120 protein-coding genes, 1 tRNA gene and 2 pseudogenes (1 of these 123 only partly in view) are annotated in these 102,656 nt (G+C 58.3%); 33 read left to right on the top strand and 90 right to left on the bottom strand.

The features are described 5' to 3' along the window. Nucleotides 1-32 precede the first annotated feature (32 nt). From AC1DIS_RS01655 to AC1DIS_RS01640, 4 genes are all read left to right on the top strand, one after another. Nucleotides 33-109 (top strand) — tRNA-Met (locus AC1DIS_RS01655). A 278-nt stretch (nucleotides 110-387) separates the two neighbouring features. Then, on the top strand, nucleotides 388-3,030 hold the full coding sequence (gene mprF / locus AC1DIS_RS01650) for a bifunctional lysylphosphatidylglycerol flippase/synthetase MprF (protein WP_477780726.1): 2,643 nt from the start codon (nucleotides 388-390) through the stop codon (nucleotides 3,028-3,030). Further along, the gene (locus tag AC1DIS_RS01645; RefSeq protein WP_064619969.1) at nucleotides 3,030-4,325 is read left to right on the top strand and encodes a virulence factor family protein; all 1,296 of its coding nucleotides are present in this window, start codon (nucleotides 3,030-3,032) and stop codon (nucleotides 4,323-4,325) included. Before mprF ends, AC1DIS_RS01645 begins: the two co-directional genes overlap by 1 nt. 473 nt (nucleotides 4,326-4,798) lie before the next feature. Then, nucleotides 4,799-5,125 carry a DUF3077 domain-containing protein gene (locus AC1DIS_RS01640; RefSeq protein WP_086944782.1) on the top strand — a complete coding sequence of 109 codons (327 nt, stop codon included), beginning with the start codon at nucleotides 4,799-4,801 and terminating at the stop codon, nucleotides 5,123-5,125. A 61-nt stretch (nucleotides 5,126-5,186) separates the two neighbouring features. Here the strand turns inward: AC1DIS_RS01640 and AC1DIS_RS01635 are convergent, their stop codons facing one another. Further along, complete coding sequence (locus tag AC1DIS_RS01635; protein ID WP_477745477.1) at nucleotides 5,187-7,088, bottom strand: potassium transporter Kup; 1,902 nt, start codon at nucleotides 7,086-7,088, stop codon at nucleotides 5,187-5,189. 289 nt (nucleotides 7,089-7,377) lie between these two features. Here AC1DIS_RS01635 and rimO point away from each other — a divergent pair, with 289 nt between their 5' ends. The 6 genes from rimO (at nucleotide 7,378) to tsaA (ending at nucleotide 12,544) form a co-directional block, all read left to right on the top strand. Continuing rightward, complete coding sequence (gene rimO, locus AC1DIS_RS01630; protein WP_018926946.1) at nucleotides 7,378-8,715, top strand: 30S ribosomal protein S12 methylthiotransferase RimO; 1,338 nt, start codon at nucleotides 7,378-7,380, stop codon at nucleotides 8,713-8,715. A 125-nt stretch (nucleotides 8,716-8,840) separates the two neighbouring features. Next, entirely contained in the window at nucleotides 8,841-9,314 is a 474-nt protein-coding gene (locus tag AC1DIS_RS01625; protein WP_018926947.1) for a GNAT family N-acetyltransferase, read from the top strand. Between the two features lie 128 nt (nucleotides 9,315-9,442). Further along, on the top strand, nucleotides 9,443-10,153 hold the full coding sequence (locus tag AC1DIS_RS01620) for an rRNA pseudouridine synthase (RefSeq protein WP_477743352.1): 711 nt from the start codon (nucleotides 9,443-9,445) through the stop codon (nucleotides 10,151-10,153). A gap of 75 nt (nucleotides 10,154-10,228) precedes the next feature. Continuing rightward, nucleotides 10,229-10,699 (top strand): YehS family protein, encoded by a 471-nt coding sequence (locus AC1DIS_RS01615; RefSeq protein WP_018926949.1) that lies wholly within the window; start codon nucleotides 10,229-10,231, stop codon nucleotides 10,697-10,699. Nucleotides 10,700-10,889: 190 nt separating this feature from the next. Further along, nucleotides 10,890-11,660 carry an SDR family oxidoreductase gene (locus tag AC1DIS_RS01610; RefSeq protein ID WP_477743351.1) on the top strand — a complete coding sequence of 257 codons (771 nt, stop codon included), beginning with the start codon at nucleotides 10,890-10,892 and terminating at the stop codon, nucleotides 11,658-11,660. A 185-nt stretch (nucleotides 11,661-11,845) separates the two neighbouring features. Further along, nucleotides 11,846-12,544 carry a tRNA (N6-threonylcarbamoyladenosine(37)-N6)-methyltransferase TrmO gene (gene tsaA, locus AC1DIS_RS01605; protein ID WP_018926951.1) on the top strand — a complete coding sequence of 233 codons (699 nt, stop codon included), beginning with the start codon at nucleotides 11,846-11,848 and terminating at the stop codon, nucleotides 12,542-12,544. 149 nt (nucleotides 12,545-12,693) lie between these two features. Here the strand turns inward: tsaA and fpr are convergent, their stop codons facing one another. Beyond that, the gene (gene fpr / locus AC1DIS_RS01600) at nucleotides 12,694-13,473 is read right to left on the bottom strand and encodes a ferredoxin-NADP reductase (RefSeq protein WP_002554680.1); all 780 of its coding nucleotides are present in this window, start codon (nucleotides 13,471-13,473) and stop codon (nucleotides 12,694-12,696) included. A gap of 122 nt (nucleotides 13,474-13,595) precedes the next feature. Between fpr and AC1DIS_RS01595 the strand changes: the two genes are divergently transcribed. Continuing rightward, nucleotides 13,596-14,522, top strand: a complete 927-nt coding sequence (locus tag AC1DIS_RS01595; RefSeq protein WP_018926952.1) for a LysR family transcriptional regulator — start codon at nucleotides 13,596-13,598, stop codon at nucleotides 14,520-14,522. Here AC1DIS_RS01595 and AC1DIS_RS01590 read toward each other — a convergent pair. The 3 genes from AC1DIS_RS01590 to AC1DIS_RS01580 all read right to left on the bottom strand — a co-directional run bounded on the left by AC1DIS_RS01590 (nucleotide 14,519) and on the right by AC1DIS_RS01580 (nucleotide 16,575). Then, a complete protein-coding gene (locus AC1DIS_RS01590; protein WP_018926953.1) occupies nucleotides 14,519-14,881 on the bottom strand; it encodes a diacylglycerol kinase in 363 nt (120 codons plus the stop codon). The two genes, AC1DIS_RS01595 and AC1DIS_RS01590, sit on opposite strands and share 4 nt — an antisense overlap. A gap of 75 nt (nucleotides 14,882-14,956) precedes the next feature. Continuing rightward, nucleotides 14,957-15,607 (bottom strand): response regulator transcription factor ErdR, encoded by a 651-nt coding sequence (gene erdR, locus AC1DIS_RS01585; protein ID WP_018926954.1) that lies wholly within the window; start codon nucleotides 15,605-15,607, stop codon nucleotides 14,957-14,959. 209 nt (nucleotides 15,608-15,816) lie between these two features. After that, on the bottom strand, nucleotides 15,817-16,575 hold the full coding sequence (locus tag AC1DIS_RS01580) for a tRNA-uridine aminocarboxypropyltransferase (RefSeq protein ID WP_018926955.1): 759 nt from the start codon (nucleotides 16,573-16,575) through the stop codon (nucleotides 15,817-15,819). A 189-nt stretch (nucleotides 16,576-16,764) separates the two neighbouring features. On the opposite strand from AC1DIS_RS01580, the gene AC1DIS_RS01575 reads away from it, so the two are divergent. Then, nucleotides 16,765-17,190, top strand: a complete 426-nt coding sequence (locus AC1DIS_RS01575; protein WP_018926956.1) for a PA3611 family quorum-sensing-regulated virulence factor — start codon at nucleotides 16,765-16,767, stop codon at nucleotides 17,188-17,190. Here AC1DIS_RS01575 and AC1DIS_RS01570 read toward each other — a convergent pair whose 3' ends face one another. Then, nucleotides 17,191-17,385 carry a hypothetical protein gene (locus AC1DIS_RS01570; RefSeq protein ID WP_018926957.1) on the bottom strand — a complete coding sequence of 65 codons (195 nt, stop codon included), beginning with the start codon at nucleotides 17,383-17,385 and terminating at the stop codon, nucleotides 17,191-17,193. A gap of 491 nt (nucleotides 17,386-17,876) precedes the next feature. On the opposite strand from AC1DIS_RS01570, the gene AC1DIS_RS01565 reads away from it, so the two are divergent. Continuing rightward, nucleotides 17,877-18,995: an LOG family protein gene (locus AC1DIS_RS01565; RefSeq protein WP_477780725.1), complete on the top strand. Its 1,119-nt coding sequence runs from the start codon at nucleotides 17,877-17,879 to the stop codon at nucleotides 18,993-18,995. Between the two features lie 42 nt (nucleotides 18,996-19,037). Here the strand turns inward: AC1DIS_RS01565 and recX are convergent, their stop codons facing one another. The 38 genes from recX to AC1DIS_RS01375 all read right to left on the bottom strand — a co-directional run bounded on the left by recX (nucleotide 19,038) and on the right by AC1DIS_RS01375 (nucleotide 49,089). Continuing rightward, on the bottom strand, nucleotides 19,038-19,505 hold the full coding sequence (gene recX / locus AC1DIS_RS01560; RefSeq protein WP_477780724.1) for a recombination regulator RecX: 468 nt from the start codon (nucleotides 19,503-19,505) through the stop codon (nucleotides 19,038-19,040). A gap of 8 nt (nucleotides 19,506-19,513) precedes the next feature. Continuing rightward, nucleotides 19,514-20,566, bottom strand: a complete 1,053-nt coding sequence (gene recA / locus AC1DIS_RS01555; RefSeq protein ID WP_007940559.1) for a recombinase RecA — start codon at nucleotides 20,564-20,566, stop codon at nucleotides 19,514-19,516. A gap of 83 nt (nucleotides 20,567-20,649) precedes the next feature. Continuing rightward, the gene (locus AC1DIS_RS01550) at nucleotides 20,650-21,150 is read right to left on the bottom strand and encodes a CinA family protein (protein WP_019647843.1); all 501 of its coding nucleotides are present in this window, start codon (nucleotides 21,148-21,150) and stop codon (nucleotides 20,650-20,652) included. An 80-nt stretch (nucleotides 21,151-21,230) separates the two neighbouring features. Then, nucleotides 21,231-21,749, bottom strand: coding sequence for a lysis system i-spanin subunit Rz (locus tag AC1DIS_RS01545; RefSeq protein WP_477743349.1), 519 nt, complete (start codon nucleotides 21,747-21,749; stop codon nucleotides 21,231-21,233). Beyond that, nucleotides 21,731-22,294 (bottom strand): glycoside hydrolase family 19 protein, encoded by a 564-nt coding sequence (locus tag AC1DIS_RS01540; protein WP_064619988.1) that lies wholly within the window; start codon nucleotides 22,292-22,294, stop codon nucleotides 21,731-21,733. Before AC1DIS_RS01540 ends, AC1DIS_RS01545 begins: the two co-directional genes overlap by 19 nt. A 54-nt stretch (nucleotides 22,295-22,348) precedes the next feature. After that, the gene (locus tag AC1DIS_RS01535) at nucleotides 22,349-23,524 is read right to left on the bottom strand and encodes an acyltransferase family protein (protein WP_477743348.1); all 1,176 of its coding nucleotides are present in this window, start codon (nucleotides 23,522-23,524) and stop codon (nucleotides 22,349-22,351) included. A 332-nt stretch (nucleotides 23,525-23,856) separates the two neighbouring features. After that, on the bottom strand, nucleotides 23,857-24,258 hold the full coding sequence (locus tag AC1DIS_RS01530; RefSeq protein WP_477743347.1) for a phage tail assembly chaperone: 402 nt from the start codon (nucleotides 24,256-24,258) through the stop codon (nucleotides 23,857-23,859). Between the two features lie 57 nt (nucleotides 24,259-24,315). After that, nucleotides 24,316-25,506: a tail fiber protein gene (locus AC1DIS_RS01525; RefSeq protein WP_477743346.1), complete on the bottom strand. Its 1,191-nt coding sequence runs from the start codon at nucleotides 25,504-25,506 to the stop codon at nucleotides 24,316-24,318. A gap of 11 nt (nucleotides 25,507-25,517) precedes the next feature. After that, nucleotides 25,518-26,117, bottom strand: a complete 600-nt coding sequence (locus tag AC1DIS_RS01520) for a YmfQ family protein (RefSeq protein WP_477743345.1) — start codon at nucleotides 26,115-26,117, stop codon at nucleotides 25,518-25,520. Further along, nucleotides 26,105-27,148 (bottom strand): baseplate J/gp47 family protein, encoded by a 1,044-nt coding sequence (locus AC1DIS_RS01515; RefSeq protein WP_477743344.1) that lies wholly within the window; start codon nucleotides 27,146-27,148, stop codon nucleotides 26,105-26,107. Before AC1DIS_RS01515 ends, AC1DIS_RS01520 begins: the two co-directional genes overlap by 13 nt. Next, complete coding sequence (locus AC1DIS_RS01510; protein ID WP_003222234.1) at nucleotides 27,138-27,536, bottom strand: phage GP46 family protein; 399 nt, start codon at nucleotides 27,534-27,536, stop codon at nucleotides 27,138-27,140. Before AC1DIS_RS01510 ends, AC1DIS_RS01515 begins: the two co-directional genes overlap by 11 nt. Continuing rightward, nucleotides 27,536-28,045 carry a phage baseplate assembly protein V gene (locus tag AC1DIS_RS01505; RefSeq protein ID WP_064620009.1) on the bottom strand — a complete coding sequence of 170 codons (510 nt, stop codon included), beginning with the start codon at nucleotides 28,043-28,045 and terminating at the stop codon, nucleotides 27,536-27,538. Before AC1DIS_RS01505 ends, AC1DIS_RS01510 begins: the two co-directional genes overlap by 1 nt. A gap of 67 nt (nucleotides 28,046-28,112) precedes the next feature. Then, nucleotides 28,113-29,156 (bottom strand): phage baseplate assembly protein, encoded by a 1,044-nt coding sequence (locus AC1DIS_RS01500; RefSeq protein ID WP_477743343.1) that lies wholly within the window; start codon nucleotides 29,154-29,156, stop codon nucleotides 28,113-28,115. 3 nt (nucleotides 29,157-29,159) lie between these two features. Next, nucleotides 29,160-30,395, bottom strand: a complete 1,236-nt coding sequence (locus AC1DIS_RS01495) for a DNA circularization protein (protein ID WP_477743342.1) — start codon at nucleotides 30,393-30,395, stop codon at nucleotides 29,160-29,162. Further along, a complete protein-coding gene (locus AC1DIS_RS01490) occupies nucleotides 30,382-31,884 on the bottom strand; it encodes a phage tail family protein (RefSeq protein WP_064620017.1) in 1,503 nt (500 codons plus the stop codon). Before AC1DIS_RS01490 ends, AC1DIS_RS01495 begins: the two co-directional genes overlap by 14 nt. Before the next feature lie 130 nt (nucleotides 31,885-32,014). Beyond that, complete coding sequence (locus AC1DIS_RS01485) at nucleotides 32,015-32,311, bottom strand: phage tail assembly protein (protein ID WP_018926972.1); 297 nt, start codon at nucleotides 32,309-32,311, stop codon at nucleotides 32,015-32,017. Next, a complete protein-coding gene (locus AC1DIS_RS01480) occupies nucleotides 32,308-32,655 on the bottom strand; it encodes a phage tail tube protein (protein ID WP_064620022.1) in 348 nt (115 codons plus the stop codon). The genes AC1DIS_RS01485 and AC1DIS_RS01480 overlap by 4 nt, the downstream gene beginning before the upstream one ends. A 67-nt stretch (nucleotides 32,656-32,722) precedes the next feature. After that, entirely contained in the window at nucleotides 32,723-34,219 is a 1,497-nt protein-coding gene (locus AC1DIS_RS01475; RefSeq protein ID WP_477780723.1) for a phage tail sheath subtilisin-like domain-containing protein, read from the bottom strand. After that, on the bottom strand, nucleotides 34,219-34,401 hold the full coding sequence (locus tag AC1DIS_RS01470) for a DUF2635 domain-containing protein (protein ID WP_477743341.1): 183 nt from the start codon (nucleotides 34,399-34,401) through the stop codon (nucleotides 34,219-34,221). Before AC1DIS_RS01470 ends, AC1DIS_RS01475 begins: the two co-directional genes overlap by 1 nt. Further along, nucleotides 34,398-34,982, bottom strand: coding sequence for a phage tail terminator protein (locus tag AC1DIS_RS01465; RefSeq protein ID WP_477743340.1), 585 nt, complete (start codon nucleotides 34,980-34,982; stop codon nucleotides 34,398-34,400). Before AC1DIS_RS01465 ends, AC1DIS_RS01470 begins: the two co-directional genes overlap by 4 nt. Before the next feature lie 139 nt (nucleotides 34,983-35,121). Beyond that, the gene (locus AC1DIS_RS01460) at nucleotides 35,122-36,138 is read right to left on the bottom strand and encodes a phage late control D family protein (RefSeq protein WP_477743339.1); all 1,017 of its coding nucleotides are present in this window, start codon (nucleotides 36,136-36,138) and stop codon (nucleotides 35,122-35,124) included. A 9-nt stretch (nucleotides 36,139-36,147) separates the two neighbouring features. Further along, nucleotides 36,148-36,360: a tail protein X gene (locus AC1DIS_RS01455; protein WP_111454266.1), complete on the bottom strand. Its 213-nt coding sequence runs from the start codon at nucleotides 36,358-36,360 to the stop codon at nucleotides 36,148-36,150. After that, nucleotides 36,353-36,736: a phage tail protein gene (locus AC1DIS_RS01450; protein ID WP_086944772.1), complete on the bottom strand. Its 384-nt coding sequence runs from the start codon at nucleotides 36,734-36,736 to the stop codon at nucleotides 36,353-36,355. Before AC1DIS_RS01450 ends, AC1DIS_RS01455 begins: the two co-directional genes overlap by 8 nt. Beyond that, on the bottom strand, nucleotides 36,736-38,895 hold the full coding sequence (locus AC1DIS_RS01445) for a phage tail tape measure protein (protein WP_477743338.1): 2,160 nt from the start codon (nucleotides 38,893-38,895) through the stop codon (nucleotides 36,736-36,738). Before AC1DIS_RS01445 ends, AC1DIS_RS01450 begins: the two co-directional genes overlap by 1 nt. A 128-nt stretch (nucleotides 38,896-39,023) precedes the next feature. Beyond that, the gene (locus AC1DIS_RS01440) at nucleotides 39,024-39,605 is read right to left on the bottom strand and encodes a phage tail assembly protein (RefSeq protein ID WP_086944770.1); all 582 of its coding nucleotides are present in this window, start codon (nucleotides 39,603-39,605) and stop codon (nucleotides 39,024-39,026) included. Nucleotides 39,606-39,722: 117 nt separating this feature from the next. Next, nucleotides 39,723-40,229, bottom strand: a complete 507-nt coding sequence (locus AC1DIS_RS01435; RefSeq protein ID WP_086944769.1) for a phage major tail tube protein — start codon at nucleotides 40,227-40,229, stop codon at nucleotides 39,723-39,725. Beyond that, entirely contained in the window at nucleotides 40,229-41,395 is a 1,167-nt protein-coding gene (locus AC1DIS_RS01430) for a phage tail sheath protein (RefSeq protein ID WP_111454270.1), read from the bottom strand. Before AC1DIS_RS01430 ends, AC1DIS_RS01435 begins: the two co-directional genes overlap by 1 nt. Nucleotides 41,396-41,397: 2 nt before the next feature. Continuing rightward, nucleotides 41,398-41,607: a hypothetical protein gene (locus AC1DIS_RS01425; protein WP_018926984.1), complete on the bottom strand. Its 210-nt coding sequence runs from the start codon at nucleotides 41,605-41,607 to the stop codon at nucleotides 41,398-41,400. A 100-nt stretch (nucleotides 41,608-41,707) separates the two neighbouring features. After that, a complete protein-coding gene (locus AC1DIS_RS01420; protein ID WP_477745476.1) occupies nucleotides 41,708-42,157 on the bottom strand; it encodes a hypothetical protein in 450 nt (149 codons plus the stop codon). Then, on the bottom strand, nucleotides 42,158-43,699 hold the full coding sequence (locus tag AC1DIS_RS01415; RefSeq protein ID WP_477743336.1) for a phage tail protein: 1,542 nt from the start codon (nucleotides 43,697-43,699) through the stop codon (nucleotides 42,158-42,160). Beyond that, entirely contained in the window at nucleotides 43,700-44,335 is a 636-nt protein-coding gene (locus AC1DIS_RS01410) for a phage tail protein I (RefSeq protein WP_477743335.1), read from the bottom strand. After that, nucleotides 44,332-45,327 (bottom strand): baseplate J/gp47 family protein, encoded by a 996-nt coding sequence (locus tag AC1DIS_RS01405; RefSeq protein WP_477743334.1) that lies wholly within the window; start codon nucleotides 45,325-45,327, stop codon nucleotides 44,332-44,334. Before AC1DIS_RS01405 ends, AC1DIS_RS01410 begins: the two co-directional genes overlap by 4 nt. Further along, entirely contained in the window at nucleotides 45,324-45,656 is a 333-nt protein-coding gene (locus AC1DIS_RS01400) for a phage baseplate protein (RefSeq protein WP_018926989.1), read from the bottom strand. The genes AC1DIS_RS01405 and AC1DIS_RS01400 overlap by 4 nt, the downstream gene beginning before the upstream one ends. Nucleotides 45,657-45,666: 10 nt before the next feature. Next, the gene (locus tag AC1DIS_RS01395; protein ID WP_477743333.1) at nucleotides 45,667-46,278 is read right to left on the bottom strand and encodes a phage baseplate assembly protein V; all 612 of its coding nucleotides are present in this window, start codon (nucleotides 46,276-46,278) and stop codon (nucleotides 45,667-45,669) included. Between the two features lie 3 nt (nucleotides 46,279-46,281). Next, the gene (locus tag AC1DIS_RS01390) at nucleotides 46,282-46,794 is read right to left on the bottom strand and encodes a hypothetical protein (protein WP_477743332.1); all 513 of its coding nucleotides are present in this window, start codon (nucleotides 46,792-46,794) and stop codon (nucleotides 46,282-46,284) included. Nucleotides 46,795-46,841: 47 nt separating this feature from the next. Then, nucleotides 46,842-47,192: a phage holin family protein gene (locus AC1DIS_RS01385; RefSeq protein WP_064620035.1), complete on the bottom strand. Its 351-nt coding sequence runs from the start codon at nucleotides 47,190-47,192 to the stop codon at nucleotides 46,842-46,844. Between the two features lie 70 nt (nucleotides 47,193-47,262). Then, nucleotides 47,263-47,844: a DUF642 domain-containing protein gene (locus tag AC1DIS_RS01380; RefSeq protein ID WP_477743331.1), complete on the bottom strand. Its 582-nt coding sequence runs from the start codon at nucleotides 47,842-47,844 to the stop codon at nucleotides 47,263-47,265. Nucleotides 47,845-48,354: 510 nt separating this feature from the next. Next, the gene (locus AC1DIS_RS01375; RefSeq protein ID WP_026286486.1) at nucleotides 48,355-49,089 is read right to left on the bottom strand and encodes an XRE family transcriptional regulator; all 735 of its coding nucleotides are present in this window, start codon (nucleotides 49,087-49,089) and stop codon (nucleotides 48,355-48,357) included. 565 nt (nucleotides 49,090-49,654) lie between these two features. Here AC1DIS_RS01375 and AC1DIS_RS01370 point away from each other — a divergent pair. Next, complete coding sequence (locus tag AC1DIS_RS01370) at nucleotides 49,655-49,870, top strand: hypothetical protein (RefSeq protein ID WP_477746556.1); 216 nt, start codon at nucleotides 49,655-49,657, stop codon at nucleotides 49,868-49,870. A gap of 209 nt (nucleotides 49,871-50,079) precedes the next feature. Here the strand turns inward: AC1DIS_RS01370 and AC1DIS_RS01365 are convergent, their stop codons facing one another. Both AC1DIS_RS01365 and AC1DIS_RS01360 read right to left on the bottom strand, forming a co-directional pair. After that, the gene (locus AC1DIS_RS01365; protein WP_477746555.1) at nucleotides 50,080-50,433 is read right to left on the bottom strand and encodes a hypothetical protein; all 354 of its coding nucleotides are present in this window, start codon (nucleotides 50,431-50,433) and stop codon (nucleotides 50,080-50,082) included. Then, nucleotides 50,430-50,861, bottom strand: coding sequence for a hypothetical protein (locus AC1DIS_RS01360; protein ID WP_477746554.1), 432 nt, complete (start codon nucleotides 50,859-50,861; stop codon nucleotides 50,430-50,432). Before AC1DIS_RS01360 ends, AC1DIS_RS01365 begins: the two co-directional genes overlap by 4 nt. Before the next feature lie 509 nt (nucleotides 50,862-51,370). Between AC1DIS_RS01360 and AC1DIS_RS01355 the strand changes: the two genes are divergently transcribed. From AC1DIS_RS01355 to AC1DIS_RS01345, 3 genes and pseudogenes are all read left to right on the top strand, one after another. After that, nucleotides 51,371-52,411: an alpha/beta hydrolase family protein gene (locus tag AC1DIS_RS01355; protein ID WP_477746553.1), complete on the top strand. Its 1,041-nt coding sequence runs from the start codon at nucleotides 51,371-51,373 to the stop codon at nucleotides 52,409-52,411. A 383-nt stretch (nucleotides 52,412-52,794) separates the two neighbouring features. After that, nucleotides 52,795-53,013 (top strand): annotated as a pseudogene (locus tag AC1DIS_RS01350) (hypothetical protein); the annotation flags it as partial. A 90-nt stretch (nucleotides 53,014-53,103) separates the two neighbouring features. Further along, nucleotides 53,104-53,706, top strand: a complete 603-nt coding sequence (locus AC1DIS_RS01345) for a hypothetical protein (RefSeq protein ID WP_477746552.1) — start codon at nucleotides 53,104-53,106, stop codon at nucleotides 53,704-53,706. Between the two features lie 160 nt (nucleotides 53,707-53,866). Here AC1DIS_RS01345 and AC1DIS_RS01340 read toward each other — a convergent pair. Then, nucleotides 53,867-54,292: pseudogene (locus AC1DIS_RS01340) on the bottom strand (lysis system spanin subunit); the annotation flags it as partial. A gap of 480 nt (nucleotides 54,293-54,772) precedes the next feature. On the opposite strand from AC1DIS_RS01340, the gene AC1DIS_RS01335 reads away from it, so the two are divergent. The 4 genes from AC1DIS_RS01335 to AC1DIS_RS01320 all read left to right on the top strand — a co-directional run bounded on the left by AC1DIS_RS01335 (nucleotide 54,773) and on the right by AC1DIS_RS01320 (nucleotide 57,908). Further along, nucleotides 54,773-55,963, top strand: a complete 1,191-nt coding sequence (locus tag AC1DIS_RS01335) for an S-type pyocin domain-containing protein (RefSeq protein ID WP_477746551.1) — start codon at nucleotides 54,773-54,775, stop codon at nucleotides 55,961-55,963. Between the two features lie 10 nt (nucleotides 55,964-55,973). Further along, complete coding sequence (locus AC1DIS_RS01330; protein ID WP_010462328.1) at nucleotides 55,974-56,330, top strand: DUF6572 domain-containing protein; 357 nt, start codon at nucleotides 55,974-55,976, stop codon at nucleotides 56,328-56,330. Between the two features lie 142 nt (nucleotides 56,331-56,472). Next, on the top strand, nucleotides 56,473-57,198 hold the full coding sequence (locus AC1DIS_RS01325) for a hypothetical protein (protein ID WP_477746550.1): 726 nt from the start codon (nucleotides 56,473-56,475) through the stop codon (nucleotides 57,196-57,198). A 23-nt stretch (nucleotides 57,199-57,221) separates the two neighbouring features. Beyond that, the gene (locus tag AC1DIS_RS01320; protein WP_477746549.1) at nucleotides 57,222-57,908 is read left to right on the top strand and encodes an SOS response-associated peptidase family protein; all 687 of its coding nucleotides are present in this window, start codon (nucleotides 57,222-57,224) and stop codon (nucleotides 57,906-57,908) included. Here the strand turns inward: AC1DIS_RS01320 and AC1DIS_RS01315 are convergent. The 36 genes from AC1DIS_RS01315 to AC1DIS_RS01140 all read right to left on the bottom strand — a co-directional run bounded on the left by AC1DIS_RS01315 (nucleotide 57,905) and on the right by AC1DIS_RS01140 (nucleotide 87,191). Then, complete coding sequence (locus tag AC1DIS_RS01315) at nucleotides 57,905-58,864, bottom strand: hypothetical protein (protein ID WP_477746548.1); 960 nt, start codon at nucleotides 58,862-58,864, stop codon at nucleotides 57,905-57,907. The genes AC1DIS_RS01320 and AC1DIS_RS01315 overlap by 4 nt on opposite strands. Nucleotides 58,865-58,932: 68 nt before the next feature. Beyond that, entirely contained in the window at nucleotides 58,933-59,565 is a 633-nt protein-coding gene (locus AC1DIS_RS01310) for a hypothetical protein (RefSeq protein ID WP_477746547.1), read from the bottom strand. Between the two features lie 56 nt (nucleotides 59,566-59,621). Next, nucleotides 59,622-60,416 carry a DNA adenine methylase gene (locus AC1DIS_RS01305; protein ID WP_477746546.1) on the bottom strand — a complete coding sequence of 265 codons (795 nt, stop codon included), beginning with the start codon at nucleotides 60,414-60,416 and terminating at the stop codon, nucleotides 59,622-59,624. A 150-nt stretch (nucleotides 60,417-60,566) separates the two neighbouring features. Next, entirely contained in the window at nucleotides 60,567-61,109 is a 543-nt protein-coding gene (locus tag AC1DIS_RS01300; protein ID WP_477746545.1) for a lysis protein, read from the bottom strand. Further along, on the bottom strand, nucleotides 61,091-61,654 hold the full coding sequence (locus tag AC1DIS_RS01295; RefSeq protein WP_477748758.1) for a glycoside hydrolase family 19 protein: 564 nt from the start codon (nucleotides 61,652-61,654) through the stop codon (nucleotides 61,091-61,093). The genes AC1DIS_RS01300 and AC1DIS_RS01295 overlap by 19 nt, the downstream gene beginning before the upstream one ends. 31 nt (nucleotides 61,655-61,685) lie before the next feature. Next, nucleotides 61,686-62,735, bottom strand: coding sequence for a phage late control D family protein (locus AC1DIS_RS01290; protein ID WP_477746543.1), 1,050 nt, complete (start codon nucleotides 62,733-62,735; stop codon nucleotides 61,686-61,688). A gap of 82 nt (nucleotides 62,736-62,817) precedes the next feature. After that, a complete protein-coding gene (locus AC1DIS_RS01285; protein WP_477746542.1) occupies nucleotides 62,818-63,024 on the bottom strand; it encodes a tail protein X in 207 nt (68 codons plus the stop codon). Further along, nucleotides 62,999-63,844, bottom strand: coding sequence for a phage tail protein (locus tag AC1DIS_RS01280; protein WP_477746541.1), 846 nt, complete (start codon nucleotides 63,842-63,844; stop codon nucleotides 62,999-63,001). Before AC1DIS_RS01280 ends, AC1DIS_RS01285 begins: the two co-directional genes overlap by 26 nt. Nucleotides 63,845-63,856: 12 nt before the next feature. After that, nucleotides 63,857-66,313, bottom strand: coding sequence for a phage tail tape measure protein (locus AC1DIS_RS01275; RefSeq protein ID WP_477746540.1), 2,457 nt, complete (start codon nucleotides 66,311-66,313; stop codon nucleotides 63,857-63,859). A 148-nt stretch (nucleotides 66,314-66,461) separates the two neighbouring features. Further along, a complete protein-coding gene (locus tag AC1DIS_RS01270; RefSeq protein ID WP_477746539.1) occupies nucleotides 66,462-66,773 on the bottom strand; it encodes a phage tail assembly protein in 312 nt (103 codons plus the stop codon). 9 nt (nucleotides 66,774-66,782) lie between these two features. Continuing rightward, nucleotides 66,783-67,286 carry a phage major tail tube protein gene (locus AC1DIS_RS01265; protein WP_192351817.1) on the bottom strand — a complete coding sequence of 168 codons (504 nt, stop codon included), beginning with the start codon at nucleotides 67,284-67,286 and terminating at the stop codon, nucleotides 66,783-66,785. A 12-nt stretch (nucleotides 67,287-67,298) separates the two neighbouring features. Next, on the bottom strand, nucleotides 67,299-68,465 hold the full coding sequence (locus tag AC1DIS_RS01260; protein WP_414868134.1) for a phage tail sheath subtilisin-like domain-containing protein: 1,167 nt from the start codon (nucleotides 68,463-68,465) through the stop codon (nucleotides 67,299-67,301). A 103-nt stretch (nucleotides 68,466-68,568) separates the two neighbouring features. After that, complete coding sequence (locus tag AC1DIS_RS01255; RefSeq protein WP_477746538.1) at nucleotides 68,569-69,123, bottom strand: phage tail assembly chaperone; 555 nt, start codon at nucleotides 69,121-69,123, stop codon at nucleotides 68,569-68,571. 7 nt (nucleotides 69,124-69,130) lie between these two features. After that, nucleotides 69,131-70,900 carry a phage tail protein gene (locus AC1DIS_RS01250; protein WP_477780722.1) on the bottom strand — a complete coding sequence of 590 codons (1,770 nt, stop codon included), beginning with the start codon at nucleotides 70,898-70,900 and terminating at the stop codon, nucleotides 69,131-69,133. Next, a complete protein-coding gene (locus tag AC1DIS_RS01245; protein WP_477746536.1) occupies nucleotides 70,893-71,501 on the bottom strand; it encodes a phage tail protein I in 609 nt (202 codons plus the stop codon). Before AC1DIS_RS01245 ends, AC1DIS_RS01250 begins: the two co-directional genes overlap by 8 nt. Nucleotide 71,502: 1 nt before the next feature. Next, on the bottom strand, nucleotides 71,503-72,387 hold the full coding sequence (locus AC1DIS_RS01240; protein ID WP_477746535.1) for a baseplate assembly protein: 885 nt from the start codon (nucleotides 72,385-72,387) through the stop codon (nucleotides 71,503-71,505). After that, on the bottom strand, nucleotides 72,384-72,710 hold the full coding sequence (locus tag AC1DIS_RS01235; RefSeq protein WP_477746534.1) for a GPW/gp25 family protein: 327 nt from the start codon (nucleotides 72,708-72,710) through the stop codon (nucleotides 72,384-72,386). The genes AC1DIS_RS01240 and AC1DIS_RS01235 overlap by 4 nt, the downstream gene beginning before the upstream one ends. Before the next feature lie 5 nt (nucleotides 72,711-72,715). After that, nucleotides 72,716-72,949, bottom strand: a complete 234-nt coding sequence (locus AC1DIS_RS01230; protein ID WP_477746533.1) for a hypothetical protein — start codon at nucleotides 72,947-72,949, stop codon at nucleotides 72,716-72,718. Between the two features lie 55 nt (nucleotides 72,950-73,004). Beyond that, nucleotides 73,005-73,592 carry a phage baseplate assembly protein V gene (locus tag AC1DIS_RS01225; RefSeq protein ID WP_477746532.1) on the bottom strand — a complete coding sequence of 196 codons (588 nt, stop codon included), beginning with the start codon at nucleotides 73,590-73,592 and terminating at the stop codon, nucleotides 73,005-73,007. Then, nucleotides 73,589-74,110: a hypothetical protein gene (locus AC1DIS_RS01220; RefSeq protein WP_477746531.1), complete on the bottom strand. Its 522-nt coding sequence runs from the start codon at nucleotides 74,108-74,110 to the stop codon at nucleotides 73,589-73,591. Before AC1DIS_RS01220 ends, AC1DIS_RS01225 begins: the two co-directional genes overlap by 4 nt. Before the next feature lies 1 nt (nucleotide 74,111). Beyond that, nucleotides 74,112-74,768 carry a hypothetical protein gene (locus AC1DIS_RS01215; RefSeq protein ID WP_477746530.1) on the bottom strand — a complete coding sequence of 219 codons (657 nt, stop codon included), beginning with the start codon at nucleotides 74,766-74,768 and terminating at the stop codon, nucleotides 74,112-74,114. Continuing rightward, on the bottom strand, nucleotides 74,765-75,085 hold the full coding sequence (locus AC1DIS_RS01210) for a head-tail joining protein (RefSeq protein WP_477746529.1): 321 nt from the start codon (nucleotides 75,083-75,085) through the stop codon (nucleotides 74,765-74,767). The genes AC1DIS_RS01215 and AC1DIS_RS01210 overlap by 4 nt, the downstream gene beginning before the upstream one ends. Nucleotides 75,086-75,087: 2 nt before the next feature. Further along, nucleotides 75,088-76,083, bottom strand: a complete 996-nt coding sequence (locus AC1DIS_RS01205; protein ID WP_477745474.1) for a major capsid protein — start codon at nucleotides 76,081-76,083, stop codon at nucleotides 75,088-75,090. A 62-nt stretch (nucleotides 76,084-76,145) separates the two neighbouring features. Next, the gene (locus AC1DIS_RS01200; RefSeq protein WP_477743304.1) at nucleotides 76,146-76,490 is read right to left on the bottom strand and encodes a head decoration protein; all 345 of its coding nucleotides are present in this window, start codon (nucleotides 76,488-76,490) and stop codon (nucleotides 76,146-76,148) included. Then, nucleotides 76,487-77,629, bottom strand: coding sequence for a head maturation protease, ClpP-related (locus AC1DIS_RS01195; protein WP_477746528.1), 1,143 nt, complete (start codon nucleotides 77,627-77,629; stop codon nucleotides 76,487-76,489). The genes AC1DIS_RS01200 and AC1DIS_RS01195 overlap by 4 nt, the downstream gene beginning before the upstream one ends. Beyond that, on the bottom strand, nucleotides 77,626-79,110 hold the full coding sequence (locus tag AC1DIS_RS01190) for a phage portal protein (RefSeq protein ID WP_477746527.1): 1,485 nt from the start codon (nucleotides 79,108-79,110) through the stop codon (nucleotides 77,626-77,628). Before AC1DIS_RS01190 ends, AC1DIS_RS01195 begins: the two co-directional genes overlap by 4 nt. Further along, the gene (locus AC1DIS_RS01185; protein ID WP_477743301.1) at nucleotides 79,110-79,316 is read right to left on the bottom strand and encodes a phage head-tail joining protein; all 207 of its coding nucleotides are present in this window, start codon (nucleotides 79,314-79,316) and stop codon (nucleotides 79,110-79,112) included. The genes AC1DIS_RS01190 and AC1DIS_RS01185 overlap by 1 nt, the downstream gene beginning before the upstream one ends. A 1-nt stretch (nucleotide 79,317) precedes the next feature. Further along, nucleotides 79,318-81,345 (bottom strand): phage terminase large subunit family protein, encoded by a 2,028-nt coding sequence (locus AC1DIS_RS01180; RefSeq protein WP_477746526.1) that lies wholly within the window; start codon nucleotides 81,343-81,345, stop codon nucleotides 79,318-79,320. Nucleotides 81,346-81,349: 4 nt separating this feature from the next. Next, on the bottom strand, nucleotides 81,350-81,952 hold the full coding sequence (locus AC1DIS_RS01175; RefSeq protein ID WP_477746525.1) for a terminase small subunit: 603 nt from the start codon (nucleotides 81,950-81,952) through the stop codon (nucleotides 81,350-81,352). A 168-nt stretch (nucleotides 81,953-82,120) separates the two neighbouring features. Continuing rightward, nucleotides 82,121-82,465, bottom strand: a complete 345-nt coding sequence (locus AC1DIS_RS01170; RefSeq protein ID WP_477743413.1) for a phage holin family protein — start codon at nucleotides 82,463-82,465, stop codon at nucleotides 82,121-82,123. A gap of 192 nt (nucleotides 82,466-82,657) precedes the next feature. Next, nucleotides 82,658-83,140, bottom strand: a complete 483-nt coding sequence (locus tag AC1DIS_RS01165) for a hypothetical protein (protein ID WP_477743298.1) — start codon at nucleotides 83,138-83,140, stop codon at nucleotides 82,658-82,660. Next, a complete protein-coding gene (locus AC1DIS_RS01160; protein ID WP_477743297.1) occupies nucleotides 83,137-83,472 on the bottom strand; it encodes a hypothetical protein in 336 nt (111 codons plus the stop codon). The genes AC1DIS_RS01165 and AC1DIS_RS01160 overlap by 4 nt, the downstream gene beginning before the upstream one ends. Beyond that, nucleotides 83,469-86,171, bottom strand: coding sequence for a bifunctional DNA primase/polymerase (locus AC1DIS_RS01155; RefSeq protein WP_477780721.1), 2,703 nt, complete (start codon nucleotides 86,169-86,171; stop codon nucleotides 83,469-83,471). Before AC1DIS_RS01155 ends, AC1DIS_RS01160 begins: the two co-directional genes overlap by 4 nt. Further along, nucleotides 86,168-86,374, bottom strand: a complete 207-nt coding sequence (locus AC1DIS_RS01150) for a TraR/DksA C4-type zinc finger protein (RefSeq protein WP_477743295.1) — start codon at nucleotides 86,372-86,374, stop codon at nucleotides 86,168-86,170. The genes AC1DIS_RS01155 and AC1DIS_RS01150 overlap by 4 nt, the downstream gene beginning before the upstream one ends. After that, nucleotides 86,367-86,855 carry a phage regulatory CII family protein gene (locus AC1DIS_RS01145; RefSeq protein WP_477743294.1) on the bottom strand — a complete coding sequence of 163 codons (489 nt, stop codon included), beginning with the start codon at nucleotides 86,853-86,855 and terminating at the stop codon, nucleotides 86,367-86,369. Before AC1DIS_RS01145 ends, AC1DIS_RS01150 begins: the two co-directional genes overlap by 8 nt. Nucleotides 86,856-86,993: 138 nt before the next feature. Beyond that, complete coding sequence (locus AC1DIS_RS01140) at nucleotides 86,994-87,191, bottom strand: hypothetical protein (RefSeq protein WP_477743293.1); 198 nt, start codon at nucleotides 87,189-87,191, stop codon at nucleotides 86,994-86,996. 11 nt (nucleotides 87,192-87,202) lie between these two features. Here AC1DIS_RS01140 and AC1DIS_RS01135 point away from each other — a divergent pair, with 11 nt between their 5' ends. The 10 genes from AC1DIS_RS01135 to AC1DIS_RS01090 all read left to right on the top strand — a co-directional run bounded on the left by AC1DIS_RS01135 (nucleotide 87,203) and on the right by AC1DIS_RS01090 (nucleotide 92,975). Next, nucleotides 87,203-87,967 (top strand): LexA family protein, encoded by a 765-nt coding sequence (locus tag AC1DIS_RS01135; RefSeq protein ID WP_477746524.1) that lies wholly within the window; start codon nucleotides 87,203-87,205, stop codon nucleotides 87,965-87,967. A 336-nt stretch (nucleotides 87,968-88,303) separates the two neighbouring features. Beyond that, nucleotides 88,304-88,678 carry a hypothetical protein gene (locus AC1DIS_RS01130; RefSeq protein WP_477743291.1) on the top strand — a complete coding sequence of 125 codons (375 nt, stop codon included), beginning with the start codon at nucleotides 88,304-88,306 and terminating at the stop codon, nucleotides 88,676-88,678. A gap of 10 nt (nucleotides 88,679-88,688) precedes the next feature. Beyond that, nucleotides 88,689-88,964, top strand: coding sequence for a hypothetical protein (locus tag AC1DIS_RS01125; RefSeq protein ID WP_477743290.1), 276 nt, complete (start codon nucleotides 88,689-88,691; stop codon nucleotides 88,962-88,964). After that, the gene (locus tag AC1DIS_RS01120; protein WP_477743289.1) at nucleotides 88,961-89,344 is read left to right on the top strand and encodes a hypothetical protein; all 384 of its coding nucleotides are present in this window, start codon (nucleotides 88,961-88,963) and stop codon (nucleotides 89,342-89,344) included. Before AC1DIS_RS01125 ends, AC1DIS_RS01120 begins: the two co-directional genes overlap by 4 nt. Further along, entirely contained in the window at nucleotides 89,341-89,583 is a 243-nt protein-coding gene (locus AC1DIS_RS01115) for a pyocin activator PrtN family protein (RefSeq protein ID WP_477743288.1), read from the top strand. The genes AC1DIS_RS01120 and AC1DIS_RS01115 overlap by 4 nt, the downstream gene beginning before the upstream one ends. A gap of 55 nt (nucleotides 89,584-89,638) precedes the next feature. Further along, nucleotides 89,639-89,980 (top strand): hypothetical protein, encoded by a 342-nt coding sequence (locus tag AC1DIS_RS01110; RefSeq protein WP_477743287.1) that lies wholly within the window; start codon nucleotides 89,639-89,641, stop codon nucleotides 89,978-89,980. Between the two features lie 51 nt (nucleotides 89,981-90,031). Further along, complete coding sequence (locus AC1DIS_RS01105) at nucleotides 90,032-90,841, top strand: DUF2303 family protein (protein WP_477743286.1); 810 nt, start codon at nucleotides 90,032-90,034, stop codon at nucleotides 90,839-90,841. A gap of 79 nt (nucleotides 90,842-90,920) precedes the next feature. Next, nucleotides 90,921-91,340: a hypothetical protein gene (locus tag AC1DIS_RS01100; protein ID WP_477743285.1), complete on the top strand. Its 420-nt coding sequence runs from the start codon at nucleotides 90,921-90,923 to the stop codon at nucleotides 91,338-91,340. 166 nt (nucleotides 91,341-91,506) lie between these two features. Then, entirely contained in the window at nucleotides 91,507-91,704 is a 198-nt protein-coding gene (locus AC1DIS_RS01095; RefSeq protein WP_056856218.1) for a hypothetical protein, read from the top strand. Further along, nucleotides 91,671-92,975, top strand: a complete 1,305-nt coding sequence (locus AC1DIS_RS01090) for an Arm DNA-binding domain-containing protein (RefSeq protein WP_477743284.1) — start codon at nucleotides 91,671-91,673, stop codon at nucleotides 92,973-92,975. Before AC1DIS_RS01095 ends, AC1DIS_RS01090 begins: the two co-directional genes overlap by 34 nt. Here the strand turns inward: AC1DIS_RS01090 and AC1DIS_RS01085 are convergent. From AC1DIS_RS01085 to AC1DIS_RS01075, 3 genes are all read right to left on the bottom strand, one after another. Then, nucleotides 92,905-94,104 (bottom strand): PIN-like domain-containing protein, encoded by a 1,200-nt coding sequence (locus tag AC1DIS_RS01085; RefSeq protein WP_477743283.1) that lies wholly within the window; start codon nucleotides 94,102-94,104, stop codon nucleotides 92,905-92,907. The two genes, AC1DIS_RS01090 and AC1DIS_RS01085, sit on opposite strands and share 71 nt — an antisense overlap. 440 nt (nucleotides 94,105-94,544) lie before the next feature. After that, a complete protein-coding gene (locus tag AC1DIS_RS01080; protein WP_477743282.1) occupies nucleotides 94,545-94,952 on the bottom strand; it encodes a hypothetical protein in 408 nt (135 codons plus the stop codon). Between the two features lie 12 nt (nucleotides 94,953-94,964). After that, nucleotides 94,965-95,762 (bottom strand): hypothetical protein, encoded by a 798-nt coding sequence (locus AC1DIS_RS01075; RefSeq protein ID WP_477743281.1) that lies wholly within the window; start codon nucleotides 95,760-95,762, stop codon nucleotides 94,965-94,967. Between the two features lie 364 nt (nucleotides 95,763-96,126). On the opposite strand from AC1DIS_RS01075, the gene mutS reads away from it, so the two are divergent. Beyond that, complete coding sequence (mutS, locus tag AC1DIS_RS01070; RefSeq protein WP_477780727.1) at nucleotides 96,127-98,694, top strand: DNA mismatch repair protein MutS; 2,568 nt, start codon at nucleotides 96,127-96,129, stop codon at nucleotides 98,692-98,694. Between the two features lie 142 nt (nucleotides 98,695-98,836). Then, nucleotides 98,837-99,160, top strand: coding sequence for a ferredoxin FdxA (gene fdxA, locus AC1DIS_RS01065; RefSeq protein WP_477780720.1), 324 nt, complete (start codon nucleotides 98,837-98,839; stop codon nucleotides 99,158-99,160). Between the two features lie 488 nt (nucleotides 99,161-99,648). Here the strand turns inward: fdxA and rpoS are convergent, their stop codons facing one another. The 4 genes from rpoS to surE all read right to left on the bottom strand — a co-directional run. Beyond that, entirely contained in the window at nucleotides 99,649-100,656 is a 1,008-nt protein-coding gene (rpoS, locus tag AC1DIS_RS01060; protein WP_007940534.1) for an RNA polymerase sigma factor RpoS, read from the bottom strand. Nucleotides 100,657-100,763: 107 nt separating this feature from the next. Continuing rightward, the gene (locus tag AC1DIS_RS01055; RefSeq protein ID WP_026286488.1) at nucleotides 100,764-101,621 is read right to left on the bottom strand and encodes a peptidoglycan DD-metalloendopeptidase family protein; all 858 of its coding nucleotides are present in this window, start codon (nucleotides 101,619-101,621) and stop codon (nucleotides 100,764-100,766) included. A gap of 211 nt (nucleotides 101,622-101,832) precedes the next feature. Continuing rightward, entirely contained in the window at nucleotides 101,833-102,468 is a 636-nt protein-coding gene (locus AC1DIS_RS01050; protein WP_173861137.1) for a protein-L-isoaspartate(D-aspartate) O-methyltransferase, read from the bottom strand. 41 nt (nucleotides 102,469-102,509) lie between these two features. After that, nucleotides 102,510-102,656, bottom strand: the 3' portion of a protein-coding gene (gene surE, locus AC1DIS_RS01045) for a 5'/3'-nucleotidase SurE (protein ID WP_018926998.1). The gene runs 603 nt beyond the window's last position; 147 of the gene's 750 nt are visible here — the last part of the coding sequence; its start codon lies beyond the right edge, outside the window; the stop codon is at nucleotides 102,510-102,512.

Genomic DNA, 102,656 nt, shown 5'->3' with positions numbered 1-102,656 from the left:
CGGCGTTCGCCTGTAGAATGCCGCCACACAGACGCGGGATGGAGCAGTCTGGTAGCTCGTCGGGCTCATAACCCGAAGGTCGTCGGTTCAAATCCGGCTCCCGCAACCAAACATCAAAAAAGGCTACTCGAAAGAGTGGCCTTTTTTGTATCTGTTGAAAAAGTCCTTTCGCAACAATGATCTGTCACTGTGCAGTGAGCCGTTCAGGGTCGCCAGACTGTGAGTTCAGACCTAGGCTGAACCGCAAGAAAAACCCTCGACGACTGGTGATGCGCCATCGCCGATACCCGGTGAGACGCGTTAATATTTGTGATTATTTTTTTCTACAGGGATTGGTAACTTGGCTGGATACCCCCATCCTGTCGCGCACAATCCAAGAGGTGATTGATGCGCGCCAACTCGTCTGATCCACAAGACACCGTCACAGCGACACAACCGATCAAAGCCGAGCGTCTGCGCTTKCTGGATCGAATCAGCAAATACCGTCAACCCATCGGTCTGGCGGTCACTTTGCTGCTGTTCGCCATCGCGCTGATTGCCTGTCGTCACCTGCTGAGCGAACTCGATCTGTACGCGCTGCACGACTCGATCCTGGAAGTGCCGAGACCGGCCTTGCTGGGAGCGTTAGGCGCGACCGTCGTCGGCTTCATCATTCTGCTGGGTTACGAATGGTCGGCCAGCCGTTATGCCGGCGTGACACTGGCGCCGCGAGTCGTGGCGCTGGGGGGCTTCACCGCCTTCGCCATCGGCAATGCCATCGGTCTGTCGCTGCTGTCGGGGGGCTCGGTTCGCTACCGTCTATATGCACGGCATGGCGTGGGGGCTTCGGAAGTCGCGCACATGACGCTGTTTGCCAGCCTCTCGCTCGGCTGCGCCCTCCCGCCCCTGGCCGCCCTCGCCACCCTCAGCAACCTGCCCGCCGCCTCGCYGGCCCTGGGTTTCTCCGAGACGTTGCTGGGTGCGATTGCAGGGGCCGTGCTGCTGCTCGCCACGGTACTGGCGATCGGTATCTACCGCCGTCGCTTGCCGGAACAGCCTTACCCGGACAACCTGCTGGTCAAGGTCGGCCGCCGTACCTTGCGCCTGCCGGGCCGCCGCCTGACCTTCCTGCAACTGGTCATCACCGCCCTGGACGTGGCCGCCGCCGCGACAGTGCTCTATCTGTTGCTGCCCGAAGCGCCACCCTTCGGTGCGTTCCTGCTGGTCTATCTATTGGCCCTGGCCGCTGGCGTGCTCAGCCATGTACCCGGCGGTGTCGGGGTGTTCGAAGCGATTTTGCTGGCGGCCTTCGCCGACAAGCTCGGTGCCGCGCCACTGGCTGCCGCCCTGCTGCTCTACCGCCTGATCTACGTGATCTTGCCGCTGCTGGTGGCTTGCGTACTGCTGCTGATCAACGAAGGCCAGCGCCTGTTTCAGACACGCCAGACGCTACGCGCCGCCTCAGGCCTGGCCGCGCCGATTCTGGCGGTGCTGGTGTTCCTGTCCGGCGTGGTGTTGCTGTTCTCTGGCGTAACGCCGGAGATCGATACGCGCCTTGAACACATCGGCTTTCTGATCCCGCATCGACTGGTCGACGCCTCGCACTTCGGCGCCAGCCTGGTGGGCGTGCTCTGCCTGCTGCTGGCTCAGGGCTTGCGTCGCCGCCTGTCGGCCGCGTGGATGCTGACCACCATTCTGTTGTTGGTCGGCGCCGTGCTCTCTCTGCTCAAAGGCTTCGATTGGGAAGAAGCCAGCCTGATGACCCTGACAGCAAGTTTGCTGGGGGTTTTCCGGCGTTCGTTTTACCGTCCCAGCCGCCTGACCGAGCTGCCGTTTTCGCCGCTGTATCTGGTGTCGAGTCTTTGCGTACTCGGCGCATCGATCTGGTTGCTGCTGTTCGCCTATCAGGACGTTCCGTACAGCCATCAACTCTGGTGGCAGTTCACCCTCGACGCCGACGCCCCGCGAGGCTTGCGTTCGTTGCTGGGTGCCGCGGTGCTGCTGGTGGTGGTGTCCCTGACGTGGCTGCTGCGTACCGCGCGTCCGATAATCCACCTGCCAACCTCCGATGAACTGGAGCGCGCGGCTAATATCCTCATGGCCTCGTCCCAACCGGATGGCGGCCTGGCCCTGACCGGTGACAAGGCGCTGCTGTTTCACCCCAACGACGAGGCGTTCCTGATGTACGCCCGCCGTGGCCGCAGCCTGGTAGCGCTGTATGACCCGATCGGCCCGACCCAGCAACGGGCGGAAATGATCTGGCAGTTCCGTGACCTGTGCGATATCCACCACGCCCGCCCTGTGTTTTATCAAGTGCGTGCCGAGAACCTGCCGTACTACATGGACATCGGCCTGACTGCGATCAAGCTCGGCGAAGAAGCCCGGGTCGACCTCAAGCGTTTCGATCTCGAAGCCAAAGGCAAAGAGATGAAGGACCTGCGCTACACCTGGAACCGTGGCACCCGTGACGGCCTTTCGCTGGAGATCCATGAGCCGGGGCAAGCGCCGATGGACGAGCTCAAGGTGATTTCCGATGCCTGGCTGACCGGCAAGAATGTGCGCGAGAAAGGCTTCTCGCTTGGGCGTTTCAGCGATGACTACCTCAAGCACTTCCGTGTCGCGGTGATTCGTTTCGAAGGGCGCCCGGTGGCGTTCGCCAACCTGCTCGAGACCTACGGTCATGAACTGGCCAGCCTCGACCTGATGCGCGCACACCCCGACGCCCCTAAGCTGACCATGGAATTCATGATGGTCGGCCTGATTCAACATTATAAAAATCATGGATACGCGCGCTTCAGCCTGGGCATGGTGCCATTGTCGGGGTTGCAACCCCGGCGCGGCGCACCACTGACCCAGCGCTTGGGCTCGATGGTGTTCCGCCGTGGTGAGCAGCTGTATAACTTCCAAGGTTTGCGCCGCTTCAAAGACAAGTTCCAGCCTGACTGGGAACCCCGTTATATGGCCGTGCCCGCCGGACTCGATCCGCTGGTGGCCCTGGCCGACACTGCCGCCCTGATTGCGGGCGGCTTGACTGGATTGGTGAAACGCTGATGATTCAACGCTCCCTGCGGTACGTACTGGCCACACTGGTAGTGCTGGCCCTGATTGTCGGTAGCGGTTACTGGTACCTGAAACGCCCGGCACCCGAACCGACCCTCGAACTGCTGACGCCAGCCGATGGCGCCGCGATGACCCGCGTCATCCCCGGCACCACGCCGCGCGCGCAGGTGCTGGTGGCGGTCAATGAAGAGCAGAAGCTCAGCGATAAACAATTGATGACCCTGAGCCGCAGCGGCTCTGCGCAGATCGTCCAGGTGATCCTGCCCAAGGACTGCATCCAGCAAAGTCGCGCTCTGCAGGCAGGCCTCAGAGAGCTCAAAGGCCCGGCAACCCTGGTCAGCGGCATCGGCCCTGGCGCCGTGCTGGCGTGGCGCTGGCTGGCCGAGCAGAAGGACGACAAGGCCCAGGCCATTTCGGTTGACCTGGCCCTGGAAAAACCTGGCTGCACTCATCTGCTGCCAAAAAGTGCCGCCCACGGTCACTGGCTGGTGGCCTGGAACGACAACCCGGACGACACCAGCGCCGGCTTCGTGCGTGACCAGCCCAACGCCGAAACCAGCATCAGCGACTACGACATCAACCTGCCGCAAGTGCTGAACAACGAACTGCGCAAAACCCTCGTCGGTGGCGATAAAGCCGCTGGCGGCCTGCAGATTCCGGTGGTCGAAGTGCCAGCCGGCCAAGCCAAGGACACCGTGACCCTATTCCTCTCCGGCGACGGCGGCTGGCGCGACCTGGACCGCGACGTGGCCGGCGAGATGGCCAAGATCGGCTACCCAGTGGTCGGCATCGACACCCTGCGCTACTACTGGCAGCACAAGAGCCCGGAACAAAGCGCCCTGGACCTGACCGAACTGATGCAGCACTACCGGCAGAAATGGGGCACCAAGCGCTTCATCCTGACCGGCTACTCATTCGGCGCCGACGTTCTGCCAGCCATCTACAACCGCCTGCCGGAAGCCGAACAGCAGCGGGTCGACGCAATCATCCTGCTGGCCTTCGCCCGCACCGGCAGCTTCGAGATCGAAGTCGAAGGCTGGCTCGGCAACGCCGGCAAAGAAGCCGCCACCGGCCCGGAAATGGCCAAGCTGCCGCCGGCGAAAGTGGTGTGCATCTACGGTGAGGAAGAAGTCGACGAGAGCGGCTGCACCGACAAGACCGCCGTGGGCGAAGCGATGAAACTGCCTGGCGGCCATCACTTCGACGAGAACTACCCGGCGTTGGCGCAGCGATTGGTGGATGCCATCGTGAAGCGTCAAGCGAAGGAGACGGCGGCTCAGGAGTGATCTGAGTCCCCGGACACAAAAAAGCCCCCGACACCTTATGGTTGCGGGGGCTTTTTCATTAGCACGCAATTTAACCGCACCACAGGGGGCTGCGCTGAACTCAGATAAATGGGGACATGTTTAGTCTCGTTTACAGAAGGTGTCACAATATCGGATGACGCCCGCAGACCTTGTAGGCAAACTCCGAATCTTTCTTTTTGGGCACTTTGCCGTCTTGTTGCGTTTTTCTTCGACGGGATACTCTCGGACGTCGCTGACCATTCAGCGATCGGGCTTGGAAACCCGTCGGATACTAGCCGCAACAGCGCCCCTTCATGATTGCATGCGTTTTTTGTGATCATGAGTTATGGCAGCTGTGCGTGGGACGCCCTCGGGCGTGCCGGTTTCCTAGTTCCCGGTTTCCAACCTGCGTACAGCTGTCACCCATTCGCTTGGAAACGAATGAGTCAGCTCCTCAACTAGGATTTTTGACTATGACTAAAATTGATGTTTCCGCGATTTCAGAACTAAAAACCCTCGGCTTCACCCCTCTCATCTACTGCTCGGATCAGGCGCTATTCAACGTCCGCGCCGGCGTCCCCATCGTTGATGCATTGTCACAAGCCTCCGACCTGCTGTTCCTCGCCAGATCATTTACCGAGGATGCAGCCTACGCAAAAGACACCGACCGCCACGCCTGGGCCGCGCATTATTTGACGGCGATGAGTAAGGCGGTGATTGATGATGTGGTGAAGGTGCTGACACCGCGACCCGCCCGAACAAAGACCGAATCTGAAGAAGAATTGCCTGAAAGCAAGTAAAGGCACAGACACAAAAAAGCCCCCGCTACCTTCATGGCAACGGGGGCTTTTTCATGGGGGCTTACATCTCGACCTGGGTACCTAGTTCAATCACCCGGTTCAGCGGCAGATTGAAGAAACGCAGGTTGCCATTGGCGTTTTTCAGCATGAAGGCGAACAACGCCTCGCGCCAGCGGGCCATGCCTTCGAGCTTGGAGGCGATGACTGTCTCGCGGCTGAGGAAGTACGTGGTGCGCATCGGGCTGAAGTCCAGGTTATCGAGATGACACAGCTTCAGTGCTTGCGGCACGTCCGGCTCGTCGGTGAAACCGAAGTGCAGGATGACCCTGAAGAAGCCTTCGCCGTAAGAATCGACCTCGAAACGTCGTTGCGGCGGGACGCGCGGGATGTCTTCGTACACCACTGTCAGCAACACCACTTGCTCGTGCAGCACCTGGTTATGCAGCAGATTGTGCAACAGCGCGTGGGGCACGGCATCCGGGCGAGCGGTAAGGAACACAGCGGTGCCCTGGACCCGATGTGGCGGTTGCACGCGGATACTGCTGATGAAGATCGGCAGCGGCAACCCGCCTTCGTCCAGGCGATCCACCAGCAATTGCTTGCCGCGTTTCCAGGTGGTCATCAGGATGAACAGTGCGATACCGGCGATCACCGGGAACGCGCCACCCTGAACGATTTTCGGCACGTTGGCGGCGAAGTACAGACCGTCCACCAACAGGAAACCGAGCAACACCGGGACCGCAAGAACCGGTGGCCACTTCCACAGCAGCAGCATCACCGCCGACACCAGAATCGTGGTCATCAACATGGTCCCGGTCACCGCCACGCCGTAGGCCGAGGCCAGGGCGCTGGAGGACTCGAAGCCCAGTACCAGCAGGATTACGCCGACCATCAGCGACCAGTTCACCGCGCCGATATAAATCTGCCCTTGCTCGGCACTGGAGGTGTGCTGAATGCGCATCCGCGGAATATAGCCGAGCTGGATCGCCTGGCGGGTCAGGGAGAACGCACCGGAGATGACCGCTTGCGAGGCAATCACCGTGGCCATGGTCGACAACACTACCAACGGGATCAGCGCCCAGCTTGGCGCCAGCAGATAGAACGGGTTGCGGGCGGCTTCCGGATCACCGAGCAGCAATGCGCCCTGACCGAAGTAGTTCAGTACCAGTGCGGGCAGCACCAGAATGAACCAGGCCCGAGCGATCGGCTTGCGACCGAAATGGCCCATGTCGGCGTACAGCGCCTCGGCACCGGTCAACGCCAGCACCACGGCGCCAAGAATAGTGATCCCCATGCCTGAATGGTCCACGAAGAAGCGCACGCCCCACACCGGGTTTATCGCTTGCAACACTTCCGGGTGCTGGCTGATGCCATACACACCCATTGCACCGAGTACCAGAAACCAGGTGACCATGATCGGCCCGAACAGAATGCCGATCCGCGCCGTACCGTGACGTTGAATCAGAAACAACGCCACCAGCACCACCAGCGACAGTGGCACCACCCAATGGTCGATGCCTTCGAAGGCCAGCTCCAGCCCTTCAATCGCCGACAGTACGGAAATCGCCGGGGTGATCATGCTATCGCCGTAGAACAAAGCCGTGCCGATCAGCCCGCAAACCACCAGCAGCGTGCGTAATTTTGCATGCCCCCCCGCCGCTCGTCGTGCCAGCGCGGTCAAGGCCATGATCCCACCCTCGCTCTGGTTGTCGGCCCGCAATACGAACAGTATGTATTTGATTGACACGACCCAGATCAGCGACCAGAAGATCAGCGCCAGAATGCCCAGCACGCCGTCATGGTTGACCGCTACGCCATAGCCACCGGTAAACACTTCTTTGAGGGTGTACAACGGGCTCGTGCCGATGTCGCCATAAACCACTCCGACCGCCGCGACCAGCATGCTGATCGGCTTCGCCGCCGAATGCCCACCGGCTATCGCCTGACTACTTGCCTGCCCCATCCGTCACTCCTACTACTCAGATCCGGCCTCTTCGAAGAAGCACTATGATTTGTGGTGCAGCATGCACTGTTTTACTTGTTGTTACAGACGTTTTATTGACTGTAAAAAATCGATAAAGCGTAACGGCGCGAAGCATAGCGCAGCACTCGTCGTATTTCYCTGCATAAAGCTGGTCAAGTGCGCCGCCCATCGTTAGAATTGCGCACTTTTTGACCAGAGGGTGCAACATAGCGCCCGTCTGTCGCCTTGCCGTCATCGGCTGGAGGCGTCACAAATACCGAGGTTAGACATGTCCACCACTCCTGCGCCGGCCAATCCAAAGGTTGGCTTCGTATCCCTGGGTTGCCCGAAAGCACTGGTCGACTCCGAGCGCATCCTTACCCAGCTGCGCATGGAAGGCTATGACGTTGTGTCCACTTATCAGGACGCCGACGTCGTGGTGGTCAATACCTGCGGCTTCATCGACTCGGCCAAGGCTGAGTCCCTGGAAGTGATCGGCGAAGCCATCAAGGAAAACGGCAAGGTCATCGTGACCGGCTGCATGGGCGTCGAAGAAGGCAATATCCGTAACGTGCACCCGAGTGTGCTGGCCGTGACCGGTCCGCAGCAGTACGAGCAAGTGGTCAACGCCGTGCACGACGTCGTGCCGCCGCGTCAGGATCACAACCCGCTGATCGACCTGGTGCCGCCGCAAGGGATCAAACTGACCCCGCGCCACTACGCCTACCTGAAGATTTCCGAAGGCTGCAACCACAGCTGCAGCTTCTGCATCATCCCGTCGATGCGCGGCAAACTGGTCAGCCGCCCGGTCGGTGACGTGCTCGACGAGGCCCAGCGCTTGGTCAAGTCCGGCGTCAAAGAGCTGCTGGTGATTTCCCAGGACACCAGCGCCTATGGCGTCGACGTGAAATACCGCACCGGTTTCTGGAACGGCGCGCCGGTGAAAACCCGCATGACCGAACTCTGCGAAGCCCTGAGCACCCTCGGCGTCTGGGTTCGCCTGCACTACGTTTATCCGTACCCGCACGTCGACGAGCTGATCCCGCTGATGGCCGCCGGGAAAATCCTGCCGTACCTGGACATCCCGTTCCAGCACGCCAGCCCGAAAGTCCTCAAAGCCATGAAACGCCCGGCCTTCGAAGACAAGACCCTGGCGCGCATCAAGAACTGGCGCGAAATCTGCCCGGACCTGATCATCCGTTCGACCTTCATCGTCGGCTTCCCCGGCGAAACCGAAGAAGACTTCCAGTACCTGTTGAACTGGCTGACCGAAGCCCAGCTGGACCGCGTCGGCTGCTTCCAGTACTCGCCGGTCGAAGGCGCACCGGCCAACGATCTGGACCTGGAGATCGTTCCGGACGACGTCAAGCAAGACCGCTGGGATCGCTTCATGGCGCACCAGCAGGCCATCAGCTCGGCACGCCTGCAAATGCGCATCGGCCGTGAGATCGAAGTGCTGGTGGACGAAGTCGACGAGCAAGGCGCGGTTGGCCGCTGCTTCTTCGATGCCCCGGAAATCGACGGCAACGTGTTCATCGACAATGGCAGCAACCTGAAGCCGGGCGACAAGGTCTGGTGCAAAGTGACTGACGCCGACGAATACGACCTGTGGGCTGAACAGATCTAAACGCAAAAAATACGAAAAGCCCTGCTCTCTTGACGAGATGCGGGGCTTTTTTACGTCTATCGTTTTGTGGGAGAAAAAACTCGCAGCCTTACAGGAACGGCTCTTAACAGAAGGAGCAAGCGGCCATGCGCCAACATTCGGTCATTTACACACCGAAACAGAGCGACTACGAAGAACTCACCCGCGTGTGGGAAGCCTCGGTGCGCGCTACCCATGACTTTCTGCCCGACAGCTACATCGAACTGCTGAAGAACCTGGTCCTGACCCGCTACCTCGACGCCGTCATGCTGATCTGCACCAAAGACTCGCGCCAGCGCATCACCGGGTTCGCCGGCGTGGCAGCGGGCAAGATCGAAATGCTGTTCATCGATCCGGATCACCGTGGCCAAGGCCTGGGCAAGCAATTACTGCGCTATGCCCTGGAACACCTGAACGCCGATGAGCTGGACGTCAACGAGCAGAACCCACAGGCCCTGGGTTTTTACTTCAAGCAGGGCTTCGAGGTAATTGGTCGTTCGGAACATGACGGTATGGGCCAGCCTTACCCGTTGCTGCACATGCGTTTGCGCCAGGGCCAGCAACTGGCGCGCAATGGCTGACACACCATGGCGCCATGTGGGAACAGGCTTGCTCGCTCCCACATTAAAAACACATGAGGCAAATGGACTCGCGATTAACCCGCGCCCAGCAGGTACAATGCCCACCCCTTTTTTGTTACGGCCCTGTCATGACTGACCCGATTCGTCTCTCCAAACGCCTCATCGAACTCGTCGGCTGCTCCCGTCGGGAGGCTGAGCTGTTCATCGAGGGCGGCTGGGTCACCGTCGACGGTGAAGTCATCGACGAGCCGCAGTTCAAGGTCGACACCCAGAAAGTCGAGCTCGACCCAGAGGCCAAGGCCACTGCGCCGGAGCCGGTGACCATCCTGATGAACGTCCCGGCGGGCATGGACGCGGACAGCGCCATGGCGACCCTCAGCGCCGCGACCCTGAGCGAAGAACACCGCTACGGCAAACGTCCGCTCAAGGGTCACTTTCTGCGCCTGACCGCCAGCGCCGACCTGCAGGCCAACGCCAGCGGTCTGCTGGTGTTCACCCAGGACTGGAAGATTCTGCGCAAACTCACCGCCGATGCCAGCAAGATCGAGCAGGAATATGTGGTCGAGGTCGAAGGCGACATGGTGGCTCACGGCCTCAACCGCCTGAACCACGGCCTGACGTACAAGGGCAAGGAACTGCCGCCGGTCAAAGCCAGCTGGCAGAACGAAAACCGCCTGCGCTTTGCCGTGAAAAACCCACAACCGGGTGTGATCGCCCTGTTCTGCCAGGCCGTCGGCCTGAAGGTCGTCGCCATCCGCCGCATCCGCATCGGCGGTGTGTCCATCGGCAAAGTGCCGTTGGGGCAATGGCGCTACCTGTCCGGCAAAGAGAAGTTCTAAGGCTTTTCCCGCCGCCATACATTTCGGCGCCGCAGCTTCATGCGGCGCCCACAGCGAAATATCAGGACTGCACACATGATTCATAACGACGTACTGCGCAGCGTGCGCTACATGCTCGACATCAGCGACAAGAAAGTCATCGAGATCATCAAGCTCGGCGGCATGGACGTCACGCTGGAAGACCTGGTGACGTACCTCGACAAGAAAGAAGAAGACGAGGAAGGTTTCGTACGCTGCCCGGACGAAGTCATGGCGCATTTCCTCGATGGCCTGGTGATCTTCAAGCGTGGCAAGGACGAAAGCCGTCCGCCGCAGCCGATCGAAGTGCCGGTGACCAACAACATCATCCTGAAGAAGTTGCGCGTCGCCTTCGAACTGAAGGAAGACGACATGCACGCCATCCTCAAGGCCGCCGAGTTCCCGGTGTCCAAGCCTGAGCTGAGCGCGCTGTTCCGCAAGTTCGGCCACACTAACTACCGCCCGTGCGGCGAYCAAYTGCTGCGCAACTTCCTCAAGGGCCTSACCCTGCGCGTGCGCCCGCAGTAAATCGCGCCGCGCTTGTAGGAGCCGGCTAGCTGGCGATGGCGATCTTGAGAACGCCATCGCCAGCAAGCCGGCTCCTACAAGCGCGGTCGCAGACCAATCTGTATAGATGTTCATTCCGCGCAAAAATAGTGGCTCCGCTTCCGGCGGCTGAAGACTAGGGTGTATTGACCCTCAGCTCTCAGGACTCGCCATGCATCCCTACTTCTCTCTGCAAGGCCGCACCGCTCTGGTGACCGGCGGCACCCGCGGTATCGGCAAAATGATCGCCAAGGCTTATGTCGAGGCCGGCGCCATCGTGTACGTGTGCGCCCGGGATGCCGAAGCCTGCCAGCAAACTGCCGATGAGCTGAGTGCCTTCGGGATTTGCCACGCCATGGCCGCCAACCTGGCGCATGAAGAAGGCGTTCAACAACTGGCCGCGCAATTGAGCGAACAGATCGGTCATCTGGATATTCTGGTGAACAATGCCGGTACCACCTGGGGTGCGCCGCTGGAGAGTTACCCGGTCAAGGGCTGGGAAAAAGTCATGCAGCTCAACGTCACCTCGGTGTTCAACTGCATCCAGCAATTTCTACCGCTGCTGCGCAAGGCCGGTTCGGCGGCGAATCCGGCACGGATCATCAACATTGGCTCGGTGGCCGGGATTTCTTCCTTCGGCGAACAGGCGTATGCCTACGGCCCGAGCAAAGCCGCCCTGCATCAACTGTCGCGGATTCTGGCGCGAGAGTTGGTGAGCCAGCACATCAACGTCAACGTAATCGCACCGGGACGTTTCCCGAGCAAGATGACTCAGCACATCGGCAACGATGAGCAGGCGCTGGCCGAGGACACGGCGTTGATTCCGATGAAGCGCTGGGGCCGGGAGGAAGAAATGGCGGCGCTGGCGATTAGCCTGGCGAGTACGGCCGGGGCGTATATGACCGGGAATGTCATTCCTTTGGATGGCGGGTTTAGTCTCTAGATCGGCGGCGCGGCTATCGCGGGCAAGCCACGCTCCCACAGGTTTTATGCCGTACACAACATTTGCGTTCACTCGAGAACCTTGTGGGAGCGTGGCTTGCCCGCGATGACGGAGTAATAGGCAGCACCGATCTCGAGGCCGCTCGGGTTATCATGCCGCCCTAATCCCGGCCTCGACCCCAGACCATGACCTACAGCGTTTCCCCCATCGGCTTCGTGCGCTCCTGCTTCAAGGAGAAGTTCGCCATTCCGCGTCAACCGCAACTGGCCCCGGCCGCTCGRGGCGTACTGGAGCTGGTGGCGCCGTTTGATCAGGGTGATGCGGTGCAGGGGCTGGAGCAGGTCAGCCATGTGTGGCTGCTGTTCCTGTTCCATCAAGCGCTGGAAGAAAAGCCACGCCTCAAAGTCCGCCCGCCGCGCCTGGGCGGTAACAAATCCATGGGCGTGTTCGCCACCCGCGCAACGCATCGTCCTAATGGCATCGGCCAGTCGGTGGTCAAACTGGACAAGGTCGAAGCCAATCGACTGTGGATCTCCGGCATCGACTTGCTGGACGGCACGCCAGTTCTCGACATCAAACCTTACGTGCCCTACGCCGACATCATCGACACGGCGTCCAACGACATCGCCAGCGCCCCGCCGCTGCTGATTCCCGTGCAGTGGACGGACTCGGCCCTGCAACAGGCCCACGGCCACGCTCAGCGGCTTGGCGAGCCTCTGGTCGAGTTGATCGAGCAATGCCTGGCACAAGACCCACGCCCGGCGTACCAGATTCCTACGCCTGAGCGCGAATACGGCGCGCAGTTCTGGGATCTGGATGTGCGCTGGCATTATCCTGAGACGGGCGTGATCCGCGTCCTGGAAGTCATTCCCGCAAAAGCCTGAACCCCGGAAACGAAAAAGCCCGCATGACCTTCTCAGGTCATGCGGGCTTTTCTGTGCACTACGCCATTGAATGTAGGAGCCGGCTTGCTGGCGATAGCGCTTTGAAGTTTKCCATCGCCAGCAAGCCGGCTCCTACAAGTGACCTTCGGTCACTTCTCGACGAACGCACGCTCGATCAGGTAATCACCCGGCTCGCGCATCCGCGGCGAAACAGTCAGGCCGAAGCTGTTCAACACTTCGCTGGTCTCGTCGAGCATGCTCGGGCTGCCGCACAGCATGGCGCGGTCGTCCTGCGGGTTGATCGGCGGCAGGCCGATGTCGCTGAACAGCTTGCCGCTGCGCATCAGGTCGGTCAGGCGGCCTTCGTTTTCGAACGGCTCGCGGGTCACGGTCGGGTAGTAGATCAACTTGTCACGCAGGGCCTCACCGAAGAACTCGTTCTGCGGCAGGTGCTCGGTGATGAATTCGCGGTAAGCGACTTCGTTGACGTAACGCACGCCGTGGCACAGGATCACCTTTTCGAAACGCTCGTAGGTTTCGGGGTCCTGGATGACGCTCATGAACGGCGCCAGACCGGTACCGGTGCTGAGCAGGTACAAATGCTTGCCAGGCTTCAAGTCATCCAGCACCAGGGTGCCGGTAGGCTTCTTGCTGATGATGATCTCGTCGCCTTCCTTCAGATGCTGCAACTGGGAAGTCAGCGGGCCATCAGGCACTTTGATGCTGAAGAACTCGAGATGCTCTTCCCAGTTCGGGCTGGCAATCGAGTAAGCGCGCATGAGCGGCCGGCCGTTGGGCTGTTGCAGGCCGATCATCACGAACTGACCGTTCTCGAAGCGCAGGCCCGGATCGCGGGTGCACTTGAAGCTGAACAGAGTGTCGTTCCAGTGATGAACACTGAGGACACGCTCGTGGTTCATGTTGCTCATGTACGTGGGACTCCTGGAGATTTTGCCTGCGCCAATGATGTGCACAATTGCATCGCATTCTAATGGCAGCGACAATATCTGTTAAATGGATTATTAAGATAAGGGTTATCGGTTATATCGATATGCGATTTACTCTCCGTCAACTTCAAGTATTCGTCGCCGTCGCCCAGCAGGAAAGCGTATCCCGTGCCGCGGGCCTGCTCAACCTCTCGCAATCGGCGGCGAGCACCTCGATCACCGAGCTGGAGCGCCAGTGCAGCTGTCAGCTGTTCGATCGCGCCGGCAAACGGCTGAGCCTCAACGCCCTCGGCAAACAGCTATTGCCGCAAGCGGTGGCCCTGCTCGATCAGGCCAAGGAAATCGAAGACTTGCTCAACGGCAAGTCCGGTTTCGGCTCCCTGGCGGTCGGCGCGACCCTGACCATCGGCAATTACCTGGCCACCCTGCTGATCGGCAGCTTCATGCAGCGCCATCCGGAAAGCCAGGTGAAGCTGCATGTGCAGAACACCGCCAACATCGTGCAACAGGTGGCTCACTATGAAATTGATCTGGGTCTAATCGAAGGCGACTGCAGCCATCCGGACATCGAAGTGCAGAGCTGGGTCGAAGATGAACTGGTGGTGTTCTGCGCGCCCCAGCATCCGCTGGCTCAACGCGGTATTGCCACTATGGAGGAGCTGAGTCATGAGGCGTGGATTCTCCGAGAACAAGGCTCGGGCACGCGGCTGACCTTTGACCAGGCCATGCGTCACCACCGCAGCGCGCTAAACATTCGCCTGGAACTGGAACACACCGAAGCGATCAAGCGCGCGGTGGAATCGGGTTTGGGGATTGGCTGCATTTCGCGCCTGGCGCTGCGCGATGCGTTCCGTCGTGGCAGCCTGGTGCCGGTAGAAACACCGGATCTGGACCTGGCGCGGCAGTTCTATTTCATCTGGCACAAACAGAAATATCAGACCTCGGCGATGCGCGAGTTCCTCGAACTGTGCCGCGCCTTCACCGCCGGGGTTCAGCGCAGCGACGAGATCGTTCTGCCTGCCATCGCTTAAAGCAGGATCACCGCCCATACCAGCGCGATCATGCTCAATGCCACGAGTTGAGCGGCACTGCCCATGTCCTTGGCGTTCTTGGACAGTGGGTGCCGCTCCAGGGAAATGCGGTCGATGGCCGCTTCGACCGCCGAGTTGAGCAATTCGACGATCAGCGCCAACAGGCAGACTGCAATCAGCAGCGCCTGCTCGACACGGCTGACATTCAGGAAGAACGACAGCGGAATCAGGATGGCATTGAGCAACACCAGTTGCCGGAAGGCCGCCTCGCCAGTGAAGGCCGCGCGCAGGCCGTCAAAGGAATAGCCGGAGGCGTTGAGGATGCGTTTTAGGCCGGTCTGGCCTTTGAAAGGTGACATAGAGTAAGCAACTGACCAAAAAGGAGTGGGAAAGCTAGATTAAGCAAAGTCAAAAAAGCGTGAATACATAACACCTTAGTGGCTCGAAATTGACTCAAGTTGTTGCAAGAGCAGCGCCGCCTGAGTCCGGGTCCGTACATTCAGCTTACGGAAAATCGCGGTGACGTGGGCCTTGATCGTCGCTTCGGAAACGCTCAATTCGTAAGCAATCTGCTTGTTCAGCAAACCTTCACAGACCATGGTCAACACCCGGAACTGCTGGGGCGTCAGGCTGGCCAGGCCTTCACTGGCAGCCTTGGCTTCGTCGGAAACGCTGACGGCTTCGAAGGCCTGGGGCGGCCAGAAAACATCACCATCGAGCACCGCGCGTACGGCTTTTTGAATGACACTCAAGTCACTGGACTTGGGAATGAAACCGCTGGCGCCGAATTCACGGGACTTCACCATGATCGACGCTTCTTCCTGCGCCGACACCATCACCACTGGAATCTGCGGGTACTGACCGCGCAACAGCACCAGCCCGGAAAAACCGTAGGCCCCTGGCATGTTCAGGTCCAGCAACACCAGGTCCCAATCGGCCTTTTCGGTCAGACGGCTTTCCAGCTCGGCAATGCTCGCCACTTCCACCAGCCGGACATCCGGGCCCAGACCCAGGGTCAATGCTTGATGCAAGGCACTACGAAAAAGAGGGTGGTCATCGGCAATCAGGATTTCGTATGTGGCCATTTTTCAAATGATCCTGTTTTTCAAACAACTCCAGGTGCAGCCACGCAGATGCACCAACAGGGCACGTTCAACGCCAATCACATGGCTATTCACGTAAAAATACGGCGTATCAAACGATGGCCGCGCCCCAATCGGCGCCAAGCATGCCCAGCGAAACCGGGGTGGTCAAGATACATAACCGGTACAGTTCTTTGCAGTATGGGCGACAATCAGAACATGGCGGGGACGTCGTTATGAACAAACCGCATCAGCTCGGCGTGGGCCGGTGTGGCGAGGTTCATGTCCAGCTGTTTTTTCGCGTCCAGATAATGCTGACTGAACACGTCAAAATAAGCGTCCAGCGCTGACGCAGCCTCGGTATCACCGGCCAGATCGAGACACAGTGCAGCCACTTCAGCGGTGCATAAATGTTCGCTACGGGTGGAGCGGCGCAGTCGATAACGTGACAGTTTTTCGGGCAGCAGGCTCAAGATCGGCAAGCGATCAAAATACGGGCTCTTGCGAAAGATCTTACGGGCTTCGGTCCAGGTGGCGTCCAGCAGAATGAACAGCGGGCGCTTGGTGCTATCGACCGCGACACTGTGGGTAACTCGCTCGGGTTCGACGTATTCGCCCGGAAACACCAGGTACGGTTGCCATTGCGGATCGGCCAACAGCGCCAGCAGTTGCTCATCAGTCTCGGTACGCGACCAGATGAATGCATGATTGTCGCGCACCACATCAGCGATCAGCCAACCGGTGTTACTTGGCTTGAATACTTCTTTGTTGGTCATGATCAGGCACACGCCCGAGCGGGCCTCGACCGACGGGCGCCAGGCACACAGGCAATGACTTTCAATCACGCGGCAATCACGGCATCGCGGCGCTCTCCAGCCACGGGCCTGAATCGGCTTGATGCCCTCCTCCTCTCGCTGATCGCGCAAGCGGGCGACGGCGTTTGCGGCAAAGCGCGGGGTGACAGGGTTCATCGCAGGCAGCACCGTAGTGGATGGAAAATCGACACGAAAAACACTCGCAAGGGCAAAAAGTCGCGGCAGTTTATCAGAGCAGCCGGTGCAAGCCTGTACCGCTCAGACCTCCTCCCCTATAATTCGCCGCCACTGAACGCACAGTCATGTGCCTGGTCGAACCACCAGTCACTGAACCAGGAGAGTTTCATGCTGCGCCTTATCGTTCCCACCGCTGCCATTTTGCTGGCGTCGTCCTTTAGCGCTCAGGCTGCATCCTTGAGTGAGCAGAATCTCAACAGAGAGCTGCGAAACGTCGCCGTACAAAGCAGCGTTGGCACTCCACGGGCGATCAACGAAGACATTCTTGATCAGGGCTACACTGCCGAAGGAAAAGTGCTGATCAACCACTTGAGCGTGCAAAGCAGCCACGCCGAAAAAATGCGCGCCGATCCCAAAGCGGTGTACTTCCAGCTTGGCGCCTCCGTATGCAGAAACCCAGGGTTCCGCAAGCTGATGGCCAAGGGCGCGATCATGCGTTACGACTTCACCGAGGTGAAGACCAACCGTCCGGTCGGCTCCGCCAGCTTCCAGGACTCGGACTGCCCGAAAGAGACTCCCGCGAAGAAGAAATAATTACCTGGCATTGGCGCGCCGCTGTTCATCCTCGGCGCGCAGCTCTGCCAACAGCGCCTGCAAGTAACGCGAACGTCGCTCCCCACCCTCCAGACGTCGACAGCACTCTTCTTCGAGACTCAAATGATGGGTCTCGGCCGATGCTTTCAGCAATCGATACAGTTGCGCATCGATCTCCAGAGTCACTCTGGGCATGGTTTCCCGCCTCCCTGCATGCATTGATCGCCGTTGATCACGCGATAAATCCCTGAATTGCTTGAACGTCGCGTCCTGCCGTTGACGCAAAGTTGTCGTGTCACGCCTGTAACTTAGTAAATCAGAGCGCGAGACATGCGGCTTGCGTTCAGACGAGCGGTGAAAGCACCTTGTAAATCGTCAATAAGCGGTTGCCAGGAAAGACTTTGCGGCGCAATGATCAAGCCAGCGAAAATCGTTGCGAGGGTCTAAATTCAAAGTGTTCATGTTGTTTTTTTAAGGGCAGAAAAGGGGCTGCCCATTACGGTGTCTTATTGTGCGAACGTTTCTTTCATTCAAGGGATAAGCAGAGCCCGTATGGATGGCTCGATTGCAACCGAGTCAAGTAGAGCGCCCAGGCATGGGCTTGGGCAGACAGCGACACAAGGGGTGTCGCGGCGCCGACAATTGTTTTGTCGGGGCCGAGGGTTCTGTGCAGAAGGAGAAGTTGAATGCCTTACCAACCGAATGACCTACTGAGCCGTCATTTTCAAGAAAGCGGCCACGACCTCACCAGCAAGGTCGAAGAACAACTCAACCTGGTTTCACCCAACAGCCCCAACATCCCGATTTACCGCGACATGATCCTGACCGTGCTACGCATGGCCCAGGAAGATCACAACCGCTGGAATGCCAAGATCACCCTGCAAACCCTGCGTGAACTCGAGCATGCTTTTCGTGTGCTGGAGCAGTTCAAGGGTCGACGTAAAGTCACCGTTTTCGGCTCGGCCCGCACGCCGATAGAACACCCGCTTTATGGCCTGGCCCGAGAACTGGGAGCCGCTCTGGCGCGCTCGGACATGATGGTCATCACCGGCGCCGGCGGCGGCATCATGGCGGCAGCCCATGAAGGTGCCGGCCTGGAACACAGCCTGGGATTCAATATCACCCTGCCCTTCGAGCAGCATGCCAACCCCACGGTCAATGGCACCGCCAACTTGCTGCCCTTCCACTTTTTCTTTACCCGCAAGCKGTTCTTCGTCAAGGAAGCCGACGCGCTGGTCCTGTGCCCAGGGGGATTTGGCACGCTGGATGAAGCGCTGGAAGTACTGACCCTGATCCAGACCGGTAAAAGCCCGCTGGTGCCTGTCGTGCTACTGGATGCGCCGGGCGGCAAGTTCTGGCAAGGCGCGCTGGACTTCATTCACCATCAACTGGAGGAAAATCGCTACATCCTGCCGACCGACATGAAGCTGCTGAGCCTGGTCTATAGCGCCGAAGAGGCCGTCGAGCAGATCAAYCAGTTCTACAGYAATTTCCACTCCAGCCGCTGGCTSAARCATCAGTTCGTGATTCGCATGAACCACACACTCAGCGACCGGGCGCTTGAACACATGCAGGAGGCATTCGCCGACCTGTGCCTGAGCGATCATTTCCATCAGCATGCCTACAGTGGCGAGGAGCACGACGAAGCGCAGTTCAGCCATCTGGCGCGCTTGTCCTTCACCTTCAACGCTCGTGATCATGGCCGTCTGCGGGAATTGGTGGATTACATCAACCTGCCGGAAAACTGGACCCAGTCCAAACCCCAGGCGCAACAACGCATACGGCAACCGTCCAAGGTAACGTGATGCAAAAAAACGGCCCGCTATCGAAATAGCGAGCCGTTTCAGTCAATCGTCCATCCCTCGGCCGCTGAACAAGCGGCTGATCATTTCCATGGAGTATCCCCGATAACTCAGGAACCTGCCCTGTTTGGCACGCTCCCGAGCGTCTATCGGTAAATGCCCGGAAAATTTGCGCCGCCAGGTGTCTTCCAGTTGTTCCTGCCAATCGATACCACTCTCGCGCAAGGCGAGCTCAATGTCGGTACGTTGCAGGCCGCGCTGGCTCAGCTCTTCGCGAATTCGCAAAGGGCCATAACCGGAACGGGCACGGTAGGAAACGAAGCTTTCGAGGTAGCGGGATTCGGACAACAGCCCCTCTTCCGTCAAGCGGTCAAGTGCTGTGTCGATCATTTCAGGGGGGGCGCCGCGCTGACGCAGTTTACGCGTCAGCTCGACTCGACCGTGCTCGCGTCGCGCGAGCAGGTCCATTGCGGTTCGCCGAACCGCGACGAGTRTATCGAGTACGGCGGTCATCGGATCGATCAGATATCAGCGTCAGCCAGGTCGTCTTCGGTCTCTCTGACGGCCGAAGCCTTGACGTCCGGTGCCGGGGTCAGCAGCTTGTCGCGCAGCTGCTTCTCGAGAGTCGCGGCGATTTCCGGATTGTCTGCCAGGAACTTGGCCGAGTTGGCCTTGCCCTGACCGATCTTGGTGCCGTTGTAGGCATACCAGGCACCGGACTTCTCGACGAAACCGTGCAGCACACCCAGGTCGATCATCTCACCGTTGAGGTAGATGCCCTTGCCGTAAAGAATCTGGAACTCGGCCTGACGGAACGGCGAAGCCACCTTGTTCTTCACGACTTTGACGCGGGTTTCACTACCGACGACTTCATCACCTTCTTTCACCGCGCCAGTACGACGGATGTCCAGACGAACCGATGCGTAGAACTTCAGCGCGTTACCACCGGTGGTGGTTTCCGGGCTGCCGAACATCACGCCGATTTTCATGCGGATCTGGTTGATGAAGATCACCAGGCAGTTGGCGTTCTTGATGTTACCGGTGATTTTACGCAGCGCCTGGGACATCAGACGGGCTTGCAGGCCCACGTGCATGTCGCCCATTTCGCCTTCGATTTCAGCCTTTGGCACCAGAGCGGCCACGGAGTCGACGATGATCACGTCAACGGCGTTGGAACGCACCAGCATGTCGGTGATTTCCAGGGCCTGCTCGCCGGTGTCCGGCTGGGAAACCAGCAGGTCGTCGACGTTGACGCCCAGTTTGCCGGCGTACTCAGGGTCGAGAGCGTGTTCGGCGTCGACGAATGCGCAGGTCGCGCCGGCTTTTTGAGCCTGGGCGATCACCGACAATGTCAGGGTGGTTTTACCGGAGGATTCAGGACCGTAGATTTCAACGATACGGCCTTTTGGCAGGCCGCCAATGCCGAGCGCGATGTCCAGACCCAGAGAGCCAGTGGAAATGGCCGGGATCGCCTGACGGTCCTGATCGCCCATACGCATTACGGCACCCTTGCCGAATTGACGTTCGATCTGACCCAGGGCCGCAGCCAAGGCTTTCTTCTTGTTGTCGTCCATTAAAGTCCTCACGTAATCAATAAGGCCTGACGGCCAACACCTGTATAAGTAGCCAGTATTATTCCACAGCGTTTCAGGATCGCCTACCCCTGATTTGAGATTTCTCCAGCGGTATGCCGCAGCAGCCCCTCTAGCGCGGCCTTCACCGTTTGTCGGCGGACCTCGTCGCGGTTACCGGCAAAGTGCTGGACCTCGCTGAATACCTGCTCACCGACGCCCCAGGCCAGCCACACCGTGCCCACGGGCTTGTTCGGCGAACCGCCATCCGGCCCCGCCACACCGCTGACCGCCACGGCAAAACGCGCCCGGCTTTTTTCCTGTGCGCCCCGGACCATGGCCTCGACCACCTCGCGACTGACCGCCCCGACGGTTGAAAACAACTCGGCCGGAACATTCAATTGCTGGGTTTTCTGACGGTTTGAGTAGGTAACATAACCGGCCTCGAACCACGCCGAGCTCCCCGGAATGCGGGTGATCGCCTCGCTGATCCCACCGCCGGTGCAGGACTCGGCGGCAGTGACGTGGGCATTGAGAAGCTGCAAGCGTCTGCCGAGTAGATCGGCCAGATGAGTGATCTCTTTCACGGCTCTCTCCTGATCGAGCGGAATGAGGCCTACCGTACACGAGCGAATCGCACTTGCAAGGTTCAGGATCGATCAAAATGTTAGTGAGCCAGAGCCCTGACATAGGCCTGACAGGCCTGCAAGGCAATCAATCCGCTGTCACCGGCGTCGGTGATGGCGATAATTCGTTGAGCATGCGCCGGGTCAAGTCGGGCTCTCGCGGCGCCATGATCCACGCCGCCGGTGCCGGAGGCAGCTGGCACTGCACAGGTTGAGGCAGCGTCATGGGCATCGAGGAGGACTGACAGGCGCACATCAGCAGTGGCAAGACGATCGCGCAGGCGACCTTGATCACGTTCGGCATCGCTAAGCGCTCGATAATGGGTTTGTTCACTGGCTGACAGTCGCTGCTCCAGGGCCAGACGCCTGTTTTGTTCGGCCTGTTGCTCGGTGGCGGTCGCCAGAGTCAGTTGATTAAGGCTCTCGGCGTGCACCCTGGCCTGTTCCGCCAGTTGCCGGCCGTAGCGCCAATCCTGAAACTGCCAGGCCAGCGCCGCCGAACAACCGGCCAGCACCAGCAGACCGATCAATCGCCAGCCGTTCAGACCGAAGACTGGCATAGCACCGCCCTCGCCCGCGCCCAGATTTCCAGGCGATCCTGCAACCCGTTCAGCCCACCGTTGATACGGCGAGTGATGCTGTTGAACTGGTCGCGATCGGCCAACTCATTCAGGCCATTCTGCTCCCAGAACCAGGCGGCGGACTCGGCCGCCCATTGCGGTTGCTCCAGCAATTCAGGCAGAGCCAGCAGACGTTCGTCCCCAAACAGGCCGAGACTGCATTGGCGGTAGTTGTTACGCCCGGTGATCTGGATCAGGCCTCGGCCACGGTATTTTTGACCGTCGCCGTCAGGTTCCGGAGTGTTGCCCAAACGGGCGGCCAGGGCGCCGGTGTCGTATTTGCTCAGGTATTGGCTATTGCCCAGCTCCTTCACATAGTTGAGATGGCCAGACTCATGCCCAACCTGGGCGATAAACGCGGCTATACGCACGGACGTGATGATCTGGTACTTGCGCATAGCGGTGTTGAGCACGGGCACAAAAAAGCCCGCAACTTGGCGGGCGTTGGGGAGGATCAGCAGCAGTTGCTGCGCGGTGATGGGCATACTTTTCTCCAGGCGTAAAAAAACCCGCCGGAGCGGGTCTTGGGAATTATTTGATTAGGTTAATGAAGCTGAGCTTCGGCTCTCCTTCTTGCGATCAAGCTTAGAAAAAATATTCTTCAGTTTGGCCTGGGCTGGCAGTTCAATAAATCGCCATATACCATATGAAAACAAACAAATTGCAATTACAAGCAAGGGAAAAACCACATTTCTTGGCAGAGACTCAAACATAAGCTTGTGCGCATAATAGAGCCTGAAAACAATCTGATGAATCAAATACATTGAAAAGCTTATTTCACCAAGAACTACAAATAACCGATGCCTTAGAATTTTTGACACAAAACCTTTGTTTATGGCAAAACAAGCCACCACCAAACCAAAAAACAACCCAAGGGCGACGTGCGACAAGAACTCACCGGAAGCATTATTCGCAATTCCAACAAGCGAATATGAAGTAATCGCAATCCCAGCTAGCGAATATGAAGCCTCCACAATGCCCTGCGTCAAAAACACAATACCAGCTACACACAAAACCTCAAGCACGGTGCACAGAGCAAATCCGAATCCCTTCCACCCCTTGACATAGTCAAACACCTTAAATAGCAGCATCCCCATGAAAAACTCTTGAACCCTGAATAGCGGGCTAATATAGGCCAAGCCGTGCGCCGAAAATTCTGTCAATTTATCTGGAGCATAATAATTCACACCGGACAGATCGATAATATAAGAGAACACCAAGCCCAGAACAAGCAAAACCGCCAGTTTAAAGTGCCAATTTTTATTCAGACCTGAAAGCAACAATGGAAATACCGCATAGAAGAACAGCTCCGTAGAGATACTCCAAGAAACGCCATTAAATGAAAAATAGTATGCTGGAACAGGAACAGCAGACTGAAGAAGAGAAATGTTAAGCAAGGCCACTAGCCAGCCATCCTTAGCACCAAGCACCCAATCAGGCGCAGGAAATAAGACCACAACCAACATCAGCGTAAAAATATGCGCAGGCCATATCCTTGAGAATCGCGAAGTATAAAAATTATAAAGCCCTACATATGCCATCTTACTAGAGTACACATAACTAAGTATAAAGCCTGACAGCACAAAGAAAAAACTTACACCAGAAGATAGTGGGAGCCCACTTAGGAATTCGCTGGAAAAAACCAGCCCCTTTGCGTGATGCAATACGATGGCGAAAGCTGCGAAAAAACGGAGCGAAGTCAGGCTGTCGATCATGCCCTTACTGTCCATGAAAGGTAATATCCTGGCGATAACTTATGGGGGCCGGAATGCTACCTTATCTTCACCTCGCTCCGTTAGGATTTACGGGCAATCGGAGGCATCGCACGCAAGCACTGTCTCGCCTGGATCCGAGACTCAGTTGGCCGGAGCTATAGGCCAGCGTGTTGTCGGCGCTGAGGCTGGTAACGCTAACGGTAACCAGGCCCACGACCTACCCCAGTTGAACCGATCACTTACTCACAGTGTCCGGGGCCACCTGCTCGAATACCCCCTTTTTTCCAGGCGAAAAAAACCGCTCAAGGCGGTCATCTGAGTTGCGGGCTCGTTTACGGGGAGGTCGGCCACGTCAGCACTGGCAGACTGCACTCAGGAAAGCCATCAGCTGTCGGCAGATCGCGAAGCGCTTGACGATAATCCAAAACGGCTTTGAGTTTGCTGGCTGTCAGTGTTGGTGTTGCGCCGGCCAGTAACTCGTCTTGATGCCTGATTATCATCCAATCAGAAGTGGACAGCTCGTCTACGCGCTTGCCTAGGATGGCTGCCATTTTCGCGGCACGGATCTCTTCTGGGGTTTGGATCGGCTCCGGACGATTGGTGATAGTCCAGTCGGATCCGTTGAACGTGCAAATCTGAGCGACACTATTGAACGCAGGCGGTTCTACTTTCGTAGCATTTGCCGGGATCAAGAAAATACCCGGCTCCAAAGGCGATTCGAAAGCGTCGGTCATGCCGGTGTATTCGAAGGTTTCAGGGTGGTAACAAAAATACGAGCATAGRCATTCCCCTTAGTATTTAACACATGCCAGAAGCGCAAGGTTTTTCATGCGAGTTTCAACACCGCCTGTTGCCCGTGTTGCAGCTACACCGGTAGCACCACCTTGAACGACAGTATTACCACTGCCTGACTGCACGTTTACCGCCGCACCGTAATCGTGCGTATGGGATGCAATCATGTCGGCCTGATAACTGCCGAATACCCGGCCAGCATCGAGGCCAGCAGTGCCATCCCAACCCCGTGGGACTTTTCCGCGCCCGTCCGGCACGTTGAACGTAGTCGATCCRTCGCCTACACCGAATGGACAGATGGCCACGGTAACGCCAGTGTTGGTGGCCGTGGCGTTTGCGGACAGCGTGATGGTACTGGCACCGACAGCAGTGACAGTTGCGCCAGCTGGGATTCCCGTACCACTGATTGGCATGCCAACCCACATCGATGATGGACTGGTCACGCTGGAAATGCTGTTGCTACCGGACGTCACGTTGCCGGTTGGACGTGCGGTGATGGCGTTGAACAGGTCAGCATAAGTAGTGCGCGATACCGATGCCCCATCCGCAGCCATGAACCCGGCAGGGGGAGCCATGGTGGAAAACCACTTCATTTCCCCGATTGGTGGGGCGAACAGGCTGCTTGCTTGGCCGAGCTGAACGGCATGCTGACTTTTCGTCGCCGGGGCAATCTGGGAGGCTCCTCCAAGTGACTCGATGATGATCCATGCGCCGTTGCCACCGTTTACCCCAGCCTGTACCAGGTACATCAGCACAGCCACACCGACGGGCAACTCGCCTCCTTGAAGAGGTTGCAAACCCAGACCATAAATCGGTTTGGCTGCAAAACCATCAGGCGCATAGGTCGATGCGCCAGTATTGGCATGGGCGATTACAAGGTGCTGGAAGTAGCCAGAACCTGGAAGCGCAGTTAACGCTGGGGAGTTAGTTGCCGAATACACATTGGCCGCGCCAGTATCCGTGAGAAGGGTCGGCTGTTTATTTACAAGACGGATGGCGGCAATGAGTTGATTGTTACTTTCCTCATCCGGGGCAAGGCCCGCCGCAGAAATCACATTGAGTATTTCTTCAGTGACCGCATTGCCCCACTGGGAAGGAATCAAGGATCCCGGCGTCCCAAGCAATGGGTTTTCATCTACAAATTTGCCGCCTACCAGCCCAATGCCGGGCGCGCTAATTGGAAAATCCATGTTCTTACCTCTCAGTCATAATTGATGTGTAAAACGGTGTGTGCCGGAATCTGCCGGCGTATCAAGCATTCAAGGGCGTTGCCTGAGTTAGCCCCGAAACGCTCGCCCCAATAACTCGCGCCAAAACGCCGCCCCAGCAACAATCTCCCACCGGTATTCAGGGTCCACATGAACTGCGCCTGCCAGGTCCCGAAGTGCGCCGCGCCAAACCGCGCCCGTCCCATTCGCGGGGCTTCGAATTCGGTGATGGTGGCGTTGGGATAACCCTGGCTCTTGGCGATTTCGATGTAGTAGCTGATGGCCTGGCTGCCGACTGCGAGCAAGCGGCGGCGCACGGCCAGTCGGCGGTCATCGAACAACGGGGTGGCGCCCAGGCACGGGTCGGGCAGGTTCATCACCCGTTCCCAGTCGGGTACCAATTCGCTGACGCCGGACGGGTCCATTTCATTGAGCAGGTCGGCGGCACGGGCGTCGAGGCGGGCCAGTTCCTGGGCGACGCCTTCGAGCACTTCTTCGAGTTCAGGAACTTGTTCGGGGTCCCAGGCCGGCCCGCTGGGCAGCAGGCTGCGCAGTTGGGCGTGGTATTGCGCGGCGGTTCTTATGCCCCCCATATGCAACCTCCAAACGTAAGCAATTCGCTTTGATTGGCGGGGACATCGGCGACGGGCGAGGTGAGTGAGTGGTCGTATTCACCACTGGTGCTGCTGATGACTTCACGGATGTGACTGATCAACAACTTCTGGCCGAGGTCGGCTTCACGGTTATGCAGGTCTCGCAATTGCGCTTCGACGGCGGCGCGTACTGCTGTGGTGTCGGGATTCACGCTGAGGTGATAGACGACCGGTACCTGAACCGGCCGCTGTACATGCACTTCGGCGGTGACCGGACGTAGGGGCTCGATGTAGGCCTGGACTTCGGCCAGTTGCTCGTCGTTCGGCACCGGCTGCGGATCGTCGTCACGCATGATGAACAGGCTGACCGTGCCCGGCCCCAACAAACCGCCACGGCACCAGGCGCGAGTCACGCCAGGGCATTCCAGGGCCCAGGTTTCATAGTCCTGGGCCGAACCGCCGTGGGGGATGATGCGGTAGGAGCGAATCACCCGCGAGCGCAGTGACTCCAGGCTTTCCCGCGCTACACCGCCGTTGAGTCCCGGCGCCAGCACGGTAAAGCTATTGCCGGCGATCCCCGCTATCGGCTGCACCGGAATCAACGTCATGCCGGCCTCGGCATTGCCCAGGCTGCCGGCTTCGAGCGCGGCGATGGTGGTGCTGTTGAGGCCGTTGCTGGTGGTGCGCGCGGCGGTCACTTTGTAGGTGCGACCGTCGCTTGATTGCAGCAGGGTGTCGACGTCCAGCACGGCACCGGCGCTGGCGGTAAAGCTGACGCTGCCGCTGGCCGCTTGTGCGGATTTGCGCGGCTGGTTCAGACGCAGTGCGGCGATGCGTTCCAGGGTCGATTCATCAGCCTTGTCCGGGAGGATCTGCTCGGCGATCCAGTCCAGGTAGCCATACAGGCCATAGGCGGCGCCACCGAGGGTGCGGGCCAGCACTTGCGCATCGGACTGGCGCAGCGAATCGCTGGCCAGGTCGCTTTGGGTGCGTTTGATCAGCACCGGCAGCGAAGGGGTTTCAAACGGCATAGATCACCTGCCAACTGTTATCAGGGTTGATGTCCAGGCGCTCGCCGTCGGCCAGGGTCAGGACCGTGCGCAGGTTCAGGCGCTGGGCGTCGAGGCGTTCGCTGATGATGTCGATGGCGCTGCAGTGGCCGTCGTCGATCAGCCATTGCAGGGCTTCGCGGGCGTAGAACTCGGCGTCCATCTGGGTCTGGCGGGTCAGCTTGACCCGGCGCAACAGCCACAACCGYGAACCGATGCGGTCGTCGGCCACCGTAGGAAAGCTGTCGCCCCACCAGCCGAAACGCTCTTCATCGTCGAGGGCATCGTCATCGGCGGCGCGGCGCCAGGTGAACAGACTGATCAGCACTGCACGGGTCAGTGCGGCGTGGAGGTTCTGGCTGATCAACATCACTGCCCTCCCGCCGGTACGCCGGTCTGGCCGCTGCCCGCTTGCACGCCGACGTGCACGTGTTTGATCTGGCTGATGCCGCCAGCAATCTGATCGCCGGTGGAGACGATTTTTCCGGTCTGATTGATTACGGGTGTGTCGAAGTTGACTGCACTGCTGGCGCGGATATTCAGGGTGGCGGTTTCGATATCGATGATCCGCCCGCGCTTGAAGTGGATCTTGTCGCCTTCGTCGGTGTAGATCGCCACTTCTCCCGCGGCCAGGGACTGGAGGCGATAGCGACGGTCAGTGACCACCAGCACGATGGCGTGGGAGCGATCACCGCCCAGAAACGTGGCGACACCTTCGGCGCCAGCCAGTGGGTTGCTGGTGAATCCGTAGGGTTCGAAGTGCTCCATGTCGTCGTTCACTTCGCCAGCGGTGAGGCGCATTTGCAGCGATTGAAGCTTGGTGGCCGAGTTGGCGAGCACGACAGTGCCGCGCGCCAGGAGGCGTGTCAGTAGGCTCATGTTGAATTCCTTGGAGGGGCGAGGCCGAAGGCTGCGACCTTTTAAGGGGCTACCTTATAAGGGGCTATCAGGTTTTCTTCGGGGGCTCGGGATTGGCATCGAAGGTATGCGGCGGTGCGACTTGCAGGGTGGTGATCGAACCTTGCGCCGACAGCGAGTAGGTCACCTTGGAAATCAGCATGTCGTCATCGAATCCCAGCACCGGATCCTTGACCCTGACCTGCGTGTTATGACGCCACAGATCGCCGTTGGATTGCCGCCAACCCTGCACCTGATAGGTGGTGGTTTTGGCCTTGCCGACGCGGGTGGCGCTTTCCCAGTTGGCCCGTTGCAATGCCAGATCGGGATTGATCTGCATGCCTTCGTTGATCACCGTGACCCGCCGACGCTTGTAGCTCAGGTCGGCAGACACCGATTCAACCTCGCTGACCGCCGTCCCGCTCTTCTTGTCCGTGCCCTTTTGCTGACCGATGACCCGGTATTCGGAAAACACCTGGCTGTAATCCATCGGCGCGTTGGCCGACAGAATATTCTTGCCCAACTCCAGCGCATCGCTGGCTCGGCCACCACTGCCAGGCCGGGCCAACACCAACCGGCCCTGGGCATCATCGGTAGAAAACACCCGGAACAGCGTCAGCAAGCGGTCGATGGATTGAAACACCGTTTCCCCCGGCACGATGGTGTGACTGCTGAGCCGGGCAGTCTCGGGAATTTCACTGACCACAAAGACCTTGTAGGTGATCGCCAGCGCTTCGACGATGCTCAACAGCGATTGCTCATGCCATTGGTTCGGGCGGTTGGTGGCGGCGCAATCCACCAGGTCCTGAGTACAAGAACTGCCTTCGATGTTCAGGCTGATCTGTCGCCCGTCATAACTGATCGGCGCCTTGAACACATACCCGGTCAGCACCAGATCCTGGCCGATGCGCACTTCACAGGCGTCACCGGGCTGGATCCGCTTGTCTACGGTCTGCCCCGGCCATTGCCAGGTGATGTTGAGCTTAAAGGTGCGGAACTGACGCTCCAGATCCGCCGTGATTTCCACGCTTTTCCAACCACCGTACTCCAGGCCGCCGACCGTCAACGTGACGCGGTTATCCATCTCGTTCATGGTTCACTTCCCGGAGACTTTCACATCGTTCGGCGCGTACCCTGGATGGGTAATCCCGTTGCGCTGAATCACTTCGGTGACCCGCGTTGCGTCGGCAAATTGCTTGTACGCCACGACCAGCGCCGGAAGGCTTTCCTGAAAAGACTTGCTGACCTGTCGTACACCCGACGAAGCCACTGCCTTGAGATGCGCAAGCAGCGCCTGCTTCACATCGTCGATGGCCTGATAATGCGCGGGGCTGGCCTTGTCCAGCATCGGGTTGGTCGCCTCGACCAGCGCCTTTTGCAGTGCTTTCAAATCGTCGGTGACCGGCACCTCCTGCCGGGTGACCGGCAGGTTCGCCTGCTGCTCCAGCGATGGTGTCGACGACAGTTTCACCGGTGTCGACGCGACCGGCATCGAGGCGACCCATTGCGCCACTTTGACCAGCAGCGTGTCCTGCACCAGATCGGCCATGGCTTGCGCTGCGGCCGTGGTGTCCTTGCCGGTGGTGAGCTTCGGCGCATCGGCCTTGCGGATGGCTTCGAGCTGTTGGGACACGTCGGCAATCACGCCACGATAACCCTCCTTCGCGAAGTCCTTGAGCGATTTGATATCGCCGAGCAAGCCCTTGAATTCCGCCGCCACTTCCTTGGGCAATTCCTTGACCGCTTTGACCAGCTCGGTGATCTGCCGATATTGCTCGATCAACGGTTTGAGCTGTTCCTTGATCACGTCATACACCCCGGTCAGGCTGTTGCGCAGATTGGCGATGCCGATTCGCGCGGCCTTGATCAGGGTCATGGCCTGTTCGAAACGCGCCACCGCCGAGCCCAGCAAGGTGTCGGCCTTGGCCAGCAGCACCTTCTGCGTGCTGATCGTGGCCGTCGGAAACGGCAGCGGTTCATCGGGGTAAAACTTCAGCGTAAACGTCACCAGCCCGCCGTCCTGGCGGGTGTGGGTCATGTCGCATTCGCCGACCTTGACCTGTAGCCGCCCCAGCCATGGATGGACCAGTTCACCACTGCCCTGCTCCAGCGCCTTGAGCAGCTTGTCGCGCTGCTCCAGGCAATCGGGGCCGACGATGAACGCCGTCAGATCATGGATCTTCGCCTGTTGGCCAAGGCTCTCGAAAAACGGCAGGTCCCGCTGCGGATACTCGTGCAACTGGCCCTTTTTACCGACCGGGGTTTTCGCCTGATCGACCCAGAAACCGACACCGCGAAAGGACGCCGGCAACAAACGGTCACGCCAACTCATTGGAGCCTCCCAGGGAAAGTGAGCGGTAGCCGATGCGCGAGTTGAGCGACAGCCCCGGTTGATTGGTTTGCGGTTGATCGGTGCGCAGCCCGGCCGGCGCGTTTTCGAAGCGAACCGTCAGGCCGCCTTCGAGTTGCGTGCGATTGTTGGCGGCGCTTTGTTGGATCAAGGCGTTGGAGTTTTGAGTCAGAGAACCGGGCTGCAACAACGACGACTTGAGCGGCAAACTGCCGGGAGTCGCCAGCGCGTTTGAGGGCTGCTCGGAAGCGGCATTGATGAACGCCGCCACCGGCGCAAACTCCCCCTTGCCTTCAGCATTGGTTTTCTTTTGCACCTCGGTGAAGCTTTCGACCTTGCCGGTAATTTGGGCGATAAAACCACCAAAGCTACCGCCAAGCATCTCCTGGATGGGCGCCAGAATGGCCCGGAGCTTTTCCGCTTTTTCACTGAAAAACTGAACCACGGATGCCCATGTTTCGCTCAGTGCATCCAAGGGCGACCAAGTGAACAGCCCGCTGAGGTAGGAAAAGAACGCCTGCGCTCCAAGCTTGATCGACTCCCAGTAGCCCGAGAACATGGCAGGGACCTGATCCCAAGCGGCGGCAATGGCGTCCAGCGGCACCCAGTCGAACAGGCTGCGCAGTTTCTCCTTCACCGGCACAGTCAGTGCCACGAGCAGATCCCAGATCGCCGCAAACAAACCGACAACGGCCCCCCAGTTGTTCAGGATCATTCCGTAGGGCGTCCAGGCAAACCACGCCTTGAGGAAGTCGAATCCTGCACTCACGACTGCTTTGACTTGATCAAAAATTGCCGAGAAAACGCCGCTGATCGGAGCCCAATAACCGACAACCTTTTGCCAGAGCCCGGCGAAAAACGTCGAAATCGGCTCCCAGTTGGTAATGATCACACCGGCCGCCATGGCAATGCCCATGGCAATCAGCATGATGGGATTGGTCTTGAGCACCATGCTCATCAGATCGAACACTTGCGTCGCGCCGGTCACGGCCGTTTGCATTGCCGAAAATGCGATGGCACCTGCCGCCAACCCTTCGACCAGTTTCGGGTTGTCATCAAGCAGGCTGCCAAATCCTACCAACAACGGTTGAAGACCTGCCGTTATGGTCGCGACAGCAGGCTGCAAGGCCGTGTTGGCCGCGATCGACACCTGCTCCATCGAGCGACTGAACACATTCATGTTTTGCGTAGCGCTCACCGGCGCTTTCGGCAAATCAACGCCTTCGGCTGCTTCATTGACTTCGGTCAATTTGCCCTTGAACGCGTCGGACACCTTGATCGCATCCATGAACGGCGTGATCACGCTACCGCCCTTGAACAAGCCGCTGATGTCCAGTTTGCCGAGGCCTGTCTGCTCCAGATTTTTCTTGAAGCTCTCGACTTTTTCCCGAAGGGCGCCGAGTTTGGGTGACAGTTCATCGATGCCCGTGAGCAGCACCGATGTTTTCCCTTTCGTTTGTGTGTCTGCCATCACTGCACCTGCTGCATCGCATTGATCCGTTGCGCGTGCTCCAGCGATTCGCGGAGCACATCCAGTGGCCTGGCCATCATCTGTTCGGGGTCAACCTTCCAGAACCAGGCCAGGTCATAGGCGACTGCGATCAGGTCGGTGATGGCTCCGACGCCGCACTCATGAAAAAACTCGCGACCGCCCAACTCAGCGTGTTGAGGTCAGCCAGATCCAGCTGGTTGACCGAAGACGGCGGGATGCCGGCGCACACGGCGATGTATTTGGCCGCGACGTCCATGTCGAGGCTGACCTCTTCGCTCTTGTCGATCTTGTACGGCAACGCCTTGATCGCCCGCACTTCCTGCACCGTCGGGCGGCGCAGGTTGAGCTCGGTCAAGGGCTCGCCGTGGGCTTCGATCGCAACTTGAAGCTTCACGGCGTTGCTCATTGCCAGGCCCCCTTGATGCCTTCGAATTTCAGTTCGATGGTGGCGTCATCGCCTTTGGATACCGGCTCTTCCACCAGATAGGCGCCGGCCAGTACGTAGACTTTGCCGTTGCTGAATTCGCAAGTGACGGTCATGTCGGAGCCTGCGATCAGTTGCTTGAGCGGGAAGTCTGCGGTGTGCAGCGCCGTCACTTTGAACGACGGCGCGATGTCGGTTTCCTTGTAGAAGCCGGGCACGACGGTTTCCCGTTTAACGGCCATCAATGGCGCTTCGCAGCCGCCGTTGATGGTCAATTGAGCGCCGTCCACTTTGACGTAGCAGGTGCCCGCAATCAGTTGACCCATGGTGTTTCTCCCTTCAAATAAAAAGCCCACACGCGGTGGGCCGAATTCACACAGTCAAAGGCAGCGATCAGGCTGCGTCGTCGTATTGCAGACGGAACTGGTTGAGCAGCGCGAACACGCGCAGGCCGYTGATGTAGTCCGGCGGGAACAGCACATTGACCCGGCTCGGGTCCTGGGTGTCGCGCTCGACGATCAGGTGTTCGGCGAACAGCTCGGCGTTTTCCACATGGCCTTCCAGTTCGAGCTTGGCGTACTGGGCGATCAGCTCACCGCGAATGGTGCTCGGGGTAACGATTGGCTGGCCGGCGCCGAAACGGGTGCCGTCGGAGGCCAGTTTGTGGCGACCGTATTTGCTGGTGATCACGCTTTGCAGACGACGCACGATGAACGCCGACTGGTGCATGGTTTCGCTGTCCAGGTAGGAGTTGTCTGCCTGGCCGTAGGCGTTCTTCTGATAGGTGGTGATCGAACGCTGAATGCGCACGTAGCCGCCTTCGTAGTACGCAGTGGCGATGCCGTAGTTGAGCAACGACTGACGCTCGGTCAGGGTGAACCGCTCGCTCGCCGGAGCCGGGTCGAGACCTGGCAGGCTGCCGCTTTGGGTCGGACGGCTGGCGTCGGCCGAGATGAACACCGAGGTGCGCGCAGCCAGTGCGGCGGCCTGCACCCAGAACGGTTGCGGTACACCCGGTTCCAGCGCCTGGATGGTCATGTGCTGGTCGTTACGCGCTTGACCTGCCGCCACCAGCGTACCGACGGTGCCGCGTTTGGCACTGTAGACGTGACCGAACAACTGCTTGGCCCAGGACCAACGACCGGTGCTGTCATCCATGACCGCTTGCCAGGTGTTGAGCGTCGACAGATCCGACCACGGCATGCAGATGAACTCGAACGGTTCATCGCCCAGCGCCGCCACGGCAGCCACTTGATCCGGTACACCGGCGCCGCCGGTCATGGCGGTGATGGCCGAGGTCAGGCCCGCCGGGGTTTCTTCGCCGTTGCTCTTGCCCAGGCGGTTGAATTGCAGGCTGATGTCGTTGCCGCTGTCACCAGTCCATTTGGCGCTCAGGGTGACCACACCTCCGACCGCCGCCGCAGTGACCGGCAGATCGGCGCTGGCATTGATTTTCAGGGCCAGGGCGGTGGCCGCTTGCGCCGCGGTGGCGCCGTTGACGATGGCTGCCTGAACGCGAACGCCGCCGACGTACAGGTTGAGCACGCCGCTTTGGGTCGCCGCACCGGTCAGAGTCAGCACGCCTTTGGCAATGCTGCCTTCGGTGCTGTGCAGCGGCAGGCACCAGATCTCGCCGATCGGGTCGGTCTTGCGCCAGGTTTCGTACATCGAGGCGAGCATCGAGCCCTGGCCGCCAATGCTTTTGGCCAGCGCCACGCTGGACACCAGCACCAGTTTGCCGGCATCGGCCGGCGCAATGTTGTCGTTGACCTGAGCGACGATCAGGCGGCGCATGGCCGACGAGGCGCTATTGGCGGCCGAGTTGTCCATTTCGGCATAGAACAGCGGAACACGAATGTCCGCGGGGATGTTGCTGAATCCGATCGCCATTATTTGGCTCCCTGTGGTTTCGCCGCTTTCACGGCTTTGGTAGTGATATCGCCATCGGCCAGACGTCGACGCCACCAGGCGTTGTCCGGCACTTCACGGCCCTCGAGGGGCAACAGATCGCCCGCTTCCGGATCCGGCACGACACGGCCCGGGACCGGCAGCACGCTGATGCGTTTGCTCATGGGGTTACGTCTCCAGAGAAAGTCAGTTCCAGGCGCCCGTCGGGGCCTGGGCGTTGCAGATTGGGGTCCGCCGGGTCGATCGCATCGACCCGCACGGTGACCCCGGTAAAGGACGACAAGCCGTCCAGTTCACGCTCGTGCCAGCTCTGCGCCGGTTGCCCCGGCAAATTGCGGCCGAGCTGGAATTCGGTGAAAAAGCGCAGGCGATAGAGCACACGGCTGCTGTTGATGGAAACCACTTCGCCGCCGTCGTAGGCGATGGCGCTGTAGTCGTTACCAGGCTTGAAACCCACCAGTGCGCGCCACAGTTCGGCGCGCAGGTCGTGCAGTTGATCCAGCGCTGCAACGGCGTCCGCGGTGTCGAGCACCAGGGTGACTTCGAAGCGGTCGCGGATCGGTTGCAGCATCAGGTTTTGCGCCACGCTTTTGCTCGCCACATCGGCGATGGGGACGACGTAGGCGCAAGGCGTGGCGAGCAGGTTGCTGGCTTGCAGGGTGGCGAGGTCGATGCCCGCGGCCACACGATTGGCCAGGGTCGGGCATTGCGCACGCAGTTGCGTGAGGATCGGCGTGATCTTCATGAGGGCGCTCCAATATTTTTTGAGGGTGCGATTGAACCTGTGGGAGCGGGCTTGCCCGCGATAGCGGTGGGTCAGGCAACATTGATGTTGAGTGTGCTGCCGTCTTCGCGGGCAAGCCCGCTCCCACAAGGGATGTGCGTCAGGCCTTGGCGTCCAGGCAGGTCGCGTCAATCTTGCAGCGATAGCTTTTTTCCCGGTCGCCGGTGGCGGTGACCTTGTCGATCGACCATCGACCACGCATGAAATCCGGCCAGGTGGGGTCCAGCAGCACGACCCCTTCAGCGGACAACCCCGGATTGCCAGGGCATTCGATCGTCACCTTGAGTGCTTCGCGCATCATCCGGCGGGTCTCGCCTTCGGCGGCGGCCTGGGCATCGTCTGCGCTCTGAAAACGCTGGCGGAGGGTCTTGAACGGTGCGATGCCACTCTCCTCGACACGCACTTTGCCGGCCGCCGCGTCCCACCAACTGGTCTTGCAGCCCTGGTATTTCGCCCGGGCGGTTTCATCCAGAACGGCGGAGATAAAGGCGTGATCGCCTGGGCGATTGTTGCTCGTCACCGACAGCTTTATGGTCGGCAGAACTTTGCCTGATAACGATTTCGCCTGGCCGCGCCGTGCCAGCACATACAGCTCGTTGACCGGTTTGGCGACGGCGTCATGCAGGTAGGCCAATCGCGTCAGAAAACCCATGTCGGTTTCGTTGGACTGGTCGATGTGCGCGATTTTTATCAGTGACAGGTCCGGGGCCACACGAGGGGAAAACCCGTGCCTAGATGTCAACTGGCGAAACAGCGCACCCAAGGTCGTCGGACCATGGCTGACCGATCGGCGCTGTTTGAACCCGGTCTGATCCGCCGCACTGAACGGCGCCGCCGTGGCCACCAGCGTCAGACGCAGAGGGAACAGCGTCGGCGTGCGTCGGGTAATGACGAACTCGCCTTTATCCACCAGCCCCGACTCCAGATAACCGACCCGCAGACCGATTTTCCCGCCCAGGCTGGGCAACCCTTCAAGCCCATCCAGACTGATCACGAGCGTCAGTTGATCGGACTCGATCCCCGCTGCGTCGATGTGCGTCCAACTGAGCAATCGTTCGTTGAGCAGCGCAGCGTTTGCGCCGTAAATTTCTACCGCAGGCGTGAAACCCAGTGACATGCTGCCTCCTTAATCCCAGGCCGAAACCGGTGTGGGTGCGACGGGTTTCGAATCCACTTCCGGCAGCACAACCCACACACCCGCCGGCAATATCGGCCCCCATTCGGCAAGCTCCGGATTAAGACGCCAAAGCACTTCCTCGGTGGCATCGTCACAACGCTCAAGCTCGCGGTACAGCAACAGATTCACCGAATCACCGGCGATACTTCGAACCCTACGCATTGGCGAACTCCGTCAACTCGATAATCCAATCGACCACCATCGCGGTGCCGTCATCAAGGATGTTGTTTTGGGTTTCCGACACCTTGTTGATCTGCCACAGGCCCCAGTTGCGGCCGATGCCGTCAACCAAGGGCAAAGGGATGCGCAGCGCCTGCAAGGCACGCAGCTCATCGAGCCGATCCATGGCGGTCGCGTACATCGACTTGCCTGTTATCGTCAGCCCTTGCAGGCCTTGGCCGACCTGACTGGATTTGGGTTTGCTGGTGAGGATGTCGATGCTTTTCCAGCCGCCGTCCGAGGTGTGCAGCAGGGTGTGGTAAGCGAAGTTTCTGGACAGGCCGAAAATGAAACTGCCGAGTGCCATTTGCTGACGCATCACGTACCTCCGTCAGTCAGGGCCGCATCACTTCGCATGGCGAGTGAGTTGGGCATGGTCATGAGTCCGAATTGGCCCGTGATCTGTTGCACAACCAGGTTCGCCAATTGACTGGCGCTAGCCTGATCCTGGCCATTGATATAGATGTTCGCGTTAACCGTGTTCTGTTGATTACTCGTCTGGGCGTTGGTCAGGTCTTTGCTGACCTGATCTGGAGCGGCGAGCTTGTCGGCGGGTGTAGCGAGTTTCTCACCCAGCCATTCCCCTCCCCAACTGCCCGCCATCCCCCCCAACAAACCACCGATTACGCCACCGACCGCCGTGCCCAGAACAGGCACCACACTGCCGATCATGGCACCGGCAGCAGCACCGGCATAAGTGCCGGCGAGCCCACCACCGGCTGAGCCCAGCGCCCCGCCGACCGCTTTGGTATCACCCGCCTGCAAGCCTTTGACGGCATCGTAACCAGCACTGAGCAGCATCAGCGGCGCGACCCGTCTGGTGACTGCCGAGCCCATTCTGGCGGCACCCAGCAAGCGACTCCCGGTCGACATACGTGGCAGTTTGGTAGCGCTTTTTGGGATGGGCTTGGTCGCGGCTTTTCCAGGAGCTGCGCTTTTTCCGGCCCTTGCGCCTCGGGATTGCTTTTTGCCCTTACCACCGCGTGCCTTGGCATCGGCTGTCAGATCCCCCGTTTCGGGAATCGGTCGCGCACCTGCCAGAACCAGAAGTTTTGTCGCCGCGGCGGTGATGGCCGAGGCCATCGCAACCTTGATTTCAGCACCACGCGCCAACGCAATGGCTCCCGCGAGCACCAGTAATCCTGCAGTAGCTTTCGGTTGTGCTTCAGCAACCCCGCTCAAGCCATCGGCCAATGCACCGAGCGACACCATCAAACCATCAGTCAACGGCGCCAGGGCATTGCCGCCCGCCGCAAACATCCGGTTCTTACTCGCATCCAGCGCATTCCAGCGCCCTTGCGAGGTTTCACCCAGCGCCTCGGCGGATTTCGCTACGGAGCCGTTGAATTTCGGCAACGTCCCGTCGGATGTCCGCTCGGACACCAGTAAAAACGCCTTTTGAACGTCTTCCGGTTTTTTCAGCAGTTCAAGAATCGCCGCGTTATCACCGAACAATGTCTTGGTCAGTGACTGCTGTTCTTCTGCTGGTTTTTTCTTCAGCGCTTCAAGTACCAGGTTGATCGTTCCCGGTGCGTCCTTGCGCAGGCCATCAGCCAACATCCCGGGATTGAATTTGCCGTCCAGATCAGACCAGGCCTTGCGCTGTTCCGGTGAAGCCGCGCCCCCCTTGGCCAAAACCGTGGTGAAGCCTTTCAAAGCCTCACCGGCACCGGACTTGTCCGCGCCGCTGTTCAAGAACGCCGCCGCGAGCGCCGCCATCTGTTCCGGCGTCATTCCCGCGGCGATGCCCGCCTCGCCACTGCGTTGCACGACAGAACCGATGTCTGCCGCTTTGACATTCAGACCGCTGTTGCCGAGATGGTTGGTTGCATCCGCCAGACTCAGGCTTTGTCCGCGATCCAGCTTCATTGAGGTGCGCCAGCCCAACAGCATCTCGCTGGCGGCCTTGACGTCGAGATTGAACGCCGACGCCGTCACCGCGCTATCTCGGGTGAAGTTCAGCAGTTCGTCCTGCTTTTTAGCCGGGTCGAGCCCGTCCCCGATACCTGCCTTCGCCGCCGCCAACTCGACCTGGGCCAGTTGAACCGCCGTTGCTCCGCTCGGAGCAACCTGCTTGTCAGTGGCCATTTTCAGATTGGCCTGCGACAGTTTCTGCAACTGGACGTTGTCCAGTTTCAGCACCTGGTTGAGCTCAACCATCGCCAACTCGGTCGCCATCGCCGACTTGAGCAAATCCGGTGGCGTGCGCTGATCAACCTCAGCCTTTAACTTGGACTTTGGCTCACTGCTTGCCGCAGGCACCGAAGCAGTCGCCTTGAGCAGCGACTGCTGCGACGACAGAGCAATGTTCAGCAACGCCAGTGCTTCGCGAAGTTTTACCTGTTCCGACACCAGCAGACGGATGTCGAGGCTGGCCGTGGTCAGGGCCAGGTTCAGGCCCGACGTTTCAGAGGCGCTGCCCAGTTGCGGCAATTCGATGCTTGCCGCACCGGACAGCGAATACTTACTGCCTGCCATCCTGCTCTACTCCTGTTTCACGCCAAGGCGAGTGATCGCAATGTCGTAGCGGCGCAAGGCCTTGCCGGCGTCCCACTCCAGAATTTCCGCCTCACTTACCGAGTAAATGAGCGGCACCACATCGAGGATTACTTCGATGTCGCGCTCCGAAAGAAGTCCGCCGGTTTGTTTAAAAAATCGTCGATGCGTACCTGAAGCTGTGTCCAGTCGGGCACGGTCAGCAGGTCCAGATCGGGCAGCATCAGCCCGGTGCAATGGGCGGTGATGAACTCGGCGCGTTCTTTGGCCGTTTTCAGTTTCTTCATCGCTTTGGTCGCGCGCAGCACCGGCATTTCCAGGGTCAGCGAGGTCATGCTGCGGCCCGCCACGTTGAGTGGTTGCAGCAGTTGCACTTGATCGGGGTCTACCGATTGTTCGCCCTGCGCTTGCTGTTCCAGAAAGTACGAAGCAGGGCGAGTCGACATCTCATGCACGTACTGCGCGATGCTCACGTAGTCCGGGCGTTTGAGCTGGTCCAGTTCCTTGACCGACAACCCCGTGGCCAACTTGGCCAGCTCGAAGAACTGATCGTCCTCATCATCGCCGGCACGGGCCAGGGCCTCTTTCTGCGCGGCGTAGTACAACGGTTTGAGTTGGATCTGCTCGATCTCGGCTCCGTCATCACCGGTAATCGGCGACAACAGGACATGCTTGGGAGGCATCCAGGACATGTAAGTAATTCCTTGGTGATTCATGAAAGGGTGCTGCACAGGAAACTGTTCGCCACAATCCTTGTGGGAGCGAGCCTGCCCGCTCCCACAGGTTGTGCGCCTTGGTTGGCCTTGGTGTTACGGCAGCAACACGGCGCGGCGGGCATCACCGAGGATGTCGACGCCGTTGAGCACGAACTTCTGGGTGCGCACGTCGACATCGATCACCGGAACGCCGTTTTCCAGGCGGTTGTAGGTGCGGCAGGACAGCTCGAGGGTGGTCTTGGGCTTTTCACCCATTTTCACGATGGCTTCTTCGAGGACCTTCAGCTTGCCGCCGACGGTGTGGTAGGTGAACCAGGTGTTACCGTCCTGATCCTGACCGGCTTCACGCACGTTCAGCAGGATGTCGTCGCCCAGCTTCACGCCCAGCGCCAGCATCACTTCGGGACCGGCGCCCTGCAGGATCAACTTGGCGCCCAGGGCCTTGGCGCTCTTGGCCATCTCCTCGACGACGAAGCGGCCGCCGACCATGTTTTCCATGTCGAATTCGATCTTCGGCGGGGTGAACTCTTCCACGGTCGCCGACAACGGCAGGCCTTGCAGGGTGGCCGCGATGGCCTGTCTTACGCGGTTGGTAAACATTAGAGAACGTCCTCCAGGAACTGCTCGATGATTTCATCGCGGGCGTTGAGTTGATAAATCATGTGTTCGTTCGGCGCGTAGCGGCCGTAGTCGATGACCACGTACCAGGTACCGTTTTTGTACTTCTCGACGCTGTTCAACTCAGGGTGCAGGTACACACTGCCGCCCGGGATGGTTTCGTCGGCGACCAGGGTTTGCAGCCAGTCGTTGATGCGCTTGACCTCCTGATCCATGAACGACTTGGTCAGGTTCTTGGCCATGGCCTTCTGACCGGCCTTCACCAGCTTGCGGCTGATCGCATCTTCAAGGCCCACGTAGCTGATGAACTTGCCGGTGACGGAGCGGTTACCCAGCAGCGAGAAGCCGCCGAGGATGGTCCGGGCGTAGTAGCTGATACCGTAACGGTTGAGCAGATCGCCTTCGGTGGAGGTGTCGAGGATGTTGTATTCCACGACTCGCGAAACGTCTTCGGCGTAGGTCACCTGGTTGCCCGGGCTCTCCCATTGCTTGACCTTGGCCAGCGCGGCGATGGCCAGGCTCGATGGCGCCAGGAACACGTTTTTCTTCGCGGCCTTGGAGTACACCGACGGCATGTTGTGCACCAGCAGGCAGCGGTCGAAACCGAGGTCCGCGCCGCCCAGCTCCTGGCTGTAAGTCACTTGATCGGCGACTGCGGCATCCTTGCCGTCGAGTACCACGCGAGCCTTGATGCGTTTGCCGAACGAGGCGAACTCACTGGCCACTGCTTTGGTGCCGGTGAAACCCGGCGCACCGATAATCGTCAGGTCTTCCGGTACACCGCCAAGCGCGGCCAGGCCCAGTTTGCGACCGGTCACTGGCTCGATGCCGCCGATCACGTTGTTCACGGTGTCGGCCGGGGTCGCGCCCTCTTCGACGATGACCACGTAGACCGGCACCTTGACCACTTTCAGGATCTGGAACACCGCGTGAAACAGCGTGCCCGACTCGGTACCGGTCGGGTCCAACAGTGCCTGGGTGGTGAAGCTGTTGATGCGGAACGGGGCGTTACGCGGAATCAGCAGATCCGCTTTCGGCGCAGTGCCGACCAGACCGATGACGTTGTCACCCAGGCCACCCATGGCCTCGGGGGATTCAGTGGCATTGACGGTAATGCCGTTGTGCTCGAAGTTCAAAACCTCAGCCATGGTTATTCAGCCTTCTTGGCAGCGGCCTTTTTGGCCGGGGTGGATGTAGAGGCCGACTCGACGGCCTCGGTTTTTTTCAGCTCCAGACGACCAGCGCTGCGCAGCGCACTGGCTTCCACATCGAGCAGGTCGAGTTCTTGACCGACGCTCGACCAGTGGCCACCTCCGGTGGGGAATGGGACGAGCACGGTGTAGGTTTGGCGTAGTGCCATTTGGGGTTCTCCAGATACGAAAAAGCCCCGGATGAGTGGGGCTGTCGGGTGTTGTGTGATGTGAAGCGGATAAGAAAACGCCCCGTCGGTGCGGGGGCGTTTATTGGGACTGGGCTATAAGCCAAAGAGGCGACGGCGGACGGTGTTCAATCAACGGAAACTCGCCAGCTCCTGGCCAGTTGCGAAGCGCTCGACGATAAGCTTGCAGCTCTGCATATTGAGCTGCGGAAAGAGTGGTCTCGACACCTTCCTCCTGCTCGTCGTGGTGCCGCACAATCACCGCGTCAGTTGTAGCCAACTGGACATTCCGCCACTCTCGTTCGATGCCTGCCAACTCCTCGGCTGACAGCGGAGGCGGATCTATCAAAATCGGATAACCATCAGACTGACGCGCAGCAACCTTTTTGGGACTGGTCGATAGCTCATCAAGGAGACTTAGCCAATACTCCAGAGGTACTTCTATAACATCACTCGGAATATCTGCACCATTAATGCCTGTTTTATAAGCGCCGCAGGTACTTGGACTAAAAAAAATCATTTGATCACTCATTTAATACCCCACTGCCCGCCAGCGAACGAACCAGTTAACGTTCGTTTGGCTATTCAAGTTTTTTATTCGCAAAGTGCACCCCTGCTTGGTTTGAGTACCCATAACAAGCATGACTACCGCCATATCACCTCCCTCGTGAATTCCAACTATCGAACTGAAACCGACTGGAAAGGATATGGGGAAAGTTACATAAACAAAGCCGTTTGCATCAGACTGAGCCGTCCCCCATTGGTCCAACGTCCCACTGGGACTTGCTTGATATCCGCTCGTATTAAGACTCGCCTTGAACTGCGGTGAATACTTCAGACCCCCCATACCATGCATACGCCACACTCCAGTTTCCTTGGTAAGGCTGACAGTTTCGCCCCACTTGAGGGTCATGGTTGTATAGAGCGATCCATCCGGGCTTATCTTGTCAGCACCGGCGGCGACAATTGTCTTATCTACGCCAGAAGGATTATGAAGAGTGATCGTTGCCCCAATGGGAACATCCGCCAGCAACGGCAGCGTCACTGTTTGAGCCCCGCCGTAAGCTATGGACAAGAACTGGCCAACGTCGGCTGCCAGTAGTGTGATAGCGCCGCTGGGAGCTATAGATCGGCCGCCCGAAAAGTTCCCGAGCGCCCGCTGTACAAACTCGGTCGTAGGGATCTGCTTGGTATTGTCGAATAGCGTCGGAGTCGGCGCCGTTGGATTCCCCCCAAACGCCGGCGATAACAAACGGGCATATCCTGCTGTGACGTCTTGGAAAGTCAGCGACGTAGTACCTAATACAATTATGCCGTCTGTGATGAGCTGCCAGATCGTGTCGGTAAGCGTAGCCCCCATCTCCACCGAAACTGTTAGTGCCGAAGTTACGTCAACACTTGAGTCAGCATCCTTTGAACGCCCCCAAACACCATTATCCGCAACATAAATTCCGTTATCTTTCGCCTGCACCTGGTTTTTAACGAGCACCCGATCGCCAGCAACTACCGCAACACCATCAATTGTTTGCGCACCACTTAAAACAATGTTGGCCGTTGTAGCCACCCGTACAGACTGTTTCCTGTCGAGCTTGGCAAGCTCATCGGCGACAAAATTCATCACCCACGCACGCGTCGCTTTCACAACCGTGTCGTCAATCAACAACGTCACCAACGCCGCATTACTGGTCTCGAATATCGAACGAATGTAAAACTCTTTCCCCGACCCCGAAGTCGCCAACACCGGCTTGAACGACTCCGGATACTTGACGATGGCGTAAAGAATGCCGGTATCGGTCCAGATCCCGGCCTCACGCACATACCAGCCGCCCACTTCAGGCGGGATAGTCACTTCAGCCAGCAACCAGCTCGGATTCTTCTCATCCTGGAACAGCGCATTGAGCGGCCCACGCCACACTTCACGCTTGAGCGCCGTGGCAGTCGCGGCCGGGTTGTAAACCGCGCCGCCGCCGTCGCCGACGGAAATCTGCGACAACTTGATCGGTGTGCCCGCCGCCTTACAGGCGGTTTCGTAGGCGATCCCCGCATTAGTGAGCAGGGTGTAATAGTCGGCCATTTAGGACCCCTGAGGATAAATAGTGGAGGTTTCGACGCTGTAGAGTCCGGCGGCCATAAAGGCCTGGCCCGAGGCCTCAAGCCCTTCGATGACAATCGGGTAAACCGTGGTCAGCTCACCGCACACGGTGGCGGCGCCGATGACGTGATTGCCGAATGCGCTCAAGCCGACGGAAACCGTCAAGGTGTCGCGTTCGCTTTTGGCATCGGCCAGGCGTCGGTCGAGACGGGCGTCGATTGCTTCGCTGTAGGGCTGTTCGGTAAAGGCCCTGACGGAAAAACTGTAAGGCGGGCCGGGTGGCGTTTGCTCGTACCAGGCACGAATCTCCGGCACCAGCCTCAACCCCTTGGCCGCGCTTTCCAGCGCCTTTCGTGTCCCGGCCTGTCGTGCGGTGGGCCAGGCGAGTTCGACCGTCAGGCGTTTTTCCACCTCGGGCGCCTCGGCGCTCCATTCGCTGACCCCGCGATCTGCGCCCAGATATGGCAGGAATGCCAGCGGTGTTTCGGCAGGATTCATCAGGTCGGGGAACGGTGGATCGATGCGCTCGAGCAACCGAGCGAAACCGAGATCAAGTGCCTTTTCCAGCGGTGAGCTGTTGGCCGGCAACAGGCTCGGGCGAGGTGTGTCGTCACTCATAACGTATCCACCTCGACCTCGACGCCCGTGCAATACGGCGCTTGAAAAGCGCTCGTCACAATCGGTGCCACTGGCTCAAGAATTTGCAGTTGAACCGCGCCGGCGCTGTGCAGCGTGTAGTCGATCCAGCTCGGGTCCACTCGCCCTTCCAGGCGATGACAGGCATCGGCATACGCCTGCAGCTGCTGTTGCGCGGCAACCTTGGTCAGCCCGGAATCGGGGCCCGGGTTGATCTTCGCGATCACCCGGATTTTGTAGTTCTTGATTTGCGCGCCCTGCACGGTGACCAGGTCCGTTTCGGGCCGGACATCAGGCCGGGCGAAATGCTGGCGAACACCGTCGAGCAGTGCTTGGGATGGCGTGCCATCGCCCTCCCGGGAAAGCACCGTGACCGTGACTTCGCCTGGCGCGGTCCGGCGCCCGTTGCCGTCCTTGACCTGCGCGACATAGCCGTCCGGGTCGAAGGTGTAAGTGACCGTCACCACACCCGCCGCGGTGGTTTCCACCTTCACGACAGGCCGTTCGCCAAGGGTGAAGATCTCGCGCCGATACTGCATCCGCGAGCCCGCCGCCGGTGCATGGGGCGCCAGGTAATAACGCAACCGGGCGTCGTCATCGCTCTCGTAGACCGGATCGATAGGCGGGAATGCCGCCGGATCGCCCGGGTCCAGCAACTGGCGCTCAAGCCCCATGTCCGCGAGGCGCGCGTCGAGGTTGGTGCCGGTGGCCCACCACGCCAGCATCTGCTTGATGCGAGCGTTGTATTTACGTTCGTGGGTTTGCAGCCGCACACAAAACGCCTCAAGGGCCAGGGTCAGCAACTCGCTTTCGTTTTCCAGGCTGACCGCAAGCTTGGCCGCGCTCTCGGGGGAACGGGCGCCGACGTACTCGACAACGAAGGTCTTGAACTCCGCGAGCAGATCCTCGAACGCTTCGACCGTGACGATTGCCGGTTCGGCCAACTGGTTCTGGCCAGGTATCAACATACTCATGCCACCACCTCAAAGGTCTGTTGGCGGTTTTTCCAGGTGCCGGCGAAACGCAACAACAACCCGGCACCGTAGCGGCTGGCCACAATGACCTGCGGCTCGAAATCGTCGATGCCGTTGTACTTGTTGTAAAACGCTTGGGCGGCATGGCTCTGGGCGAGAATCAGCAGGTCGTCGCCGAGGTTCTGCCCCAGCAACTCAGTGAGTGCGCAACCATACAAAGGGCGCTTCTGACGCGTGCCCAACGGCGTGGTCAGCGCCCGGGTGGCGCGCTGCACGAACTGCAGCCAGTCGTCGACCGTTGCGCCGGTGTTTCTATCGATTCCGATCATGGGAAGCTCTTTATGCAGTACTGATGACGCGGCCCTGGTGATCCACCAACGGGCCGCTCAGATGCACACCGGAAGCGTCGAGCCGCATGCCGACGGCGCCCAGTTGCAATTCGATGGCCTCAGGCTTCATTGCCAGCCTCGCCGGGCCAATGTTCAACTCGAGGGATTCATGGGAGCCGGTGAACGCCGCCGGGCCGTTTTTCCAGTGCAAGGTATGGCTGGCGTGGTCGTAACTGCTTTCCGTGCCGTCCTGATAGAGGCGACGCGTCAGCGATGCCTGTGTCGAGACGGGCGGGAACTGACCGCCGTTGAGACCGAACAACGCCACCGACTGCCCACCGCCCTCACCACCGCCGTGGTTCAACAGCAAACACTGCTCGCCCACGGAGGGAATCCGCGACTCGCTCTGCGCGCCAGCACTGGGGTTGAAAAACCGGATCGCCGGGGTGAGCAGTTCCCCATGACGGACCTTGCAGGTATTGCTGGCCGCATCGACTTCCTGACACACGCCGATGCGACAGAAACTGTCAGCACGCCGGTGCAAGTCTTCGAGCTCGGTTTCCATCTCGGCCAAACGCTCTATGATCGGCCCCAGTTGCATACGTAACAGCGCATCAAACATGGGTCAGCCCTCGAGTGCGGTGTATTGATCCGGGTCGTCGATGTTCGACACCTCCCAGGTACGGGCAAATTTCGGGATGCCCAACGGGTCTTCGAGCAGCGTCGGGCCGAGGTACAGGGTTTGGGTAAATGAAACAGTCCAGGCGGTGTACTCCCGTGTCGCGCAAATGAACGTGGACGGGATGCCATCAATGTTCATCGGCAGATCGCATTGCTCGCCCGGCAGTTTCCAGCGGTTATCGACGACCAGACTTTTCAACTCACTGGCCAGATCGCACGCCGCCAACCCTGCGCCGGGCAACACGGCTTGCAAGGAAACCGTCAGGACATGAGCGATACGTCCGTCGTTGGCACGGATGCCCGGCGCATCGCGTTCGATGGCGATCAACACCCAGGGCAAATCGACAGTGCCATCAAAGTCTTGATGACTCCCGACCTTCAAGCCGGGAATGGCGATACGCAACGTCTCGGCAATGGCAGAAAACAGCTGCGACGGTTTTTCGATGACAGCGGGCATCAATGGCCTCCTATTCCTATGGCAATACGAAGATCAGCGACGCCGGTTCACTGTTGATCCGGGTGAGAATCGCGCGGTGGCACTTCACAAACGCCAATCCGCTTGGCGGCCCAACGTTCGTAAAGTCCGATGGCCACGTCCGCCCCGGCCATCGCCGTCAGGCAGCCAAAGGCGCCGGCGGCCCAGATCGACAGGCCCGCGGCGTACAACAGCATGATCGCCGAGACGCCACAGATCATGCAGGCCCCGGACCGCAAGGCCAGGCGCCGCAGCAGTGACCAGCCACGGGCGCCCTCCTTGTCGGCGCGCCACATTTCGCCGGACACCCCACCCGCTACCGCGAGGAGGATGACGAGCCAGATCGGCATGTCCAGCAACGCTTGTTGCTCGTTTGTCATGTCCCGCCTCCTTGGGATCGATGAGATGGGCCTCTCGAAAATGAGCCGCCTGGTTTTGATCGATGAAGGACTACAGCTTTTCAACGATCACGTTGTCGATGAAAGCGAAGTTGACATACGGGTTCTGCTCATTGGAAAAGGCCAGAGTGGTTTGGGCCGTGGTCGCTGTGAAGTCATAAGTCACAGTGTTCCACTCGACAACGCTACCCTTGACCGTTGGCGTGTTGAAGGTAACGGTCTGACCGGCGACCTTCACTTGCACGACACCATCACCGGATCGGTTGGCGTACACCGAATTGCCCAGACTGAAGGTCAATCGATACTTGGCCCCTACTACGGTGGCGAAGTTCTGCTGAATGCCGCCGCCGTTGCCATAAACATTGTTAGCCAGATCGACAATCACCGCGCCTTCCGCTGCGGCGGAGCCAGGAATCGAGGCGCGCACGTTGAAGTATTCGGCGCCCGACAGAAAGGTCGTCCAGCCGGTGATGAAGTTGGTTTTCGCCGTCGTGTCCAGAATGCAACTGTCGCTGCAACCCGGTTGTTCAAAGCTGCCGTTGACCAGGAGGTTCGCGGCAGTAGCGCTGCCTGCTGCGCCGGACAGAGCCATGGCCAGCATCAGCGGGCCAATGATTTTGTTGAATACGTTCATGTTTTACCTATTGAGTCGAATGAATGGATTACGCAGCGGTTTGCTGCAATGACGGTCCCGGATGAGGGTTGATACGCCTGATGTAGGCAGGCATTCCAAAAAGCCCGGTCGCCCAGGCTTTTCAGTAATGCGCTTGCGTGATCTTTCGGCGCTACTGGCGCGGTACGGATCGATTCAAATTGTTTTTCCGACCGCGGTCCCTGCCCGCCGGATAACTGCTTCTGGTGCTTTACGCTGCACACCCGGGTCAGTTGCCAACCCTCTGAACCGTTGAGGCCGGTTCATCGCTGCCTTTGTGATGGAACTAAAGAGCTTCGTTTCGAGCCGCTTTGTTGAGCTGCTTGAGACAAAGAATATGCATGGATGCATATACAGTCAATGCATAAATGCATTTATTTATGCATTGAAAATGCACAGACGCATGAAAGCCCCACAGACAAAGGCGTTGGCGGTTTTTGCCAGGCGAAAAAAAACCCGTCGGGCGACGGGTTTTATCTGACAGTGGTGAGGTTAGCGGGCGTACATGCCCCACCAGAAGACGTGACCAAGGATGACGATTTGCTCTTCCTGGATTTCCTGGAAGCTGTAGTCCTCGTCCGGATGCTCATCGCGATTGAAGCTGCGCAGGCGAATCCCGGTCGGCAGGCGATAAAGCTGTTTCACCCGCAACTGGCCATTGTGGTTGATGGCGTACAGGTCGCCGTCGATGATGTCGCCAATCCCGCATTTACCGGCATTCACCCCCACCGTGGCGCCGTCGCGCAGTACCGGCAACATGCTGTTGCCACGCACGGTCACGCATTTGGCCTGGTCGAACTGCACACCGTTGTGGCGCAAGCTACGCTTGCCGAAGCGCAGGCTAGAGCGCTCGCTCTCTTCGATGACGAATCTTCCTGATCCAGCAGCCAATTCAACCTCGCGAAGAAAGGGGACAGACACCTCGTCGTCATCGACAGGCGTATCGTCGTCCCACAGGCTTATGTCCTTGAGTTCCGAATGCAATTCATCACGCCCGGCGCCGGCAGCCGGCGCGACATCCGCGCGGCCCCGCAACTGATCGGTGCTCACAGCAAAGTATTCGGCAATCTTCGAGATATGTTTATCCGAAGGATCGACGATCTTCCCGCTGAGGATGCGCGAGAGAGTGGATTGAGGCACGCCAGTGCGACGGTGAAGCTCCGTGGGGGAGATCCCGTGCTGATCGAGCAGCGCTCTTAAGACGGTAGAAACATTGCGTTTTTGCATAACGCGAATAGTGCTTGATCTTTTCTCGGAAAACAAATGCCAAATTGCATAATTTGTGCATAGACCCACGAAAAATAGCCTTGAGGCTTTCATGCCTGCGTCGGGCGGACCGCCCATGGTAACCTTGCGCCCATCGCGGAAAAGCTGGGCCGATGCCCCTCCTTTGCCCCACACCTTTCAACGAATTTGCCTATATCCGATGAATAAAGCCGTCTCCGATCTGTCCTCCCACACGCCAATTGTGCTGGGGTATGTGGCGGTTTTGGCGGAAGAGTCCCGTGTTTGCTGGCTGTAACGCGCATTCCTGCCTGCTTGCATAAATGCATAGCGGGCATGGATTGGCATGGATTGGCGTACGGCTTGCCCCATTTTTGCCCCATTCCCCGTCGATGTGCAGACTACCCGATGATGGATTGGGCGTAGCACTCCCCCAACGCCCTAGCCAGACTGGCTAATCCGCTGCAACCTCTTCGCTTTGTAGCAATTTCCAAGCAAACTGTAATAACTGCCTGACATTGGTACTGCCGGTACTATTCTTGTGTTTTTCTTGAAAGGAGTCGACGTCATGCCTGGTGATTATTCACTGTCAGATGTACTGGAAAGGCTGTACGAAAACCAGCAGGCTCTACAGGCGGCCCTTATGGAGCTGACCCTCCTGGTTGAGGAGCAAGGCGCGCAGGAAGTGGGCGGAAATGTCCGTGGAGCACTGTGGACCATGGGTGAAAACGCCGGTCATATCAAACAAGGCTTGGCGCGATTGAAGAAATTGGATATCGGTTAACCAATTGCACACCAAAGGCCCGTCGAGAGTCATGTCGAGGCGAATCCGGGTCACCTCACAGGCCGCTACCGGCCAAGAGTGGTCGCTGGTAACATATAACTGAACGGAGCAGGCATCATTGCATTGCAATTAAACTCCACCGGCGTTTGTCACCGGTGGAGCATTCAAGCCTAGTCACTTAAGGTTATATATTTATCGATACTAGATGATTATTCGGTTGGCAAGGTGTCCCACTCTGGCGCATTCAAAAGAATAGGAGCTACATCATCCTTGCCCCATAGGCTTTTCGGTTGATGCCAATAAAAAAAGTGAGACCTTACCTCTTTAAAAGGCTTTTCTTTATCTACGCCTTTTTTTGAGTAAAGGATGACAAAGTCGCCAGGACTGACTTCTTTATCAGGAAACCAGTATGTAGCACTTACGTCAGTTGTAACTTTATCTTCAAAAGTACTTGCTTTAAGCAAAAGGTACTCCCCTACATCCAAGGTGGATGCCGCCTTCATCACGATGCGCTCTTTGCTAAGATCGCCTGCATCTGCAATTCTGAGAATTCGTAACTTCATGGTTTAACTGCCTTTGCAGCCAAGCCTGCAATGATCAGAACGGAGCCAAAAATAACAATCATCATCGCAGCTGGTTGAGTTGTCCAGATTGAAGGTGCAAAGCCAAGTGCAGCGGCCCCCACAGTTACACATGCGATGTGAATAATCTCAACTGAAATTTTAGTCTTAAAGCGCTCTTCAAATATTGCAGATTTTTTATCTGCAAGGTGAAATTTATCGCGATATTCAGTTAAATTTATCCGTTCACTATCGAGACGCTCTATTTCATCAATTAACATTCGTTGAACAGCCGGTGAGGAAAGCTCCTCATCACTCAGTTCACGACGTAATTTGGCGAAGGACTTTCTGCTCGAAGTCCCTTTCACAGCAGCCGCTATGGTCTCTTCCGATGGCTCTTGTGGTTCAACATCTGGCTGATCGTTAGCCATGTAAATCCATCCTCAATAAAACTGGGCCTAGCGTATCAAGGCCGGACGTGAAGTGCGATGCTTTGTGAAACAGGAATCGCAGCAGTTCAAACAACCGCCTGCTTTTGGCCTTTTCGCGCCCTCCATTACGGTCTGCTTTAGGTCGAATGCGATCGTTGGGCATGGCCTTCGAGAAAGGTACAGATAGGGATTCGAACCCCTTCTTACGTACGTCTAGGCCGCTTCATGCCAGAAAAATCGGCACTTTAGTTCTGTGTCGATGGCGTCTAGCGGACAACGGCGGCCTGGAATATGCCCTAATTTTGCCCTAAACGTCTCAGTGTGATTGGCGGCATTCGGCCGATCGTGACAGGCGGAAAACAGCCAAAAGCGGTCACTGGGATGCCTAGAAAACGAATCGATTCAATGGGCATCAGAAATGACTGTGTATGCCGACACGATGGCTGATATGTTTCCCGCGCACCTGATCGAGTCCAATCGACGCTGATCCCATCAAGGAAGATAAAACAATGAAAATAGTGCTCGGCGCCCTGCTCCTTATCTGCCTAAACATACATGCATTCGCTGGTGACAACCCCATAGGCTTCCGGGCCTCGACGTTGCCAGACAAGCAAAATGACCGCCCACTGGAGTTGGTCGTCTGGTACCCGAGTGCAACCACTGCCACACCGCAGTTGATCGCTGATACTCCGGTGTTTGTCGGTGCCCTCGCCGTCCGCGATGCTCCTCCGGCCGCAGGCGCGCATCCATTGGTGGTGCTCTCCCACGGCTTTCGCGGTAATTGGGGGAACCAGTCATGGCTGGCCAGTGCACTGGTCCATCAGGGTTACATCGTGGCGGCAGTCAACCACCCCGGCACCACCACCCGTGATCGCAACCCTAAAGCCGCGGCACAGTTGTGGCAGCGTCCCGTCGACCTGCAGCGGGCCATCGATGCGGTCATGTCTCAGCCGGAACACTTTGGGTTAGTGGCGAAGCGTCAAATTGCAGTGGTAGGTCATTCACTTGGCGGYTGGACCGCCCTGGAAATCGCCGGAGCCCGATTCGATCCCGACCGTTTTGTCCAGGACTGCATCACCCATCCGCAGCTGGCCAGCTGCAGCGTTTACAAACAGATCAACCCCGACAGCACCCCGGCATCGAAAGCCCGGCTGGTCGCCGATCTGAGCGACAAACGTGTCACCGCCATCGTTTCCCTGGACCTGGGCCTGTCACGCGGCCTGACCAATGAAAGTCTGGCGACATTGCCGGTGCCGACACTGGTGATCGCAGCGGGCGCGCCCTCTGAAGACCTTCCCGCGCGGTTGGAGTCCGCCGACCTGACCAAGCGCTTGCCCCCGGCGACGAATCGTTACGTCGAGATCAAGGACGCCAGCCACTTCAGCTTTTCGTCGATATGCAAACCTGGCGCGGTGGCGTTGCTCGAAGAAGACGCACCAGGCGATGGCATCATTTGCCAGGATGGCGACGACGCTCGACCGCGGGCGTTGATCCAGCTGCAGATTGCATCGCTGATCACCGAGTTTCTGGCGCAGTCATTTCGCAACTGAAAATGGGGGATTCAATTAACGGCCAGCACTTGGCGCGCGCTGCCTGCGTACAGATCAGGTGGGCGCGCCTCACGAAGCATGACAATGGCTCTACGCGAAATCGACTCAACCAGTACCTGACGCTAGCAGTATTGCAAATGTGTCATTCGATCCGGAGTCCCTGAAACGCCCTGGCTGAATTGGCTAAAAAATTAATACAAGTTCGGGCGGCTCTTCGCATCTAGCTGCAATCGGCTGCGGTCGTGACAGGCAAATAACGGCCAAAAGCAGTCATCGGATAATCTAGAATATCCGGGGCGACTCAGTCGACGCAGGTCCTCGTTCACCTGCTCTTTGTATTTGCAAATGTCTTCGAGGTCGCGCACACGCTGCTCCAACACTGCGGCCCGGCCCAGGGCGGTATCGCGGTGGGTCAGTTGCAACTGCTGCAACCCTTCTTCGGCCTGGCTCTGGCCGCAACCCTGCTGCATGAGCAGGTCAGTCCGGGCATGCTGGCGGTGACCGTGGCGGTGATCCTGTGCGTGGCGGGGGCGAAAAAATCTCCCGTACGGCTGCACAAGAAAACCGGCGCTGACCGTTGCACAACCCATCTTTGCTACTAATCTGAAACAGATACCTTATTGTTGGATAAAACATCGTCAGGTATCACAACATCCAGAACCCACCCATCGAATAGAAAGGGATTTCGCATCATGAACAAAGCCAAGACTTTTGCCTGGTGTCCCTTTACCAGTGGTGAGGACACCAACGAGGTTCAAAGCCGTATAAATACATGGGGAAGTTTACTATTGGCCGGTCACCTCATTATTGGAGACGACTTGACTGCCTGGCGACAGCTTTTGGGTACGGTACTTCCAACGCTGTATATTCTGGGACACGGTGCTGAAGATAGCCCCAATATATATTCAATCAACGGCATCACTCGAACGCCTGAACAAATCAGCGAGAGCCTTGAACGAAACATGTCTTACAACGTGAACGCAATCGAGAAGATCAAGGTATTCACCTGCCACGGTGGTAACAGGGACGGAGCCGCACATATCTTGAAGCAGCGCCTCTCCCTTCGCTATAACCGTGTTCGGGTGTTCGGCTATACCAAGCTGACCTGGGACCCGAGCGGCGCTTCCCCACACAAAAGGGCAGGAGACAACGCCCAGACAGGCCCCTCGATGCGCGCGAGCGTAGCAAGGTTCGAGGTGGAACCGAACTACGGTGATGTGGCCATCAACTTCGAATCGATCAACCTGGAGCTCAACACACAGGGCACCAACAAGAACTGGTGCGCTTGTGGCTGACTCTCCAGGGCCCTGGCAAAAGCCTTGACCCTCTATTCTTGCCCGTCATCAGGTCTCAACGAAAACCGAGACTTCCAGCCACGGCCAGGGGTGCCCAATCGCAGCTGGAGAGTCATATCTCTCAATCAAGGCGCCGTCTTTCAAGCAGCGGCGCACTTGGCTATTGATTTGCATTTATCTCCCTTACATATACCTGGCATGCCGCAAGTGCAATCAATCCTTGGTCGCCTGTGTTGGTGATGGCGACAATTCGTTGAGCATGCGCTGGGTCAAGTCGGGCACGCGCTCCTCCATGAACCACGCCGTCGGCGGCGGTACCGGCTGGCACTGAACAGCCACCGGCTGAATCCTCGGCAAGGAGGACTGACAGCCGCAAATCAGAAGTGGCAAGGTGATCGCGCAGACGAGGCTGATTGGTTTGAGCATCGCTCAGTTCCTTGTAGCGGGTTTGCTCGCTGGCCGACAGTCGGTGCTCGAGCTCCAGCCGCTTGTCCTGGTCGGCGCGGACCTGGGCGGCCGCCGCATTGCTAATGGCTTACAGGTCATCGTTGTGCAGTCGAGCTTGCTCGGCGAGTTGCCTCCCGTACCAGACGCGACACACCTACGCCTGCTGGTGCCTACCCGCTTCAACTAGGTTCAGTTCAGGTGTCTGTTTCTGTTTTTCTAAGACACCGACCGAACAGAAACAGACACCAGTGCTTCGACGAAACGCCCCCCTTCTCCGCAACAAACCTGAACATCGACCAGCCGCATCAAAACAGTCTTCCCGAAGTTGAGGGTTCCCAGGTCATGATCCCCCCTTCGCCACTCACCCCTGCACGGCCCGCGATGATGATTGCAATCAGCCAGAAGCCAACTTTCGTGACGATGGCAGCGAGTGTGCAAAAGGCCACCATTCAAACCCTCATGCTAGTGCGGTTACCATCCGCTCTCTGCAATGACATGGAACAGAGAAATCAGCACTGCTAACAGGAATTGTCCTACAGCCAGTGCGTGAACTTCCCGGTAACGTCATTCTCCCCCCGCCTCAGGCCGGGATTCCCCAAGGACGAAAAGGAAGCTCATCGTGAGCGGATACGTGCCAAACCCGCCGAAGGACTACACCTACAGCGGCGGCGAACCTGTTGATATCCACGCCCAACACTGGGCTGAATACAAAGACCTTGCACCGAAGACAGACGCTCAAGCGGAACCGCTGGGCTGTGTGTTTGCCAAGAGCTGCAACCTTCCTGACGGCGTAATCAATCACAAGAACCCAGCCGGGTTTGTGCCTGTTGAGAAGCTGGCCGACTACGGGCTGTGGGCAGTGCTTGGCACCGGGGCAGCGATTACCACCGAAGGCACCCCATTGCAACTGGTGGGCGGGTCTGCTACGGGCAGCGCAATTGCTCAACGTCTTGGCGGATCGCTGTCACTGGGTCTGCTGAAAGGATCAGGCGTTGTTACTGCTGGCTTTGTAACGGGCTTTATCGGGATGCTGATACCGAACACCAGCATTTCGCCAGATAGCGCTTTCTACACGAACGACCAGTACGCAACGCTTGAAGCTGGCCGCACACGTGTGCGTGTCAACGTGAAGACCTTGCCGGACGGCTCCGTCAACGCTTATGGTTTCTACACGGGCGGCAAGTCTGAATGGGAAAACGTCCCGGTCATCAAGGGCGAGAAAGACGGCGAGAGGTTTGTTGCTGACATCGGTAACGGGATTGGCCTCACTTGGACGCCAGCGGCAAGCGGTGACGGTGTACTGGGTATTCCTGCACTGGAAGGCGCCCCACAGCTGCCCCCAGTCTGGGTGTATCCGCCGACAGCACAATCTGACACGGTGCTATCGAATCCTGCGCATCCGCCAGAGTTCCAAGATGCAATTATCTGGTTCCCTGACTCGGGCATTGAGCCAATCTACATTGTGCTCAGTACGCAGCTGGAGAAGAACAAGGAGAAGGGCAAGGCCTTTGAAGACTACAAGGAACGCGAGCTACGCGAAACAACGCCCGAAGTGGGCCGAGAAGTGACGGCCAAGACCAAAAGCGGAGTACGCACGAGGTTCGATATGCTAGGGCGGGATGCAGACGGCAACATTTCCTGCATCGAATGCAAATCGTCGGATACAGCGCCACTGACTCGTAACCAAAAACTTGCATATCCAGAGATCGAAGAAAGCGGTGCAGTCGTTGTAGGCAAAGGTAAACCCGGCTTTCCCGGTGGCACCGTAATCCCACCAACCAAAGTCGAAATTGTTCGACCAAAACCCTGAGGGAGCAGACATGTCCATTACAAATCCACAGGTGATTGATATCTGGGCAATCCCTACTTGGGAACCTGACAACGTGGTGTTGTATATCTCTGACCACCTTGAATGGGGCGGGAAAGCTGAGCAAGGCGAACACCTGCAACTGCTTCAAGACAAGCTCAATACCTACGTTGCATTCATCGAGAGCGGCGAGATCTACACCGAGATTCCCAATGCACTTGGGAAACACCCCATCATTCGCATCAACGGCTTGTATGAGCTGCCAGAGCAAGGCGAGTTCTTCATTGATCGTGCTGCAGAGGTGCTAAAGGAAGTGGGCATTGGACTAGAGTTCGTACTTGACGAGAATGACGCGATACGCAACATGTGACCGGGGGAGCATCTGACAGTACCAGGTCCGATGAGCGAATTTCGGACGCCTAAAAGCTGCTGTTCGTCGCCCAACCCTCGCCGCAATCACACGGCTGAATTACTGTACATAAAACCAGTATCCGTACAGCGAATTAGTCCCCATGAATTTCGACCAGGCAAAAGCGCTGAGACTTCAGCAGTGGCGCTCGACCCTCGACAACCCCTCCTTCCGAATTCAAAACCCGGAGGCGTATCGCCAGACTCTTCACTCCATGAGCAAGGGCCTAGCCGCCGAAGGCTTGATCGACAAGCTTGAGCAATTCGACATGGATGAACTGGCGAACGCCGCCTATTGGCACGTCGTCGAGGAACTGCATGATTCGCCGCCACGCTACTGTGGCGCCTCTTCCTATGACGTTTTGGCGCACGGGACCGAACTATTCGGACGTATTGGTCGTTCAATTTTCCAGTTCGCGAGCTCACTCACCGACCCTTGCCGGACAACCTACGACGGCAAAATTTATCCAGATGGCGACGGGGCAAACCTTGTGTTCAATGCATCCCGCGCAATTGCGAGAATTACCGTTTTAACACTGACCTTGCCTGACGGGGGGCAGTGTGACCTCGTCGAGACTCAGCGAGTTGTCGACGGCGTCACTTACGAACCGATTGAGGATCCTGACCTGTACCGTGCCCTGATCGACACCGCCCAAGTCGCCCGGGAGAACCACAATCTGCGTACGTTCGAAAAGGTACGCCCGCTTCTCGACCTGGCCAGGTTTCACACTTGCCCGTCCTGTCTTGATCGTTTCGGACAACGCGACGATTGCCCGACTTGCGCCGGCAAAGGGTTTGTAACGAAGCAGGTATTCACTGATCTACGCTGAAAGCACTATGTGAGGACGAAGTCATGTGCGGACGACTTTCCCAATACCGAGGCATACACGATTTCGTGGCAGCGCTGAGCATGCCCAACGCCCTGATCAACACTGCCGGCGATCAGCCGCTTGAAGGGTACAACGTCGCGCCGTCGACTCCGGTCGCCCTGCTCCACCTCGAAAGTGACACCCTGCACGCTGATCGGGTGCGCTGGGGATGGCGACCGCATTGGGCGAAGGATCGCACCGCACCGATCAATGCCAGAGCTGAGAAAGTTGCGCACGGAGCATTCTTCCGGGCGATCTGGCCACAACGCACCATATCCCCCATCGACAACTGGTTTGAATGGGTCGATGAAGGCGGGCCAAAGAAGCAGCCTTACCTCATCCGCAAACGGGATGGCACGCCGATTCTGTGTGCAGCCATTGGACAGTTTCCCGACAGTGATGAAGGCCCTGGAGAGCATGACGGGTTTGTGATCATCACCGCCGACAGCGCCGGCGGCATGGTCGACATTCATGACCGGCGGCCGGTGGTACTTGCAGCGGAGCTGGCACGAGAGTGGCTGGATCTGGCAACGCCCAAAGAGCGCGCCGAGCAGATGGTGTTGCAACAGGGCGAACCGGCCGAGGCATTCGAATGGTTCAAGATTGACCGCGCCATGGGCACTGTGCGCAACCAGGGGAAGTCCTTAATAGCCCCTCTGTTAGACGGTTAACCAATTAGCTCAAAAGATACAGGTTCGAAATATATCAAATCGTCCCTCTTTGTTATAGCCATGCAGGCCTTCTGTAAAAAATTACTCTGTCTTCCGAGCCATCTACAAACCTCAGCTTTTTCCTCCTCCACCATAACTTTATCATCAAAGTACTTATACGAAAGTAAATCCTGCGTCATTCCCGCAGCGAGATCAGCCAGACTAAGAAAATCGGTAAAATGACTTAGCTCGTCAAATGTTCTCGCAAAACCTAGCAAGGGATAACTCTTATCTGTAAACTCCGCAAAAAACCTAAGCAAGTGCTGCTGCGACTGACTAAAATTCCCCTTGCGCCCCTCCTCATTTATCTTATCAGTATCGCTCTGCCAAAAAACCTTGTGATCATTTGTTGTAGTTAAATCCAATAACAAAACCAGAACACAATATATCCTGTACATCCTCTCGAGTTTTGAGTGATGCCACTCACCCCCAGAGCCAATCTGTTCAGCGATCTGTAATAGATTTTCTTTCGCACCTTTTTTATCAGCCCCAAAAACACTTTTTATATTATTGTCTATACAGACTGTAAGGAGCAACCCATGAATAAATCTATCAGCAATCCCAAGATACTCCTTTATAGATCTTTTTATAGGCCCGTAGGCGATATCCTTATAAGAGACCTCCTTACTTCCAAGTCCATATCGATCACGCAAGAGCTTTGACTCTTTTTCAAAAACAGACGACTTATCACCTGACACCAATAGGAATGAGTACGTGCTAAACCTCGCACCTTTATGATCACCGCTATAATCAGAAAAAACATAGACTGAACTGTCCTCCTCAAAATTCGGCAACCTTTCCATCCCCTCAAAAACAACGGCCAATTGCTTGATATATGTCGCCCACTCACTATGATTTTTACTGAGTTTAAACGGCCCCTTTTTAAAAGGATCCGCTAAGAATGGTTTTTTCGGCATAGCAATATCCACTCCATCACAGAACAGTTTGATCCGCCCCCACCCCCGCACGGGTGCGCCACTTACGACTACGTGAAAACTCGTGCTATCCAAGGATATACCCACGTATAGAAGGCCGGCACGATGGAAATGCTGACCCTAACGGCGCCCATTACGACGACCCCGATCACTACCCAAATGCCTAGCCTCGCAAGCTTGGGAGGGTTCCATGCTTTATGAGTGTGGTCGTCCAGACTGTCGACCAGTGCCTCAATCTTTTCCTTTCCACCATCGACCAACTGGATACAACTTTGGACCAGTGCTATGCGCTGCTCGTCTTTCATATCCTTGTGATGCTTTGAAAGATGGTGAAATAATACTCGGAACGCTTGAACACGCTCATAAACGAAAGCCACCTCTCTCGCCAGAACGGCGGAAAGCAAGCCGATTTTCCCAGCATTTGCTTCAAAGATAGGACTGGACGCTTGCGGAAACTCCTGCAGGTCCAGAGGTTCACGAGCCTGGACTTGCGCCCTCATATTGTTGAGAGCAGTAAGCAAATCAGGGAAGGACACTCGGATCGAAGCGAGCTCTCCCGCCAGAGCTCCCGCTAAAGCTTGACTATCTCTAAAACGACGGAAGTCTTCAGCCGCAAAATTGTTGATATAGGCACCGCCAAGCACGCCAAGCACCGCAATGAGTGCTGTATTAATTTCGTTCATCGCAACCCTGCTCTCCCGATAAGTAAATCGGAGTGTAGCGGACGCACTGTTCAGCGTTAGAACAACCCTCCCAACGCTGTAGGTTCCCAGTTCATTATCACTAATTCACCGCTCACCTCAGCCTTCCCCTGCCGCTGATTGCTGTTGCAGTAACGGATGTCCAGCGTCTCGAAGTGAAAGCCCTCGAACACCCGCCGGATGTCCGGGTGGTCGTTGATGCTGACCATCACCTTGCCTTTGCATCGGCGCATGAATTCGGCCATTCGCTCATAGTTCTCAAACGGAAAGTCCACTCCATACCCAGCGGTCTGCCAGTAAGGCGGGTCCATGTAGTGGAAGGTGTGAGCACGGTCGTAGCGTTCGGCGCATTCCAGCCAAGGCAGGTTTTCGACGTAGGTGCCGGACAGGCGCTGCCAGGCAGCCGAGAGGTTTTCCTCGATCCGCAGCAGGTTGATCGCCGGGCCGGTGGTGGCGGTACCGAACGTCTGCCCAGTGACCTTGCCGGCGAAGGCATGATGCTGCAGGTAGAAGAATCGGGCGGCGCGCTGGATGTCGGTGAGGGTTTCGGGGCGGGTCATCTTCTGCCACTCGAACACCTGGCGCGAGCTGAGCGCCCATTTGAACTGGCGCACGAACTCTTCGAGGTGGTTCTGCACGACGCGGTACAGCGTGACCAGGTCGCCGTTGATGTCGTTGAGCACTTCAACCGGCGCGGCCTGAGGCCGCATGAAGTACAGCGCGGCACCGCCGGCAAAAACTTCGACGTAGCATTCGTGAGGTGGGAAGAGCGGAATGAGACGATCGGCCAGGCGGCGTTTGCCGCCCATCCAAGGGATGATGGGTGTAGACATTGAGAGCAAGACCTTTACTGTATGGATAAACAGGTGCTAGGCTCGCCGCGCTTCGTGCACGGAGTAAGAGCCTTGGCTGGACTTGCAGGGACCATCTGCAGCGACGGCGACCGGTTTGGATGTTGACGCATCCACTCCGGTCGCTCTTTTTCACTTCGGTGTTGAGACTTCTTTGGCGTAGGCCTGACAGGCCGCCAAGGCAATCAATCCTTGGTCGCCGGCATCGGTGATGCCGATAATTCGTTGAGCATGCGCTGGGTCAAGTTGGGCTCTTGTGGGGCCATGAACCACGCCGCTGGTGGCGGTGGCGGCTGACACTGCGCAGCCGCTGGCAGCATCGGTGGTGTCGAGGAGGACTGACAAGCGCAGATCAGCAGTGGCAAGACGGTCGCGCAGGCGACCTTGATCACGTTGGGCATCGCGCAAGACTCGGTAATGGGTTTGTTCGCTGGCCGAAAGCCGCTGTTCCAGGGCGAGACGTTTGTCCTGCTCGGCTTGCTGCTGCGCTGCAGCAGCCATAGTCAGTTGGTTGAAGGTTTCAGCCTGCAGGCGGGCTTGCTGCTCAAGCTGGCGACCGTAGCGCCAGTCCTGGACCTGCCACGCTAACGCGGCAGACCCGCCGGTCAAAGCGGCCAGCAGCACACCTTGGGCCAGCAGCCGATACGGTGCCGGGATCAGGTCGATGAGACGCATAGCACCGCCCTCGCCCGAGCCCACAACTCCAGCCGATCCTTCAGGCCGTTGAGTCCGCCGTTGATTTGGCGGGTGATCGCATTGAATTCATCCCGATCCGCCAGCGCGTTCAGCTCACGTACCCACCAAAACCACGCGGCCGACTCGGCGGCCCACTGTGGCAGCTCGAGCTGCTCAGGGGTCCGCAGCAATCGCTCGTCGCCAAACAAGGCCAGGCTGCAACGCAGGTAGTTACTGCGGCCGGTGACCTGGATCAGGCCGCGACCGCGAAAGCGCTGGCCATCCCCATCCGCTTCCGGCGTGTTGCCCAGATTTGCGGCCAGGTTGCCGGTGTCGTACTTGCTCAGGTACTGATCGCCGCCCAGCTCGCGGACGTACTGCAGTTGACCCGACTCGTGACCGACCTGGGCGAGGAACGCCGCCTGCCGTTTCGGCGTATTGATCTGCCGGTTCATCATGGAGGCATTGAGGGCGGATACAAAAACGCCCGCTTGGCGGCGGGCGTTGGGCATGATGCGTTGTAGCTGTTGCTCTGTGAGTGACATCGCGGGTCTCCACCTGGTTGAGATTACGGCGCTACCGCTGGAGCTGAACGACCTTCAGATCCTTCGCCGCTTTTTTCTTTTTGCCTTTAGCTTTTGCCTTGCCCTTCTTGCCGCCGTTGCATTCGACCGTCGTGCTCCAGCCAGACTGGGTGTACACCTGCTCCACTGAGTCCACGAGGTACTCACCGTCGAAACCGACTTTGAAGTCCTGGGCATCAATCGTGCGCTCGGCAAACAGATCGGTGCGCCCGACCATTTCCAGTCGAACCCCGGCCGTTGACCGGTTGAAGGCTGTCAGTCGTGCTTTGGCGGCCGCCTCTGCAGCGGATTTGTTCGGGTAGATGTGTCGGTCGGTGTGCACGGGCGGCAGGCCATCCGGCGAGTCGTCGTTGTCCAGGGTGACCACAACGAGTTTTCCGTTCTTCTTGTCCTGGTGCTTGGTCGACACCGCTTTGTGGGCATTGCGATCACCCAGCCGAAACTGAAAGCGGCTGACGTCACGACGACGAATCACGACCACGCCAAACGCCTTGCCCGAGGCGCTCTCCCCACCCTGCCGCGGCATCACCAGCAATTTGCCGTCGGCCACCTTGGCCGTGCAGTCGTACTGCTTGGCCAGGCGGGTAATGAAGTTGAAATCCGACTCGTTGAGCTGATCCGCCCGGGGCACCTTGGTCTGCACCGGGCACACCGGTTGCCAGCCATTACGCGCGGCGACATCGGCGACGATGCGCGACAGCGGTACGTCTTCCCAACTGCCGCTCCGTGTGGTCTTGCCACTGCCACGCATGTCGCTGGCTTTGCCGGAAATCACCAAGGTGTCCGGCGGTCCTGAGAAATCGATGTCATCGACGACGTAGCGGCCAATGCGGGCTAATTTCGTTTCGGCGTAGCCCAGGAAGATCTCAATGCCGGCTCCGCGTGGCGGTAGTGCTACAGCACCGTCGCGGTCGTCGATACGCAGCTCGAACTCATCGGACTCCATACCGGGCTTGTCGGTGGTTTTCAGTTGCAGCAGCCGGTCGTTGATCAGGGCCGTGATGTCCGCTCCATTGGCCACAATACGAAAAACAGGGGTCATGGATTTTTTCCAAAAAAAAACCCGCGCAAGGCGGGTAAGAAAGTAAGGAGCTTGAGGAATCAAGCGGCAGGAGTGTAGACCATCAATCCCATAGCGCTATTTGGTTCTGTGCAGGCGCCGCCAGGTCCGGCAGCGTGATCAGCACACCGGCTCGATAGGGCTGTGGCTCATCGGCCAGCCCCGGATTGGCATCCAGCACCGCTTCGACGGTGCCCGCAAGGTGGCCGTAAACGTGGTAACACAAGGTGTCGAGCAGGTCCCCGTCAGACGTTCTGCAGGTCGTCGCCATAGCGTGCAAACTCCAAGGTGAACGCCTGCTTGCGCGGGATCCCGCCCTGCAGCAGCGCGCTCTGTTCTTCTTCAACGTTCTTCAGGCACCAGGTGCCGAGCACGTCGCCATAACCGGTGGTCAGGGTCAGGGGCTTCAACTGGGCGCCGAGGCTACGCAGGGTGTCCAGTTGCTTGATCCCGCCCTTGAAGCCGGGAAAGATCGCCCCCTTAAGGGTGATTTTTTCTTCGCCCATGCCGACCGCTTGCTGTGCCGGGCGTCGCCCCAGGCGTTCCTGCGCGGCCCAACGAAACTCGGTCGAACGTCGCAGCTCATCAAAGGCAGCGGTGTCCAGATTGAAATAATAAGGCGGCGCCTTGGGGTCCAGCGGCTGGACGATCAACAGGTGCGGAAACGGCATGACCGCCTCCGGCAGTGGTGTACTGTCGCCGGCCAGCGAACCGGTGGGCACGATGTTGGCCAGCGCGGGACTGACCTTGCCCGCGATCTTGTTGATTGCCGTGGACGCGCGGGCGGCCTGCTCTTTCAACTGGCCCATGCGCTCATCGATCTGCGATACGGCACGCGAGGCCTTGTTGTAGGTGGCGACCACCTGACCCACTTTGGCCTGCGCGGCGTTGACCCCGCGCATCACCCGTTGCAACTTCTGCCCGATCACTGGCCCCACAAACGGCACGCCTTCCAACTCCGATGCCGCACCACTGATTTCACTGATGGCACCGTTGACCGGTCCTAGCATGCCGTCCAGGCTACGCCGTCCGCTCTCGCCGGCTGTCGCCAGGTATTTCAGCCCCGACTGCAGTTGCTCCATATAGGCCATTGGCCCTCCTCGTTACACATGCGGTTCGTCATACAGCGTGCGGTTCTGCAGCTGCTGGGTGGACTGGCGCAATTGCTGATCAATGTAGGGCTGCAGCTCCCGCGCCAATTGCGCCGGATCTTTCACGTCGCCTTGCACGGTGATGTGCAGCGGGGCCTGAATCTCCACCCGCTGCTCGATCTTCGGCGGCTCGGCCTTGGGTGCTGCAGGAACCGGGGCCAACAACGCCGGCACACTCGGCGCCGTAGGTTTGCTCAGGGAGCGTGTGACATCGCCCAACGCGGGGCCGTCAGCTTCCCGCTCCGGCAACAGGCCCGGCGTAGCGGCGGATTTAGTCGGCGCAAACGAACGAGCGATATCGCCCATCACCGGCGGGATGTTCTGCCCGGCATTGGTCATCATCAGCGGCCCTGCGGCCGGCAGGCTCTTCAGCGCTTTATCGGAGCCAAACATCGACTTGCCGGCATAACCGCCGAGGGCATCACCGCCCATATAACCGAGATAACCGCCGATCAGTCCGCCGACGATATTGCCGATCAGCGGCACGGCCGTACCGATGGCCGCACCCGCCGCCGCGCCGGCCAGCGTGCCGGCCAATCCCCCGGCAGCCTCGCCGTATCCCTGAGCTTTTTCGTCCGGTGTCACGGCGTTGTTGTAGGTGTCGACGGCCTTGAAGCCGGCGTCGATCACCGCTAATGCGGCCGGCCCTTTCATGCCCGCCGCGATACTGCCACCGCGCCCCACACTGCCGCCCTTACCGCCCTTCTTACCCTTGCCGCCACCAGCATCGAGGTCGCCGGCCTCCAGTCCGCCACCCAGGGCGGACATGTTGGTGACAATCACCTTCTGCGGAATATTCGGGTTGCCCAACAAGGTTCCGCGCCCAATGTTCATCAGGCCCTTGCCCATTTTGAACGCGCTGACCACAGTACTCAGGGCGACCAACCCGGCCACAGCGGCACCGATGCCGGTCACCAGACGCGGGGTTGCATCGGAGAATTCGGTCAGGCGACGGGCCACGCTGGCAATGCCCTCGGCCACGGCGTCGGTCACCGGCCGCAACGCATCGCCGATGCTGCGCATGCCGTCATCCATGCTCTGGGCCATCTCGGCCCATTTTTGTGAGGACGTCTGCCGGCGTTCCGCCAGGTTTTTGTCGAGAATACCGACCGCCTGCGCCGAGTCATTTTTCAGTTTGCTGTATAGGTCCTTGTTCTGCGTGTACGCAGTGAGAGCCGCCTTGACTTGCATGTCCGAAAACAGGTCACCGGTGCGCAAGGCTTGCTCCAGAGACGCGATCATGGCTTTGGCCTTTTCCGGGTCCGTCTCCTTGCTGATCTTCGCCGTGGCTTGCGCCATGGCCGCCGCTTTCTTTGGATCGGTCGCCGCGATGTACTTCTGCGCTAGGGCAAAACTCGATTCCAGCGTCGACATACCGCTTTGCAGGCCGGTGGTCATCGACGCCTGGTAATCAATCCCGGCCTTTTTGTAGGCCGCGACCGTCTCTCCCGAGCCGATCTTTTCCATCCAGTTTTTCAGGTTATTGGCCGCCTCATCGGAACCGCCGGCCGTTTTCATTTGCACCTGCAGCATTGCGCCCAGTTGCGTCACCGAGTCCATGCCGGTGATGCCCAGCTTGCCCATGCCGGCGAGCAGCTCAGGGAACCACTTAGCCATGTCGGCCGCTTCAAAGCTGCCCGCCTGCCCCTGATAAGCGATTGCCTCCAGGGCTTTTTGCATCATGGCCGGGTCAGTGATCTTGGCGTTCTGCCCCAGGGCGTTGATCATGCGCGCGGTTTCGCCGCCGTCCGACCCTTGCCCAATCGCAAACTTGGCAGCCGTCGGCGCGTATTGCAGGGCCTTGTCCAGCTCCATGCCGGCACCGACCAACGCGTTGACCACCTCGGCCACCTGGTTGCGCGCCATGCCGGTGTCCCGTGACGTGTCGATAATCGTCTTGGACATCTGCGTTTCTTTGGGATCGTTGGCAATGTTGGCCTTGATCGCGATGTCACGAATGATCGCGCTGAAGTCCGCGCTGACCTTGGTCGGGATGGCCACGGCGGCGACCATGGCCCCGGCCTGACCGACGCTGCTCTTGAGGCCCGAACGCCCCTCCTCCAGTTGCCTGTGCCCTAGCGCCTTCAGTTCAGCCCCGGCGGCGACCCGGCCCATCACGGTGTAGGCCTTGTTGAGCCGACCGACCTCGATGCCCTGTTTCTTCAGCAGCTCGAGGTTCTTTTCCAGTTTGGTCAGCAGCTTTCCCGCGCCTTCGGCGCCGGCCATATGCGCCTTGCGCCACTCCTCGCGCAAACGGATCGTGTCGCCGATGGTGTTTTGCAACACCCGGGCTTTGGTACCCACCGCGTCCAGGTGTTTGATTTTACTTTCGACGTCCTTGAACGCTTTGCCCACCGTTGAATCGACGGCGCCACCGATGACAAAGCCAAGCGCCAGTTTGTTCGCCATATGCGTGCCCTATGCGTCGGAGAAATGAACAGTGGCTCAATCCGTGAGCCACCACACCAGTTCGTTGAATGGCATGGCCATAATCTCGGCCGCCGAGAATCCGGTCTCTTTGGCCACCCGTTTGGCCAGGGTTTTCAACGTGATTGCATCAAACGCCGTCGTCTTGGACCAGACGAAAATAGCCGCCCTGCAGACGCATGTAATCGACCAGCTTGAGCGCCATCAGATCTGCCTCTGGGGTTTGGGTCAGCGAGGCAAACAGCGACATCTCACGTTTCTCCTCATCACCGCTGCAGGTGGCCTGCGCGGCACGGATATCGCGTACACAGGGAGCACGCATCGACATGCTGTCGACCAGCACACCGCTCAGCTCGGTCGGGTATTTGAGGGCGATGCGAAAGCCGTCTTCGGTAATTTGCAGCCACTTGGGCAGCGAGTCTTTGACCATTGCTTGAGTCATGTTTTTTCCTTAAAGGCCCAGGGCCGAACGTTCTTCCGCGAGTTGATCGACGCCGTCGACCACCAGCACCATGCCGACCATGTCGATCTCGTAGATCAGCCGACCATCGACTTCGAGCTTGTAATAGGTCAGCGCCATGTTGTGTTTGCTTTCGGCTTTTTCACCGGGTTTCCAATCCCCCATATCGACCTCTTTGAGGCCGCCGCGCATGGTGACGATGACCGGGGTGACCTTGCCCTTGAGGCCCTTGAACGAGCCACGAAACACGGCATTGCACGCAGTGCGGTCCGAGAGGCCGAACCACTTCAACGCCTCTCGCCGTACACCGTTGGTGGTAAACCCGGCTTCGAGCTTTTCCACGCCGGTCGGGATCTCGATTTCACCGGCCATGCCGCCGCCCCGGTAGGTGTCCATCTTCAGAACCACCTTGGGCAGGGTGAGGCTCGGCATTTCACCGGAAAAACTTACGCCGTCGATAAACCCGGCGCAGTTGGACAGAACTTCAGGAATCATCAGGTGGCCTCCTTAGGCGGTTTCAAGCACTTCGGTCATCCATTCGTTGGTGACTTCGAAGAGGAAGTTCGGGTTCTCAGCCGGCGGCACGTCGGTGAAGCGGATGCGCCAGTACACCTTGCCCTGCTCGATCTGGCTGGCTGTGTTCAACTCATGATCCGCGTACACCTCGAAGTTGATCACCGCGCCCTGGTTCTTCAGGTCGCGCATGAACGCCTCAAGGCCGTCAGTCACATCCTTGACATAGGTCTTGGTGATCGAGCGGTCGACCGCCCATTTGTGGCCGGCCTGCACGGCGTCCATGAGAATGAACAGCGTGCGAACGCGGGTAACGAATGCCCACTTCGCATCGCTGGACAGCGTGCGGTTGCCCCACAGGCGGAAACCGTCGTCGCGAATGATCGTGGTGATGTTGGCGTTGTTGAGCAGGTTGGCCCGGCAGGTGTCGTCGCCATCCAGGTACTCGACGGCGCGGGTGGTGCCGGTGATGCCGACAAACTCCTTGTTCGACGGCGAGGCCCAAAAACCGTAGGTGGCGTCGGTCCAGGCGAACAGGCCCGCCGTCCAGGCCGAGCCCGGGGCATCGACCGTTTTACTGGTGTCGGCGTCCCAGAACTGCACACCCGGGTCAACCATGAACAGGTTGCGACTGCCGAAGTTATCGGCGTAGGCCATGGCGGCCTCGTCCGTGGTGCCGGGACCATCAATGATGCCGATGGCCCGCAGCTTCTGCGCCAGGCTGTCCATGGCAGTGGCCACCGCTTGGGTGGCGGAATGACCTGGCGCGATCAGCAGTCGCGGCTTCGCGTTAAATAGGCTTTTGCCGTCGAGCAACGCCTGCAAGCCGGTACGCTGACCGGAAGCCAGTACCCCGCCGATGATCGCCGAGGTTTGCAGCGCGGGGTCTTCCAGCTTGGCCACGCCGATGGCCACGATCACCGCCTTGGCCTTGGCGTAGATCGCCTGGCAGGCCTTGGTAATCGCCGCACCGGCGCCGAACGCGGCAATCGCTTCGCGCTCGGTGGTGATCAGCTTCAGCTCGCCGGCTTTGGCCGTGCCACCGCCGAGGACACCTGGAGTGAAGGTATCGCACAGACCGATGATCGAGGACGACGGCAACGAGATGGTGCGCGCGCCGGTATCGACCGAGGTGGTCGTGACGCCGTGAAAGAAACTCATGAGGCTCAATCTCCAGGAATGAAAAAGCCCCGTATACGCGAGGCTGTCAGGGATGTTCGAATTGCTGGTAACGGAAAAGAAAACGCCCCGTCAGTGCGGGGCGTTATTGGGCCAAGCCGGCAATCCATGCGGGGGGCTGGGGGCGGCCTGACAGATCAGGGAACAGCGTCACATCCGGCCAATCGCGCAACGCCTGGCGGTAGGCATACAGGTCGGCTCGCTGTTCAGCGGTGATCGGGTAATCCGGCATTGCCAGATAGTCAGTCGCGGCGATCTGCGCATTGCGCCACGCCCGCTCAACTGCGCGCGCCGCTTCAATCTGCGCCGCCTCATCCAGAACCCAGTCCCCATCAGCCCACACGTAGAACCGACCCGGCCAGCGTTTACCGGTCAGTCCTTCGGGTAGATCGCCAATCTCGAAATGCTCTTCCTCGGCACCGGTATCCGTGTGGTAAACAATGCCGCGATAGTCGGCCAATTGTTGCGGCTCCCCATCGACCAGCGCCCATACATGGCCAGCCGCTGGCTGGTCGAGAGCATTTTCCAGCTGAATGGCATTGCCCGGCAGATGTTGGCCAAACCCCGGAATCTCCGGAAACTCAGACCACTCGAACGGCCCCGCCAGAATGCCGAGCGGATCAAACAAATAGATATTCATCAGAACCTCAGATCATTTTAATTCGGCCCGGATAGGCAATGCCTCGAGGACGAGCCTCTGCCCCACCGCTGGACGCGGTGGTACCGGGAGTCCACTGCGAATAGTTGTTGGTACCGCCGCCCATCATCTGCGTGCCGTAGTTACCAGCGCCAGAAAGCCCGTGGGTGTGCGCCTTGTTCTCGGACATCTTCCAACTACCCGCCACGCGATTCAGATCAACACCGCGCCCCTCGTCCAGAACCTGCAACCACTCGCCGCGTAGTTCCGGACCGCGCAACGTTGTTAAGCCATCGCCCGAGGTCCATCCGCCTTCCATACCAGCTCTGGCTGCCTCAGTGGTCAGCATTCCCGACTGTTGAGCGTGGTCCCACAACCAAGGCCATTCGGCACGAAGTACAGCAACGCCGGCAATCGCGCCCCAGCCGCCCGGATTCAACAGAACAGTCGTCTCAAGTACCGGCCGACCAAGCGAGGTACTGTCACAGCGACCGACGGGCCACCAGCTACCGGCACTATCGCTGCGCAGATGCCACCAATCTCCGGCCCCCATCAGGACGAAAAATGGATAACCCGTCGCAGAAAGGTGTGTGTGAAATTTTATTTTGTTTGTACCGCTCGCCTGGACCACCAGGCGATTAACGCTGTTGTCGACGCGCCGCACTATAACGTCAYGGACGCCCAAACCTGCATCAGCCACCGGCAGCTGTAATGCGAGCGCGCCCGCGCTGCCATCAACCAAAACAAGCCCAAGCTCTTGAGCCGTAAGCGTCTTAGACGCCGAAACAGAAGTGACCACCTGAACGGTTGCGGCACTGATAGCCGCGGCCACTTCCGTCTTGGTGAAAGCATCCGTGATGCCATAGCCCGCGATAGTGGTGGGATTCGTACCGGCTATCACCCGTCCGTATTTGTCCACAGTCACACTGCGGTATGTTCCGGTATTGACACCGGTACGCCCGGCCGCCATTTCAAACAGCAAATCCGTCACGCCCAGGACAATCGGCGCATCCGTCACCAGTTGCCAAATGCTGTCGCCGTTAAGGCCGCCGCGCTCGACATGCACAAACAACCCGGGCGTGACTTCCAGACTRCTATCGGCATCCGCGCTACGCGTCCACACACCCGCCGCAGACACGCTATACAGGCCGTTGTCCTTGGSTGCGGCCTGGTTTTTCACCAACACGCGATCACCGGCAACCARGGYSACCCCGTCAATGGTCTGAAGCCCCGCCAGCGCGATGTTGACCGTAGTCGCCACCCGCACCGAGTGTTTAAAGTCCTGCTTGCCCAGCTCCTCCAATACCTTCTGATCGACGTAGTCACGCGTCGCCACCACCACGCCCGGGTCGATCTTAAGCGTGATGTTGCCGGTACTGGTGACAATGAAGTTCATCCGCACAATCTGCGTGCGGCCCGAACCTTGCGACAGGAGCGGCTTGAAACTCGGCGCGCAGTTGGCCACCGCCACCAGATCGCCGTCGATGTCGTACAGACCAATTTCGCGAATCCACTTCCCGCCCTCATCGGCCGGGATAATCTGCTCGGCGATCAGTACCGTCGGGTTAGCCGGATCAGTCTTGAGCTGATTCAACGGCCGGCGGCGCCATTCGCTGATCAGTTGGGTTTGTGTTGCGCTGGGGATCGGGTCGGTGCCGTTGGCATCCCCGACGCCCATTTCGGTGATCTTCCAGGGAATGCCGAGCGCGTCGGCGTTCGCCTGCTTGGCCATGCCCACGTTCGTGAGGATGGCGAAAAACTGCGAGTTCGCATCAATCATGGTAAACGTCCAGGGTGTCTATGGAGTGTTCGCGCCCGACCACACCGAAGCGGCCCGTGACTTCGATGTCACGCATCACCGGCGGGTAAACGTCGATTACGTCGCCTTCGGAGAGCGACACCGCAATGTTCAAAGTGCCTTGAGTTTCCAGGCTGATCGCTAGCCCGGTCAGGTGCCGGGTCACAGGCTTGGCATCGTCGATCAGACGCTCCAACTCCTGATACATTTCCCCGGTGATCCCGGTGTCCAGCACACCGACCTTCAGGGCGAAAGTACCCGGGATCCCCAAAGGCACGGTCTGCCACCACTCCAGCACCTCGATGAGATAACCCAAGGGTTCGACCACCCGCCGCAGTGCGCCGATGGTGCCCTTGTGTTTGTGGATGTAGAACGAGGCTTTAATCGCCGCGCGCTTGACCGGCTCCGACCAGTCCGGATCCCAACGGTCGACCGACCACGCCCAGGCCAGGTGGGGCAGCAGATGCACGGGACAGGTATCGGGGTTGTACAACGTGCGCAGCGGGATCAGCGTTTGCTCAATGAATGTCGCCTCAATAGCGCGCTCCAGTGGCGTGCTGTTGAGCGGTAAAAGACTGCGCATGTCACCCTCCCAGCACGACGCTGTATCCCGTGCAGTAAGCAGCCTGCGCCTTGGTCGGGGCCAGATCCTGCCAATTCTTGAGTTCGACCCGAGCCACGCCCGCGACATGCAGTTGCGCATCGACACCGGAGCGCGCCACCTCAAGCCCTAACCGGCGACGCGGGTTGATCCAGGCGTCCAGACGCTTGATCGCCTCGGCGAGTGCGGCATCGTTTTCCGGGCCAGCCCCCTTCATGTGCAACACGGCGTCGATGCTGTAGTGCAGTATCTCGGCGCCGCGTACCGTCACGCGATCACCGACCGGACGCACGTCATCGTCATTCACCGCGTCGGCCACCAATGCCAGCAAGTCGGGACCGACCGTACCGTCACCCTCAAGCCCCAAGACGGCGAGATCAACGCAGGCCGGCGAAGGACTTTCAGCGGTGGCATCGGCAACCAACGCCGAGGCATTACGGGCATGCAGGATGTAGCTGTTACGCGGGCCGGCGGTGGTCAGCCCTTCGTACGCCAGCTGCACCCGCTCACGCAGGGCATCATGGGACTCCAGGATCGCCTCGACGGGAGGTACCGCCAGCGGGTCGCCCGGCTGAACCACCAGACGTTTCAGATTAACGTTGCCCGCCAGGTGATCCAGATCGCCACCCGTGGCATAGGCCAGCAATTGCGCTTTGGCCGCATCATTGACCCGCGCCCGATTGCCGAGCTTGATGTAGCTGCCGACCTCCAGCAGCTTGGTGACCGGGTCGCTTTCCAGTGAAGCCGTCCAGTTGTCGCCCATGTGCCCACGGAAAACGCCCAGCGCTTCGTCATACGCGACTTCAAAGTCCAGCGGCTCCAGCACCTCCGGTGCCGGCAGTTCCGACAGATCGACCAGGGTACTCATACCCATACCTCCAACGTGCCGCGCACACCGAGGTATTCGCCGCTGACCTTCAGATTGATTTGCCCGCCCAGTACAGACAGCACGTTCACCCGCTCCAGTTTTAGCCGTGGCTCCCACTGCCTCAACGCCCGAGCGGCCTCAGCCTGCGCGGCGCTCTTCCAGCCTTCGTTGATGGGCAGGTCGACCATGCGCCGCAGTTTGCTGCCGTACTCCGGACGCTCGCGGCGGCTCAGCAGTGGCGTGCTGAGAATGTCTTGAACGGACTGGCGTAAATGCTCGATACCGGAGATGGGCTGCCCGGTGTGGCGATCCATTCCGATCATCGGGGTTATTCCTTCTTCAGCTCGAACTCGGCGTGGACCTTGAGGTACTTCAGCGCTACGTCATCCGAGGTACTGACCGTGACCACACCCTTCGCTACGGCCAACGTGCGGTCATCCGGCAGGATCAGCGTGCGGGAGGTGTAGAGGGTGTCGCGAAAGGATGTGGTCGAGGTGGTCAGCGTTGAGCTGGTGGCGGTAGCTAGATCCTGCACCGCCGAATCGTCTTGAGATTTGGCCATGATTGCTCCGGGTAAGAAAAAGCCCGCACGTGGCGGGCCGGGTTAAACGTTGTCGCTAGTGCGAGTGATGGTTGCTGTTGCCAGCGGTGTCGATAATCGACTCGTCGCTGGTGATGTTCTGCGTCGCGTGCAATGGGCCGTCGATGTTCACCGGCCCCTTGATGTTCACGCTGGCCTCCAGGTTGATCGCGCTGGACTTCACCGTCACGGCGTTGTCCATCACCTCGGCCTGGGTGGCACCCACTTTGATCGTGACCGTGCCGCTGGGCAGGCTGATGCTGTAACGCTTGGCCTGCCAGTCGTAGACCAGCGAACCGCCATCGTCGAAACGCCAGACTTCAACGTGGTCACGATTGTCCGGTGGCGGACCACCGTTGCCATACAGCCCGGGAATGAACGTGCCTTGCGACACATCACCGCTGGTACTGATCAGCGTGCCCTGCTCGTTCAGACTCGGCGCCCGCCAATGCCGGGCCTTGCCGGCCGCGACGCTGTGCCAACGTACCCAACCGCTGACCCATTCACCGTCGGAAACGCGACACACCGGCGGTGAGGCGGCGAGATCCACTGCCACTACGTAGCAGTCCTTGACCAGGCCAGCGAGCATGCGGTCATGCTGCGCGCTGACGTACCCTGCACTCATGACAGATCCTCCGGCCGGAATGCGCCGTCACCCGGTTCAACATTCAGCACCAGAGTGCCCGGCGGCTGATCCGGCCACGGCCACTGCGCTTCGCCCAGGTAGATTTGTTGGGTCCACTCCACGACCCAGACGGTGTAGCCATCCAGTTCGGGCTTGGTCCAGTCCTGCATGGCCCGAACAAACTCGGCGGGTTCCACCTCTACACCCCAGCTTTGCAGGCGCAACAACACAGTGAGCTGCCCAGCCAGAAAAACCGCCTGTTGATGGTGGTCCTCCTGGATTGGATCGGTGATGACCCGCGCCTCAAACTTGCAAGCCAACCCCACCTCTCCCGTGCCCGGATCCTGGCCGGGCTCCATTTCCGCCATTTCGATAACCACCGCCGGCAACCGCACGCAATCCTCGATAGCCGGCCAGGCGGCAACGGTCTGAACACCCGGCAGGTACGCCTGCACATGCCGTTCGATCGCCCCGTACAACTGTTCCAGGCTGAATGGCTCGTCCGCTTCATCGGCCACGTCATTTCCCCTTCAGGTATTTCTGCAGTTCAAAGTTGAGTTCCTGCTGCAGGACATGCAGCAGTTGTGCATCGGCTTTGCGCACCCAGCTTTCAAAGTGCGGACGGGCCTGCTCCAGCGAGACCTTGGCCTTCGCCAGCGGGAAACGACTGTCATGCTCGGCAATCCACCCCGAACTCGCCCCGCCACGCACACTGACGGTGCTGTCGGGGTAGTGGTCGGCATCGAAATGTTTGCTGGCCGTGCGGATCCAGATGTCCGCACCGTTGCCGTAGACCTTCTTGTAAAAGGCACCCTGAAAACGACGACCGGCCACCGACACGCCGGACTGGCCCTGTCGTACGCGACCGATACGGCTGGCCTCCATGGCATTGAGGCCGAACCACAACTTGCCGCTGTTGGCTCCGCCGCTGACTGGATAGGCTCGTAACCGCTGACGCACCGCCGCCACCGCAATACGTTCCTGCCGGCCGACAGTGCGGGCGATGTTGGAGCTGAGCCAACGCAAGGTCTTGTTGATCGCCCGACGCTGGGCATTGGCTGCCGCTTTGGGCACCACGGCGGCGAAGTCCTGAAAGGCTTTCAGGTCCGCCGTCGAGGTCTGCAGGGAGATCATCCCGCCGCTGGCCGAGGGCTTGAAGTAACTGCCGACACTCATGGTCGTTTCCTCAAAATCAGGGCGACCAGACCGTCACCGCCGGGCTCCAGCTGCAGCAGGTCGTAATCGCCACCACCGTCCAGCTCCGGCAGATCCACGCGGATGAGCAGCCCCTTTTTCAGCCCGTACGAATCGCCAACGCGGATCTCAAACTTCGGCTCTCGCAACCCGGTGTTGAGCTTGCCCATCTTGGGTTGCAACCAAGGCGCGGCGAACATGCCAAGCACCGGTTCCTCGCGGCCCTCGATCCGTGCCGTGTCGCCCAGGGTTTCAAACACCACCTCGTCGATGTCGTCGACCAGGTCGCGAAAGGCCACGGTCAGAGCTCCAGCAGGATCTGCGCCCGAGGTCGTGTGCACAGGTGCAACGGGTTGGATTGGGCTTCACCGGCCATGCCTTTGTTGAAGTCCATCGGCTCAATCTTGCTGTAGTACGGCAGGCCCTCGGTGTTGACCGTTTCCATGTAGTCGGCCGGGGCAAAGGTGGAGATGTACAGATCCGGCACACCTTCTGGGATCAGCAAAGCCTTGTCGACGTGCACAAACGATACCCCCGCGACCTTGCCGCGATAGCGTTCCCAGACGATCCCACCGAACTCGAAACTTTCCCGGGCGTCACCACGCAGGGAGGCCGCTTGCAGGGTGTTGAGGTAGGTCTCCTTGACCGACGGGTGAACAATCAGCTTGTTCCAGAAGTTCTGGCCGCAGAATGCGCGGGAGCCGCTGCTGGTCACGCTGCCCAGTGCATCCTCTTGCATGTCTAAGGCTTCGCCGGCACGCACACGCAGCTCGGCATTGGGATCGTTCAGACCCATGGCCAGTTTTTGGCGGGAGACGCCGAAGGACTTGTAAATGTCGAGTAGCACTGTTGAACCGTCCGCATCCAGCACCTGCCCATTCAGTGCGCCCATGCGCTGGAATTCGTGAGTGGCGTCCAACTGGCGCCGCGCTTTGGCCAGACGTTTGTTGACCACATCCTGCACCGACTGCAATTCAGTGCGCTGACCGAAGGCACGGATGCCCTGGATCTCGTCGGCCTTGATGGTAAAGCGTTGTGGCAGGTGCACGGTATTGAAGGGGATCAGCTTGCGCTTGCTGCCACCGACCACCAGGCCCGAGGTACCTCGCTCTCCCGCCGGCACCAGAGCCAGGGTGTCACCGTCCTTCTCGATCTGTACGGTCAGGGTAGTGATACCTTCTTCGCGGAACAGGCCGAGGCCGCTGATGCGGCCCGGCAGGTATTCCTGTTCGTTGATCGCGGCAGTCAACGCGGGAACGCTGAAAGCGTCGTCTTCAAAAATGGCGATATCGGCCATGGGGTACTCTCCAGAAACGAAAAATCCCGCACGCGGCGGGATGCATATAAGGAAGGAACGTCTTAGCGAACGATCAGAAAACGCGTGGCCAGAGCCTTTTCGGCAGCCGGGTCGAGGCCGGTCAAGTGCGCTTCGCTGACCTCGGCCAGACGCACCACAGCGCGACCGCGCCGCACCACGTCTGACTGACCGAGCGGGCCGTAAAGAATGGCGACGGCGTTTTCACTGCCATCCTCAGCCGTCGGTTCGTACGGGGCAAACTCGCCGGTGAGCGTGATCAGGCCGAGGATCTGACCTGGCTCCAATGCCGGGCCTGCCGCAACGTTAATCGCCTCGCGGGAAATATTGCCTTCGCCCTCGGACAGCAGAAACTCACCTGCGTGCATCGGCTCCAATTTAAAGGTCATGGTCTTGCTCCTTTCGAGGTTTGAGATTGTGCGGCCTGACGGGCCGCCCAGATCGAGGACGGATCGGGTTGTTTGGCTTTCACGGTCACTGCCGGATCATCGTTTTGCGGCAAGCTGTTATCGATCTCGAAGCCCCCGCCACTACCCACCAGCTTGTCGAACAGCCGTGAGCGCACAGCACTGGCATCGAGCCCAGCCTGCACAAACTCCACAGCGCATTCCGGTAAGCGTGCCGCCACGCACAGATCGCGGATCGCTTTGGCTTGGGTCAGCGCGGCCTGGACGGTGGCCTCATCAGCCAGCTTGGTCGAGACAATCAGGGGCTCGATCAGATTGCTGATGCCGGCTTGATTGCAGGACTGGGTGATCAGCAGGGCCAGCTTGGCCGAGTCGACCACCGGGGCCGTGGATTCTGGCTTGTCCACCACCGGCTTGGTGGGTTCGAGGGGCTCAGTGAGTTGATCCAGCAACGCCTTGGGCGTGTGCTGGTATTTCTGCATCACCGCGCCTTGCCCCAGACAGGCCTTGATCTGCACACCATCACCCACCTCGTCGGCCAATCCCAAGGCGACGGCTTCGCGAGCCGTGAGCCAGGTTTCGGCATTGACCAGGCGCCGCAGCTCGACCTCGTCGACGTCGGGCGCCTTGGCTTTGTAGGCTGCGATAATCACTTCCAGCGCCTGGTCCAGCGCGGTGGCCACCTTGCGCAGATCTTCAGCACCACCCGAGGCGTAGGTCCAAGGGTTGTGGATCATCAACATGGCGTTTTCCGCGACCACCACGCGGTGCGCACCACACACGGCAACGCTGGCAGCACTGGCAGCCAAGGCATCAACGCGGCCGGTGCAGCGTTCACCCAACCGCGACAAGGCATTGTGGATCGCCAGACCATCGAACAGGTCGCCGCCGATGCTGTTGAAGGCCACGACAATCGGTGAGGTGCCGTCATCCAATGCCGCCAGGTCGCGCACGAACTGATTGGCGGTGATGCCCCAGGTGCCGATCTCGCCGTAGACGTAGACCTCGATGGTGCGCTGCTCGGCTTCGCCGCTGGCCTTCAGGCTGTACCAGTGCTTGTCCTGGATCGGCAGTTGACCCTCCAGCTTGTTGAAAATCTTCAGGGGGGAAAGCAGTTTCATGGTTTCTCCTGGTCGTCGTGTTGAACATCGACCTCGACGAGGGTTCGGTAATTGAGGCCCAAGTCACGGGCGCGTTGAGCGTCGGCGGCGTTTTCCGCATCGACCGTTTCGGCGTCGTAGCCGGTACGCAGACACATCTCACTGCGCGAGCCAAACCCGGCATTGACCTCCAGCATGCGCGCCTGGACGTCCTGCACCGGCTGGATGTAGGCCCAGCCTTGCGGCACCCAGCGCGTGCGCAGAAATTCGCGGCGGCGTTTGGCGTAGTCCGTCAATTCAATCACCCCAGCCAACACCGCCATGTCCAGCCACGCGGCGCGAACCGGGCGGCAGAGCTGGTGGATGTAGACGTTGAATTGCAGCTGCTCCAGGCGGCGCCGGAACTCATTGAGTACGACCCGCAGCGCCCGGTCATTGATACCTTTCATGTCGCCAGTGAGGATCTCGTACGGCGTGTCAGTACCCGCCGCTGCGGCCATCAATTGCTGACGCATGAAGTCCGGGTAGTTGTTGCCGGCGTCCGGTGGCTTGGAGAATTCGACCTCCTCCCCTGCCCCCAGCTCCTGCATGGTGCCCGGCTCCAGCGCGACCATGGGCGTGAAGCCGTCGCGGTCAGCGGTGATCAGCTGGCCAGTGACCGGGTCACGCGGTTGCTGTCCCATGTCCTGCGAAGGCCGCTTGATGAAGCCGGCAAACAGGTTGGACACTTCCTGCCGAAACAGCACCGCGTCATCGTAGTTGTCCAGACTGCGCAGTCGTTTAAGCACCGGCGACATGCGTGGCACGCCGCGCAACTGACCAGGCTCCAGCGGCTCGAAGATGTGCAGCACCTGGCTGGCCGGCACCCGCACCAGTTGGTTGTAGCCGCTGTTGAGCGACGATGCATCACGCGGGTGCGAGCGGTACATCCAGTAAGCCACGCGCTTTCCGGCCGGGTTGAACTCGATCCCGGCGCGGATGATATTGCCGTCGCGGGTGGTCTCGAACTTGTCGTGCGGCACGAACTCGGGTGCCAGCGTTTGCAGCTGCAGCGGCACCACCAGACCTTCGTCCAAACCACGTGGACGCAACCGCACAAAACACTCACCCGCCGTTTCGACAGTACGGGCCACCAGCGCCTGCTGACCGTAGAAGTCGCACAGGCCGTCAGCGTCTGACTCCTCGACCCAATCCTCCCAGAGCTCCTGCAGCAGATTGCGCAGTGCTTCGTCCTTGATTTTTGGTCGCGGTGTGATGCCGGTACCAATCAGATTGCTGACCCGTTTGTTGATCGCGTTGGCCGCGTACGGGTCATTACGCACCGCTGCCCGCGAACGGGCACGCAGGTTGCGCAGCGCCGGGGTGTTGATGCTGTTGATGCCGTTGTCGGTGGCGTCCCAACTGGCAGATCGGCGACCCTCCCCAGCGCCTTCGTAGCTGGCCTTGATGTTCGATGGCAGCAAGAATCCGCTACGAGACAGCGCCGGAAATTGTCGAGCCATCAGATTCCCTTGCCTCCATGACTGAGCCGCACGACCCGCGAACGGGGGCCGGCGGCGCTGGTCAACGAACTGCGAATTTCTTCGCGTGCCCGCAGCAGTTCATCAACCGTGCGGTACTCGACCGTGCGGTCGCTGTAGCGCACGGTTTTTTCACCGCGTGCGATGGCGCGCTCGATGGCGTCGAGGTGTTTCTGGGTAAAGGACATATCAGCGTCTCTTCAGATAACCGCTGGTGGAACTGCGGCGTTGAGGTGGCGATGCTGTGGGTCGTGTGTGCACGACCGGGGCAGTGGGTGGTGGCGCGGGTTGAGCTTGTCTTACGGCCGCAGGCGCGGGTGTTTCGTCTTCATCGACACGCTCACCCTGAACAGGCTTAATGCCCAAGGCATCGTCAAACAGGCCGGACTGGGCCAATGCCTGCCGCACCCGCTCCCAGTCGTGTTCCTGGTAGCGGTTGATGCCGAGGTAATGCGCCATGGCCAGGCAGTACACCATGAGGTCGAGTGCTTCGTTGCGCTCGGCCTTGCCCTTGACCCACTCGATACGCTTGTGACCCCGGATGTAGCGGGCCACCTTGCGCTCGGCGACACACTGGGCGAAGAACTCGTCCGGCAGGTCATTGGCAAAGTGCAGTGAACCCGGCCCGTCCGGGAACGGATAACGGTTGTAGATCCAGTCCTTGGCGGTGTCGGTGCCGACGAACCACAGTTCGGCGCCGTTGCGTTCGGTCTGGCCCCTCCAGGTCACGTCGACCATGGACGGCCGCTGAGCAATGACCGGCCGGCCAGGCTTGCTCGCGCCCTTGATAGCGAAGATGTTGCGCCAGCGGCGAACACGGCAGAACTGGTACACCTCGTCAGTGTGATGACCGCCGGAGTCGACGCCGGTGGCGAGGATCGCCAAGCCGACGCCACAGGGGTGCCGGTAACGCGCCTTGAGTTTTTCATCCAGCACCGCCCAGGTGCGTTCGTCCGCTGGGTCGCCCCAGATCACCTGATGGTCAACCACCCAGCGCTCCATGCCGACACCGAAGCCCATCACCATCAATTCCAGGCGGTTGGCCTGGACGTCAACGGCACCGGTCAGCATCAGTACACCGGCCGGCATCGTACCGAGGGTATAGGTTTCCAACCGCGCCCGAGCGATCAGCACTTCGGCCTTGGTTTGCTCCTGCGCGCTGTCCCAGACTTTGGCCAGACGAGTGTTGTAGAACACCTGCATCAGCCCCATGTCACCTTGGGACTGGGCCTTTTTGGCCTCTTCAAAATCCTTGGCCAGCGTGCGCCAGCTCATCCAGCCGGTCGGTGAGTAGAGGGCGTTCAGGTGGAAACCAACCGTCTCGCCGTCACCCTCTGCGTGTGCCCGCCATTCACCCCGGGTCAGCATGTCGCTCTTGTGGTGTTCCTCGATCAGCACATCGCAATCAGCTCCCGCGCACTCGTAATGCACGGTGCTGTAATCCTTGTTGTAATGCAGCCGCTCCCACTCCAGCACCTGCATGTGGCCGCAGGTCGGACATGGCACGTAGTAGTGACGCTGGTCGCTGGAGTCGAACAGATCGGCGATGCGCGAGGCGCCCTTGATTGTTGGCGAGCTGGAAAAATAGATCTTCGCGTTGCGCCCAAAGTTGGTCGCCCGGGTTTCTGCCAGGCCGATCGGATCACCTTCTTGGCCGACATCATTTTCCCAGCGATCGACCTCATCACCGTAGATGTAGCGCGCCGACAGTTCCGACAAGTTGGCCGCTGAGCCGGCAGTGGTGACATACAGCGAGCCGCCTTCGAACTCCTTGGTGTCCATGGTGTTGCGCGTATCACGTGAGCGGCTGGCCGCTACGCGTTCACGCAGCGCCGGGGTGGCCTTGATCGTCTTGCTGATCCGCCCCGAGACACGTTTCGCCAGGCCCAGGCTGGGCAACAGCGCCAGGATGTTGGACGGTGCCATGTGGATCAGGCCGCCCATCCAGTTCAAGGCGATCTGGGTTTTCATCAACTGCGAAGCCACCATGGTGACCACGCGTCTGCAGGGGTGAGCCGGTGACAGGCAGCGCATAGGCTCGCGGGCGTAGGGTGTCCGTGAGGTGCGGTACTGGCCGGGCTCAGGTGCGCCGGTATCTCGCGGGATCCGCATGAACTCGTCGGCCCACTCGTCGATCCAGAGGTCGGGGTCAGGGCGCAGTCCACGGAAATAGGCCTCACGGTACACCTTTGCACCGTCAGGAAATTCCGTGTGCATGGGATTAACTCGGTGTCATGGCGTGCTCAAGGTCCGCTGAAGACAGGCGCTCGGCCTCTTCCAGCGTTCGACGGAATGTTGCCGTCAGGTGTTTTTCGATCAGCCAGGGGTCCGTCATGGCCGCAAGGTCATGGGACAGTTGCGGCAACGGCCCGAACAACTGGTCACGCAGCAATCGGCCGGCGTTGTAGGCACCGGTTTCGACCGCGTCCTTGGCAACCAACGACCCCTGGGCCTTGTGCAATTCGATCTCAGCCAACTTGGCCATGTTGTGTTCGCGCAAAGCGCGGGCCTTTTGGAAGTCAGGCTGTCTACCATCTCCCCCAACAAGCTGCGGCGGCGCAGCCGTAGGCGTCGGCTCGACCGAAGTGGACAGTTGGCTGTAAACGTCGCGCTGAATCCGATCCTGCTGATGGCGAGCCGCGACAGCGGCCTTGCTCGGGTCAGCGGTTTCCTGAATCAGGGCTTCCGTCGCCAGCACGTCGACCTGTTTGCCGTTCGGTGAAAGCACCAAACGGTTGTTGTCTTTCAACCAGGTGATGTAACTCGGCGTCCTGCCGATGCGAGCCGCGAACGCGCTCTTTGACAGGTAAATTGGATCTGTCATAAAGCCCTCCTTTTCAACGGCTTTTCAATGCAAACCTTTCAATTTCAATGGATTGAATTTCAGTAAGCTGGGGACGTTGCCGCTAAYGCTTTCCCGCGGGTTTCCGACCCCGTGTCCTTCAGATACCCCTAGGGTCCCCGGCGGTTTTCGCCGCCCCAGATCGGTGCATCATCCCTGCTCGCCACCGGCTGGCGGGACTTCGCAGACGCCCAACCGCTTGGCGGCCCAGCGTTCGTAAAGGCCGATGGCAACATCGGCGCCCGCCATCGCCGTCAGGCAACCCAAGGCGCCCGCCGTCCAGATCGACATGCCCGCCGCGATCATCAGCATCATCGCCGACACGCCGCAGACAATGCAGGCACCGGACCGCAACGCCAGCCGGCGCATCAACGCCCAGCCCCGCGCGCCGTCTTTGTCTGCTCGCCACATTTCACCCGAAACGCCGCCGACCAAAGCCAGGACGATCACTAACCAGATCGGCATCTCTGCCAGCGCTTGCTGCTCATTTGTCATGTTGTGCCTCAAGTGAAGGAGCATGCCGAACACAAAAAAGAAAACCCCGCCGGTGGGCAGGGTTTTCAGTGTCGCGGCATATGCCAGGACGAAGTGCACAGCACGTGCTCGGGGGAAGCGCCAAGGCGCAAAATCCATATCGTGGTGACTTTTTACCCCCTGAGTACGGAACCGAAAAGAGGCCATTTTCGGTTAACCGACTCGACGCAACTTTGACGCAACTTTGAGGAGACTTTGAGGCAAAACACCCCGACCAGCGGTAAGCCATTTACGTGCATCTTTGCGCTCGGCCAGCACCTCAAAGAGTCGCACATGAAGACTGTGCACCAGGTCGTAATAGGTTTGCTTCGCTTTGGACACATACCCCAGTTCATGCATCTGCGAAATCCAGGTCGGTGCCGGGTCGTCGCCATAACGCAAGACCGCCAACCGCTGCAGCCTTTCACCCCGTCCATCTTGTCGGGCGATCTCGGAAAGTGCTGCGCCGACTTCCTGAGCAACAGCATCAGGTCCCGCACCAGCACCAAGAATGATCCGAGATCCGGGAGTGCCGCGTGGCGCGCATCCGCCCCACTCCATGATCGTTGCCATCGGGCTGCCCATGCCACCGGCCTCGCCGTTCTTTCGGCACTGCTCGCCCCAATGTTTCAGCAAAAGCTCCATCGCCTCAATCATTGACCTTCCCCCCGAAATACCGAACCCAACACAGAAAAACCACAACCCGACACAAAGCCAACACAAATAAATCCCTTTAAATTCAATACGTTTATCGACCTTGAGTTGAGTGTGTTGGGTTTGTTGGGTTTATCTGTCTTCGCATAAGAAAAAATTCTTACCCTTGCTATCGATTCAAATAACGTCATGCATGCGCGTGCGCGACACAAAACCCAACACACCCCACACAACACCCGCAAACCCACGTTATTCAAGGCCTGAAATTGTGTGGGGTCTTCAAAATCAACCCGACACACACCCGACACACCCAACACATTTTTAGGGACAGTCATGCGGCAGCCGCCTTGATGTGGTCCCAACTGTCCACATGCCAGCCTGCCAGCTTCGCCTTGGCCCGCCAGTGTTCCACCTGCTTGCCCAGTTCGGCCGCCTTCAGTGATGGGGGTGGGGAAGCATCCGGATCAACAGGAAAGAAGAACGCGCCAAAGCGACGGTTATTGCCATCGGTCCAAGGTATGGCACGCGTTTTATCCACCTCGGAACTGATGAACAGCGAGAATTTCGTCTGACTCATCACGTGTTCTTTATTGCGCTGACACCATTCGAGGAACAGCGAATAGAGATCGGTCGACAGACACGGCCCCCAAAGGCCTTGACCCAACTCGCTGTACTTCCAAAGATGCAGAAACGTTTGCCAGCCAGCCCGACTCAAGGCAACCAAGCGCTCACGTGCATCAGTCGAGGGCGGCCGCGTTCGTTGATTGAAGTCGCCCAGATCGATCGACAACAACCAGCCGTACAGCGCCGTAACTCCGCCCTGTTCCAGCTCCCGTCCGATCGCCTTTTGCCGCTCGACCGGCAAGGTTTCCATTGGCCACATCACCAACATTCGCCGGTCACTGTCGCTGATAGGCCAGGGAAGAATCTCGTTGCTCAGGAACACCGCATTCATATGGTTGGCTTCTTCCCAGCCATTGATGAACTTCGATTCCATCCGCACCGTTTTGCCAGTGATCAGGTGCTTGATCTTGCCCACCTGGTTGTACCGCTGATCACGGCTGACCACCTCTTCGAACACCGACCACAGCTTGCGGCTTTGCCAAGCGTTGAAATTGCTTTCCAGCTGAGTCTGGCCGACCGTCGCGGCGTATTGCCCGTAAAGCATGCCGAGTGCATCAGCAAACAGAAGACTCTTACCCGACCCCTCCATGATCGAGTGCATGAGCACGGCGGTGTCCATCTTGGCGCCCAGGTGCTGTAGCGGATACGCCAGCCAACGAATCAGCCAACTGGCAGCGGCGTCGTCGTGATTGCACAAGAACGAAATCAACCAACGCAGGTTGGCGCAGGCTTCGTCATCACGCACCGGCTCCAGCGGCAGGCCATCAAAGGTGTTGATGTACACCGCCGGATCTTTGGTCATGGTCGGGTCAAACACGATATGTTCGACGTCTACCGTGCGCCGCTCGCTGCTGTTCAACCACAGCGGATAGGTGTCACCCAGCGCCATCTTCACCGCGCCTTCGGCAACGCGTCGCTTCTTCTCCCGGTCCCAAACGTCTTTGGTGCCATCGATGTACACATAGCGATCGGTCGGCGGCATGCCCAAGGCACCGCCTTTTTTTCCCGCCATGCGTCGAGCCTGTTCGATGTCGCGGACGTGATCATCAGAGATCAACCGTTTGCCCGTGTCATCCAACCAAGCTTTGGCCAGCGGTTTGCCAACCCGAGCTTCGAACGCAGACTTCTTCATCACCCGCGACTGGTCGCAGTCCCAGACGTGTGTAGTCCCCTCGACCAAAGCGAAACGACGAAGCAAATGGTCAATCGTCATTACCTCCCCCGCCCCCCCGTCAGAGGCAGGAGCGGCCTCGCTGGTCGCGTTGGCATCAGTAGGGTTCGGCCCGCTCGAATCACTGGATGGGGTCGGGGGAAGATCACCCGGATCTGGTCGGGAGGAACGCTGCATACCCAACATGCGCGCAGCGTCCTTCACTGCCTTCGACTGATCACCCCCGTGCTCGAGTAAACAGAACACTTCGAACGCATCATTCTGATGCCCGTTCGCGAGCGGATCGGCACCGTGGTGCGAGTAGACCTTGCCTTCTTCGCTGATCGTCACTCCCGGCAGGCCGGTACTGCTCTGAGGGTAAAGCCACTTACTGCCCCGTTTGATATAGCCGTGGGTACGCAGAAGCTCTTCGACATCATGGCAGCGGTTGAACTCATCAATTACCGATGGAGACTTACCGCTGGCCGGTGCTGGACGTTTGCTAACCTTCACCGGAGGCGTTGTGGGCTTGATCGCCCACGGGCACGCCGCTTCGGCATCGCGCTTGAAGAAGTCCCAGTTTTTCCAGATGGTCAGCAAGTCGGCGGTCAGCGTCGGCATTCCGTCCGTGGCGCTCGGTGGAGTTTTCCAGGTGTAGGGCTGGCCCGTACCGGGATGAATCGACGGCGGGAACACGTCCTGCACCAGGCCAGCACGCAGCTCAAACACCGTAAAGCGTTTGTACTCATCGGCTTCCGCACGTGCCGCAGCTTCACCGGCAACATCGCCCTGCTGTTTCRCAGCCTTGGCCTTATCCATCAGCCCTTTGTGAATCGAGCCATCAGGGTCTTTTTCATTCGGCCAGGAAAGAGAGTGCCGGGTCAGCTCAACGCCATCCGGCAGTTTGAACAGCACCCGGAAGCGCGCGGGGTTACCGACAATGGTCGGATACACCACCGCCATGGCATCCAGATCGACACCCAGAAGCTCATACAGCACATGCCGCGTCCACTGAACATCGTCGACATCCAACGAGCAGACACGGCTAGGCCCGAGCACAACACCGAGATTGTGGTGCGGGTTTCGTTGCCAGAATGTTTCAGCTGCGGCGGCGTCAGTGAAGYAGCCGCCTGGCTTGTTCCACCCCATACCCTTTGGGGCCTTTTCACCTGGCTCAATGGAAACCAAGGCGAGGTTGAAAGTATTGATGTAACGCTTTGCCCATGTGGCGATGGCTAGTCCTTTGGCCGCTTCACTCATCGCCGGGCCTCCCGCAACCCTTGGCAGTCAACGCAGGTTTCGCAACCCTCAATCGTCTGCTGTCGAAGTAACGGGATAGGTTCGTCGCAATCCTCGCAGAATTGCGCACTGACGCGGCTTCGTGGCACACGCCGACTGCGATGAAGGGCAACGTCGAGTTGGTATTGCGCCAGATCGTTAGCGCGATCAATTTCATCAGCCATTGATGCGATCCTCCATCGCCTGACGGGCACCCGCCATGATGCCGAGGATTTCGCGAATCACATCCATGCCCTGCTTTTCGAGGTCCAAGACTTCATGAAGCTCCCAGACGTTATCGGCCGCACCATCGTGCATCGCGGCCACAAACTCACCCGTCTCGCCGAGCAACTTGCCTACAGCTTTCAGCGCCTCGCGTGTTGCCCGTACCGGTACCGGGCGGTACCAGACCGCACCGGCCGGACGCATCAATGCGTCGAGTAAACGCGAGTCGCCGGTTAGCCTGATCACGTCCTCAAGTTCATCAGGATTCAACCAACGGCGCTCTTCATCGAGCTTAAGTTTCTTCTGGAGTGTGTCGTTGTCCAAAACCATGTCAAAGGCAAGGGCGGTGATTCCGCCCTTGTAGTCACGGCCAGCGCGATAAATCGCCTGACGTAGTGGAAGGACCGGACCAGCGTCCGGCAAAAGATCTGTGCGACTCATAACCGTAAATCCCCCGTTTACGGTCTAGCCATAGTTCAGGGCAACCCCTATCCTACAACCACGACCGATGTACATGTGCTGTGTGTCGTCGTAGCTGGGCTGGGGGATCTTTGGTGAGAGGCCCCAGCCCGGCACCCTTTAAGCGGCGCTCTTGCGCTCTACACTATCTTTTTCCTGCTCGTAAAATCGCTCGATAGCTTTTCCGGTTTCATATCGAACATCTGCGCCCTTACTCGCCCGATAGATCGTGGGTTGTGTTGTGCCGACCTTGTCAGCGATTGCTCGCTGCGAAAAACCAAGCCCTAAAAGTACGTTCAGCATTTTCTGAATAGTCATTTGATTCACCAATGCGCTTTCGCATTGATCAGATAATACGCAACCGTATCGATGCGCGCAATACACTTGCAATACGTTTTCGAATCAGAGGGTCTGAAGTGATAGGCAAACGCATTGCACAGCGAATGGCAGAACTCCAGCTTTCGGAGGGTGAGTTAGGTAGAAGATCGGGAGTTCCCCAACCAACCATTCACAGAATAATTACCGGCGAGTCGCTAAGCCCTAGGCAAGCAAACGTCGAAAAAATTGCAAAGGCGCTTTCGGTGGGCGTGGATTGGCTTTGGACCGGGACCACCGCTGCCATGTTTCTTAAAAATGGGATACCTACCGGCCTTGGCGAATCTAACGTCGAGCCAGGTCCCGCCATTAAAGGTCTAGTGCCGTTGATATCTTGGGTTCAAGCAGGGGCGTGGTGTGAAGCGATAGACGTCATGGACCTAGATGACGCCGAGCTCTGGCTGCCCTGTGCAGTCTCGCACAGCAAAAAGACGTATGCCCTACGAGTCCGCGGGCTATCTATGTTCAATCCACATGAACGAAGATCATTTCGCGATGGCGATATCATCTACGTCGACCCAGCGAAAGACGCCGAAAACGGTTCTCTCGTAATCGTGAAGCTGACCGATAGCGAAGACGCAACGTTCAAGCAATTGGTTATGGAGGGAACACGACAGTTCCTCAAGCCATTAAATCCCTCCTGGCCTGAACCCATTATTCAGCTGCCTCCTGATGCGATGATTTGCGGCGTCGTAATCTCAAAACTCGAAATTTTCTAACGCAGACGCATTAAGAGCCCGCCTCATTGGCGGGTTTTCTTCCTTTAACACAAAATCAATACCCAAACGCATTGACCTAAACGATACGAATTTGTATTGTTTGTCCCGTATCCCTCTCACCAGAGTACGAGACATGCAAACCACACAGCACAGCAACACCTGTTGCCCAGTCTATCTGCACCCATCGGCATGCTTCAGCCCCGCCGCCGTGGAAGCTATTCAGCGCCACACAGGGCTTCTGGTCATCACCAGCCCCAAAGGTCACACCGCGGCAATCAAGCCCTTCGACACTGTCGCAGCCGATGACGGCACCTGGCCGTTCGGAGGTGATGCAGCATGAACAGCTATCTCATTCCGCTCCCAAAACAAGAGCTGCTGCACCACATGCTGCAGGTTGGGGGTTCCGCCGTCTGCCCTCTTCAACGACCAGAGCAAACCATCCACGCGAGCTTTGAAGTCGAGCTCACCGACGAGAGCGCAGTCATCAGCGTTGACCTTGGCGGTCACACGGGCGAACTGACCCTCAAGCGTTCAGACCGAGCCAACCACCTGCACTTGCGGGACTTCATCCAAGACATTGCGAACGGTCGCATTGAGTCGGCACAACCCGCACCAGCCGCCGAGCAACCCAGTAGCGCAGCGCAAATTCAGCAAATGTTGGACGAGTCGCAAGTCCTGCTTAACAGCGTTCGAAAACTGCTCGCAGCCTAAGGACAGCGCAATGAACCGCACCCTGGACGAAACCGCCGCAGTGCTCGGCCTCAAGCCCCGCGCCTTCCGCAACAGGTTGCGGGAGTTGGGCATTTTGAACACCCGTGGCGACCTTGCCAGCCAGCACCGTGATCGGGGCTATCTGTACTCGGACCCACGCAGCACCTTGATCCCCTCCATCAACAAATACCGCCACTACGCCGTGGTCATGGTGAAAGAAGCAGGGGTTGATTGGCTGGCCAAGAGACTGGGAATCACCATCACAAAGAAGGACGCCACTGCATGAAAACCAATCGATCCAACGCTTACACCCAAGCCCTCGGCGCCCTGAAGTTGATCCCGATCTATCTCAACTGCCCCGGCGTCGTCAGCCGCGCCACGCTGATCGGAGCCTCAACCGAAGCGGTCCAACTGCTGGAAAGCATGCCGGTTCTGAGCACCGAACTGGCCGAGGTATTCCGCTACGTCAACAACGTGATTCAAGACGGTCAGGTGGCCTACGTCACTCCAACCAACTCACCCGAATACCCTTTTGGCGCCGTGATCGCTGACGCAAAAGGCCGGATCTGCGCCGCCGCCATGGGTAAAAGCAAAGAAGGCCTTGCTGAATTGATCCGCCTCAAGTTGGCGCCCCCATCGGAAGGGTTCGGGGAGGTCGCCGCATGAGCAACACCCTTGACCAACTTCGCAAACAGTTCACCACCCCCTGCCCATCCTTGACGGCGGTACGTGAACAGTACTTCACGCACATTCGAACCGATCGCTACCTGCTGAGCGAGATCAAGGCTGGACGTATTCAGTTGGTCGTGAAGCGCCACCACTGCTCGGCTCGCGCCAAACCAGTGGTGTATCTGCACGACCTGGCCGCCTTCCTCGACGCCCAAGCGACGAAGGAAGCAGCCTAATTCATCGGTGGCCCCTGCCGTCCAGAGGCGCCTCCCACTCAATGAGACACAGCACATGAAAGCCACAGACACGAACGATTTCTTCAACTCGCTGAACGCCGGCGTCTTCTCCCAGCAGATCGGCCAAGCACTATCGAACGTCGCAGCAGGCGTCATCGACTACGGCAAGGCAGGCGAAGTCACGATCAAGTTGAAGATGAAGCAGATCGGCCAGAGCAATCAGGTTGCCGTCAGCCATACCCTCGACTTCGCCCAGCCCACCAAACGCGGCAAGTTGCGCGAAGACTCAACTCTGGACACGCCGCTGTACCTCACACCTCAAGGGCTGACGCTGTTCCAGAACGACCCGACTTCGCAACTCTTCAAGAGCGAAGACACGCCGGTAACCCCCCGCTAAAAGAACCACCAAAACACAGCACCAAATCCTCTCACCAAAAAGGAAGCACCAATGCCACTCGCTAAAGACACGCTCGAACTCATTGTCGCCCAAGCACATGCAGCCAGCTCCCTACCTGCAACGCTCATCCCTGTAACTGCGCTGCCGGACAATGTTCAGATCCATAACCTTGAAAAGTACCAGGCGTTGCGCTCTCGCTTCCGTGGCGCGCTGTACACCAACAGTCTGCGCGACTTCGCTGAATACACGATTTCTCGCACGGGCCTAGCAGCCAGAGGCTTTGTCGATCAGGACGACATGAGCTGCAAGGTCTTTTTCAACCTCGGAACCGATGCAGCGCCGGGTCACGCGGATGACGTGGCGACACTGAAACTCAAGCCGACCGCAGCCTACAAAGCCCTCCAGCAAATCGCCGGCAAGAGACTCAGTCAGCGCGACCTGGCTGAATGGATCGAAGACTGGCACCTGAACTTAGTCGCCGTGAAAGAAGGCGGCGGCACCATGCCTATCAGTGCTGCGGTGGCCAGCGTGCGCAATATCACCATCGAGGCGCGAAGTTCGGCGACCAGCAGCGAGCACAACTTCGGCGCAGCCCGCAGCGCGATGGACAGCATCGAAGCCGCCAGCGCAGAGACTCGGGTCGAAGCCCTGCACTTCTCGCTGATCCCATACGACGGTCTGGCTACCCGCGTGTTCACGCTGAAACTCAGCATCCTAACCGGCGATGACAAACCGACCCTGAAACTTCGCTGGGCGGGCGAAGAGCAGCAGGTCGAAGAAATCGCCCAGGAATTCAAAACGACGCTCGCCAAAGAAGTCGGCGGCGCCGCAACCCTGACCCTGGGCACCTTCAGCGCGTAACTACTCCCACATAGCGACAACCCGCTGCCGGCCTCTCACCAACGATCCCGGCGGCGGGCTCTACCGAGGTACACAGCACATGACTGCAATTCAAATCTGCGCACTGATCAGCATCATCATTGCGGCGGCCTTGCTCTACTGGGTCGGCTATCGAGGCGGCTTGGCTGACGGCCGCATCGAAGGCATTGATGAAGGTATCAACAATCAACGCGCCGAAAGCGCCAAAACCATCCGCGAACTTGAAGCGTCCCTTCAGTTCATACGAGCCGATCACCAGCACCTTGCCCAGCATTGCAAAAGGCTCAGGGACAGCAAAGCGCTCAGTGAAGAACACCATCAGACCTTGCTGGATATTGCCGAAAAACTGCGAATCGCAGCCGAAACATTCAGTGCCTTTAAGACCGGTAAAAAGCTTGAACGGGATTCACTCTACCTGCGCGACAAGGCTCTGACCATGGCGAGCTTTCTGGAACCGCTAACCCAGGAAGATGCGGCATGACAGCCCTTCGCCGAACAGTCCGAATACGCAACGGACAAATGCCGCCCCTCGACCTGAACGTCATCTGTGACAAATGCGAAAAGTCACGGGCACACGGCAACCACCAAAGATGCAGCAAGCAGCGCCAAGCCGAGGGCATYGCACGGCGCGCAGGGGAGCAACAGCAATGAGTCTTCCACGCTGGGTAATGATCAACCGTGCCTCAGAACTCACGGGCTACAGCGAAGACGCCATTCGCCACAAAGTGAAGAACGGCACATGGGCTCAAGGCCGGATCTGGCGCAAAACGCCGGACGGTCGCATCGCAATCAATATGACGGAGTACGACAAGTGGGCCGAAAGCGCACCGCAGGAAGCGGCCTAGAAGACGAGTTGGCCAAACACAAAGGGATCGAAGTACACGGCGGCAACATCCGCGTTGTGTTCATGTGGCGGCGAGTCCGATGCCGCGAATCCCTCGGCCTACCGGTCACCAAAGCCAACATCAAACATGCCGCCCTACTGAGGGCGGCGATCACTCATGAGATCAAGACAGGTCGCTTTGATTACAGCCGGCACTTTCCCAACTCGAAGAATGCGACCAACTACAGCAATGTAAAAGACGAACGCCTGGCCGCGCTAATGGACCGTTACAAACCGCTGAAGGCTGTCGATATCACCCCGATGACCGAGGAGAAATATGGATATGCACTGGATATCTGCACCGAGCTACTGGGGCCAGACCGACTGGCAGGGATTCTTTTACCTGAAGATATCCAGCACCTCAGAACACAACTGATCTCTACACGGGCACCTTCGACGGCGAATCATTACCTGGCTACATTTTCGGGTTTCTTGGCATGGTGCGAAAACAATGGGTACTGCCGCAAAGGTCTGTCTGCAGCCTGCATTCGATTCGCGATGAACGGGCGCGAACCAGATCCATTGACTAAGGGCGAGTTCGAACAGCTGCTCAGTAAAGGATGCCTACATCCGCAGGACTCTGCAGCGATCACCATTGCGGTTTTCACGGGGCTTCGTCCGGGTGAGATGTGCGCGCTAGCAGTCGAAGATATCGACCTGACTGCTGGACAGATCAACATCACCAGGGCAATCACGGCGAACGGGACATTTAAAGTACCCAAGACCGGAAAGCCCCGAGCAGTACTTCTGATGCCGCCAGCAGTCGAGGCCTTCAAAACTCTAATGGAGTTGGTGGCCGATCATGAACCGCGCGAGATCGAGGTGTACATGAATCGCCACGAAAGCCGCATCGAAACCGTCACCCCCCTGCTGTCCCCAACGACACAAGCCCGAAAAAAAATCATTAATCATTGGTTTGTCCCCACGGCCTGGAACACGAAATGGGCAGCCATTCAAAAGCGTTCGGGGATTCGCCCACGTCGTCCGTATCAGACCCGCCATACATACGCCTGCTGGTGTTTAACTGCTCGCGGAAATTTAGCATTTATCGCGAAGCAAATGGGCCACAAAGACTTCACTATGCTCGTTGAAGTGTATGCCAAGTGGATGGACGACGAGTCGCCCATGGAACTCCAGCACATTTGGAACAATTTGAACTCCGTCAGGAACGCGGGTAATTCAGCGACACGTCCTCATCAAACTGAGCCAAAACAAGCATCTCTAACTCATTGATTTTTCGTTTCAAGTCTTCCATACGCGCTTCCGCCGCACGCTCCCGAGCTCGATAGATCGCATTTTTCGATTTACCTTCGGGAGTTTTTCTAGCATTGCCGTTATTAATACCAATTCGCGCCTGCAACCTATCTCTTGTCGCCTGCCTCAAAAGCTCCTGACAGCTAATAATCTGCTGAGTCAACAGATCAGAGTCTTGAGGATCGACTACATTCCAAGGCAAATCACTTAGAGAACCAGAAGCCGCAGCCTCTTCAATAATAGCAGCATCTCTAACTTCCTCTATCACCTCAACAGATGTATTCTGCTCAAGATATTCATTCGCATAATTCAAAAATGAGTGATAGCTATAAAGATAGAAATCCTGACCAGCCTCAATATTAAATTCCTCAATCAGCTGCGGCAGAGGCCCAATAATTCTACCTCCACACTTTTCCCACCAATCTTCTTTCTGCTCCTCTGTAACCATAATAACTGGTTGCCCCAACTCTTTGGCCTTCTCTATTACCTGCTTCCAAATTATCAGATCACCATATCGCTTACAGACCTCACCAAACACAGGGGAGTTCTTATATTTACTCACATCCTGAAAGCCTGGAGGTATTAGATTCGCATATCTAACTTCACCCTCCTTAACGATAAGCCTCAGCTCTGCCTCATCATACTTACGCCCAACCTTACCCGATAAAAGTTCGGCAACTTCCAGCTTCACGTCATCATCAGTCAGTCTCGAACGATGAAACCCCATCTTATCTTCTAATTCATCAATCACCCTTTGTGAAACATCAACAAAATCGTTATGTAGTTCTTTGGATAAAAAAGGATGACGAGTAGCGACATCAAGGCTGTCAAGAAATGACTGCAATGTCGCAGCCGCATCAGCATAAAGCTGCGCTTGATCATGAGCGATCTTCGCCCTGTTATCTAAAAACTCAAACCCGACTTGGTAAGGTATCCACAGACGATCTCCTAAGGAACGCACAATTTTATAAAATGCATCCCGAGCGTGATCGGAGCGTTTATAAACTGAAGTCAGAACGTTCGTATCAAAAACAAAGAAACACTCCCTCCAAATTTTGCTGCGCCTTTCGTCGTCCGAAGCGAAATGACTAGCGAAAATGTCTTTCACAGAAAACCCTACCTGAAATCTTGATGGCGTATTCATAGCACGAAGCTTTGCTGCAGCCAACGTACCTTCTGTACAGCGGGAAGGCTGATCGAGGTGTACATGAACCGCTACGAAAGTCGCAACGAAACAGTCACCTCGTTGCTATCAACAACAACACAAACCAGAAATAAAATCATTAACCTTTGGAATATCCCCCCATCCTGGAACACCAAGTGGGCTGTCGTCCAGAAGCGTTCGGAAATTCCCCCCCGTCGACCTTATCAGACGCGGCACGCCTATGCGTGTTGGTGTCTGACCGCCCGCGAAAACTTAGCCCTCATTGCGAAACAACAGGGCATAAACATCTCGATATGTTAGTAGGAGGGCGCATGCGAAATGGAGGGGCTATAAGTCCCCAAAAGAGCTGGGGACTATCTAGAAAACAATAGAAAGGCTAAATCTCAAGCAGCTTTGCTAGCCTCAAGAGCCTCTACTAGCTCAATGGCTAGCTCGCAACGCTGTACGAAAGCATCACCTTCCATAGATGACAGGTGCGAAACAAGATCATAGTCCGCCTTGCATCGTGATTCGTGCAACACTTTCAGGGAGTACCCCACGCGCTTCATTTTTGATTGAAGGGCTTTATCTGAATAGAGATTATCAATATAGAAGGCTCTTAAATTCTTATGAACAGGCCCAGAATGGCTACTGATTGGAGGCACATGAATACCATTAGCGTGACTCAACGCCGAGTGGTAAAGAGCATAGTAACCGCGCGAAATACAACTTCTAACACGTATCTCTGAAATCGGCGAGGCGGAAAGAAAATCTTTAGCTTCGCTGAGAAAATCCCTATATACAACGCTCATAAATGCTCCCTTTTACGCGGCACTGTGTTCTACATTTGCACTCGCCTGCATATGCTCGCGCCGAACAACGTTAACCACGATCTTATCCCAATCTACAATAGCCGAATCCTCAAGAATCAGATCCATCAGATACTCATTCACTTCCACCAATTGGCTTGCACTATTCGCATCAACGTTAAGCTCTATATATATATGACTAACACCGTCAAAGCTCGAAACCTTTTCGACCATATGCGTAGTACTTAACCCATGCCTCATCAAGGCATGTTCAATATGAAGCCCAACCTTACTAATTTGTTCTAAGGAAATACCGTGTTCACCAACTCGCCCAATAAACTCTCGAGCATCTTGGACCGCCTTAAGCGCTTCTATGTCAAATGTTGAATTTGCCTTCTTGAAATCCGCAACTATCGAGTCGAGAGTATTATAATCAAGCAAAAATGCCATCGTCTGCAAGCGATGAACGAGAAGTTCTTGATCACCAGGAACGAGCTCGGAAGTCTTATCAAACATTTTCTTTGCCAAAGTCAAATCACCTACAGTCTTCATTGAGACACCGAAGTTAAAGTAACCAACGACATCAGCAACTAGACGCAAAGACTTTTCATGAAGCTCTTTAGACTCAGCATAATCCCCCGTTATTGCAGCCAGCATCCCACCCAACATGTATGCTTCAGCTGCGTTAACCGATATCAACTTCTCGATATCTTTTTTCAGTGAACGCACTTCGAACGGGGTTACTTCGGAACGTTTCGAGAGGGCCTCGATACGAGCGGTGATCTCTTCACCTTTGCTATTCGGAACGGACATAAAGTCCTCCTGTAACGGCTATCCTTTGCCACAGTCTCTTGGCTACGCATGACGCGCCACAGACCGATTAAAATGCTTACCTTGGCTCACGTAGCGAAAAAAATGGGCCAGGGTAAACATTTTCCAAGCGCGCAACGTTGCGAAATTTACGCACCGCACCACTGATAGTCAATGGCTTACGCCTGCACCCGACCAACGCCATTCCGCCTCATGTGAGGACCTACAGATAGCCTGCCGTGGTAACCTTTCCTCAACTGTAGCTCAGAATGGCAGCGCCGTTAACAAAGCGCATGTCTATTTCTTTTGCCCCATTTTTGCCCCACAAATTTCAATATAGCCGCCCAACCATCTGATGAATAAAGCAATTTCCGATCTGTCCTCCCACACGCCAATGATGCAGCAATACTGGCGCCTGAAGAACCAGCACCCCGACCAGCTGATGTTCTATCGCATGGGCGACTTCTACGAGATCTTCTATGAAGACGCGAAGAAGGCCGCCAAGTTGCTGGACATCACCCTGACGGCTCGTGGGCAATCGGCGGGTCAGGCGATTCCGATGTGTGGGATTCCTTACCACGCTGCGGAAGGTTACCTGGCGAAACTGGTGAAGCTCGGCGAATCGGTGGTGATCTGTGAGCAGGTCGGCGACCCGGCCACCAGCAAAGGGCCGGTGGATCGTCAGGTGGTGCGGATCATCACGCCCGGCACGGTCAGCGATGAAGCCCTGCTGGATGAGCGCCGGGACAACCTGATCGCGGCGGTGCTGGGTGACGAGCGTCTGTTCGGCCTGGCTGTGCTCGATATCACCAGCGGCAACTTCACGGTGCTGGAGATCAAAGGCTGGGAAAACCTGCTGGCGGAACTGGAGCGGGTCAACCCGGTGGAGCTGATGATCCCGGATGACTGGCCGAAGGATTTGCCGGCGGAAAAACGCCGTGGGGTTCGTCGCCGTGCGCCGTGGGATTTCGAGCGCGACTCGGCGCTGAAAAGTCTTTGCCAGCAGTTTTCCACTCAGGACCTGAAAGGCTTCGGCTGCGAGAACCTGACCCTGGCCATCGGCGCTGCTGGCTGCCTGCTCAGCTACGCCAAGGAAACCCAGCGCACCGCCCTGCCGCATTTGCGCAGCCTGCGTCATGAACGCCTGGACGACACCGTGGTGCTGGACGGCGCCAGCCGGCGCAACCTGGAACTGGATACCAACCTGGCCGGTGGTCGCGACAACACGTTGCAATCGGTGGTCGACCGCTGCCAGACCGCCATGGGCAGCCGTTTGCTGACCCGCTGGCTGAACCGTCCGCTGCGGGATTTGACGGTACTACTGGCACGCCAGACGTCGATCACCTGCCTGCTGGACCGTTATCGTTTCGAGAAATTGCAGCCGCAGCTCAAGGAAATCGGCGACATCGAGCGGATTCTGGCGCGGATCGGCCTGCGCAATGCCCGTCCTCGTGACCTGGCGCGCCTGCGCGATGCCCTCGGCGCACTGCCAGAGTTGCAGGTGGCGATGGCCGAGCTTGAAGCTCCGCACATCATGCAATTGGCGACGACCACCAGCACCTATCCGGAACTCGCGGCGCTGCTGGAAAAAGCCATCATCGACAACCCGCCAGCGGTGATCCGTGACGGCGGCGTGTTGAAAACCGGTTACGACAGCGAACTCGACGAGCTGCAATCGCTCAGCGAAAACGCCGGGCAGTTCCTGATCGATCTGGAAGCCCGGGAGAAGGCCCGCACCGGCCTGGCCAACCTGAAAGTGGGTTACAACCGCATTCACGGTTACTTCATTGAGTTGCCGAGCAAGCAGGCCGAATCGGCACCGGCAGACTATATCCGTCGCCAGACCCTCAAGGGTGCCGAGCGCTTCATCACCCCGGAACTGAAAGCGTTCGAAGACAAGGCGCTGTCGGCCAAGAGCCGTGCCCTGGCGCGCGAGAAGATGCTCTACGAAGCACTGCTCGAAGACCTGATCGCTCAATTGCCGCCCTTGCAGGACACCGCTGCCGCACTGGCCGAGCTGGACGTGCTGAGCAACCTCGCCGAGCGTGCACTGAATCTGGACCTGAACTGCCCGCGCTTCGTCAGCGAGCCATGCATGCGCATCAGCCAGGGTCGTCACCCGGTGGTCGAGCAAGTACTCACCACACCGTTCGTGGCCAACGACCTGAGCCTCGATGACAGCACCCGCATGCTGGTGATCACCGGTCCGAACATGGGCGGTAAATCCACCTAYMTGCGCCAGACCGCGTTGATCGTGCTGCTGGCGCACATCGGTAGCTTCGTGCCGGCGGCCAGTTGCGAATTGTCCCTGGTCGACCGGATCTTCACCCGGATCGGTTCCAGCGACGACCTGGCGGGCGGGCGTTCGACCTTCATGGTCGAAATGAGCGAAACCGCGAACATCCTGCACAACGCCACCGAGCGCAGCCTGGTGCTGATGGACGAAGTCGGTCGCGGCACCAGCACCTTCGACGGCCTGTCCCTGGCGTGGGCCGCGGCCGAGCGTCTGGCACAACTGCGGGCCTATACACTGTTCGCCACGCACTATTTCGAGCTGACGGTGCTGCCGGAAGCCCAGCCGCTAGTAGCCAACGTGCACCTCAATGCCACCGAGCACAACGAACGCATCGTGTTCCTGCACCACGTTCTGCCTGGGCCTGCCAGCCAGAGCTATGGCCTGGCGGTTGCACAGTTGGCCGGGGTGCCGAGCGAAGTGATCGTGCGTGCCCGTGAACACTTGAGCCGGCTGGAATCCACGGCGCTGCCCCATGAAGTGCCGACGCCGGCCAAAGGCAAATCCGTTGCGCCGCAGCAGAGCGACATGTTCGCCAGCCTGCCGCACCCGGTGCTGGATGAACTGGCCAAACTTGATCTGGATGACCTGACACCACGCAGGGCGTTGGAAATGCTCTATACATTAAAGACACGGATCTAACGCACTTGCCTGCAAGCTGTTAGAATCTCGCGCGGTTTGGGATGCTGCAGGCTCATAGCCTGGCCTGCAGACTATCGCTCCCGAACCTGGCGACCCCGTCCTGAAGGGGCTCCGCTGCCGCCGCCTGAGGAGAAAATTAGAAATGACCTTCGTCGTCACCGACAACTGCATCAAGTGCAAGTACACCGACTGCGTAGAAGTCTGTCCGGTGGACTGCTTTTACGAAGGCCCGAACTTCCTGGTGATTCACCCGGATGAGTGCATCGACTGCGCACTGWGCGAACCAGAATGCCCTGCCGTGGCCATCTTCTCTGAAGATGAAGTTCCCGCCGGTATGGAAAACTTCATTCAGCTGAACATGGAATTGGCCGAGGTATGGCCAAACATCACTGAACGGAAAGACCCATTGCCCGATTCCGCTGAATGGGATGGCAAGCCAGGCAAGATCGAACACCTCGAACGCTGATTTCCCTCGCGTTCCCGAAAAGGCCCCTTGCGGGCCTTTTTGCTTTTCTGCAGGCAAAAAAAAGGGGCGGTTTGACCCGCCCACATTTTTTCCCTATTCCATGTGTTCCTTTTCATCGTCCTGATGAATCGCATCCTGCGATGTCCGTTCCCCTCTTCCTTGAAGGGCGTGTCTATCCGTCGACACAGTTCAAATACTAGAGGATTCCCCACCAAGAGCAATCGGCCTCCATGACTGAAATCATCTGTAATATGCTGTTAACTCAATAAAATAATCATATAAATCAATAGCTTATAAATACAGCATCCTTCGAATAGACAACTACCAGGGTGTAAAAATAATGAACACTTACGAAAGAGTAAGCAAAGACTTACACCACGAGACTACAAACCTGAGGTGGCGCCAATACCAACGCGCCTCTCTCATCTTGCCGACAACCAAAAGCCCCGAACCAGTCGGGGCTTTTGGTTGACGGTTGAGCGAATGGCTTATTGGAACAGCGACTCACTCGACAGGCCGTTTTTCTCGAGAATCTCCCGAAGACGCTTGAGGCCTTCAACCTGGATTTGCCTGACCCGCTCCCGGGTAAGGCCGATTTCCAGGCCGACATCTTCAAGCGTACTGCTCTCGTGACCTCGCAAGCCGAAGCGGCGTACGACCACCTCGCGTTGCTTGTCGGTCAGCTCCGAAAGCCATTGATCGATGCTCTGCGACAGGTCGTCATCCTGCAACAGTTCACATGGATCGGTCGGGCGGTCGTCGGTCAGGGTGTCCAGCAGGGTTTTATCCGAATCCGGACCCAGCGAGACGTCGACCGAAGAAACCCGCTCGTTCAGGCCAAGCATGCGCTTGACCTCGCCTACCGGTTTCTCCAGCAGGTTGGCAATTTCTTCGGGTGAGGGTTCATGGTCGAGCTTTTGAGTCAGCTCCCGCGCAGCCCGCAAGTACACGTTGAGCTCTTTGACCACATGAATAGGTAGCCGGATGGTCCGGGTCTGATTCATGATCGCGCGTTCGATGGTCTGACGAATCCACCAGGTGGCGTAGGTCGAAAAGCGGAAGCCGCGTTCTGGATCGAACTTTTCCACTGCCCGGATCAGGCCGAGGTTACCCTCTTCGATCAGGTCCAGCAGCGACAGCCCACGATTGACGTAACGCCGGGCGATTTTCACCACCAGCCGCAGGTTGCTTTCAATCATGCGCTTGCGTCCGGCCGGATCACCACTTTGCGACAGGCGTGCAAAATGAACTTCTTCTTCCGGGGAGAGCAATGGGGAAAAGCCGATTTCATTGAGGTACAGCTGCGTGGCATCGAGTGCCCGGGTGTAGTCGATGTACTTGTGTTGCTTTAACGAAGCGGAGTGTCTGGATTTGGCACGAACGGAAGGTGGTGCATCCCCTTCATCATTCGACATCGAATCCATTGCGATGCCGGTCTCCATAAGGAGAACCTCATCGTCGATGTCAAACTCCGGCACTTCTTTACTGAGAGCCATTGTTATAGTCCTTTGGTGAGTTCGACCTCAAGCTCAAGCGGCGCCTTGATCCCTGGCAACGCTGGAGCCTGTTCCCTCTACGTGACGGAACAGGCTTGGCTAACAAATCAACGACGTGGCAGGAACTGCAGCGGATCTACAGGTTTACCTTGTCGGCGAATCTCAAAATGCAGTTTCACCCGGTCTGTACCCGTTGACCCCATTTCGGCAATTGTCTGTCCGACTTTGACCTGCTGCCCCTCCCGAACCAACAGCCTGCGGTTGTGACCGTAGGCACTGACGTAGGTATCGCTGTGTTTGATGATGACTAATTCGCCGTAGCCCCTTAAGCCACTCCCGGCGTATACCACCGTCCCATCAGACGCAGCTAAAACAGGCTGTCCCAAATCTCCGGCGATATCAATTCCTTTATTCAAACTACCGTTTGAAGAGAATTTTCCAATCAGAATGCCATTAGAAGGCCACCCCCAGCCCGTCGGGGCCGGACCGGCAGGAGGCAGTGGAGCGGGTGCCGGTTTGCTGGCGACGGACGGTGCGAGCACCGTTGTACTGGTCGTTGTGCCATTTGCCTGACGCCGAATTACCGTGGTTTTGCTCGACGACGAAGGCGAGGAACTGGACGAACTCACCACCGCTGCCGGCGTTGAATCGTTGCGACCGTCGAAGCGAATCGTCTGACCCGGATGGATCGTGTAAGGCGTAGGAATGTTGTTCCTTGCCGCGAGGGCTTTGTAGTCCCAGCCGTAGCGAAAGGCGATGGAAAACAACGTGTCCTTGGGTCGAACAATGTACTGGCCGGTGGTTACGGCCGGACGCTGGGCGACCGCGTTGTTGCGATCGACAACTCCCGCGCTACTCGATTTGGTGCTGGAGCAACCGACCAGCAAGGTACTCAAGACAAGACCAGTCACCAGACGCTGAAAGCTCGTTATACCCATTCGCTGCGCAACGACTGTGAGACTCACCCGCCGCTCCCTTTGTGGTGGCTGAAAATATGAATTGCCGTGTTTCGGCACGAAATGTCGCAAGTATAACGGGCCGAACAGGCTTTACCTTTAATGAAGCGGATTCGCTTCACGCACACGTTTGCTGCCTGATGATGAATTCTGTTTAACCCATCGATGCCGCTGTAAGACCCGGGCAATCGAAGAGAATTCAGCACGTTGAAACAAATGCTCAGGCCAGCGGCCCGTTGAGTAGTGGCACAAAGCGCACTGCCCCCAGAACACGCCTGGAAAAGCCTTGTTCTTCACGGATGATCAGCATCAATTGTTGAACTTCACCAGAGCCGACCGGAATCACCAATCGCCCGCCCGGTGCCAATTGATCAAGCAGCGCCTGAGGCACGTCGGTGGCCACGGCGGTCACAATGATGCCGTTGTAAGGCGCCAGCGCCGGCCAGCCTTCCCAGCCATCGCCCCAGCGAAATACCACATTGCGCAGGTTCAGCTCCACCAGGCGCTCCTTGGCTCGATCTTGCAGAACCTTGATGCGCTCGACGGAAAAAACCCGCTCGACCAGTTGCGACAGCACCGCTGTCTGGTAACCCGAACCAGTACCGATTTCCAGCACCTTGTCCAACGGGCCGGCTTCCAGCAGCAGCTCGCTCATGCGCGCCACCATATAAGGCTGGGAGATGGTCTGGTTATGGCCAATCGGTAGCGCCGTATCTTCATAAGCGCGGTGGGCCAGCGCCTCATCGACGAACAGGTGACGCGGTGTGCGGCGGATGACTTCCAGCACCTTGGCGTTGGACACCCCTTCTTCATAGAGGCGCTGAATCAGACGCTCACGGGTCCGCTGGGAGGTCATCCCGATGCCGCGGTGCAGAATATCGTCTTGTTCACGAGCCATTAGCGCAGCCCCTCCAGCCAGCCATCGAGACTTCTGAAGGCATCATTAAAGGTGCGATCCAGTTGCAGTGGCGTGATTGAAACATAGCCTTGCATCACCGCATGGAAATCAGTGCCCGGGCCGCCATCTTCGGCGTCACCCGCCGC

The sequence above is a fragment of the Pseudomonas sp. 05N433 genome (genome assembly GCF_056396925.1).
Note: the sequence above shows the minus strand (reverse complement) of the source record. Positions and strands in the feature narration are given on the sequence as shown.

Coding starts and splice junctions, on each gene's coding strand:
- AC1DIS_RS01215 (WP_477746530.1), bottom strand. CDS start 74,768: ATGAGTGTCGGCAGTTACTTCAAGCCCTCGGCCAGCGGCGGGATGATC.
- AC1DIS_RS01180 (WP_477746526.1), bottom strand. CDS start 81,345: ATGCACACGGAATTTCCTGACGGTGCAAAGGTGTACCGTGAGGCCTAT.
- AC1DIS_RS01570 (WP_018926957.1), bottom strand. CDS start 17,385: ATGCCCAGAGTGACTCTGGAGATCGATGCGCAACTGTATCGATTGCTG.
- AC1DIS_RS01545 (WP_477743349.1), bottom strand. CDS start 21,749: ATGCCAGTCTTCGGTCTGAACGGCTGGCGATTGATCGGTCTGCTGGTG.
- AC1DIS_RS01450 (WP_086944772.1), bottom strand. CDS start 36,736: ATGCGTCAGCAAATGGCACTCGGCAGTTTCATTTTCGGCCTGTCCAGA.
- AC1DIS_RS01465 (WP_477743340.1), bottom strand. CDS start 34,982: ATGAAGATCACGCCGATCCTCACGCAACTGCGTGCGCAATGCCCGACC.
- AC1DIS_RS01105 (WP_477743286.1), top strand. CDS start 90,032: ATGCCACTCGCTAAAGACACGCTCGAACTCATTGTCGCCCAAGCACAT.
- AC1DIS_RS01375 (WP_026286486.1), bottom strand. CDS start 49,089: ATGCAAAAACGCAATGTTTCTACCGTCTTAAGAGCGCTGCTCGATCAG.
- AC1DIS_RS01420 (WP_477745476.1), bottom strand. CDS start 42,157: ATGAGTGATCAAATGATTTTTTTTAGTCCAAGTACCTGCGGCGCTTAT.
- AC1DIS_RS01470 (WP_477743341.1), bottom strand. CDS start 34,401: ATGAGCAAACGCATCAGCGTGCTGCCGGTCCCGGGCCGTGTCGTGCCG.
- AC1DIS_RS01500 (WP_477743343.1), bottom strand. CDS start 29,156: ATGAACGAGATGGATAACCGCGTCACGTTGACGGTCGGCGGCCTGGAG.
- AC1DIS_RS01260 (WP_414868134.1), bottom strand. CDS start 68,465: ATGAGTTTCTTTCACGGCGTCACGACCACCTCGGTCGATACCGGCGCG.
- AC1DIS_RS01445 (WP_477743338.1), bottom strand. CDS start 38,895: ATGGCAGGCAGTAAGTATTCGCTGTCCGGTGCGGCAAGCATCGAATTG.
- AC1DIS_RS01295 (WP_477748758.1), bottom strand. CDS start 61,654: ATGTCACTCACAGAGCAACAGCTACAACGCATCATGCCCAACGCCCGC.
- AC1DIS_RS01300 (WP_477746545.1), bottom strand. CDS start 61,109: ATGCGTCTCATCGACCTGATCCCGGCACCGTATCGGCTGCTGGCCCAA.
- AC1DIS_RS01280 (WP_477746541.1), bottom strand. CDS start 63,844: ATGGCCTATATGGAGCAACTGCAGTCGGGGCTGAAATACCTGGCGACA.
- AC1DIS_RS01440 (WP_086944770.1), bottom strand. CDS start 39,605: ATGTCCTGGATGCCTCCCAAGCATGTCCTGTTGTCGCCGATTACCGGT.
- AC1DIS_RS01135 (WP_477746524.1), top strand. CDS start 87,203: ATGCGCTTTCGCATTGATCAGATAATACGCAACCGTATCGATGCGCGC.
- AC1DIS_RS01230 (WP_477746533.1), bottom strand. CDS start 72,949: ATGGCCAAATCTCAAGACGATTCGGCGGTGCAGGATCTAGCTACCGCC.
- AC1DIS_RS01145 (WP_477743294.1), bottom strand. CDS start 86,855: ATGAGTCGCACAGATCTTTTGCCGGACGCTGGTCCGGTCCTTCCACTA.
- AC1DIS_RS01430 (WP_111454270.1), bottom strand. CDS start 41,395: ATGGCTGAGGTTTTGAACTTCGAGCACAACGGCATTACCGTCAATGCC.
- AC1DIS_RS01050 (WP_173861137.1), bottom strand. CDS start 102,468: ATGACCTCCCAGCGGACCCGTGAGCGTCTGATTCAGCGCCTCTATGAA.
- AC1DIS_RS01345 (WP_477746552.1), top strand. CDS start 53,104: ATGAACAAAGCCAAGACTTTTGCCTGGTGTCCCTTTACCAGTGGTGAG.
- AC1DIS_RS01415 (WP_477743336.1), bottom strand. CDS start 43,699: ATGGCCGACTATTACACCCTGCTCACTAATGCGGGGATCGCCTACGAA.
- AC1DIS_RS01610 (WP_477743351.1), top strand. CDS start 10,890: ATGCATCCCTACTTCTCTCTGCAAGGCCGCACCGCTCTGGTGACCGGC.
- AC1DIS_RS01400 (WP_018926989.1), bottom strand. CDS start 45,656: ATGATCGGAATCGATAGAAACACCGGCGCAACGGTCGACGACTGGCTG.
- AC1DIS_RS01315 (WP_477746548.1), bottom strand. CDS start 58,864: ATGCCGAAAAAACCATTCTTAGCGGATCCTTTTAAAAAGGGGCCGTTT.
- AC1DIS_RS01455 (WP_111454266.1), bottom strand. CDS start 36,360: ATGCGTAGGGTTCGAAGTATCGCCGGTGATTCGGTGAATCTGTTGCTG.
- AC1DIS_RS01625 (WP_018926947.1), top strand. CDS start 8,841: ATGCGCCAACATTCGGTCATTTACACACCGAAACAGAGCGACTACGAA.
- AC1DIS_RS01645 (WP_064619969.1), top strand. CDS start 3,030: ATGATTCAACGCTCCCTGCGGTACGTACTGGCCACACTGGTAGTGCTG.
- AC1DIS_RS01485 (WP_018926972.1), bottom strand. CDS start 32,311: ATGAGCAACGCCGTGAAGCTTCAAGTTGCGATCGAAGCCCACGGCGAG.
- AC1DIS_RS01535 (WP_477743348.1), bottom strand. CDS start 23,524: ATGATCGACAGCCTGACTTCGCTCCGTTTTTTCGCAGCTTTCGCCATC.
- AC1DIS_RS01275 (WP_477746540.1), bottom strand. CDS start 66,313: ATGGCGAACAAACTGGCGCTTGGCTTTGTCATCGGTGGCGCCGTCGAT.
- AC1DIS_RS01225 (WP_477746532.1), bottom strand. CDS start 73,592: ATGAGTGCAGGGTACGTCAGCGCGCAGCATGACCGCATGCTCGCTGGC.
- AC1DIS_RS01495 (WP_477743342.1), bottom strand. CDS start 30,395: ATGAGTTGGCGTGACCGTTTGTTGCCGGCGTCCTTTCGCGGTGTCGGT.
- AC1DIS_RS01435 (WP_086944769.1), bottom strand. CDS start 40,229: ATGTTTACCAACCGCGTAAGACAGGCCATCGCGGCCACCCTGCAAGGC.
- AC1DIS_RS01575 (WP_018926956.1), top strand. CDS start 16,765: ATGCTGCGCCTTATCGTTCCCACCGCTGCCATTTTGCTGGCGTCGTCC.
- AC1DIS_RS01405 (WP_477743334.1), bottom strand. CDS start 45,327: ATGAGTATGTTGATACCTGGCCAGAACCAGTTGGCCGAACCGGCAATC.
- AC1DIS_RS01530 (WP_477743347.1), bottom strand. CDS start 24,258: ATGACCGACGCTTTCGAATCGCCTTTGGAGCCGGGTATTTTCTTGATC.
- AC1DIS_RS01310 (WP_477746547.1), bottom strand. CDS start 59,565: ATGAACGAAATTAATACAGCACTCATTGCGGTGCTTGGCGTGCTTGGC.
- AC1DIS_RS01235 (WP_477746534.1), bottom strand. CDS start 72,710: ATGATCGGAATGGATCGCCACACCGGGCAGCCCATCTCCGGTATCGAG.
- AC1DIS_RS01095 (WP_056856218.1), top strand. CDS start 91,507: ATGAGTCTTCCACGCTGGGTAATGATCAACCGTGCCTCAGAACTCACG.
- AC1DIS_RS01635 (WP_477745477.1), bottom strand. CDS start 7,088: ATGGGGCAGGCAAGTAGTCAGGCGATAGCCGGTGGGCATTCGGCGGCG.
- AC1DIS_RS01080 (WP_477743282.1), bottom strand. CDS start 94,952: ATGAGCGTTGTATATAGGGATTTTCTCAGCGAAGCTAAAGATTTTCTT.
- AC1DIS_RS01110 (WP_477743287.1), top strand. CDS start 89,639: ATGAAAGCCACAGACACGAACGATTTCTTCAACTCGCTGAACGCCGGC.
- AC1DIS_RS01540 (WP_064619988.1), bottom strand. CDS start 22,294: ATGCCCATCACCGCGCAGCAACTGCTGCTGATCCTCCCCAACGCCCGC.
- AC1DIS_RS01505 (WP_064620009.1), bottom strand. CDS start 28,045: ATGAGCCTACTGACACGCCTCCTGGCGCGCGGCACTGTCGTGCTCGCC.
- AC1DIS_RS01165 (WP_477743298.1), bottom strand. CDS start 83,140: ATGATTGAGGCGATGGAGCTTTTGCTGAAACATTGGGGCGAGCAGTGC.
- AC1DIS_RS01515 (WP_477743344.1), bottom strand. CDS start 27,148: ATGCCGTTTGAAACCCCTTCGCTGCCGGTGCTGATCAAACGCACCCAA.
- AC1DIS_RS01175 (WP_477746525.1), bottom strand. CDS start 81,952: ATGACAGATCCAATTTACCTGTCAAAGAGCGCGTTCGCGGCTCGCATC.
- AC1DIS_RS01140 (WP_477743293.1), bottom strand. CDS start 87,191: ATGACTATTCAGAAAATGCTGAACGTACTTTTAGGGCTTGGTTTTTCG.
- AC1DIS_RS01285 (WP_477746542.1), bottom strand. CDS start 63,024: ATGGCGACGACCTGCAGAACGTCTGACGGGGACCTGCTCGACACCTTG.
- AC1DIS_RS01305 (WP_477746546.1), bottom strand. CDS start 60,416: ATGTCTACACCCATCATCCCTTGGATGGGCGGCAAACGCCGCCTGGCC.
- AC1DIS_RS01365 (WP_477746555.1), bottom strand. CDS start 50,433: ATGAAGTTACGAATTCTCAGAATTGCAGATGCAGGCGATCTTAGCAAA.
- AC1DIS_RS01385 (WP_064620035.1), bottom strand. CDS start 47,192: ATGACAAACGAGCAACAAGCGTTGCTGGACATGCCGATCTGGCTCGTC.
- recA (WP_007940559.1), bottom strand. CDS start 20,566: ATGGACGACAACAAGAAGAAAGCCTTGGCTGCGGCCCTGGGTCAGATC.
- AC1DIS_RS01160 (WP_477743297.1), bottom strand. CDS start 83,472: ATGACTGTCCCTAAAAATGTGTTGGGTGTGTCGGGTGTGTGTCGGGTT.
- AC1DIS_RS01270 (WP_477746539.1), bottom strand. CDS start 66,773: ATGACTCAAGCAATGGTCAAAGACTCGCTGCCCAAGTGGCTGCAAATT.
- AC1DIS_RS01130 (WP_477743291.1), top strand. CDS start 88,304: ATGAACAGCTATCTCATTCCGCTCCCAAAACAAGAGCTGCTGCACCAC.
- AC1DIS_RS01590 (WP_018926953.1), bottom strand. CDS start 14,881: ATGTCACCTTTCAAAGGCCAGACCGGCCTAAAACGCATCCTCAACGCC.
- AC1DIS_RS01120 (WP_477743289.1), top strand. CDS start 88,961: ATGAAAACCAATCGATCCAACGCTTACACCCAAGCCCTCGGCGCCCTG.
- AC1DIS_RS01245 (WP_477746536.1), bottom strand. CDS start 71,501: ATGCGCAGTCTTTTACCGCTCAACAGCACGCCACTGGAGCGCGCTATT.
- AC1DIS_RS01255 (WP_477746538.1), bottom strand. CDS start 69,123: ATGAATATCTATTTGTTTGATCCGCTCGGCATTCTGGCGGGGCCGTTC.
- erdR (WP_018926954.1), bottom strand. CDS start 15,607: ATGGCCACATACGAAATCCTGATTGCCGATGACCACCCTCTTTTTCGT.
- fpr (WP_002554680.1), bottom strand. CDS start 13,473: ATGAGCAACATGAACCACGAGCGTGTCCTCAGTGTTCATCACTGGAAC.
- rimO (WP_018926946.1), top strand. CDS start 7,378: ATGTCCACCACTCCTGCGCCGGCCAATCCAAAGGTTGGCTTCGTATCC.
- AC1DIS_RS01100 (WP_477743285.1), top strand. CDS start 90,921: ATGACTGCAATTCAAATCTGCGCACTGATCAGCATCATCATTGCGGCG.
- AC1DIS_RS01640 (WP_086944782.1), top strand. CDS start 4,799: ATGACTAAAATTGATGTTTCCGCGATTTCAGAACTAAAAACCCTCGGC.
- AC1DIS_RS01360 (WP_477746554.1), bottom strand. CDS start 50,861: ATGGCTAACGATCAGCCAGATGTTGAACCACAAGAGCCATCGGAAGAG.
- AC1DIS_RS01595 (WP_018926952.1), top strand. CDS start 13,596: ATGCGATTTACTCTCCGTCAACTTCAAGTATTCGTCGCCGTCGCCCAG.
- AC1DIS_RS01620 (WP_477743352.1), top strand. CDS start 9,443: ATGACTGACCCGATTCGTCTCTCCAAACGCCTCATCGAACTCGTCGGC.
- AC1DIS_RS01325 (WP_477746550.1), top strand. CDS start 56,473: ATGAATTTCGACCAGGCAAAAGCGCTGAGACTTCAGCAGTGGCGCTCG.
- AC1DIS_RS01170 (WP_477743413.1), bottom strand. CDS start 82,465: ATGACAAATGAGCAGCAAGCGCTGGCAGAGATGCCGATCTGGTTAGTG.
- AC1DIS_RS01425 (WP_018926984.1), bottom strand. CDS start 41,607: ATGGCACTACGCCAAACCTACACCGTGCTCGTCCCATTCCCCACCGGA.
- AC1DIS_RS01330 (WP_010462328.1), top strand. CDS start 55,974: ATGTCCATTACAAATCCACAGGTGATTGATATCTGGGCAATCCCTACT.
- AC1DIS_RS01205 (WP_477745474.1), bottom strand. CDS start 76,083: ATGGCCGATATCGCCATTTTTGAAGACGACGCTTTCAGCGTTCCCGCG.
- AC1DIS_RS01460 (WP_477743339.1), bottom strand. CDS start 36,138: ATGTCACTGGGTTTCACGCCTGCGGTAGAAATTTACGGCGCAAACGCT.
- rpoS (WP_007940534.1), bottom strand. CDS start 100,656: ATGGCTCTCAGTAAAGAAGTGCCGGAGTTTGACATCGACGATGAGGTT.
- AC1DIS_RS01125 (WP_477743290.1), top strand. CDS start 88,689: ATGAACCGCACCCTGGACGAAACCGCCGCAGTGCTCGGCCTCAAGCCC.
- AC1DIS_RS01370 (WP_477746556.1), top strand. CDS start 49,655: ATGCCTGGTGATTATTCACTGTCAGATGTACTGGAAAGGCTGTACGAA.
- AC1DIS_RS01380 (WP_477743331.1), bottom strand. CDS start 47,844: ATGAACGTATTCAACAAAATCATTGGCCCGCTGATGCTGGCCATGGCT.
- AC1DIS_RS01115 (WP_477743288.1), top strand. CDS start 89,341: ATGAGCAACACCCTTGACCAACTTCGCAAACAGTTCACCACCCCCTGC.
- AC1DIS_RS01150 (WP_477743295.1), bottom strand. CDS start 86,374: ATGGCTGATGAAATTGATCGCGCTAACGATCTGGCGCAATACCAACTC.
- AC1DIS_RS01190 (WP_477746527.1), bottom strand. CDS start 79,110: ATGGCTCGACAATTTCCGGCGCTGTCTCGTAGCGGATTCTTGCTGCCA.
- AC1DIS_RS01185 (WP_477743301.1), bottom strand. CDS start 79,316: ATGTCCTTTACCCAGAAACACCTCGACGCCATCGAGCGCGCCATCGCA.
- AC1DIS_RS01410 (WP_477743335.1), bottom strand. CDS start 44,335: ATGAGTGACGACACACCTCGCCCGAGCCTGTTGCCGGCCAACAGCTCA.
- AC1DIS_RS01390 (WP_477743332.1), bottom strand. CDS start 46,794: ATGCCCGCTGTCATCGAAAAACCGTCGCAGCTGTTTTCTGCCATTGCC.
- AC1DIS_RS01265 (WP_192351817.1), bottom strand. CDS start 67,286: ATGATTCCTGAAGTTCTGTCCAACTGCGCCGGGTTTATCGACGGCGTA.
- AC1DIS_RS01240 (WP_477746535.1), bottom strand. CDS start 72,387: ATGAGTACCCTGGTCGATCTGTCGGAACTGCCGGCACCGGAGGTGCTG.
- AC1DIS_RS01480 (WP_064620022.1), bottom strand. CDS start 32,655: ATGGGTCAACTGATTGCGGGCACCTGCTACGTCAAAGTGGACGGCGCT.
- AC1DIS_RS01075 (WP_477743281.1), bottom strand. CDS start 95,762: ATGTCCGTTCCGAATAGCAAAGGTGAAGAGATCACCGCTCGTATCGAG.
- AC1DIS_RS01320 (WP_477746549.1), top strand. CDS start 57,222: ATGTGCGGACGACTTTCCCAATACCGAGGCATACACGATTTCGTGGCA.
- AC1DIS_RS01395 (WP_477743333.1), bottom strand. CDS start 46,278: ATGTTTGATGCGCTGTTACGTATGCAACTGGGGCCGATCATAGAGCGT.
- AC1DIS_RS01580 (WP_018926955.1), bottom strand. CDS start 16,575: ATGAACCCTGTCACCCCGCGCTTTGCCGCAAACGCCGTCGCCCGCTTG.
- AC1DIS_RS01290 (WP_477746543.1), bottom strand. CDS start 62,735: ATGACCCCTGTTTTTCGTATTGTGGCCAATGGAGCGGACATCACGGCC.
- AC1DIS_RS01520 (WP_477743345.1), bottom strand. CDS start 26,117: ATGGGGGGCATAAGAACCGCCGCGCAATACCACGCCCAACTGCGCAGC.
- AC1DIS_RS01200 (WP_477743304.1), bottom strand. CDS start 76,490: ATGACCTTTAAATTGGAGCCGATGCACGCAGGTGAGTTTCTGCTGTCC.
- AC1DIS_RS01490 (WP_064620017.1), bottom strand. CDS start 31,884: ATGGCAGACACACAAACGAAAGGGAAAACATCGGTGCTGCTCACGGGC.
- AC1DIS_RS01195 (WP_477746528.1), bottom strand. CDS start 77,629: ATGAAACTGCTTTCCCCCCTGAAGATTTTCAACAAGCTGGAGGGTCAA.